General features: G+C 69.3%; 112 protein-coding genes and 2 tRNA genes (1 of these 114 running past the window's edge). 37 read left to right on the top strand and 77 right to left on the bottom strand.

From position 1 onward, the window contains the following. From ACWDNU_RS07425 to ACWDNU_RS07400, 6 genes are all read right to left on the bottom strand, one after another. A protein-coding gene (locus tag ACWDNU_RS07425; protein WP_449668146.1) for a hypothetical protein crosses the window boundary here: on the bottom strand, nt 1–1,011 show its 5' portion. Its footprint begins 171 nt before the window's first position; 1,011 of the gene's 1,182 nt are visible here — the first part of the coding sequence; it begins with the start codon at nt 1,009–1,011; its stop codon lies beyond the left edge, outside the window. After that, nucleotides 1,008–1,772 carry a TIGR02391 family protein gene (locus ACWDNU_RS07420; protein ID WP_449668145.1) on the bottom strand — a complete coding sequence of 255 codons (765 nt, stop codon included), beginning with the start codon at nt 1,770–1,772 and terminating at the stop codon, nt 1,008–1,010. Before ACWDNU_RS07420 ends, ACWDNU_RS07425 begins: the two co-directional genes overlap by 4 nt. A gap of 697 nt (nt 1,773–2,469) precedes the next feature. Further along, nucleotides 2,470–3,699, bottom strand: a complete 1,230-nt coding sequence (locus ACWDNU_RS07415) for an alpha/beta hydrolase (protein ID WP_449668144.1) — start codon at nt 3,697–3,699, stop codon at nt 2,470–2,472. Further along, nucleotides 3,696–3,941, bottom strand: a complete 246-nt coding sequence (locus tag ACWDNU_RS07410) for a hypothetical protein (protein ID WP_378312107.1) — start codon at nt 3,939–3,941, stop codon at nt 3,696–3,698. Before ACWDNU_RS07410 ends, ACWDNU_RS07415 begins: the two co-directional genes overlap by 4 nt. Further along, complete coding sequence (locus tag ACWDNU_RS07405) at nt 3,938–4,558, bottom strand: VOC family protein (protein ID WP_449668143.1); 621 nt, start codon at nt 4,556–4,558, stop codon at nt 3,938–3,940. The genes ACWDNU_RS07410 and ACWDNU_RS07405 overlap by 4 nt, the downstream gene beginning before the upstream one ends. Nucleotides 4,559–4,572: 14 nt before the next feature. Then, entirely contained in the window at nt 4,573–5,319 is a 747-nt protein-coding gene (locus ACWDNU_RS07400; protein ID WP_378312111.1) for a maleate cis-trans isomerase family protein, read from the bottom strand. A gap of 162 nt (nt 5,320–5,481) precedes the next feature. On the opposite strand from ACWDNU_RS07400, the gene ACWDNU_RS07395 reads away from it, so the two are divergent. The 6 genes from ACWDNU_RS07395 to ACWDNU_RS07370 all read left to right on the top strand — a co-directional run bounded on the left by ACWDNU_RS07395 (nt 5,482) and on the right by ACWDNU_RS07370 (nt 14,959). Continuing rightward, nucleotides 5,482–7,590 carry a hydantoinase/oxoprolinase family protein gene (locus ACWDNU_RS07395; RefSeq protein WP_449668142.1) on the top strand — a complete coding sequence of 703 codons (2,109 nt, stop codon included), beginning with the start codon at nt 5,482–5,484 and terminating at the stop codon, nt 7,588–7,590. Nucleotides 7,591–7,609: 19 nt separating this feature from the next. Continuing rightward, the gene (locus tag ACWDNU_RS07390) at nt 7,610–9,931 is read left to right on the top strand and encodes a hydantoinase B/oxoprolinase family protein (protein WP_449668141.1); all 2,322 of its coding nucleotides are present in this window, start codon (nt 7,610–7,612) and stop codon (nt 9,929–9,931) included. Nucleotides 9,932–9,942: 11 nt separating this feature from the next. Further along, nucleotides 9,943–11,625, top strand: a complete 1,683-nt coding sequence (locus ACWDNU_RS07385) for a (2,3-dihydroxybenzoyl)adenylate synthase (RefSeq protein ID WP_449668140.1) — start codon at nt 9,943–9,945, stop codon at nt 11,623–11,625. Continuing rightward, a complete protein-coding gene (locus tag ACWDNU_RS07380) occupies nt 11,622–13,154 on the top strand; it encodes an FAD-dependent monooxygenase (RefSeq protein WP_449668139.1) in 1,533 nt (510 codons plus the stop codon). Before ACWDNU_RS07385 ends, ACWDNU_RS07380 begins: the two co-directional genes overlap by 4 nt. A gap of 19 nt (nt 13,155–13,173) precedes the next feature. Beyond that, nucleotides 13,174–13,908 carry a TetR family transcriptional regulator gene (locus tag ACWDNU_RS07375; RefSeq protein WP_449668138.1) on the top strand — a complete coding sequence of 245 codons (735 nt, stop codon included), beginning with the start codon at nt 13,174–13,176 and terminating at the stop codon, nt 13,906–13,908. A 331-nt stretch (nt 13,909–14,239) separates the two neighbouring features. Further along, nucleotides 14,240–14,959, top strand: coding sequence for a FadR/GntR family transcriptional regulator (locus ACWDNU_RS07370; protein ID WP_449668137.1), 720 nt, complete (start codon nt 14,240–14,242; stop codon nt 14,957–14,959). 124 nt (nt 14,960–15,083) lie between these two features. Here the strand turns inward: ACWDNU_RS07370 and ACWDNU_RS07365 are convergent, their stop codons facing one another. Together ACWDNU_RS07365 and ACWDNU_RS07360 are read right to left on the bottom strand one after the other, a co-directional pair. Beyond that, nucleotides 15,084–15,986: a tyrosine-type recombinase/integrase gene (locus ACWDNU_RS07365; RefSeq protein WP_449668136.1), complete on the bottom strand. Its 903-nt coding sequence runs from the start codon at nt 15,984–15,986 to the stop codon at nt 15,084–15,086. Nucleotides 15,987–16,120: 134 nt separating this feature from the next. Continuing rightward, nucleotides 16,121–16,194, bottom strand: a tRNA-Ile gene (locus tag ACWDNU_RS07360). Nucleotides 16,195–16,348: 154 nt separating this feature from the next. Here ACWDNU_RS07360 and ACWDNU_RS07355 point away from each other — a divergent pair. Further along, a complete protein-coding gene (locus ACWDNU_RS07355) occupies nt 16,349–16,609 on the top strand; it encodes a hypothetical protein (RefSeq protein ID WP_449668135.1) in 261 nt (86 codons plus the stop codon). A 31-nt stretch (nt 16,610–16,640) separates the two neighbouring features. Here the strand turns inward: ACWDNU_RS07355 and ACWDNU_RS07350 are convergent, their stop codons facing one another. Further along, on the bottom strand, nt 16,641–17,231 hold the full coding sequence (locus ACWDNU_RS07350; RefSeq protein ID WP_449668134.1) for a TetR/AcrR family transcriptional regulator: 591 nt from the start codon (nt 17,229–17,231) through the stop codon (nt 16,641–16,643). A gap of 44 nt (nt 17,232–17,275) precedes the next feature. On the opposite strand from ACWDNU_RS07350, the gene ACWDNU_RS07345 reads away from it, so the two are divergent. Beyond that, on the top strand, nt 17,276–17,725 hold the full coding sequence (locus ACWDNU_RS07345) for an SRPBCC family protein (protein ID WP_449668133.1): 450 nt from the start codon (nt 17,276–17,278) through the stop codon (nt 17,723–17,725). A gap of 42 nt (nt 17,726–17,767) precedes the next feature. On the opposite strand, the gene infA is transcribed toward ACWDNU_RS07345, so the two are convergent. From infA to ACWDNU_RS07325, 4 genes are all read right to left on the bottom strand, one after another. Beyond that, nucleotides 17,768–17,989, bottom strand: a complete 222-nt coding sequence (gene infA, locus ACWDNU_RS07340) for a translation initiation factor IF-1 (protein ID WP_116202922.1) — start codon at nt 17,987–17,989, stop codon at nt 17,768–17,770. Further along, nucleotides 17,979–18,761, bottom strand: coding sequence for a GNAT family N-acetyltransferase (locus ACWDNU_RS07335; RefSeq protein WP_449668132.1), 783 nt, complete (start codon nt 18,759–18,761; stop codon nt 17,979–17,981). Before ACWDNU_RS07335 ends, infA begins: the two co-directional genes overlap by 11 nt. 180 nt (nt 18,762–18,941) lie before the next feature. Then, nucleotides 18,942–19,874, bottom strand: a complete 933-nt coding sequence (locus tag ACWDNU_RS07330) for an NADP-dependent oxidoreductase (RefSeq protein ID WP_449668131.1) — start codon at nt 19,872–19,874, stop codon at nt 18,942–18,944. Then, nucleotides 19,874–20,509 (bottom strand): DsbA family oxidoreductase, encoded by a 636-nt coding sequence (locus ACWDNU_RS07325; protein WP_449668130.1) that lies wholly within the window; start codon nt 20,507–20,509, stop codon nt 19,874–19,876. The genes ACWDNU_RS07330 and ACWDNU_RS07325 overlap by 1 nt, the downstream gene beginning before the upstream one ends. Before the next feature lie 96 nt (nt 20,510–20,605). Between ACWDNU_RS07325 and soxR the strand changes: the two genes are divergently transcribed. After that, a complete protein-coding gene (gene soxR, locus ACWDNU_RS07320) occupies nt 20,606–21,058 on the top strand; it encodes a redox-sensitive transcriptional activator SoxR (protein ID WP_344284167.1) in 453 nt (150 codons plus the stop codon). 366 nt (nt 21,059–21,424) lie between these two features. On the opposite strand, the gene ACWDNU_RS07315 is transcribed toward soxR, so the two are convergent. Beyond that, complete coding sequence (locus tag ACWDNU_RS07315) at nt 21,425–23,677, bottom strand: ATP-binding cassette domain-containing protein (protein ID WP_449668129.1); 2,253 nt, start codon at nt 23,675–23,677, stop codon at nt 21,425–21,427. Nucleotides 23,678–23,962: 285 nt separating this feature from the next. On the opposite strand from ACWDNU_RS07315, the gene ACWDNU_RS07310 reads away from it, so the two are divergent. Both ACWDNU_RS07310 and helR read left to right on the top strand, forming a co-directional pair. Continuing rightward, nucleotides 23,963–25,063, top strand: a complete 1,101-nt coding sequence (locus ACWDNU_RS07310) for an aldo/keto reductase (protein WP_449668128.1) — start codon at nt 23,963–23,965, stop codon at nt 25,061–25,063. A 1,146-nt stretch (nt 25,064–26,209) separates the two neighbouring features. Continuing rightward, on the top strand, nt 26,210–28,393 hold the full coding sequence (gene helR / locus ACWDNU_RS07305) for an RNA polymerase recycling motor ATPase HelR (protein WP_449668127.1): 2,184 nt from the start codon (nt 26,210–26,212) through the stop codon (nt 28,391–28,393). A 3-nt stretch (nt 28,394–28,396) separates the two neighbouring features. On the opposite strand, the gene ACWDNU_RS07300 is transcribed toward helR, so the two are convergent. Beyond that, nucleotides 28,397–29,362, bottom strand: coding sequence for an Lrp/AsnC family transcriptional regulator (locus ACWDNU_RS07300; protein WP_449668126.1), 966 nt, complete (start codon nt 29,360–29,362; stop codon nt 28,397–28,399). Nucleotides 29,363–29,473: 111 nt separating this feature from the next. Between ACWDNU_RS07300 and ACWDNU_RS07295 the strand changes: the two genes are divergently transcribed. Beyond that, nucleotides 29,474–30,886, top strand: a complete 1,413-nt coding sequence (locus ACWDNU_RS07295; protein WP_449668125.1) for an amidase — start codon at nt 29,474–29,476, stop codon at nt 30,884–30,886. Nucleotides 30,887–31,282: 396 nt separating this feature from the next. Here ACWDNU_RS07295 and ACWDNU_RS07290 read toward each other — a convergent pair whose 3' ends face one another. After that, on the bottom strand, nt 31,283–34,411 hold the full coding sequence (locus tag ACWDNU_RS07290; RefSeq protein ID WP_449668124.1) for a BTAD domain-containing putative transcriptional regulator: 3,129 nt from the start codon (nt 34,409–34,411) through the stop codon (nt 31,283–31,285). A gap of 95 nt (nt 34,412–34,506) precedes the next feature. On the opposite strand from ACWDNU_RS07290, the gene ACWDNU_RS07285 reads away from it, so the two are divergent. From ACWDNU_RS07285 to ACWDNU_RS07275, 3 genes are all read left to right on the top strand, one after another. Continuing rightward, the gene (locus ACWDNU_RS07285) at nt 34,507–35,373 is read left to right on the top strand and encodes an NAD(P)-dependent oxidoreductase (RefSeq protein ID WP_449668123.1); all 867 of its coding nucleotides are present in this window, start codon (nt 34,507–34,509) and stop codon (nt 35,371–35,373) included. A gap of 40 nt (nt 35,374–35,413) precedes the next feature. Continuing rightward, nucleotides 35,414–36,244: an NAD(P)-dependent oxidoreductase gene (locus tag ACWDNU_RS07280; RefSeq protein ID WP_449668199.1), complete on the top strand. Its 831-nt coding sequence runs from the start codon at nt 35,414–35,416 to the stop codon at nt 36,242–36,244. A gap of 167 nt (nt 36,245–36,411) precedes the next feature. Continuing rightward, nucleotides 36,412–37,383 (top strand): ArsR/SmtB family transcription factor, encoded by a 972-nt coding sequence (locus ACWDNU_RS07275; protein WP_449668122.1) that lies wholly within the window; start codon nt 36,412–36,414, stop codon nt 37,381–37,383. A gap of 344 nt (nt 37,384–37,727) precedes the next feature. On the opposite strand, the gene ACWDNU_RS07270 is transcribed toward ACWDNU_RS07275, so the two are convergent. Then, complete coding sequence (locus tag ACWDNU_RS07270; RefSeq protein ID WP_449668121.1) at nt 37,728–38,324, bottom strand: gamma carbonic anhydrase family protein; 597 nt, start codon at nt 38,322–38,324, stop codon at nt 37,728–37,730. Between the two features lie 97 nt (nt 38,325–38,421). Here ACWDNU_RS07270 and ACWDNU_RS07265 point away from each other — a divergent pair, with 97 nt between their 5' ends. Further along, entirely contained in the window at nt 38,422–39,069 is a 648-nt protein-coding gene (locus ACWDNU_RS07265) for a dienelactone hydrolase family protein (RefSeq protein ID WP_449668120.1), read from the top strand. Here the strand turns inward: ACWDNU_RS07265 and ACWDNU_RS07260 are convergent. The 15 genes from ACWDNU_RS07260 to ACWDNU_RS07190 form a co-directional block, all read right to left on the bottom strand. Continuing rightward, nucleotides 39,058–41,163, bottom strand: a complete 2,106-nt coding sequence (locus ACWDNU_RS07260) for a xanthine dehydrogenase family protein molybdopterin-binding subunit (protein WP_449668119.1) — start codon at nt 41,161–41,163, stop codon at nt 39,058–39,060. The genes ACWDNU_RS07265 and ACWDNU_RS07260 overlap by 12 nt on opposite strands. Then, nucleotides 41,160–42,164 carry an FAD binding domain-containing protein gene (locus ACWDNU_RS07255; protein ID WP_449668118.1) on the bottom strand — a complete coding sequence of 335 codons (1,005 nt, stop codon included), beginning with the start codon at nt 42,162–42,164 and terminating at the stop codon, nt 41,160–41,162. The genes ACWDNU_RS07260 and ACWDNU_RS07255 overlap by 4 nt, the downstream gene beginning before the upstream one ends. After that, nucleotides 42,161–42,712 (bottom strand): (2Fe-2S)-binding protein, encoded by a 552-nt coding sequence (locus ACWDNU_RS07250; protein WP_449668117.1) that lies wholly within the window; start codon nt 42,710–42,712, stop codon nt 42,161–42,163. Before ACWDNU_RS07250 ends, ACWDNU_RS07255 begins: the two co-directional genes overlap by 4 nt. A 44-nt stretch (nt 42,713–42,756) precedes the next feature. After that, nucleotides 42,757–43,635: an alpha/beta fold hydrolase gene (locus tag ACWDNU_RS07245; RefSeq protein ID WP_449668116.1), complete on the bottom strand. Its 879-nt coding sequence runs from the start codon at nt 43,633–43,635 to the stop codon at nt 42,757–42,759. 54 nt (nt 43,636–43,689) lie between these two features. Further along, nucleotides 43,690–43,998, bottom strand: a complete 309-nt coding sequence (locus ACWDNU_RS07240; protein WP_370935729.1) for a gas vesicle protein K — start codon at nt 43,996–43,998, stop codon at nt 43,690–43,692. 11 nt (nt 43,999–44,009) lie between these two features. Then, on the bottom strand, nt 44,010–44,222 hold the full coding sequence (locus ACWDNU_RS07235; RefSeq protein WP_449668115.1) for a gas vesicle protein: 213 nt from the start codon (nt 44,220–44,222) through the stop codon (nt 44,010–44,012). Continuing rightward, on the bottom strand, nt 44,189–44,923 hold the full coding sequence (locus tag ACWDNU_RS07230) for a GvpL/GvpF family gas vesicle protein (RefSeq protein ID WP_449668114.1): 735 nt from the start codon (nt 44,921–44,923) through the stop codon (nt 44,189–44,191). Before ACWDNU_RS07230 ends, ACWDNU_RS07235 begins: the two co-directional genes overlap by 34 nt. Continuing rightward, on the bottom strand, nt 44,920–45,258 hold the full coding sequence (locus ACWDNU_RS07225; protein WP_370935726.1) for a gas vesicle protein: 339 nt from the start codon (nt 45,256–45,258) through the stop codon (nt 44,920–44,922). The genes ACWDNU_RS07230 and ACWDNU_RS07225 overlap by 4 nt, the downstream gene beginning before the upstream one ends. Nucleotides 45,259–45,272: 14 nt before the next feature. Beyond that, on the bottom strand, nt 45,273–46,241 hold the full coding sequence (locus ACWDNU_RS07220; protein ID WP_449668113.1) for an SRPBCC family protein: 969 nt from the start codon (nt 46,239–46,241) through the stop codon (nt 45,273–45,275). A gap of 31 nt (nt 46,242–46,272) precedes the next feature. After that, a complete protein-coding gene (locus ACWDNU_RS07215) occupies nt 46,273–46,824 on the bottom strand; it encodes a hypothetical protein (RefSeq protein ID WP_449668112.1) in 552 nt (183 codons plus the stop codon). A gap of 13 nt (nt 46,825–46,837) precedes the next feature. Beyond that, on the bottom strand, nt 46,838–47,074 hold the full coding sequence (locus tag ACWDNU_RS07210) for a gas vesicle protein GvpG (RefSeq protein WP_449668111.1): 237 nt from the start codon (nt 47,072–47,074) through the stop codon (nt 46,838–46,840). After that, entirely contained in the window at nt 47,074–47,802 is a 729-nt protein-coding gene (locus ACWDNU_RS07205; protein WP_449668110.1) for a GvpL/GvpF family gas vesicle protein, read from the bottom strand. The genes ACWDNU_RS07210 and ACWDNU_RS07205 overlap by 1 nt, the downstream gene beginning before the upstream one ends. Next, nucleotides 47,799–48,236, bottom strand: coding sequence for a gas vesicle structural protein GvpA (locus tag ACWDNU_RS07200; RefSeq protein WP_449668109.1), 438 nt, complete (start codon nt 48,234–48,236; stop codon nt 47,799–47,801). Before ACWDNU_RS07200 ends, ACWDNU_RS07205 begins: the two co-directional genes overlap by 4 nt. 19 nt (nt 48,237–48,255) lie before the next feature. Beyond that, nucleotides 48,256–48,522, bottom strand: a complete 267-nt coding sequence (locus ACWDNU_RS07195) for a gas vesicle protein GvpO (protein ID WP_449668108.1) — start codon at nt 48,520–48,522, stop codon at nt 48,256–48,258. 253 nt (nt 48,523–48,775) lie between these two features. After that, nucleotides 48,776–49,690 (bottom strand): hypothetical protein, encoded by a 915-nt coding sequence (locus tag ACWDNU_RS07190; protein WP_449668107.1) that lies wholly within the window; start codon nt 49,688–49,690, stop codon nt 48,776–48,778. Between the two features lie 184 nt (nt 49,691–49,874). On the opposite strand from ACWDNU_RS07190, the gene ACWDNU_RS07185 reads away from it, so the two are divergent. Then, nucleotides 49,875–50,618 carry a S1 family peptidase gene (locus tag ACWDNU_RS07185; RefSeq protein WP_370935718.1) on the top strand — a complete coding sequence of 248 codons (744 nt, stop codon included), beginning with the start codon at nt 49,875–49,877 and terminating at the stop codon, nt 50,616–50,618. 118 nt (nt 50,619–50,736) lie between these two features. Here ACWDNU_RS07185 and ligD read toward each other — a convergent pair whose 3' ends face one another. The 3 genes from ligD to ACWDNU_RS07170 form a co-directional block, all read right to left on the bottom strand. After that, on the bottom strand, nt 50,737–51,600 hold the full coding sequence (ligD, locus tag ACWDNU_RS07180) for a non-homologous end-joining DNA ligase (protein WP_449668106.1): 864 nt from the start codon (nt 51,598–51,600) through the stop codon (nt 50,737–50,739). A 148-nt stretch (nt 51,601–51,748) separates the two neighbouring features. After that, nucleotides 51,749–52,345, bottom strand: coding sequence for a bifunctional DNA primase/polymerase (locus ACWDNU_RS07175; RefSeq protein WP_449668105.1), 597 nt, complete (start codon nt 52,343–52,345; stop codon nt 51,749–51,751). A gap of 165 nt (nt 52,346–52,510) precedes the next feature. Then, complete coding sequence (locus ACWDNU_RS07170) at nt 52,511–52,810, bottom strand: hypothetical protein (protein WP_449668104.1); 300 nt, start codon at nt 52,808–52,810, stop codon at nt 52,511–52,513. A gap of 95 nt (nt 52,811–52,905) precedes the next feature. On the opposite strand from ACWDNU_RS07170, the gene ACWDNU_RS07165 reads away from it, so the two are divergent. Further along, nucleotides 52,906–53,352: a GNAT family N-acetyltransferase gene (locus tag ACWDNU_RS07165; RefSeq protein WP_449668103.1), complete on the top strand. Its 447-nt coding sequence runs from the start codon at nt 52,906–52,908 to the stop codon at nt 53,350–53,352. Nucleotides 53,353–53,632: 280 nt separating this feature from the next. Here ACWDNU_RS07165 and ACWDNU_RS07160 read toward each other — a convergent pair whose 3' ends face one another. Next, nucleotides 53,633–54,076 carry a MarR family winged helix-turn-helix transcriptional regulator gene (locus ACWDNU_RS07160; protein ID WP_449668102.1) on the bottom strand — a complete coding sequence of 148 codons (444 nt, stop codon included), beginning with the start codon at nt 54,074–54,076 and terminating at the stop codon, nt 53,633–53,635. Nucleotides 54,077–54,240: 164 nt separating this feature from the next. Here ACWDNU_RS07160 and ACWDNU_RS07155 point away from each other — a divergent pair, with 164 nt between their 5' ends. From ACWDNU_RS07155 to ACWDNU_RS07145, 3 genes are all read left to right on the top strand, one after another. Further along, nucleotides 54,241–55,518 carry an MFS transporter gene (locus tag ACWDNU_RS07155; RefSeq protein ID WP_449668101.1) on the top strand — a complete coding sequence of 426 codons (1,278 nt, stop codon included), beginning with the start codon at nt 54,241–54,243 and terminating at the stop codon, nt 55,516–55,518. A 316-nt stretch (nt 55,519–55,834) separates the two neighbouring features. After that, nucleotides 55,835–56,011: a hypothetical protein gene (locus ACWDNU_RS07150; RefSeq protein ID WP_449668100.1), complete on the top strand. Its 177-nt coding sequence runs from the start codon at nt 55,835–55,837 to the stop codon at nt 56,009–56,011. A 576-nt stretch (nt 56,012–56,587) separates the two neighbouring features. Beyond that, complete coding sequence (locus ACWDNU_RS07145; protein WP_449668099.1) at nt 56,588–58,207, top strand: alpha/beta hydrolase; 1,620 nt, start codon at nt 56,588–56,590, stop codon at nt 58,205–58,207. 1,149 nt (nt 58,208–59,356) lie between these two features. Here the strand turns inward: ACWDNU_RS07145 and ACWDNU_RS07140 are convergent. Beyond that, nucleotides 59,357–59,429, bottom strand: a tRNA-Asn gene (locus ACWDNU_RS07140). Nucleotides 59,430–59,606: 177 nt separating this feature from the next. Here ACWDNU_RS07140 and ACWDNU_RS07135 point away from each other — a divergent pair. Next, nucleotides 59,607–59,786, top strand: a complete 180-nt coding sequence (locus tag ACWDNU_RS07135; protein WP_116204675.1) for a hypothetical protein — start codon at nt 59,607–59,609, stop codon at nt 59,784–59,786. A 35-nt stretch (nt 59,787–59,821) separates the two neighbouring features. Here the strand turns inward: ACWDNU_RS07135 and ACWDNU_RS07130 are convergent, their stop codons facing one another. Genes ACWDNU_RS07130 through dnaG form a run of 4 tightly spaced genes read right to left on the bottom strand, consistent with a single transcriptional unit; the run spans nt 59,822 to nt 63,659 of the window. After that, entirely contained in the window at nt 59,822–60,397 is a 576-nt protein-coding gene (locus ACWDNU_RS07130; RefSeq protein ID WP_449668098.1) for a class I SAM-dependent methyltransferase, read from the bottom strand. Continuing rightward, the gene (locus tag ACWDNU_RS07125; RefSeq protein WP_449668097.1) at nt 60,397–61,164 is read right to left on the bottom strand and encodes a trans-aconitate 2-methyltransferase; all 768 of its coding nucleotides are present in this window, start codon (nt 61,162–61,164) and stop codon (nt 60,397–60,399) included. Before ACWDNU_RS07125 ends, ACWDNU_RS07130 begins: the two co-directional genes overlap by 1 nt. Nucleotides 61,165–61,216: 52 nt before the next feature. Beyond that, nucleotides 61,217–61,741 (bottom strand): hypothetical protein, encoded by a 525-nt coding sequence (locus ACWDNU_RS07120; protein WP_449668096.1) that lies wholly within the window; start codon nt 61,739–61,741, stop codon nt 61,217–61,219. A gap of 1 nt (nt 61,742) precedes the next feature. Further along, entirely contained in the window at nt 61,743–63,659 is a 1,917-nt protein-coding gene (gene dnaG / locus ACWDNU_RS07115) for a DNA primase (RefSeq protein ID WP_449668095.1), read from the bottom strand. Nucleotides 63,660–63,710: 51 nt separating this feature from the next. On the opposite strand from dnaG, the gene ACWDNU_RS07110 reads away from it, so the two are divergent. Continuing rightward, nucleotides 63,711–64,652 carry a sigma-70 family RNA polymerase sigma factor gene (locus ACWDNU_RS07110; RefSeq protein ID WP_370935708.1) on the top strand — a complete coding sequence of 314 codons (942 nt, stop codon included), beginning with the start codon at nt 63,711–63,713 and terminating at the stop codon, nt 64,650–64,652. A 22-nt stretch (nt 64,653–64,674) separates the two neighbouring features. Here the strand turns inward: ACWDNU_RS07110 and ACWDNU_RS07105 are convergent, their stop codons facing one another. The 13 genes from ACWDNU_RS07105 to ACWDNU_RS07045 form a co-directional block, all read right to left on the bottom strand. After that, entirely contained in the window at nt 64,675–65,241 is a 567-nt protein-coding gene (locus ACWDNU_RS07105; protein ID WP_370935707.1) for a carboxymuconolactone decarboxylase family protein, read from the bottom strand. Between the two features lie 63 nt (nt 65,242–65,304). Further along, nucleotides 65,305–67,038 carry a glycosyl transferase gene (locus tag ACWDNU_RS07100; RefSeq protein WP_370940710.1) on the bottom strand — a complete coding sequence of 578 codons (1,734 nt, stop codon included), beginning with the start codon at nt 67,036–67,038 and terminating at the stop codon, nt 65,305–65,307. Between the two features lie 80 nt (nt 67,039–67,118). Continuing rightward, a complete protein-coding gene (locus tag ACWDNU_RS07095) occupies nt 67,119–68,192 on the bottom strand; it encodes a serpin family protein (protein WP_449668094.1) in 1,074 nt (357 codons plus the stop codon). Between the two features lie 34 nt (nt 68,193–68,226). After that, on the bottom strand, nt 68,227–69,525 hold the full coding sequence (locus ACWDNU_RS07090) for a deoxyguanosinetriphosphate triphosphohydrolase (RefSeq protein ID WP_449668093.1): 1,299 nt from the start codon (nt 69,523–69,525) through the stop codon (nt 68,227–68,229). Between the two features lie 30 nt (nt 69,526–69,555). Then, nucleotides 69,556–70,203 (bottom strand): YdcF family protein, encoded by a 648-nt coding sequence (locus ACWDNU_RS07085; RefSeq protein WP_370935704.1) that lies wholly within the window; start codon nt 70,201–70,203, stop codon nt 69,556–69,558. A 306-nt stretch (nt 70,204–70,509) separates the two neighbouring features. Beyond that, nucleotides 70,510–71,115, bottom strand: a complete 606-nt coding sequence (locus ACWDNU_RS07080) for a response regulator (RefSeq protein ID WP_449668092.1) — start codon at nt 71,113–71,115, stop codon at nt 70,510–70,512. Next, nucleotides 71,112–72,341: a sensor histidine kinase gene (locus ACWDNU_RS07075; RefSeq protein WP_449668091.1), complete on the bottom strand. Its 1,230-nt coding sequence runs from the start codon at nt 72,339–72,341 to the stop codon at nt 71,112–71,114. Before ACWDNU_RS07075 ends, ACWDNU_RS07080 begins: the two co-directional genes overlap by 4 nt. Before the next feature lie 23 nt (nt 72,342–72,364). Beyond that, nucleotides 72,365–73,105, bottom strand: a complete 741-nt coding sequence (locus ACWDNU_RS07070; protein WP_449668090.1) for an ABC transporter permease — start codon at nt 73,103–73,105, stop codon at nt 72,365–72,367. Beyond that, nucleotides 73,102–74,031, bottom strand: a complete 930-nt coding sequence (locus tag ACWDNU_RS07065; RefSeq protein ID WP_370935700.1) for an ABC transporter ATP-binding protein — start codon at nt 74,029–74,031, stop codon at nt 73,102–73,104. Before ACWDNU_RS07065 ends, ACWDNU_RS07070 begins: the two co-directional genes overlap by 4 nt. A 148-nt stretch (nt 74,032–74,179) precedes the next feature. Continuing rightward, nucleotides 74,180–75,568 carry a glycine--tRNA ligase gene (locus tag ACWDNU_RS07060; protein WP_370935699.1) on the bottom strand — a complete coding sequence of 463 codons (1,389 nt, stop codon included), beginning with the start codon at nt 75,566–75,568 and terminating at the stop codon, nt 74,180–74,182. Nucleotides 75,569–75,653: 85 nt separating this feature from the next. Continuing rightward, a complete protein-coding gene (locus tag ACWDNU_RS07055) occupies nt 75,654–76,313 on the bottom strand; it encodes a class F sortase (protein WP_449668089.1) in 660 nt (219 codons plus the stop codon). Nucleotides 76,314–76,488: 175 nt separating this feature from the next. Beyond that, on the bottom strand, nt 76,489–77,127 hold the full coding sequence (locus ACWDNU_RS07050) for a class F sortase (RefSeq protein WP_449668088.1): 639 nt from the start codon (nt 77,125–77,127) through the stop codon (nt 76,489–76,491). 3 nt (nt 77,128–77,130) lie between these two features. Next, nucleotides 77,131–78,243 (bottom strand): hypothetical protein, encoded by a 1,113-nt coding sequence (locus ACWDNU_RS07045; protein ID WP_449668087.1) that lies wholly within the window; start codon nt 78,241–78,243, stop codon nt 77,131–77,133. A gap of 1,113 nt (nt 78,244–79,356) precedes the next feature. Between ACWDNU_RS07045 and ACWDNU_RS07040 the strand changes: the two genes are divergently transcribed. Both ACWDNU_RS07040 and ACWDNU_RS07035 read left to right on the top strand, forming a co-directional pair. Continuing rightward, complete coding sequence (locus ACWDNU_RS07040) at nt 79,357–79,806, top strand: ArsR/SmtB family transcription factor (RefSeq protein ID WP_449668198.1); 450 nt, start codon at nt 79,357–79,359, stop codon at nt 79,804–79,806. A 2-nt stretch (nt 79,807–79,808) separates the two neighbouring features. After that, nucleotides 79,809–80,222 (top strand): Fur family transcriptional regulator, encoded by a 414-nt coding sequence (locus tag ACWDNU_RS07035; protein ID WP_354736910.1) that lies wholly within the window; start codon nt 79,809–79,811, stop codon nt 80,220–80,222. A gap of 279 nt (nt 80,223–80,501) precedes the next feature. On the opposite strand, the gene ACWDNU_RS07030 is transcribed toward ACWDNU_RS07035, so the two are convergent. The 18 genes from ACWDNU_RS07030 to hrcA all read right to left on the bottom strand — a co-directional run bounded on the left by ACWDNU_RS07030 (nt 80,502) and on the right by hrcA (nt 95,466). Then, nucleotides 80,502–81,257 carry a TIGR03943 family putative permease subunit gene (locus ACWDNU_RS07030; protein ID WP_370935694.1) on the bottom strand — a complete coding sequence of 252 codons (756 nt, stop codon included), beginning with the start codon at nt 81,255–81,257 and terminating at the stop codon, nt 80,502–80,504. Further along, nucleotides 81,254–82,273 carry a permease gene (locus ACWDNU_RS07025; protein ID WP_370935693.1) on the bottom strand — a complete coding sequence of 340 codons (1,020 nt, stop codon included), beginning with the start codon at nt 82,271–82,273 and terminating at the stop codon, nt 81,254–81,256. The genes ACWDNU_RS07030 and ACWDNU_RS07025 overlap by 4 nt, the downstream gene beginning before the upstream one ends. 415 nt (nt 82,274–82,688) lie before the next feature. Beyond that, nucleotides 82,689–83,108 (bottom strand): hypothetical protein, encoded by a 420-nt coding sequence (locus tag ACWDNU_RS07020; protein ID WP_370935692.1) that lies wholly within the window; start codon nt 83,106–83,108, stop codon nt 82,689–82,691. Continuing rightward, on the bottom strand, nt 83,105–83,923 hold the full coding sequence (locus ACWDNU_RS07015; protein WP_370935691.1) for an isoprenyl transferase: 819 nt from the start codon (nt 83,921–83,923) through the stop codon (nt 83,105–83,107). The genes ACWDNU_RS07020 and ACWDNU_RS07015 overlap by 4 nt, the downstream gene beginning before the upstream one ends. Before the next feature lie 26 nt (nt 83,924–83,949). Further along, nucleotides 83,950–84,726: a DNA repair protein RecO gene (gene recO / locus ACWDNU_RS07010; RefSeq protein WP_370935690.1), complete on the bottom strand. Its 777-nt coding sequence runs from the start codon at nt 84,724–84,726 to the stop codon at nt 83,950–83,952. Nucleotides 84,727–84,775: 49 nt separating this feature from the next. Continuing rightward, nucleotides 84,776–85,243: a CD225/dispanin family protein gene (locus tag ACWDNU_RS07005; protein ID WP_370935689.1), complete on the bottom strand. Its 468-nt coding sequence runs from the start codon at nt 85,241–85,243 to the stop codon at nt 84,776–84,778. Between the two features lie 54 nt (nt 85,244–85,297). Further along, on the bottom strand, nt 85,298–86,419 hold the full coding sequence (locus tag ACWDNU_RS07000) for an RDD family protein (protein WP_449668086.1): 1,122 nt from the start codon (nt 86,417–86,419) through the stop codon (nt 85,298–85,300). A gap of 170 nt (nt 86,420–86,589) precedes the next feature. Then, the gene (locus ACWDNU_RS06995; RefSeq protein WP_370935687.1) at nt 86,590–87,039 is read right to left on the bottom strand and encodes a DUF2752 domain-containing protein; all 450 of its coding nucleotides are present in this window, start codon (nt 87,037–87,039) and stop codon (nt 86,590–86,592) included. Beyond that, the gene (locus ACWDNU_RS06990) at nt 87,036–87,365 is read right to left on the bottom strand and encodes a CD225/dispanin family protein (RefSeq protein WP_354736895.1); all 330 of its coding nucleotides are present in this window, start codon (nt 87,363–87,365) and stop codon (nt 87,036–87,038) included. The genes ACWDNU_RS06995 and ACWDNU_RS06990 overlap by 4 nt, the downstream gene beginning before the upstream one ends. Nucleotides 87,366–87,441: 76 nt before the next feature. Next, nucleotides 87,442–88,341, bottom strand: coding sequence for a GTPase Era (gene era / locus ACWDNU_RS06985; protein WP_344283965.1), 900 nt, complete (start codon nt 88,339–88,341; stop codon nt 87,442–87,444). Next, entirely contained in the window at nt 88,338–88,676 is a 339-nt protein-coding gene (locus tag ACWDNU_RS06980; RefSeq protein WP_370935686.1) for a cytidine deaminase, read from the bottom strand. Before ACWDNU_RS06980 ends, era begins: the two co-directional genes overlap by 4 nt. Next, nucleotides 88,669–89,994 carry a hemolysin family protein gene (locus ACWDNU_RS06975; RefSeq protein ID WP_370935685.1) on the bottom strand — a complete coding sequence of 442 codons (1,326 nt, stop codon included), beginning with the start codon at nt 89,992–89,994 and terminating at the stop codon, nt 88,669–88,671. The genes ACWDNU_RS06980 and ACWDNU_RS06975 overlap by 8 nt, the downstream gene beginning before the upstream one ends. A gap of 9 nt (nt 89,995–90,003) precedes the next feature. After that, nucleotides 90,004–90,555, bottom strand: coding sequence for an rRNA maturation RNase YbeY (gene ybeY, locus ACWDNU_RS06970; protein WP_354736889.1), 552 nt, complete (start codon nt 90,553–90,555; stop codon nt 90,004–90,006). Next, complete coding sequence (locus ACWDNU_RS06965) at nt 90,552–91,598, bottom strand: PhoH family protein (protein ID WP_370940709.1); 1,047 nt, start codon at nt 91,596–91,598, stop codon at nt 90,552–90,554. The genes ybeY and ACWDNU_RS06965 overlap by 4 nt, the downstream gene beginning before the upstream one ends. Before the next feature lie 93 nt (nt 91,599–91,691). After that, nucleotides 91,692–92,069: a histidine triad nucleotide-binding protein gene (locus ACWDNU_RS06960; protein WP_449668085.1), complete on the bottom strand. Its 378-nt coding sequence runs from the start codon at nt 92,067–92,069 to the stop codon at nt 91,692–91,694. 401 nt (nt 92,070–92,470) lie between these two features. After that, nucleotides 92,471–93,223, bottom strand: a complete 753-nt coding sequence (locus tag ACWDNU_RS06955) for a 16S rRNA (uracil(1498)-N(3))-methyltransferase (protein ID WP_449668084.1) — start codon at nt 93,221–93,223, stop codon at nt 92,471–92,473. Between the two features lie 2 nt (nt 93,224–93,225). Then, complete coding sequence (gene dnaJ, locus ACWDNU_RS06950) at nt 93,226–94,389, bottom strand: molecular chaperone DnaJ (protein WP_037813614.1); 1,164 nt, start codon at nt 94,387–94,389, stop codon at nt 93,226–93,228. Nucleotides 94,390–94,440: 51 nt separating this feature from the next. Further along, on the bottom strand, nt 94,441–95,466 hold the full coding sequence (gene hrcA / locus ACWDNU_RS06945) for a heat-inducible transcriptional repressor HrcA (RefSeq protein ID WP_344283947.1): 1,026 nt from the start codon (nt 95,464–95,466) through the stop codon (nt 94,441–94,443). Between the two features lie 221 nt (nt 95,467–95,687). Between hrcA and ACWDNU_RS06940 the strand changes: the two genes are divergently transcribed. The 5 genes from ACWDNU_RS06940 to ACWDNU_RS06920 are packed head-to-tail and all read left to right on the top strand — an operon-like array spanning nt 95,688 to nt 98,821. Continuing rightward, nucleotides 95,688–96,188 (top strand): YbaB/EbfC family nucleoid-associated protein, encoded by a 501-nt coding sequence (locus ACWDNU_RS06940; RefSeq protein ID WP_449668083.1) that lies wholly within the window; start codon nt 95,688–95,690, stop codon nt 96,186–96,188. Beyond that, nucleotides 96,188–96,508 (top strand): type VII secretion target, encoded by a 321-nt coding sequence (locus ACWDNU_RS06935; protein ID WP_449668082.1) that lies wholly within the window; start codon nt 96,188–96,190, stop codon nt 96,506–96,508. The genes ACWDNU_RS06940 and ACWDNU_RS06935 overlap by 1 nt, the downstream gene beginning before the upstream one ends. Next, nucleotides 96,505–97,737: a hypothetical protein gene (locus ACWDNU_RS06930; protein ID WP_344283940.1), complete on the top strand. Its 1,233-nt coding sequence runs from the start codon at nt 96,505–96,507 to the stop codon at nt 97,735–97,737. Before ACWDNU_RS06935 ends, ACWDNU_RS06930 begins: the two co-directional genes overlap by 4 nt. Next, nucleotides 97,734–98,312 carry a hypothetical protein gene (locus tag ACWDNU_RS06925; RefSeq protein ID WP_344283938.1) on the top strand — a complete coding sequence of 193 codons (579 nt, stop codon included), beginning with the start codon at nt 97,734–97,736 and terminating at the stop codon, nt 98,310–98,312. The genes ACWDNU_RS06930 and ACWDNU_RS06925 overlap by 4 nt, the downstream gene beginning before the upstream one ends. Then, nucleotides 98,309–98,821 carry a hypothetical protein gene (locus ACWDNU_RS06920; protein WP_449668081.1) on the top strand — a complete coding sequence of 171 codons (513 nt, stop codon included), beginning with the start codon at nt 98,309–98,311 and terminating at the stop codon, nt 98,819–98,821. Before ACWDNU_RS06925 ends, ACWDNU_RS06920 begins: the two co-directional genes overlap by 4 nt. A 7-nt stretch (nt 98,822–98,828) precedes the next feature. On the opposite strand, the gene ACWDNU_RS06915 is transcribed toward ACWDNU_RS06920, so the two are convergent. Next, on the bottom strand, nt 98,829–100,322 hold the full coding sequence (locus ACWDNU_RS06915; RefSeq protein WP_449668080.1) for a CoA-acylating methylmalonate-semialdehyde dehydrogenase: 1,494 nt from the start codon (nt 100,320–100,322) through the stop codon (nt 98,829–98,831). 130 nt (nt 100,323–100,452) lie between these two features. Between ACWDNU_RS06915 and ACWDNU_RS06910 the strand changes: the two genes are divergently transcribed. The 3 genes from ACWDNU_RS06910 (at nt 100,453) to ACWDNU_RS06900 (ending at nt 103,485) form a co-directional block, all read left to right on the top strand. Further along, a complete protein-coding gene (locus tag ACWDNU_RS06910; RefSeq protein ID WP_449668079.1) occupies nt 100,453–102,099 on the top strand; it encodes a PucR family transcriptional regulator in 1,647 nt (548 codons plus the stop codon). Nucleotides 102,100–102,127: 28 nt separating this feature from the next. Further along, complete coding sequence (locus tag ACWDNU_RS06905; RefSeq protein ID WP_449668078.1) at nt 102,128–102,499, top strand: SSI family serine proteinase inhibitor; 372 nt, start codon at nt 102,128–102,130, stop codon at nt 102,497–102,499. A gap of 131 nt (nt 102,500–102,630) precedes the next feature. Next, nucleotides 102,631–103,485: a hypothetical protein gene (locus ACWDNU_RS06900; RefSeq protein ID WP_449668077.1), complete on the top strand. Its 855-nt coding sequence runs from the start codon at nt 102,631–102,633 to the stop codon at nt 103,483–103,485. Nucleotides 103,486–103,492: 7 nt separating this feature from the next. On the opposite strand, the gene ACWDNU_RS06895 is transcribed toward ACWDNU_RS06900, so the two are convergent. From ACWDNU_RS06895 to ACWDNU_RS06885, 3 genes are all read right to left on the bottom strand, one after another. After that, a complete protein-coding gene (locus ACWDNU_RS06895; protein ID WP_449668076.1) occupies nt 103,493–104,965 on the bottom strand; it encodes a DUF4153 domain-containing protein in 1,473 nt (490 codons plus the stop codon). Between the two features lie 349 nt (nt 104,966–105,314). Continuing rightward, complete coding sequence (locus ACWDNU_RS06890) at nt 105,315–106,370, bottom strand: HAMP domain-containing sensor histidine kinase (RefSeq protein WP_449668075.1); 1,056 nt, start codon at nt 106,368–106,370, stop codon at nt 105,315–105,317. Then, complete coding sequence (locus ACWDNU_RS06885; RefSeq protein ID WP_449668197.1) at nt 106,367–107,038, bottom strand: response regulator; 672 nt, start codon at nt 107,036–107,038, stop codon at nt 106,367–106,369. The genes ACWDNU_RS06890 and ACWDNU_RS06885 overlap by 4 nt, the downstream gene beginning before the upstream one ends. A gap of 241 nt (nt 107,039–107,279) precedes the next feature. On the opposite strand from ACWDNU_RS06885, the gene ACWDNU_RS06880 reads away from it, so the two are divergent. From ACWDNU_RS06880 to ACWDNU_RS06865, 4 genes are read left to right on the top strand one after another with little or no spacing between them, the layout of a single operon-like run. Then, nucleotides 107,280–108,785: an NCS1 family nucleobase:cation symporter-1 gene (locus ACWDNU_RS06880; RefSeq protein WP_449668074.1), complete on the top strand. Its 1,506-nt coding sequence runs from the start codon at nt 107,280–107,282 to the stop codon at nt 108,783–108,785. Then, nucleotides 108,778–109,620: a nitrilase-related carbon-nitrogen hydrolase gene (locus tag ACWDNU_RS06875; RefSeq protein ID WP_037813646.1), complete on the top strand. Its 843-nt coding sequence runs from the start codon at nt 108,778–108,780 to the stop codon at nt 109,618–109,620. Before ACWDNU_RS06880 ends, ACWDNU_RS06875 begins: the two co-directional genes overlap by 8 nt. Further along, entirely contained in the window at nt 109,620–111,002 is a 1,383-nt protein-coding gene (hydA, locus tag ACWDNU_RS06870) for a dihydropyrimidinase (RefSeq protein WP_449668073.1), read from the top strand. The genes ACWDNU_RS06875 and hydA overlap by 1 nt, the downstream gene beginning before the upstream one ends. A 10-nt stretch (nt 111,003–111,012) precedes the next feature. Next, a complete protein-coding gene (locus tag ACWDNU_RS06865; protein ID WP_449668072.1) occupies nt 111,013–112,011 on the top strand; it encodes a TIGR03842 family LLM class F420-dependent oxidoreductase in 999 nt (332 codons plus the stop codon). On the opposite strand, the gene ACWDNU_RS06860 is transcribed toward ACWDNU_RS06865, so the two are convergent. After that, on the bottom strand, nt 112,012–112,457 hold a 446-nt coding region (locus ACWDNU_RS06860; RefSeq protein ID WP_449668071.1), incomplete at its 5' end, for a serine hydrolase domain-containing protein.

The following is a 112,457-nucleotide window of genomic DNA, read 5'->3' as shown; positions in this document are numbered from 1 at the left end:
GCGAACGGTCCCGGTCGAGAGCTTTTCATGGAGCACTTCGCGGAAGAGACCGAGCGCGGGCATGCGGGACACGTCGTCCTCGCTGTGGTCGAGGTACCACTCGGAGAACTCCTCGGCAGTAACGCCCACTTCAATGGCCGCCGCGGCGAGTTCGCCGCGCGTGTCATCCATGAACTTCGCGTGCGTCCTGCCGCGTTTCATCTCTTTGCTGCTCGGGTTGTCTTTCAAGAAATCGGTGAACTGCTGGAAACCCGCCGCCCAGCCGGGAACCGGGTTCATCGGGACGTGGTCAGCGTCGAGCATTGTGTCGGCGATACCGCCGATGCAGTCAATGGCGTGGAATACCCACCCCAGTTCCAAAGGCAGATCTCCGGGTGCCTCAGCCTGCGTCTTATCGCGTGCGGCATGGATGGCATCGGGCTCGAGGGTGACCGCCGCCGCGGGAGGGAGACACCGGTTGCGATATCTGGTCGTCAAAGCCTGGCGCAGCTCGAAACTCCGCAGGGCCAAGGGATCGCGAAGCTGCCATCCGGCTGACAACCGCAGCATCGTCAGCGCACGGGGGTACCGCTTCTCGAGATCGACCTGCTTGCAGGACTCCGCCATGTGCGCGGACGACAAGGGCAGTACTGCTTCGCGATCAGTGGCCATCTGGATGAGCTTGAGCGCGGCTGTCCGTTCTCGTTCATCTGGCACTCGCTCGGGCGCGTGAACCGCATTGGCCAGTGCGCTCCAGTGGTTCTGGTCGAGATAGATCGTCGGACGCCCCTTGACCGGCGCGAGGTCATCGGGTGCGGGCGTTTCGAAAACGATCGTGTCGCCTCGCCTCGTCACCACCTGCAGTTCGCGCGACTGCGGCAGGTAGGTCGACGATGCGAAGGCGCTGCTGTGCTCGAAGGGTTCCCGCGCTAACGGCATGGTCGCTGCCGTGCCGTCTGTGAGAACGACCGACATCGTTCCGTCACGAACGACGCGCAGCGCCTGGACTCGGTCGAAGAGAGAACTGCTCACTCCGCCTCCACTCTCGCGGACAGGTCGACGAAACGAGCCGCGTAGGACAAGGTCGCCAGCATCTCCAACGCTTCCCGCGGGCCTGGATCCGGCCATCCTGGATGCGCGACGAGGTTGCGTACAGCCAGGAATGCGCCGCGGACCAAGGCAGCGGCACCTTCGTGGGCTGATTTCCCTGTCCGCGAAGCCACGTCCAACCCGACGATCCGCAGGCGCGGCGATCCCGGTCCCGGATCAGATACAGAGAAGAGACCGCCGAGACTCTCGCCCGCTACGGCCGGGTCGGCAAAGCCCTGCAGCAGCCCCTCCAAAGCGGTCGCCGCAGTCTGGACTGCGGCCCGGTGGTGCCCGTCGTCCCACAAGGCAGCCGCGGCACCCCAGATCACTGGATGCAGTTCGGAGGCGACCAGCCGCGGCCCCACCGGTCCGATGATCTCAGCCAACTCCTCCCGCTGAGACAAGATCGCCATCGCCTCGACGATCGCGACGCGAGCCTGGGAAAACGGATGCCCGCCGTACATCCCCTCCTCGTGCTCGGTCACTTTCTCGGCGAGAGCGTCCTCGCCCATCGCCAAGATCACGTCATGGGCAAGCTTCGTGCGGGCTCGCACAGTGTCCCGTCCCTCGTCCAGCGCCGCAGCGAGGCGGGGATCCTCCTCAAAGGGGGGATTCTTTCCCCAGCGACGCTCGTACAAGGCTCCCCAGCGGTCGATGAGGTCCAAGACTTCGGCGAGACGTTCGTGGGCAAGCGCATCGTTCACAGCGAAAACAGTACGCCCGGACCCTGACAAAACCGGCGACCGTGCACCCGCCGCCGAGAACCGGTCAGCGCGCACCCAGCCCGGCCTGGGCAGCACCTTCCGGCGACCTCGAAACCCTCGGTGAGATACCGCGACATTCCCAACCCGCATTGGCGTCCAGCCGCAATTTTCGCAGGTCAGCGGGTCCATACTTCGATCGCGCAGCTACCCTCGACGGCAGTTCCGCAGGCCAACCGGCGTGAGTTCGAATCCCCCGTGGGGCTCACGCGACCGGCTGAAGGCTTTGAGCCCCGATGGAATCGGCTCGGCTGATCGGGAAGCCCGCTGGCCAATCGCAGCAGTAAACGGTCACGCGACCTGAGCCCGCCGCAAACTCGCATCTGCAGGGCGGCATCGCTCTTTCTCGTCCGCGAGCTTCGCCGAATGTGGGGACTCAGCTGATCAAGCCGACACCTCGGCGGAAGCTCCGAGCAAGAACTGACCCGAATCGGCACGCTTGAGGCGAGGAGGCGTTCCTAGGTCCTCCCGTTGCCGCTGGGCAATCGCGATGCTTCCTCCGCAACTGCCATCGCAACCTCGCCGCAATGATCATTCTGTCGCATACTTCCTTCTGTTACAGGAAGAAATGTTTCAGGCAGGCGTCGCGCATCCGGCGCCCAAGTCTTGTCTTTCAGGCCGGGGACCAGTCGCGCCTTCGTCATCCGCGGAAGCGCCCCGCGAGCCATTCGCCGATCTCCGCCGCCGCGAGGCTGGCGCCGGTGGGTTCGCCGGGGCGGAGCGGGCCGCCGAAGTGGGTTCCGGCAACCCGGCGATGGTCGACGTCGTCGGTGCCCAGTGCGGCGACCATCGCCTTCGCATCGGCCGGGAAACAGGCTGCGTCGCCGGTGAGTTCCACGAACAGCGACGGGGTTCGCACGCCGGGAGCGCAGCGCAGGAAGTCGGCGTTGGTCGTGTTCGCCGACCAGGTCGACAGCCACGCTTCCGGGGTGACCAGGCGGGCGAAGCCGACTAGGCCGTAGTCGGTGAGGTCGGGGCGACGGCCGAACAGCGAGCCGTACGGGCGCTCGTTCGGGTCGAGGGACAGGTCGACGAAACGCAGGTCGGCGTCGGTTCGGTAGATCGTGAGCACCCGCGGTGCCACCGAAGCCCGACGGTCCGCGGGGTCTTGGGTGGTCTTGAAGCGGGCCCGTGCCTCGTCGGCGAGCGCGACTCGGGCGCGGGCTTCGGCGTCGATCCGGGCGATCCGGTCCGCTTGCGCGGCGCGGTAGCGCTCGACGAAGTCCGCGGAGTAGGCGGAAGACGTTGGGGGGACGGCGAAACCGTTGGCCGTCGCGAACGGGTCGAGGTCATCGAGCACGGACAGCGGGTCTGCTTCGTCGGCGACGGACGGGTCGATCAGCCGCTGCAGCAGCGCGCCCTGTCCCGGGTGCGGGGCGAGGAAGACGGCACCGTCGGGAAGAGGCAAATCGGCGGACGCCAGGTCGACCGGGCGGCCGGACGGGGCGGTGGCGATCCGGTGCTCCGGGGCGAGCCCGGCCTGCTGGTGGTAGAAGGCGAACAGGGTGCCGCCGCCGGAGTGGCCTAGGGTGATCCGGGAAGCGAATCCCTTGTCCCGCAGGAAAACCTGTCCGGCCGCGACGTCGAGGAGCGCCTGTTCGTGGATCAGGTTCAGGTCGTTGTTCGGCGATCGGGTGCCTTGCGTCCACACCGCGAAACCCCGCGCCAGCAGCTCCGGGACGAGCACGTGGTGGGTCGTGTCCATGCGGGGGTGCATGATCGACACGACCGTGCCGGCACCGGGCAGTGTCCGCAGCACGCCGGAGATCTTCGCGCCGTCGGCGGTGGCGAGTTCGTGCGCGGAAGTGATTGTGCCGGAAGGGATTTCGGCCGCATCGATGTACCGTCCGGCTCCAAGACGCGCGGTCATCGTTCTTCCAGCCGCAGTGCGTCCTTGTCCCACTGGGTGATTTTCGCGTCCAGCAGGCCCGCGAGGCTGCTGTACCAAACGGCGTGGCGGCAGCCGGTGGCGCGGCGATCGATGACGATCGGGCCTGGTGCGCTGACTTTGAAATAGGACCCGACCCGGTCGACTGTGACGGTGTCGGCCTCGGCAGCAACAGCCACGATCGGCTGGTTTTCTGGGACGTCCAGCAAGAACACGGCGGTCATCGCGCGGGCACCTCCGGAGCCGAAGCCCGCTCGACGATCAGCTCAGCCTTCCGGACCAGCAGCGCGTCCATCGACGGCGCGGGGCCGGACACAACGTCGACCAGTGCGTCGATGGTGATGTTCGCGTCGAGGTCCTCCTGCGGCGTCACCGGGCGCAGGGCGCGGGTGATCTCGACCATGTAGCCGTTGGGGTCGTGGGTGTAGATCGACTCGATGGTCTCGTGCTGGATCTGCATTTCGACCGGCCACTCGCTCCCGTCGAGGCGGCGGCGGTACTCCAGAAGGTGCTCCTCGCTGTCCACGTGGATCGCGAGGTGGCGCGAGCGGACGAAGAACAGCGGCACGTCCTCGGAGAACTTCGCGTACACGTCGCCCTGCGGGCCGCCGTCGAACTGCTCAAGCCCGAAGTAGTAGAAGAACGCGAGCCGGTCGTCGTTGCCGATGTCGAAGAAGAAGTGGATGAAGTCCGGGTGCTGCTCCGGACCCCAGCCGGCGGCGCAGATCGAGTGCACCACGGGGAAACCGAGAGTGTCCCGGTAGAAACGGACTGTCCCCGCCGGGTCGAAGGTGGGGAAGGCGACGTGGTCGACGCCCTTGACCAGATGTGCTTCGGACATGCCGGTTCTCCTTTTCAGACGGTGGCGTGGGCGCGCAGGAGGCTGCCCGCGCCGTCGATCGAGACGTCGAGGCCGAGGCTGCGCAAAATGCTGTACGCGCCCGCGGTCGCGGCGGACAGGACGGGAATCCCGAACTCCTGCTCGGCGGGCTCGATCAGGCTGAGCGAGGGCATCTGCACGCAGCAGCTGAGCACCAGAGCGTCCACATCGGACAGATCGAGCGACCGCGCGGCCGCCATGACCCGGTCGCCGGGGATACAGCCGACCTCGTTGTTGTCGGACACTTCGAGCGCGCGCCAGTCGGCGATCTCGAAACCCTCGGCTTCGAGGTACTCGACCACCTGCTGCGCGAGCGGCTTCAGATACGGCGTCACCAGGGCGACCCGCCGGGCGCCGAGCGCGCGCAGGCCCTCCGCGAGCGCACCCGCGCTGGACCGGACGAGGGCCTCGGACCCGCCGGTGGCGAGCTGTTCGGCGACGGCGGACTCGACCCGCCGGTGCTCCCCCGGGCCGCCGACCATGACGGCCACCAGGCACGCGTACAGGATCACCTCCGGCGAAGCGTCCGCGATCTCCATGACGCATCGCTCGCGCTGGGCGTTCATCGCAGCGAGGCCCGCCGGCGAGACGGTGTGCATGCGCATCCGCGTCGAGTGGAAGGAGAAGTCCGCGGAGGAGTGCCTCGCGAGCAGCGCCGGCATCTCGGTCTCGACGGTGACGTTGCTGCTCGGTACGACGAGCCCGATCCGGTGGGTGCTCATGAGGATCCCTTCAATTCCTTGCGTCTGTGACGAGTATTCGACGCGAGCGTCGATCAGTCAAGCCGTTCCGCTTGACTTCTTCTGCGTCAGCGTCGAATAATCGTCGTAGTAGTCGAACCAGTGATCTGAGTCACCTGGATCAGTCAGCTCAAGGGAGAGCGGATGGCATACGTAATCGGAGTGGACGTCGGCGGCACGTTCACGGACGCCGTCCTCGACGACGGCGAAGGCCTGCTGATCGCGGGCAAGACCCCCTCGACCCCGCCGGACTATTCCGACGGCGTGATGGACGTGCTCGGCGTGCTCGCGGAGCAGCTCGGCGTGCCGGTGGCGGAGATGCTGGCGGACACCCACCACATCGCGCACGGCACCACCTCGTCGCTCAACGCGCTGGTGATGAACCGCGTCCCGGACATCGGCTTCCTGACGACCAAGGGCCACCGCGACTCGATCTACATCATGAACGTCGAGGGCCGCTATCTCGGGCGCGCTCCGGAGGAACTCCAGAACCCCATCGCGCAGAGCAAATCGCACGGACTGGTCCGCAAGCGCCACGCGCTGGAGGTCACCGAGCGCGTCGACCGCGACGGCCGGGTCGTCGTCCCGCTGAACGAGGACGAGGTCCGCGACGCGGTGCGCGCCCTCGTCGCCGACGGCATCTCGGCGATCGCGGTGTCCCTGCTGTGGTCGTTCCGCAACCCCGCGCACGAACAGCGGATCCGGGAGATCGCGCACGAGATCGACCCCGGCCTGTTCGTGGCGATCTCCAGCGAGGTGTCCCCGCGCATCCGCGAGTTCGCGCGCAACGCGACCACCATCATGAGCACCCAGGTCGGGCCCGGCCTCCGGGACTACCTCGGCGAGCTGGAAAGCAAGCTGCGCAAGGAAAACCTGTCCGGACCGCTGCTGGTGATGCAGAGCAACGGCGGTGCCGTCGCGGCCGCCGAGGCTCCGGGCAACGCGATCTCCACGGTCGGCTCGGTGCTCACCGGCGGCGTGGTCGGCGCGGTGTCGCTCGGCGAGCAACTGGGCCACCGCAACATCATCGCCACCGACGCGGGCGGCACCACCTTCCTGGCCGGGCTCGTCGTCGACGGCGAACCGGTGCGGTCGTCGACCACGATCATCAACCACCATCCGATCAACGTGCCCACGCTGGAAGTGCACGCGATCGGCTCCGGCGGCGGCGCGATCGCATGGATCGACGCGGGCGGCAATCTGCAGATCGGCCCGCACAGCGCGCAAGCGGTCCCCGGCCCGGCCTGCTACGGCAACGGCGGCACCGAACCCACGAACACCGACGCGAACCTGGTCCTGGGGATCATTCCGGAGCGCGGTCTCCTGGGCGGGCGACGGGCGCTCGATGTCGGGCTCGCCCGCGACGCGATCCGCACCCGCATCGCGGAGCCGCTCGGGCTGAGCGTCGAAGAAGCCGCCGCGGCGATCTACGAGGTGCAGAACGCACAGACCGGCGACCTGCTGCGGAAAACCGTGGTAGAGGCCGGACACGACCCGCGCAACTTCATCGTCTACGCCTTCGGCGGTTCCGGGCCCGCGCACTGCGGTCTGTACGCGCAGGAGATCGGCGCGACCGATGTCGTGGTGCCGCTGGGCCAAGTCGCCTCCGCGTTCTCCGCGTACGGACTCGCCTCGTCGGACATCGTGCTGGCCAAGGAACTTTCCGATCCCGCGGCGCTTCCGCTGGACCCGGCCCGCGTGCAGCGCAACTTCGAGGAGCTCGAAGCCGAGGTCCGTGCGCTGCTCGAACGGCAGGGCATGCAGTTCTCGTCCGTCGAAATCGAGCGAGAGATTGACATGCGCTACACGATGCAGCTGGCCGAGGTGGCGACCTCGATCCCCCACGGAGAACTGGCCGCCGAGGACGTGGCCAAGGCGGCGGATCTGTTCGAGACCCGCTACGCCGCGCTCTACGGCAAGGACAGCGGATTCCGCGAGGCGGGCATCCAGGCCATCACCTATCGCGTGCGCGGCACCGGCGTCCTGCCGTTTTCGCCGACGCTGCCGGAACTGGAAAAGGCCGATTCCGCGGACGCCGCCGCGGCTCTCACCGGAACCCGGAAGGTGTGCCTCGGCGCCAGCCGCGGCTACGCCGACACCGCCATCTACGACTACACCAAGCTCCGGGCAGGCCACGTGCTGCGCGGTCCCGCGGTGATCGAGGTGCCCACCACCACCGTCGTGGTCCCGCACGACACCACCGGAACCATCGACCGGCTCGGCAACCTGCACATCGCGCTCGAGCGGGCCTGAGCGACCAAGGAGAACTGGCATGACCGCACCGATCCCCGGCTCGGAAATCTTCTCCAGCCGCCCGCTCGACCCGGACGCGCTCAGCCGCGCCGTCGGCGGCACCGTCCCCCTGCACACCGTCACCCAGGAGCAGATCGACGCCGTCGACCCGCTCACCTACGAGGTCATCCGGCACCGGCTGTGGTCGGTCACCGACGAGATGGGCGAAGCGCTCAAGCGCATGTCCGGTTCCCCGATCGTCACCGACGCCAACGACTTCGACTTCGCCGTCAGCGACGAGGTGGGCCAAGAGGTCCAGGTGGGCCTCTACAACACGATGCTGGTCGGCGCGGTCGACCTCGCGATCTACTGGACGCTGGAGAACCGCTCGGAGAACCCGGGCATCGCCGACGGCGACATGTTCCTCTGCAACGACCCGTGGGTCGGCGGCGGGCTGCACCAGAGCGACGTCATCGTGTACCAGCCGATTTTCCACGAGGGCAAGCTGTTCGCGTGGACCAGCGCCATCTGCCACGAACCGGATCTCGGCGGCTCCGGCCTCGGCTCGTTCGACCCGGGGGCCAAGGACGTCTTCTCCGAATCGGTGCCCACACCGCCGATCAAGGTGGTCCGCGACAGCGTCCTGCAGCGCGACGTCGCCGACGCGTGGACCCGCCGCTCGCGCGTGCCGATGCTCGTCGGCCTCGATCTGCGCGCCAAGATCGGCGCCAACACCGTCGGCCGCGACCGGCTCCTCGCAGTGATCGCGCAGTACGGCGCGGACACCGTCAAGGCCGTGATGAAGCGGATGATGAACGACTCCGAATCGCGGCTGCGCGCCAAGCTGAGCGGGCTGCCCGACGGGACCTGGAAGGCCACCGGCTACCAGGACCAGGCCTCGACCGGCGACCGCGGGCTGCACAAGATCACCGTCGCGATGACCAAGTCCGCCGACCGGCTGATCTTCGACTTCACCGGCACCGACCCGCAGACCGGCGTGATCAACTGCACCTACGCCGGCATGCGCGGCGGCGTGATGCTCGCGCTGCTGCCCATCCTGGCCGGGGACATCCCGTGGGCCGCGGGCGGGCTGATGCGCTGCTTCGACCTGATCTCCGAAGAAGGCACGATCAACAACGCCACCTTCCCCGCCGCGGTCAGCCGGGGCCCGATCGGACCGGCCTGGCTCACCGGGAACCTGATCGCCGAATGCCTCGCGCAGATGCTCGACCGCGACGTCGACCTCGGCAAGAACGTCCAGGCCTCGTGCTGCGGCACCTGGGACACCGCCATCGTCGCCGGGCTGGACCAGCGCGGCGAGCAGCCGGTGCCGTTCCTGAACATCATGATGGAGCCCATGGCGGGCGGCTACGGCGCGCGCCCGGTGGCCGACGGCATGGACACCGGCGGACTGTTCTGCATCCCGATGGGCCGGATCCCGGACACCGAAATGACCGAATTCCTCTACCCGCTGCTGACGCTCTGGCGCCGGGAAGAGCCCGACTCGGGCGGTCCGGGCCGCATGCGCGGCGGGGTGAGCGCTTCGCTCGCGGTCACCCCGTACGGCAGCAGCTTGCCGATGGGATTGGTGTTCGCTTCAGCGGGGAAGGCGGTAGCGCAGAACGGTGGCCTCGCCGGCGGTCTCCCCGGCAACACCGGTCTCGAAATCCTGGCGCGCGATTCCGGGGTGCAGGAACTGCTCTCTTCGGGTCAACTGCCCGGCAGCCTCGACGAACTGAACGGCACCAAGGAAATCGGCGCCTGCTACGCGGAGAGCTACCTGGCTCCCGGCGAGGTGCTGTACATGCACTGGCAGGGCGGCGGAGGCTACGGCGATCCGCTGCGGCGCGAGGCCGACGCGGTGGCCTGGGACGTGACCAACGGCAAGGTGACCGCCGAGGGCGCCCGCACCAACTACGGCGTCGTGATCGCGAACGGCGAACTCGACCAGGCGGCTACCGCCGACTTGCGGGCGAGCATGCTGGACGAGCGGCGCGACCGTTCCGAGACGCCGCTTTCCCAAGAGGCGACGGTGGATCTGCGCAACGCGCGCCGGATCGACGACAACCTGGCCGAGGTCTCCATCGGCGAGGCCCGCGTGATCGCTTGTGCGCACTGCGGCCGGCTGCTGGGCGACACCAAATCCGGCAAGCTCTCGCTGGCCCGCTACGAGGGGCCGTCGAGCACGGCGGGACCACAGGTCGTCTCCGCTCCGTCGGAGTACGTGGACGCCGAGGTCGTGTTCCGCCAGCAGTGCTGCCCGGGCTGCTGGTCCGCGGTCTACTCCGGAGTCGTCCCGGCCGACCACCCCGACCACGTCGGCGAACTGACCGCGCTGCTGCCCGCCGCGCCGATCGACTGAGGAGCCGTTCAGTGACCGCATCCGACTGGGACGGGCGAGTCGTCCCGTACCCCGCCGATCGCGCCCGCCGCTACCGGGCCAGCGGCGAATGGAGCGACGCGCCGATCAGCGCGCGGCTGCACGAATCCGCGCTGCGGCACGGCGATCGCCCCGCGCTGATCACCGCCGAAGGCACGCTCAGCTACCGTGAGCTCGACGAGCGCACCGACCGGATCGCCGCCGCACTCGGCGGACTCGGCCTGCGTCGGCTCGATCCGGTGCTGTTCCAGGCGACCAACCGGACGGCGACCGTGCTGGCCTGGTACGGCTGCCTCAAGGCGGGCCTGGTGCCGGTGGCGACGCTGGCGCAGCACCGGATGCACGAGATCGGCCACATCAGCCGCAAAGTCGGCGCGGTGGCGCATCTGGTCGAAGCCGGGCTCGGATTCGATCTGGTCGAGTTCGCCCGGCGCGCCGCCGACGGGCACCCGACGCTGCGCACCGTCCTCACCGTCGGTGCGGCGGCTCCCGGCACACATCGCATCGAGGACCTCGGCGCCGACCTCGATCCGGCGAAGGCGCGGGCGTTTGTCGAAAGCGTCGAGGCCGAAACCGATCCTCAGGACGTCGCGGTGTTCCAATTGTCCGGCGGGACAACGGGAGTGCCGAAGGTGATCCCCCGGATCCACGCCGAGTACTGGAACAACGCCCTCCTCTACGCCCAGGCACTGGGCTGGGACGCCGACACCCGGCTCGCGCACCTCATCCCGATCATCCACAACGCCGGAATCTCGTGCGCGCTGCACGGCGCCCATTCGGTCGGCGCGGCCCTCGTCCTGGCCACCCCCGACCACGTCGCCGCGTTCGCGCTGATGGCTGAGCACGGCGTGACCGACGTGCTGATCGGGCACGGCCACTACCAGGCCGTCCGGTCCGCCGAATTCGACCCGGTCCTCCGCACGCTCCGGGGCACAATGCTGTCGGGAGCGAAGGTGCCGGCGGAACTGTTCCGGCGGGTCGACGACGGCGGGACACGCTGGGCCGGGCAGATGTTCGGGATGTCGGAAGGCATGTTCCTGGTCGGCCGGTCGGGCGATCCGGAATCCGCACGGAGGACGACCGTCGGCACGCCGATCGCGCCCTCGGACGAGGTCCGGATCCTCGAACCGGGCACCGAAACCGAAGTCCCGGACGGCACCGTCGGCGAGCTGTGCTGCCGCGGCCCGTACACCATCCCGGGGTACTTCGACGCGCCCGAGCACAACGCGACCGCGTTCACCTCGGACGGCTTCTACCGCACCGGAGACCTCGCCGCGGTCCACGTCGTCGACGGCAAGCGACATGTCTCGATCGAGGGCCGGATCAAAGACCTCATCAACCGCGGCGGCGAGAAGGTCAACGCCGAGGAGGTCGAGGTGCTGCTGATGAAGCACCCGGAGGTCGCGGTCGCCTCGGTGGTCGCCATGCCCGACGCGCGGCTGGGCGAGAAGGCCTGCGCGTTCCTGGTGTCCGCGACCGGCACGACCCTGACCATGCCCGAGGTGCAGCAGCACCTGGACGCGCTCGGCGTCGCCAAGTTCAAGTGGCCCGAACGCCTGGTCTGGGTGCCGGAGCTGCCGAAGACCAACGTCGGGAAGATCGACAAGAAACGCCTCCGGGCCGCCGCAGCGGCGCCGCTCGCGGCCGAAACGACCCCGCAAGGAGCCGGAGCATGAAGCTCGACACCATCGCCGTCCTCGGCGGCGGGCCGGGCGGGCTGTACGCCGCCCGCCTGCTCAAACGCAGTCATCCCGGCGCCGAGGTGACCGTCTACGAACAGGGCGTGCCGGACAAGACCTTCGGATTCGGCGTCGGCCTGGCGTCGCGGACCCAGCGGAACCTGCGGCTCGCCGACGAGGAATCGCTCGACAGCATCGTCGCGGCGGCGCACGGGCACGAGATGTCGATGCGCGTCGGCGACTCCGAAGTACGTCTCGCGCACGGCGAACTGCTCGCGATCGGCCGCGCGACCTTGTTGGCCGTACTGCAAAAACACGCCGAAGCCGCCGGAGTCGAACTGCGCTTCGGCGAACGCCGCGCGGTGGCAGAACTCGATGCCGACCTCATCGTCGCCGCCGACGGGATCTCGAGCGCGACCCGGACCGAACTGGCCGGGGAGTTCGGTCCGGAAACGGCCGAAGGCGAGGGCTTGTATTTGTGGTGCGGCACCGATTTCGCGTTGCCGAGGGCAATCTTCACTCCGGTCGTCACCGAGCACGGCACGTTCGTCGCGCACGCCTATCCGTATGCCGCCGACCGCAGCACTTTCCTGATCGAGACCGACGAAAACACGTGGCGGCGAGCGGGATTCGACGTTTCCACCCGCGAGACTCCCAACGGAGAGAACGACCAGCCGTCGCTCGATTACCTCCAGGAGGCGTTTTCCGATACCTTGCAAGGAAACCGGCTGATCGGCAACCGCACCAGGTGGCTCCGGTTCCGCACTATCCGGTGCCGCCACTGGCACACGCGAAATGTGGTGCTGCTCGGCGACGCCGCGCACACCGCGCACTACTCGATCGGCTCCGGTACGAAGCTCGCCATGGAGGATGCGATCGCGCTCGACCGCGCGGTGCTCGCCGCCGGAAACCTCGACGACGCCCTCACCGCGTACGAGGCGGAGCGGCGGCCCGCCGTCGAACACCTCCAGGACATCGCCGAGCGCTCGATGGCGTGGTGGGACTCGTTCCCGGACCGCTTGTCGATGCCCGTGGAGCAGCTGATGGTCGCCTACATGACGCGGGCCGGGAAGGTCACCGTCGACCGGTTCGCCGAGTCCGCTCCGCAGGTCGCCGTCCCCGGCCTCGCGGCGTTCGGCGGGGTCGGGACCGACGAGGTCCCTTCTCCAGCCGCGGTCACGGAGTGGATCCTCGACCAGCCGCTGGCCTCGGGCGGGCACCAGTTCCCCTGCCGCACCGCCCCCGAGGCACTGCGGGCCGCGGCCGGAACGCTCCCCGTCGAGATCTCGGTCCGGCCGTGGAGTCCCGAAGCGGCCGAGCTGATCACGGGCCTGCCGCCCGCCGCCGCGTACTGGCTGACCGGTCCCGGCGACCGCGAAGCAACGCTCGACCGGCTCGATGTCGGCGAACGGATCCGCCGCGCGACCGGCGCGCTCCTGGTCGCGGACGTGCCCGCCGAGTTCCGCGCCGTCGCCGCGGGCGCGCTCGCCAGCGAGCGTGTCGATCTCGTGGCCTTCACCGGGTGATGGACTAGCCTTGGCCGCTATGACTTCCCCTGCCGCCGACCCGCCGCCCAAGCGTCGGGGCCGCCCGAACGTGCGGCGCGAACTCGTCGAACGGGAGATCAAGGAGAACGCCGCGCGGCTGTTCGCCGAACGCGGGGTCGCCGGGACCACGCTGCAGGACATCGCCGACGCGACCGGCCTGACCCGCCAGGCGGTCTACCACTACGTGGCGAGCAAGGACGACCTGTTCGCCCAGCTGGTCAGCGAAATCGCCGACCAGCCCGCCCAGCTGCTGCACGAGATCAACGCGCTGGAAGGCCTGGACCCGGTCGCCAAGCTGCGCCGCATGGCGCGGTCGCTGGCGCTGAACCAGATGGCGGACCCGGACCGGTTCCGGCTGATGATCCGCTCGGAATCGGATCTGCCCGAGCACCTCGCCACGTCCTACCGGGCCAGCCGGCGGCGCGTCCTGAAGGAACTCGTCGAGGTGATCGACGGCGGCATCGCCGACGGAAGCTTCCGCAACGTCAACGCGCGCACCGCGGCGCTGGGCGTGATCGGCATGCTCAACTGGATCGCCTGGTGGCACCAGGACGGCGGGGACGACCAGGAGACGGCCGACCAGCTCGCGGAGATGGCCGTGCGCACCGTCCGGAGCGACGACCGCACGCCGGAATCCCCGACTGTGGAAGGGATTCTCGCCAACGTCCGGGTCGAACTGGACCTGGTCGAGCGCTTGGCGGGTGGCACCGGGGACGACCGGCCGCCGCACTAGCCCCGGGGCCGCGGTGGTGCGGGTCCTGCCCGTCCGAGGCCGGAAACCGGGACCTCGGCGGGCGGGGCTCACCCGGCGGACCCGAGCAGATCGTCGGAGATCGCGCGGAGCTGGGCCAAGCAGGTCCTCGCCCTCACCGCAGAGGTCGTCAAACGGGGTTCTGCCGATCAATCTTCTCAAGCTCGCCGTCGGCGCGCCGGAACGACCACAGCGGACCACAAGATCTCAGACAGGTTCGTCGCCCCGAGCGGCGCGTCAGCCTCCTCGAACTCGCGAGCGCTCGGCGAGCCAGGCAGGATCGTCCCACGGCACGCAGGCTTAAACTACGTCCGTGACTGCGAACGAGCGTGCGCCTGTTTCAGGCGACACGCTGCCCGGCGATGGGTCCTCTCGTGCTGAACGTGTCGCGAAAGCGATTGCCGATCAAGCCCGCAGCATGGAGCCCGGTTCGCGGCTCGGCACCAAGGAAGCAGTCCGGGCCAAGTGCAAGGTGTCGGTCGGCACGTTCAACGAGGGACTGCGGCTAGCGCATTCCCGGGGTGTCGTGGACGTTCGGCCCGGCCCGGGCGGCGGGCTGTTCGTGGCACAACCGTCGCCGATGGTCCGCTTGGGAAACGCTGTCTTGGCCCTGGACAGCACTGGGCAGGATGTCGCGTACGCGCTGAGGATGCGGAACGCGCTGGAGTCCTTGGTGATCGACGATGCCGTCCGCTTCGCCTCTGGCCGTGACCGGCGGCGGCTGGGATCGCTGCTCAAGCCCATGAGAAACGCCGTGGACGAGGACGATCCTCTCGCCTACTTGCAGGCGAACTGGGCGCTCCACGCCGCGATCGCCGAGATTTCGCCGTCGCCCATCCTGCGATCGGTCTATCTGGCTCTTCTTGACGTCATCCAGAACCACACGGTGGCCGTCATTTCGGAGGGGCCGGGCACGATCGGCCAGATGGCCGATCGGCTCAAACTCCACGAGGAACTCGTCGACGCGATCGTGAACCGAGACGCGGACCGCGCTGCCGAACTGGCCGGGCGGCACTCCATCGAGTCCGCGTAACCGCCGCTGGCAGCGAAACAACAGCTCGGAGTTCGTTCCGGTTCGGAAGCTGTCTGTTCGACGAGCACGACGTCCCGAACCTCGGCCGCATAGCTGCTCTTTCCTCAGCCGTGCCCGGAGATCATCAGGTCCGCCAGGTCCTCCGGTTCGAGGAGGGAGGGTGGTGGCGGCGGACCCCAGGTGAAGAGACCGCGCGCGCCTTCAAGCACTTCCGGCGTCCACAACGCGTCTTCCGGGATGCAGTCCATGTCGCTGTGATACTCGGCGAAGTTGCCCGCCGGGTCCTTGAGGTACCAGAAGAAGTTGCTTCCCGCGTAATGCCGGCCCAAACCCCACGCGTGCCGGAGCGGCCGAGCCAGGCCGCGACGGTGCGTCTGCCGTACCGGTGACGTGCGCGAGCACGGAAGTAGCATCGGAGCGCTTCCGCGGTCGCCGGATTGAAGGGTACGTCACGCGCGCGACGCCCCTTCCCCAGAACGCGAACGACATCGACGTCGAAATCGAAGCTGCCGCGCTCCTGTTCCGCTGGATTTGCCACCGTCAACAGCGACAGTTCGCCGACCCGGACTCCGCAGTCGACCAGCACCAGAATGATCGCCCGGTCCCGGAGTTCGACAAATCCTTTCCCTTTCGTAGTGGCAAGCAGCGCTTTCAACTCGTTTTCGCGCAAGACCGTCGGAGGATTGTCCGGGACGTGCGGCACCTCCTCAAGCCAGCGCCAGAACTGCTGCAAGCGCCGATACTGCTTGGCGATGCAACTGTGCGACAGCGACTCCCCGGTGCGGAAATTCGGCCGTTGGCCGAGATATTCGAAATACCGCTCCAGCTCCCGACGACCGATGTCGGGAGCCACCATCGAGATGTCTTCGTCGTCGAAGTAGTTGACCAGCATGGCCATGCTGTCGAGGTAGGCCTCGATCGTAGAGTCGGCGCGACTCTTGGCCTTCAGCTGCGGTCTCCAGTCCGAGACGAGCTCCCGGATGTCATCGGGCTCCAGCACCTCCAGCGGCGCCTCAACGGCGGTCATGAAAACAGGCTTACTCGAACAATCCCTTGGGTTACCAGCGCTGTGCTCGTCTCCAGCGCGTCCGGGAGACCTCAGACCAAGATCGTTTTCGAGGCTGTTTTCGCAGGTCAGACCCTACATAAAGGGTGGCAGAGTGGGCCGGGTCGGGCTCGAACCGACGGCCAAGGGATTATGAGTCCCCTGCTCTAACCAACTGAGCTACCGGCCCCTGGGTTCGCTTCCGCAGGTCGATCCCCCCAGTTCAGGTCAACTTAGCACAGGGCCCGCGCGGGCCGGGGAGTGTAGGCCGATCGGGTCGGGAGTCCTCGCGAGAGCCTCCGGTCGCCTAGATTGCTGGGGTCGGGTCCCGAGAGGAGACCGCCATGCCCATCCCAGGACGGGTTCCGCTCGCGCTTCTCGATGCTCTCGCCGCCGGGCTCGGGCTGGGGTATCTCGCCCGCGTCTACCGGGACACCCTGATTTCGCACGGACCGGTCCTGTCGATCGCCGCGGTCGTCGTTGCCGCGGTAATCGTGGTGGCATGCCGGGGATACCACGTGCTTCGCAGTGCGAATAGCCGTCTGGACGCGATAATCGCGGACGAGCTGTCCCGTCGTAAGCCGTCGCCGCGACCTCGGCGGTGAGCGCGGGATCCGTTGCGGCGGCGGGGGAAAATCACTTTCCCAGCTCGATAATGGCACCGTACAAGCCGGGGGCGAGCGCGTCGGCGAGACCGCCAGGTGGCACCGCTTCGCGCAGAAGGTGCAGCCACGCGAAAACTGAGCCGAGCAGCATCGCGTGCACTGCGGGCACTTCGGGTCGCCGCACGAGTTCGCCGCGGGCGATCGCGCGGTCGAGCACTTCGGCCAGGTAGGCGCGTTCCCGGATCAGGAAAAGCTCGCCGAGCCGGGCGGTGGGGGCGTCTTCGGCGCGGAGGTCGGCGAGCAGGCCGGGCAATGCGTTTCGCACTTGCGGTCCGTCCAAAGCGGACTGAATGTCAGCGAGAACGCTTGCCACGTCACCGCGCAGGGTGCCGGTGTCGGGCGGCGGCGCCAGTGCGTCGTCGTGCACGACGGCCGCGAACACGAGTTCCGCTTTCGACTTCCAGCGCCGGTAGAGCGCCGCCTTGCCGACCCCGGCGCGCGCGGCGATCGCGTCGACTGTGCACCGCTGGTAGCCGACCTCCTCCAGCAGTTCGTTGACCGCGGTCCGCACCGCCTCGTCGATCCCCTGCTCCCGCGGCCGTCCGCGCCGGTTGTGCGTCATAGCGCACAGTTTACGAGACTGACAGTTCCGTATATCTTCGGGGCATGACTTGGGACAAAACCTCCGCCCGGACCCTCGCCGTCGACCCGGCCGCGCTCTGGGACGTCCTCGCCGACGTCGAGAACTGGCCGCGCTGGGACCCGGACGTCGCGCGCGTCGTCCTGCACGGGCCGATCACTGCCGGATCGACCGGATTCCTTTACCCCAGCGGCGGGTTCCGCGGCAGCGTGCACGCGAAGATCGCGAAGGACTTCACCTTCACGAGCTGGCGGCCCGGACACGAGTTCACGCTCTGCCAGCCCGTTCCGCTCGGGAGGATGGACCTCCGGCTGAGCGTCGCGGCCGTCCCCGGCGGGGCCGAGCTGACCCAGCGCGTCGTCCTCGACACCCCGCTGCGGGCGGTGATGGTGCGGATCATCGGCGCCGACATCGTGGCGAACTTCGGCCGCAAATGCGACGCGCTGACCAGGCTCGTCACCGCGAAAACGAGCTGACCGTCCTTGCGGTCCCGACCGGGACCGCAAGGACGGACCGGACTAGTTCCGGTACCGGAACAGGATCCGGCCCCGGTCGAGGTCGTACGGGCTCAATTCCACCAAAACCCGGTCATACGGCACGATCTTGATGAAGTTCTTCCTGATCTTGCCGCTGATGTGGGCCAGCACGTGGTGCCCGTTCGCCAGTTCGACGGTGAACCGGGCGTCGCGCAGGCACTCGACCACGGTTCCCTCGACTTCGATCCCGCCCTTACCGGCCATGGCGCATCAGCTCCACCGTGCTGTTCGCCCGCCGCGCGCCGACGCCCTCGAACAGGGCCGTCGCCGCCGCGTTCGCCTCGTTCACCTCGGCCGACGCTGTCTTGATCCCCGCTCGGTGCAGGACGTCGAGCGTATGAAGCAGCAGCCCGCGCGCGATGCCGCGGCGTTGCCGATCCGCCCGGACGGCGATCAGCCCGATCCGGGGCAGGCGCGTCACCTGGACCACGCGGATCAGGCCTACGTACTCGCCGTCCTCCACAGCGACGGCGTACTTCGACGGATCGACGACAGTGTCGCCAGCCAGGCGCGGAATGACCTCAGCTGGCATTTCCGACCAGCCGACGGTCGCCTCGACCTCAGCACGAATGACACGGTCCAGTTCGCGCAACGGAGCCTCTTCCGCGGATCCGGCGGGCACGAACGCGACGCCCGGCGGCGGGACAACCGGGCCCGGGTCGGTGGGCACGACGTACTCCCACTCGCGCCGGCGGATCGTCAGACCGGCCTGCTGCCAGCCGTCCAGCAGTTCGCGGTCGGTCTCGTCGACCACGGTGTGGAGCGGGTCCGGCAGCGCGGCCAGCATTTCGCGGGCGAGCTGGTCGAAGACGGAGCGGTGCCAAGCGTCGATGCTCAGGAATACCCGTCCGTCGGGGCGGGTGGTGGCCTCGCCGCGACCGGCCAGCTTGCCGTCGTCCAGCGCTTGCCACAGTCCGGGTTCGGCCCGGGTGATGCTCACCGCGGGTTCGCCCGCGGTGAAACGCACAGTGTCCATGATGGTCACCTTTCGGAGTGCCTTCTGTTCAAGGCGCTCCTGGCAACCCCTACGTCAGTCGCCCGACCGTGACGACACGGGGAGCACCCACATCGAAACAGCGTTCATGGGGCTCACCTCCCGGTGTCGAGTCACGGTCGTGGCGAACCATAACGGCGCCTGACGACCCCGTCCACCGATTTAATTCGTCCGCAGCACTACCTTGCCGCGACCGTGCCCGACGGCCACCTCGCGATGGGCGCTCGCAGCGTCCTCGAGCGGGTACTCCGCCCGGACGGTGACCCGCAGTTCGCCTCGCGCACACAGGTCGAGCAGCTCGCGGAGCCGCCGGGCGGATCGGTCGCTGGTGATCCACTGTGCGCCGAGTTCCGCGGCCAACGCTGGCTCCACAATGGACCCGATCCGGCCGCGATCAGCCACGATCTCCGCCGCGGTGCGCAGGCTTCCGTGCCCGGCCGTGTCGAAAGCGAGGTCTATACCATCTGGAGCAGCTTCCCGTAGGCGGTCGATTTCGCCTTCGCCGTATATCACTGGTATGGCACCAAGTGCGCGGAGATATTCCTGATTCTGCGCGCTGCCGGTCCCGATCACGCGCAGGCCGCGGTGACGCGCCAACTGAACCGCCATCGAGCCGACGCCACCAGCCGCGCCGTGAATCAGGATCGTCTCGCCAGACCGTGCGCCGAGCCGCTCCAACGCAGTGTGCGCCGTCTGTCCGGACGCGGACAACGCTCCCGCTGTCAGCCAATCGACCTTCTCCGGTTTGAGAGTCACTTGACTGGCTGGCGCACTAACGTACTCGGCGTAACAGCCCAGCACCCGGAACCCGGCAACCTGGTGTCCTGTCTCGAATTCAGTCACCCCAGCGCCGACCTGGACGATCGTCCCGGCGAACTCATTGCCCAGAATCTGCGGGAATTCGATGGTCGCCCCCGGCGGCGTCCAGCCGTCCCGGATCGCGACGTCGGTCGGCTGAACACCAGCAGCTTCGACGCGCACCAGCACTTCTCCCGGCCCCGCGACCGGCGTCGGCAACTTGTGGACGGTCAGCCGTTCAGCAGGCCCGAACTCGTCGATCGCGGCAGCTCGCATCACCGTCGGAATCCCGGACATCACGCCACCGCCTTCGCTGCCGACCGGACGAATTCCGTCAGTTCCGCGACGCTGCGCGCCCCGGCGAGAAGACGGTCGCCATGCACAACCTTTGGCACAGAATGAATCCCGCGCGACTGTCCTTCTTCGTGATCCGCCAACACTTCCGTCACGTAGTCCTCATTCTCGCCGAGCGCGAGCACCTCGTCACGCTCCAATCCAGTTTTCAAGTCCGCCAGCACAGTCCAATCCGCCACATCGAGGTTGTCCCGCAGATGCGCGGCGAACATGGCTTCCCACGCAGGAGTTTCGGCGAGTCCTCGCGCGGCGGCCAGCTTGAGCACGCGATGCGCGGGCCGGGAATCGAGCGCCCACGCGGTGTCCATGCGAATCGTCAGCCCGTCCGCGCGCCCCGCCTGCTCGATCCGGTCCCGGCGGCGTCCCCATTCCGCCTCGCTGATCCCCCATTCGACCGCCGCGACCTCGCCGATCCGCCGCCGCTGCGGGCCAGGGCCTTCCGGCGCCAGCAGAAAACTCCGATGGTCGATCCGCGCCGGCACGCCGGACTCCGCGATCGCTTGCGCGAGGCGGCGATGCCCCATCCAGCACCACGGACACAACACGTCGGCCCATACCCGCAGGGTCGTAGTCGTCACAGAATCCCTTTCCCGCGCGATCACCGCCGCCTTCCTGGCGGTGCTTACAGTGGACTTCATCAAGCGGACTTGATGTCAAGCACGGAAAGAGCTGCCATGCCCCAGATCACGCGCGAGGTCGTCTGGCTGAAGCCGGGACAGATCGCCGAACGCGCCGGCGTGAGCGTCCCGACGCTGCACTACTACGAGAGCCGCGGGCTCATCGCGAGCAGGCGCACGAGCGGCAACCGGCGCGAGTACCGCCGCGACACGCTGCGCATGATCGCCTTCATCCGGACCGCGCAGCGCGTCGGGGTGTCGCTGGAAGAGATCAAGGACGCGCTCGCCGAACTGCCGGACCAGCGCATCCCCACCAAACGCGACTGGGAGCGCATCTCCCGCCGCTGGCACGACCGCCTCACCGCCCGGATCGAGGAGCTGACCGCGCTGCGGGACCGCTTCACCGACTGCATCGGCTGCGGGTGCCTGTCGCTGAAATCCTGCCCGTACTCGAATCCGGACGACGTCCTCGGCCAGGGCGGCGCGGGGGCGCGGCGGTTTCCGCATTAGGTTCCCGCGCGCGCCCCGTGCCGCACGGTTTCCCGCGCGCTCCCCTGCCGCACGCCTCGCGGGTCGCGGATCGCGGTCGCGGATCGCGGTCGCAGGTCACGGGTCGCGGGTCCGGATCGCGGCTGCGGATCGAGCGGGTCCGGGTCCGCGGGTCCGGGTCGCGGGTCGTGAGGGGAACTTCGAGGGACTCAGATTCCGTGAAGGGGCCCCTCACGGACGTCGGCGGGTCGTGAGGGCCACCCTGAGGGACTCAGAGTCCGCGAGGGCCACCCTCACGGACCCGAACTGCCGTGAGGGTGGCCCTCACGGAACCAGCGGGCCGGACCAGCGCGCGAGCAACAGGCCCGCGCGCCAGAGGGGGCGCCGTTATCCGCCGAGCGCCGCCCGGAAATACCGCCCCGTGGCGCCGTCGTGCTCGGCGAGGCCCTTCGGCGTCCCGGTGTAGAGCACCTGGCCGCCGTTCTCGCCCGCGCCGGGGCCGAGGTCGAGCACCCAGTCCGCGGCGGCGACCACGTGCAGCGAATGCTCGACCACGACGAGCGTCCGGCCCTCGTCGACGAGCCGGTCCAGCAGCGCCACCATCCGCGTGGTGTCGCTGGGATGCAGGCCCGCGGTGGGTTCGTCGACGAGGAGGTCGTCGCTGGTCGAGTCGAGCTGGCGGGCGAGTTTCAGCCGCTGCCGCTCGCCGCCGGAGAGCGTGTCGAGCGTGCGGCCGCTCGCCAGGTGCCCGAGTCCCAGTTCGCCGAGCAGCGCGGCCAGCCGAACCACGTCCGGATGCGGCACATACCGGGCCAGCGCCGACACCGGCGTGCCCAGGACCTCCAGCACAGTCCGTCCTTCGAGCCGCGTTTCCAGTGCCTCCCGGCGGAATCCGGTCGCGTCGCACTCCTCGCACGGCGTGTCGACGTCCTCGAGGAACGCCAGGTCGGTCCGCCGGACACCGGTGCCGCGACAGGCCGGGCACCCGCCCTGCGAACGCGGGTTGAACAGCTTCGGCGACTCGCCGCTCGCCTCCGCGAACGCGCGCTGCACCGGCTCGGCGAGCCCGAGCCAGGTGCCGACCGTCGACCGCGACGTCGCGACGATCTGGCTCTGATCGACCACCGTGAACCGCGGGTGCCGCTCGGCGAGTTCGCCCGCCAGCGTCGACTTCCCGGACCCGGCCACCCCGGTGATCACCGTGAGCACGCCCGTCGGCACATCGACGTCGATGTCGCGCAGGGTGTGCCGGTCCAGCCCGCGCAACGGCAGCCAGCCGGTCGGTTCCCGCAGCGTGTCCTTGAGCCGGACGCCGGTGCGCAATGCCCGCGCGGTCGTCGTGTCCGCCTTCCGCAACTCCGCCGGCGGACCGTGAAACACCACGCGTCCGCCAGCTTCTCCCGCACCCGGCCCCAAGTCGATCACGTGGTCCGCGGCGACCATCACCGCTTCGTGGTGGTCCACCACCAGCACCGTGTTGCCGTGATCACGCAGCCGCCGTAGTACATCAACGAGGGACGCGACGTCGGCGGGATGCAGCCCGTCCGTCGGTTCGTCGAGCACGTACGTGAGGTCGGTGAGGCTCGATCCCAAGTGCCGCACCAGTTTCAGCCGCTGCGATTCGCCGCCGGACAATGTCGGCGTCGCGCGGTAGCAGTGCAGATGGCCGAGGCCGAGCGTGATCATCGATTCCAGCCGCAACCGCAGTGCCGCCACCAGCGGCCGCGCCCACTCGTGCTCCACTCCGGCGCAGAACTCCAGCAATCCCGCCGCGTCCCGGTACCCGAGGTCCACAATGGACAAACCGTTGATCCGGCTCTCCCGCGCGGCCGGAGCGAGCCTGCTGCCGCCACAGTCCGGGCACGGCCGCTGCCGGGTCACGTCGGCCAGCGCCGCCCGGACCGCCGGCCCCATCTTGGCCTCGCGTTCGACCAGCAGCCGCCGGATCCGCGGCACCATCGACTGGTACTTGGCGCTGGCCGGGAAGCGGGGCAACGGATTCGGCGGCTTCTGCGTCGGCCCGTGCAGCAGGAACTGCACCAGCTCCTCAGGCCACTCCCGCAACGGCAGATCGTTGTCGAAGAATCCCGAGTAGACATAGCGCTTCCAGATCCAGCTGTCGACCGCGAAGCTGGGGAAGACCATCGCGCCGTCGTTGAGCGAACGGCTGCGGTCGATCATCCGCTCGCCGTCGATGTCGGTGACCGTGCCGAGCCCCGCGCAGGCCGGGCACATGCCGGACGGATCGTTGAAGGAGTAGGCGGGCGAGTACCCCGCGGACGGTTCGCCCAAGCGGGAGAACAGCATCCGCAGCATCGTCCACACCTCGGTGGCGGTGCCGACCGTGGACCGCGAATTCGTGCCGAGCGGCCGCTGGTCCACCACGACGACGGTGGTCAGCCCGCTCAGCGAGCTGGCCTCGGGAGCCGGATCGTGCGGCAGTTTGGTCCGGACGAACGCGGGCATCGTCGAGTACAGCTGCCGCCGCGACTCGGCGGCCAGCGTCGCGAACGCCAGCGACGACTTGCCGGACCCCGATACGCCGGTGACCGCGACGAGCTGGTGCTTCGGAATGTCGACGTCCACGTCGGCGAGGTTGTGCGTGCGCACACCGCGGAGGCTGATCATGTTCGACGGCATGTCTTGCAGCGTACGTCCCGGTGAGGTTCGCTCAGCAGCCGTGGTGCGCGACGTCGCGGAACACCGGCCGGACCGCGCAGCTTCCTCCGCTCCCGCTGATGTCCGCGAGGGGAACCCTGACGGAATCAGAGTCCCTCAGGGTTCCCCTCACGGACATTCGAGCGCTCTTCGCCCCGCGGCGGCTCCCAGGAGATTGGACTTGCTGGTCCATTTTTCCGGAGGCACCCTGGCCGGGCCAGGCGGGCGCGGCCCGCGCGTGTTTTCGGGAACGGAGCGATGACCCCGATGTCTCTTGACCAGTATTACCTGCTCGGACGGTCCGGATTGCGGGTCAGCAGGCTCGCGCTCGGGACGATGAATTTCGGCACTGACGGATTTCACGCGGCCTACGGGAAATCCGAGGAGGAAGCGCGGCCGATCTTCCGCAAGTACGTCGAGGAAGGCGGCAATTTCATCGACACCGCGGACTTTTACACCGCGGGCGAGAGCGAGCGGCTGCTCGGAAAGTTCATCGCCGAGACGGGCGAGCGGGATCGGCTGGTGCTGACGTCGAAGTTCACCAACAGCGTCGCCCCGGGCGATCCGAACGCGGGCGGCAACGGCCGCAAGCACATGATCCGGTCGGTGGAGGCGTCGCTGCGGCGGCTGGGCACCGACTATCTCGACCTGTTCCTGCTGCACACGTGGGACCGGATCACGCCGGTCGAGGAGGTGCTGCGGACGTTCGACGACCTGGTGCGGGCGGGGAAGATCCGGTACGCCGGGCTGTCCGACGTGCCCGCGTGGTACGCGAGCCGCGCGCAGACACTCGCCGACGCGCATTCGCTGCCGCCGATGATCAGCCTTCAACTGCCGTATTCGCTGATCGAGCGGACGATCGAGACCGAGCACGTCCCGGCAGGCCAGGAGCTGGGACTGGGAATCACCGCGTGGAGCCCGCTCGGCAGCGGGTTTTTGAGCGGCAAGTACCGCAGTTCCTCGGCAGGCCTAAGCGGCGACGGACGGTTGACGGGTGCTGCTGGGACCTGGACCCCACAGCAGTGGGAACTGCTGAAGACGCTCGAGACGGTCGCCGACGAGCTGAACGTGACGATGGCGCAGGTCGCGATCAACTGGGTCGCGACGCAGCCGGGCATCGCATCGGCGATCGTTGGGGCGAGCAGCGCGGACCAGTTGGACGCGACGATGCACGCGCTCGACTTCACCCTGCCCGCCGACCTGCGCGACACCCTGGACCGCGCGAGCGAGGTGCCGCCTTCCGGGCCGTACCGGATGTTCACGCCGGACTACCAGTCGTGGCTGATCAACCCCGGCGCGAAGGTGGGCGACAAACCGGAGGGCTATCGGCCGGCGGTGCGCAACTGGGTGCCGGCGGAGCAGCCGTGAACCGCGCGGGATTCCGCGCACTGGTGAAAAATGATTTCCCTCGCCCTTTCTAAGATATAGCGCACCCCGGGGCTTGCCGCAAGCCCCGGGGGATGCCGCACAATCGCTGCTCGACCATGAAATTCGGGCTGTCGGGAGCGAACGTGCGATTGTTGCGGGCAAGTTCGGGGCTTGGGGCGTGCGGGAAAGTCGCGTCGGCAGCGACGGGCCCGATGCGACCGCAGGGGACGCGTTCGCGCGACTCCTTAAGGACTCTCTCGCCAGACGGAGTGATCGCGCGGCCGAACCGCCGACGACCGTCGCGCGACTCCGCGACCGGACGGGCCCGCGACCCGCCCGCTCCGGCGACTCGGAGTCCGCCCGGAAATGCCCGGCCCGCATGACGATTGCCCAATCCGCCCGGCTCGAGCGGGCCCAGCCCCGTGGCCCGATGCACGCAGCCAGCCGCGATGACCCGAACCGTTCGCCATCAGCCGACCCGCCACCGCTAGCCGGAGGCGCGACTGCCAGGCGCACGACGTCAGGACCTGACCGACCTGACCGACCGCGACTGGGCCCGACCGCCCGCCCCAGCTCGAGACTCCGCCCGCCAAGCCGCATCAGCTCGAGACTCCGCCCGCCAGGCCATGGTCCCGGGCGCAGCTCCGGACTCGAATCAGCCGCCAGGACCCGACCCGCTGCGCCGCGACCCGCCTCGCCTGAAGGCTCGGCTCAGCCAGCCTCGACCGATCCCGGTACGCCCTGCTTTCCGCCAACCAGGCACCCGGACTCGCGCCGAGCCCCCTCCCCCGTTCACCGCGCGACGATGGGGCGGCTCGGCTCGGCTCGGCTCGGCTCGGCTCGGCTCGGCTCGGCTCGGCTCGGCTCGGCTCGGCTCGGCTCGGCTCGGCTCGGCTCGGCTCGGCTCGGGAGAGCATGCGGCCAGCCACCGCAACCCGCCAGCCACCGCAACCCGCCAGCCACCGCAACCCGCCAGCCACCGCAACCCGCCAGCCACCGCAACCCGCGACGAGACAAAGCCGGAAAAGCAACCAGTCCCACCACGCCACTTGACAGAAGGTGGACAATAAAAAATCGACGCGTCTTCACCAGGAAATCAGAAGTTCGCGCCGAATCTGGGTTCAGAATAACAGCAGCGAGGGGCACGTGTCAACTCAGGGGTACGAAGAAGAACTGCGGTCCGAACAGGACTACGTCGCCGGGCTGTACCGGCGGCTCGACGACGAGCGCGAGCGGGCCGATAAGCGCTACACCGCTGCCCTCAAGCGAAACGACGGGACTCCGGGCGAGCGCGAGGTCGAGGTGCGCGCCTTGACGCGCGAAAAGCGGCGGTTGGCGTTCGCCGACTCCGGGTTGTGTTTCGGGCGGCTCGATTCGCTCGAGGGCGACCATTCCTACATCGGCCGGGTCGGGCTTTTCGATCAGGACGACGAGTACAAACCCGTTCTTCTCGACTGGCGCGCTCCGGCTTCGAGCGCGTTTTACACCGCAACAGCCGCCACGCCCGAGGGCATGCGGCGACGGCGGCAGTTCCACACGCACGGCCGGCAAGTCACGTCCTTCACCGACGAGGTCTTCGGGCGTGGCGGCGGCAGCGACGAGGAGAACGACGCCGACGCCGCGCTGCTCGCCGCGGTCAACGCGCCCCGCGGGGAGGGGATGCGGGACATCGTCGCGACGATCCAGGCCGAGCAGGACCGCATCATCCGGCTCGACCATCCCGGCGTCCTGGTCATTGAGGGAGGGCCAGGAACCGGGAAAACGGTCGTGGCGCTCCACCGCGTCGCGTATCTGCTCTACACGCAGCGCGAGCGGATGGAGCGCCACGGCGTCCTCGTCCTCGGGCCGAATCCGGCGTTCCTGAACCACATCGGCCGCGTGCTGCCGTCGCTCGGCGAGTCCGACGTGGTGTTCACCACCCCGGGCGGGCTGCTTCCGGGGCTGCGCACGCACATCGAGGACGAGCCGGAAATCGCGCAGTTCAAGGGATCTCTGCGGATGCTCGACGTCCTCAATGCGGCGGTCGCCGACCGGCAGGAGCTGCCGCAGGAGCCCATCCTGATCGAACTTCGCGACATCACGGTCCGGATCGACGGTGCAACAGCCGAGTGGGCGCGCGACGAGGCGCGACAGAGCGGAAGACCGCACAACGAGGCGCGGGCGACGTTCGTCGAGATCGTCACGTACGTGCTCACCGAACGCGCCATGGCCCGCATCGGGCGCGGTTGGCTCACTCGCGACGACAAGGAGGAGTGGGAGGACCTCCGTTCCACGCTCGTCAAGGAACTCCTCGCCGACAGCGCGTTCGTCAAGGCGATCGACCGTCTCTGGCCGATCCTCACCCCGGAAAGCCTGCTGGCCACGCTGTATTCCTCCCCCGCGCGGCTCGCCGCGGCCGGTGCCAGCCCGGCGCTGCTGCGCGAGCAGGGCGATGCCTGGACGGTGTCGGACGTCCCGCTCCTGGACGAGTTGATCGATCTCCTCGGCAAGGCGCCGGACCGGGCGAAACAGAAGGAGGACAAGGCCGAACGCGAGGCGGAGGCCGAGTACGCGGCCGGCGTGCTCGACATCATGCGGCTCGACCGCGAGGAGATGGACGAGGACATCGGCCTCTCGGCGGAGCACCTGCTCTACGACACCGACCTGGCCGAGCGGTTCGTCGAGTACGACACCCGCGACCTCGCCGAACGCGCCGCCGCGGACCGGGACTGGACGTACCGGCACGTCGTCGTCGACGAGGCCCAGGAACTGTCCGAAATGGACTGGCGGGTGCTGATGCGGCGGTGTCCGAGCCGGTCGTTCACCGTGGTCGGCGACCTGGCGCAGCGCCGGTCGGCGGCGGGGGCGCTCGACTGGGGCACGATGCTGGATCCGTATGTCCCGGGCCGCTGGGCCTACCGTTCGCTCACCGTCAACTACCGCACCCCGGCGGAGATCATGGTCGTCGCGGCGGCGGTGCTCGCTGAGTTCGCGCCGGGGGTCGAGCCGCCGGAATCGGTTCGCGCGTGCGGGATCCGGCCGTGGTCGCGGAAGGTCACCGACGACGAATTGCCTGCCGCGGTGGAGGAATTCGTCCGCGATGAAGCGGGCAAGGAAGGGACCAGCGTCGTGATCGGGCCGCCGGACGTGCCGGGTGCGGTGCTGGCGTCGGAGACGAAGGGGCTGGAGTACGACGCTGTGCTTCTCGTAGACCCGGACCGGATTCTCTCGGACGGTCCGCGCGGCGCGGCTGAGCTGTATGTCGCGCTTACCCGGGCGACGCAACGGCTCGGCGTGCTGCACCGCGGCGCGTTGCCGTCGGTGCTGAACGGGTTGGCGGAAAAGGCGTAACCGTCAGGAGCGCAGCTCGGGAGCGAGGACGCTGCTGCGCTTCAACGCTTTCAGCACCACCCCGGTATGCACCGAATCCGCCTGCCGGGACCATCCGGAGCTGCCGACGAACTCGTGCAACGCGGCGATGTCGGGCAAGGTCACGTCAGCGAGCAGCTGATACTCGCCCGTCATCGCCGCCGCGTACCGCACGTACGGCGAGCCCAGCAACGCGCGGCCGATGTCGTCGACGTCGTGCGGGCGGCACCGGATCCACAGCAGCGCCTCGACCGGCAGCCCGAGCACGGCCGGCTCCACCACGGCCCGGATGAACACCTTTTCCTCCCGCCGCAACGCTTCCAGCCTGCGGCGGACGGTCGATTCCGAGATCCCGGCGGCGCGGGCGAGCTCCTCGTGGGTCCGCCGGCCGTCCTCGCGCAGCGCGCGCACGATGGCGCGTTCGTCGCTGCTGAAGGCGACGCCGTCAGGCTGCCGGGGCTGCGGGGTCGGCTGCGGCAGCGAGGAGATCGCCGACGTCTCGTAAGGACTGAGCAGGCCGGGCTGCCATTCGTGGATGGTGCGATAGTAGCGGGTGACGGTATCGGCCGTCAGATCGTGCAGGCCGGGGATTGCCGCCATCTCGTCGAACATGAAGGTCGGCAGCCGGCCGCGGTCGCAGAAGACCTCGGCGACCAGTTCGCCCTGTCCGGTGATGAGGTAGCAGAAGCTCGTCTCCGGCCGTCCCGCGAGCGCGGTGCCCGCCGGACGGCCGAGCCCGGCCCGGCAACGGCCGCGGACCAGCAGCGGCACACCGTGCGGCGAAACGGCGACAACCGTCACGACGCCGGTGCGCAGCAGGTGCGTCCCGCGCCGGGCCACCGTGCGCTCCGGCGCGTCCAGCACCTCGGCGATCCGTCGCCAGGACGCGCGGCCGTCGACTTGCAGCGCGCCGGCGATCCGGCGGTCGAGGGGGTCCAGCCGTGCGGTCATCAGCCAATACTGTGGCTGATTCCGTCATTTGTCGAGCAGCTCTTGTCTGACCCCAGCACCACGCGCGAAGCTGACGTCGCGAACGGACACCGGGGTCAGGAAGGGAAGCCAGTGAGCGCCGAGGAGATCTGTTACCTGCCCGCCCGTGAACTGGCCCGGCGGCTGCGCACCCGCGAGGTGTCCGCCCGCGAGGTCCTGCAGGCCCATCTCGACCGGATCGAGCAGGTCAACCCCCAGATCAATGCCATTGTCACGCTCACCGCCGAGCGCGCGCAGAGCGAGGCCGCGGCCGCTGACGAACGTCTCGCGCACGGCGAGGAGGTCGGTCCGCTGCACGGGATTCCGGTGGCGCACAAGGACACGCACGACGTCGCCGGGGTCCGCACCACCTACGGCTCCCCCATTTTCGCCGACCACGTGCCGGACAGCGACACGCTGGTCGTCGAACGAATCCGCAACGCGGGCGCGATCACGCTCGGCAAGACGAACGCGCCGGAATTCGGGGCCGGTTCGCACACCATGAATCCCGTTTTCGGAGCCACGCGCAACCCGTATCGGCGGGATCTTTCCGCTGGCGGCAGCAGTGGCGGCGCGGCGGCGGCGCTGGCCGCGGGTCTGCAGCCGCTCGCCGAGGGCAGTGACATGGGCGGTTCGCTGCGGAATCCGGCGTCGTTCTGCAACGTCGTCGGGCTGCGTCCGTCGCCGGGACGCGTGCCGACCTGGCCGGCGACGCTGCCGTGGGAGGCGCTGGGCGTGCAGGGGCCGATGGGCCGGACGGTCGCGGACGTCGCGCTGCTGCTGTCCGTGATCGCCGGGCACGACGAGCGCAACCCGATCTCGCTCGACCAGCCCGCCGCGCCCTTCGCCGGATCGCTCGACGCCGACCTCGCCGGGCTGCGTGTTGCGTGGTCGCCGGATCTGGGCGGCCTGCCAGTCGACCCGGCGGTCACCGCGGTGCTGGAACCGGCGGTGAAGGTGTTCGCCGAGCTCGGCTGTCGCGTCGAACCGGCCTGCCCGGCCCTCGCCTCCGCCGACGAGGTGTTCCGCACCTTGCGCGGCTGGCTCTTCCACGCCGGGTTCAGCGGTCTGCTCGAAGAACATCCTGACAAGATGAAGCAGACCCTCAGGGACAACATTGCTTTCGGCGCAACGCTTTCCGGTGCCGACATCGCGAGCGCGCAGACGCGGCAGCTGCAGCTCATCAGCGGGATGCGGGAGTTCTTCAGCCAGTACGACCTGCTGCTCGCGCCGGTGAGCCAGGTGCCGCCGTTCCCGGTGGAGTGGGAGTATCCGGAAACTGTTGCCGGGCAACCGATGCACGACTATCTGGAGTGGATGCGCTCGGCGTATTCGATCTCGGCGACTGGCTGCCCGGCTCTCTCGGTGCCTGCGGGGTTCACCGAAGACGGACGGCCGGTGGGGCTGCAGATCATCGCACCGATGCGGGGCGAGCTAGGGCTGTTGCGCGCCGCGCACGCTTTCGAACAGGCCACTGGGTACGGGAAGCAGCGGCCGGTCTTCTGAGCTGCCCAGCTCGCCGCCCGCGCAGAACTCGGCTGCACCGAGAATGCCGCTCGCACGGGCGGTGATCCGGTCCACGTCCCCGCGCTCCGCGACGGGCAGCGCTGCGCCAACCCCGGCGCGAGAAGCCGCAGCCGCACGGCTTCGCGAGCCGCACCGGCCAACGCATGTGCGCCCGCCAAACCCTCCAGCTCGTTCTCGGCGACCGGCTGCCCGGCCCTGCCGGTGTCTGCGGGGTTCACCGAAGACGGACGGCCGGTAGGGCTGCAGATCTTCGCACCGATGCGGGCCGAGCTGGGGCTGTCGGCGCCGCGCACGCTTTCGCACGGGAGCCAGCGGCCGGTCTTCTGAGCTGCCCTGCCGCGCAGGCCAAGGTCCGTGAAGGCCTCCTTCCGGGAATCAGATTCCCTCAAGGAGCCCTTCACGGACCGTCAGCGGCGCTCCCAGCTGGCCGCCCGCGCGGAACTCGGCCGCGAAATCCTCCGCACCGAGAATGCCGCTCGCGCGGGCGGTGATCCGGTCCACGTCGCCCCGCTCCGCAGCGGGCAGCGGTGCACCAACCCTGGCGCGAGAAGCCGCAGCCGCGCCCAGCAACCGCGCGGCTTCGCGGGCCGCACCGGCCAACGCGTGGGCGCCCGCCAAACCTTCCAGCGCCAGTGCAATCGCGCGCGGATCCCCGGTCCGGTGGGCGATCTCGTAACCTTCCCGCTGCCGCAGCAACGCGGCCTCCGGAGCTCCGCGCAATTCGGCGACGAAACCGAGTTCCGCGAGGATCAATGTGTTCCCCGGTTCGAAATCGACCTGCTTGTTCCATTCGAGCAGCGTCCGCAAATGCCGCTCGGCGAGATCGAGGTCGCCCTCGCGCCGGGCGCCGAGAGCCAGCCCGGTCAGCGCATACATCTCCCCCGGCGTGAAGCCGTGCTCCGCGGCGACCTCGCGAGCGCGGTCATGCAGTTCGCGGGCGGCGGTGTAGTCTTTGCGCAGCAACGCAACCCGGCCCAACCACGACAGCTGGTATGACGCTTCCGGCCACAAGCCCAGTTCCTCGGCGATCCGCAATCCGTCGACGTGGACCGCCTCAGCGCGCGCGTAGTCCCCCGCAAGGGAACTGAGTGCGCCCCGCGCGAAAATCGCCTGCAGCTGGCCCCATTTGTCGCCGATTTCGGTGAACAATTCCGCGCAACGATCGGCGTAACGCCATGCTGCCGCGACATCGCCTCTCGACAACACCTGGCTCGCGCGGTCGCCACTCGCCGCAGCGATTCCCCACCGGTCGTCGACAGCCTCGAAGGCGGCGAGGGCGTCCAGGGTCAGCGGTTCGGCACCGGTCAGATCGGCCACTGTGGACAGTGCGTAGCCGATGAACCACTTGGCTCGGGCGCTCATTGGCTGTTCGGCCACGGGACGCCAGTCGGGCCGGTCGCCAGCCAGGATGCCGAGCGCGGTGAGCGTCGCCTGTGCTTCCGCGCGCAGTTCGGGATCGCCGCCGGGCAAGCCGAGCGCGGCGCGCAGGGAACGCATCGCCTCGGCCATCCGGCCGCGCAGGAATCGGTACCAGGACAGCCGGTTCGCCAGCCGCAACGCGTCGTCGGCGCTCCCCCAACCGGCCAGATTTTCCGCTGCGGCACGGAGATTCGGCAGGTCCGCATCAAGGCGTTGCAGCCAGCGTCGTTGGTCGCGACCGCGGAGACCAGCGTCCGCGACACCGGCGAGCTGGACGTAATACTCCGCGTGCCGACGCCGCGTCTTTTCGACCGCGCCGGCCTCGCGCAGTCGCTCCAGGCCGTAAACCGCTACCGATTCGAGCAGCCGGTACCGCGCGTTGTTCGCGGGCACGACCAGCGAGCGGTCGACGAGCTTAGCCAGCAGACCCAGCACCTCGTCTACTTCGACGCCGTCGCCTGCGCAGACTGCCTCGGCCGCGTCCAACGCGCAATCCTCGGTGTGCACCGATAGACGTTGCAGCACAAGGCGTTCAGGCTCGCTCAGGAGTTCCCAGCTCCAGTCGATCATCGCGCGCAAAGTCTGCTGCCGGGCGGGTACGCCGCGACGGGTGGTGTCGAGCAGGCGGAACCGATCATCCAGACGGCGCAGCAACTCCTGGACGCCCAGCGCGCGCACGCGGGTCGCGGCTAGTTCGAGTGCCAGCGGCAATCCGTCCAGTTTCCGGCAAATCTCCGCGACCGCAGCCGAATCAGCACTGTCCACAGTGAACCCGGTGTCGGCTACCCGGGCGGTGAAAAGCTGCGCGGCGCTGTCGTGGTCCAGCGGCGGCACCGGGAATTGCGTTTCCCCGGTAATCCCGAGCGGCTCCCGGCTGGTGGCGAGGATCCGCAGTCCGGGCGCGGCCGCCAGCAGTCGTGCGGTCAGCACGGCGACCGGCTCGATCAGCTGCTCGCAGTTGTCCAGGACGACGAGGGTTTCCTTGCCCCGCAACGACTCAGCCAGCCGTTCCACGGGATCCGCCTGCGAAGGAACCGCCGCGTCCCGGATTCCCAGCGTGGCGGCGATCGCCTCCACGACCCATTCGATCGGCGGACATTGGCTCAACGCGCATTCATGCCGGTCCATGCCGGTGAGTTCCACGAGCCACGCGCCCGCGGCGAAGTCGCCGCCGAGCCGGTGCGCGGTCTCCAGCGCGAGCCGGGTTTTGCCGACGCCGCCGGGCCCGGTGAGCGTGACCAGGCGAGACTCGCTGACGAGCGTGCTGACGGCCCGCACCGCGGCGGTCCGGCCGACCAGTTCGGTGAGCGGCACCGGAAGCTGCGGGACGACGGCGGTCAGCGCCGGGTCCTGCGCCAGGATCGACCGGTGCAGCGCGGCGAGTTCGGGCCCCGGGTCCAGGCCTAGCTCATCGGCTAGACAGCGGCGCAACTCGTCGTAGGAGGCCAGCGCTTCGCTCTGCCGGCCCGCCGCATACAGCGCGCGCAACTGGAGAGCGCGCAGGCGTTCCCGCAACGGATGCTGGCGGACGAGGTCGGCGAGTTCCGCGGTGAGCGCGGCATGTTCGCCCAGAGCGAGCCGGGCGTCGGCGAGGTTTTCTTGCGCGGCAAGGCGATCCTCGTCGAGCCGCTGGATCACCGGCTGCGCGAAGGGTTCGTCGGCGAACTCGGCGAGCGCCGGGCCCCGCCACAACGCCAGCGCTTCAGTGAGCAGCTCGACCTTCGACTGCGGATCCGCCGCCGTGCTTGCCGCAACGGTTAACACACGAAACCGTCCGACGTCGACCGCCTCCGGCTCGGTCCGCAGGACGTAACCGGGTGCCTGATGGACGAGCGCGCGACCCTGCCCCGGTTCGGCGGCTTCGAGCGCACGCCGCAGTTGCGAGACTTTCGTCTGCAGCGTGTTGACCGGATTGCCGGGCAGCTGGTCGCCCCACAGGTCGTCGGCCAGCCGGTCCGCCGACACCGGAGCGCCCTCGTGCACGAGAAGGACCGCGAGCAGGGTCCGGACCTTGGCCTCGGGCACCCGGACCGGCTCGCCGTCGTCGCTGGTCACGGCCAAGGGCCCCAGGATGCCGAATCGCACAGAACCACCGTAACCGCATCCGTGCGCGGACCCCCAGCGAACCGTGCGCGGCGCTCGGCACCGTGGTCGGCAGATCAACGAACTGGAGGGACGACATGTCCGGGAATGCGACCTCGGCGACCGTGCTGGGGCTCGGTGCGATGGGCAGCGCGCTGGCCGGCGCGCTGCTGGAGACGGGACGGCCGGTGACGGTCTGGAACCGCTCGGCGGACAAGACGAAGCCGCTGGTGGCACGGGGTGCGGTGGCGGCGGGGTCGGCCGCCGAAGCAGTCGCGGCGAGCGAACTGGTGATCGCCTGCCTGCTGGACGACGCGTCGGTGCGCGAGGTGCTCGGCACGGCTTCGCTGGCGGGCAAGACGGTGGTGAACCTGACCAACGGCACCCCTCGGCAGGCCCGTGAGCTGGCCGGATGGGTCTCGGAGCAGGGCGGGAAGTTCCTCGACGGCGGGATCATGGCGGTGCCGCCGATGATCGGGCAGCCGGGCGCGTTCGTGTTCTACAGCGGGCCCAAGGACCTCTTCGACACGCACCGCGCGGCGTTCGACGCGTTCGGCGGCAGCAACTACGTCGGCGAGGACCCGGGGCTGGCGGCGTTGCACGACCTCGCGCTGCTGTCGGGGATGTACGGCCAGTTCACCGGCATCTTGCAGGCTTACGCGCTGATCCGCAGCGAAGGCTTGTCGGCGGTCGAGTTCGCGCCGCTGCTGAGCGGATGGCTGACCGCGATGAGCAGCTTCGTCCAGCAGGCCGCTGTGGAGGTCGACAGCGGCGACTACGCCCAGGACGTCGTGTCGAATCTGGGCATGCAGGCGGCCGCGTTCGACAACCTGCCCGCCGCGGCGGCTGACCAGGGCGTCAGCTCCGACCTGCTCGCGCCGCTGCACCAGCTGCTCCTGCGCCGGGCCGCCGACGGCCACGGCGCGGAAAACCTCACGAGCGTCATCGAACTGCTGAAGAAATAAGGAGAAACCCGTGAATGTGACGTTGATCGGGCTCGGCCCGATGGGCCAGGCCATGGTGCGGTCCTACCTGGCCGCCGGCCACGAGGTGACAGTGTGGAACCGCACCGCGAGCCGGGCCGACGAGCTGGTGGCCGCCGGTGCGAAGCGCGCGGAAACGGTCGTGGACGCGCTGGCCGCGAACGAACTGGTGCTTCTCAGCCTCACCGATTATCAGGCGATGTACGACATTCTCGCGCCGACCGAGGACGCGCTGCGGGGCAAGATCGTGGTGAACCTCAGCTCGGACACGCCGGAGCGGACGCGAGTTGCCGCGGAATGGCTGGCCGCGCGCGGTGCGGAGATGATCGCCGGCGGGATCATGGTGCCCGCGCCGGTCGTCGGCACCGAGGGTTCGTTCGTGTTCTACAGCGGCGCGCAACCGGTGTTCGACCGGATCGAGCCTGCCCTGCGCGTCATCGGACGGCCGGACTACCGGGGCGCGGACCCGGGCCTGGCGCAGCTGTACTACCAGTCGCTGCTGGACCTGTTCCTCACCACGCTCTCGGCGTTCCTGCACTCCGCCGCCCTGGTCGGCACGGCCGGGGTGCCCGCCGCGACGCTGGTGCCGTACGCGGCGGAACTGCTGACGCTCGTGCAGACGACGCTGGACGAAACCGCGAAGAACGTCGACAGCGGCACCCATCCCGGCGACCAGGCGAACGCCAAGATGATGGGCGCGACGGCCGACCACGTCCTCGCCGCCAGCCGGGACGCGGGCATCGACACGGCCCTGCCCGCCGCGGTCAAGGACCACTACGACCGCGCCATCGCGGCCGGGCACGGCCGGGACAGCTGGTCCAGCCTGATCGACGTGATCCGCAGCAAGGCGTGATCCGCTCGCGGTCTGGGAAGCCGTCGCCGTTGAGCCCGGCCGAATCCGCGGCCCCGCCCGCCGACGGATCCGCGCCGGTCGTCGGAGGACGCTTCCCAGACCGCGGTTCCGGGCCGCATCCTGGACGCAGAGCCGCGCTGGGGAGGCGCGGACCAGGGGTGGTTTCGATGCTGCGCATGATTTTCACCGCCGAAGACCTGTGCCGGGTGCGAGTGGCCAGCGGCGCGCACCCGACGTGGGAGCTGATTCTGAGCATCAACAGTCTCCAGGACCCTCACCTGCCCCTGGAGTACCGCGGCTGGCGAGCGGCAGTCCTCGGCGGAGCCCGGCGCGCCCCCGCCCGCTGGCGCTGCCTGAAGGCCGCCGCGGAATTGGTCCCGGCCGGGAACTTCCCGGACTTCCTGACGCCCGCGCTGGACGAAACGGACGTCGGAGTCCACTTCGAAGCGATCCTGGCCCAGCCGAAAGCCGCCCTGCGCGAGGACATCGTCCGCACGTTCGCCCGGCACCGCCGCGTACCGCGCTGGGCCCGCACGGTTTACGCCGACGGCAGCACGCGTGGTGTCGTGCATGCCTTGCGCGAGTACAGCGACCTGGTCCTCGGACCCGCGCGGCCGGTCCTGGACCGGAGGGTCGAGACCGACCGCGCCCGGTATGCGGAGCACCTGCTGAACGGTGGGGTCGAGGCGCTGCTGGGGAACCTGCACCCGTCGATCCGGTGGCGCAATCCGGTGCTGGAGGCGGACTATCCCCGCGATCGCACGGTGTCGTTGGAAGGCCGGGGGCTGGTTTTGGTGCCTGCGCATTTTTGCTGGGGCGAACCGGTGACGTTCATCGACGCCGCCCAACGGCCGACGCTGGTGTGCCCGGCGGCGGGGTTGGTGCCGGATGAATCGGTGGGTTCTCGGGAGGACCAGTTGGCGGGGCTCGTGGGTCGTACTCGGGCTCGGCTGCTGTGCGAGTTGGCGGCGGAGGCTTCTACTACAGCGCTGGCTACTCGGTTGGGGGTGTCGCCTGCGGCGGTTAGCCAGCATACGAAGACGTTGCGGACGGCTGGGTTGATCACGACGACTCGGGAGGGGGCGAGGGTGCAGCATTCGCTTACGCCGTTGGGAAGGGCGTTTCTCGAGGCGCGGTAGTTGCAGAGGAAGTCTTTACTGCCGACCGGGTTCCTTCGGCGGGTACGGCGGTTGGTGCGGTGCGGACGGGTAATGATGCGGGGGATTCCAGTTGCCGGGAGGATCGACGCGGTATCCGAACTGCTGCTGACGTCTGCGCAACGCGTTTCTCACCGGGATGGCGACAGCCAGCCCGGCGACGAGCACAAGCACGGAAAGAACGGCAATGATGACGATTGCCCACCAGAATATGTCCACGTCCCCCGCTTCCGTTTCGCTGGACTGACGCGCGCGGCTCGGCCGCCGGTCACCACAAGGATGCCAGCGATGGCGCCTCGCCGCTGGCAAACGACCAGCGGCCGGGGTCATTCGTCAAGAACGTGATCGTCCTTATGGAAACCGTAGAACTCGGCTTGCCGAGCCATGATCTCGCGCATCGACGTGCCTCGCGGAACCCCATACACAGTGCCCGGAAAGTCGAGGGTCCGCTGAACCTCCCACAATTCCTCATGCCGATCCGGCGAGAAGAGTTCAGCCGGATCCCCCGCTGCGATCCAGCCGATGGGGAGCACCGTTCCGGGTTCGAGGCGGGAATTGACGTGCAGCACGCTGTTAATCCGCAGCTCGGCCCCGGCACCGGCGACCGAGCCGGGGAACAGGGAGGCGCCGGTGGCCACGAATGCCTCGTTTTCGACGACGGCTCCGTTGACGTGGGAGTGCGGCCCGATCAGGACCGCGTCTCCGAGGGTCACGGGGTGTGCGGCCCGGCCGCGGATCAGCGCGTGTTCCATGATCACGACGTCCGAGCCGGTGCGGATCTCGCCGTTTTCCGCGGTCAGCACCGCGCCGGGCAGGACCCGGGCCCGTTCGCCGAGGACGACTGCGCCGGACAGCACCGCGGACGGGGCGACGTACGCCGATTCGGGCACCACGGGTCGTTGTCCTCGATGTTCGATCAGCATGACCTCACGCTAACGCCGCCGCGCGCGTCAGGCAGCGGTCCGTTTGGTCGCCGCTCCGCGCGGATATCCGGGTTCGAATAGAGGCAGGAGGGAAGCCATGACGGAACCGTTCACAGTCGGCGCCCAGGCGGCCGAGGGTGATCTCACAGTGCCTGCCGACGCTGTCGGAGTGGTGGTTTTCGCGCACGGGTCCGGCAGTTCGCGGCACAGCCCGCGCAATCAGGCGGTCGCCCGGGCGTTGCAGGACCACCGGTTCGCGACGCTGTTGTTCGATTTGCTGAGCGCCGAGGAAGACACCGACGACCAGCGGTTCGACATCGGGCTGCTGCGGGACCGGTTGCTGCGCGCGCTGGACGAGCTCAGCCGCCATCCGCCGACGTCCGGGTTGCCGGTCGGGTTGTTCGGGGCCAGCACGGGAGCGGCCGCGGCGTTGAGTGCGGCGGCGGCTCGACCGGACGTCGTGCGTGCGGTGGTTTCGCGGGGCGGGCGGCCGGATCTGGCCGAGGACGCTCTGACGGAGGTGCGCTGTCCGGTGCTGCTGATCGTCGGGGGAAACGACGATGACGTGCGCAGGCTGAACAAGGCCGCCGCGGGGCGTCTGACCGGCGACCGGGAGTTGGTGGTGGTGCCGGGAGCGGGGCATCTGTTCGAGGAGGCCGGAGCCTTGGAGCAGGTCGCCGACGCGGCCGCTGGCTGGTTCAGCCGGTATCTTCCGGACGGCGGCGACCACGCGTTAGTCCTGTGAGGTCCGCGTAGCGTCGGGAAGTCCGGGCAGCAGCTTGTCGAGGGTGATCGGCAAATCCCGCACCCGGACCCCGGTCGCGTGATGGACCGCGTTGGCGATGGCCGCCGCGGTGCCGACGATGCCGATCTCGCCGATTCCCTTGCTGCCCATGGGATTGAGGTGCGGATCGGTTTCGTCGAGCCAGTCCGCGCGCAGGTCTTCGACGTCGGCGTTGGTCGCGATGTGGTACTCGGCGAGGTCGTGGTTGACGACGTGCCCGAACCGCGGGTCGAGGACGCTGTTTTCGTGCAACGCCATCGACAGCCCCATCGTCATGCCGCCGAGCAGTTGCGACCGAGCGGTGAGCGGGTTGACGATCTGCCCGACGGCGAACGTGCCGTGCAGCCGCGAAACCCTAACCTCGCCGGTGTCGACGTCGACCCGCGCCTCGGCGAATTGCGCGCCGAACGCGTACATCGAATAATGCTCCGAGGCTGGGTTTTCCGGGGTGTCGGCTTGGGTCTCGTCACCGTCGCCGGGGTCGGAGCCGTACTTTTCCCGGAATGCCTGCGCGGCCGCGACCACCGCTGAGCCCCACGAGGCGGTCCCGGTGGAGCCGCCGGCCACCGTGGCTTTCGGGAAATCGGTGTCGCCGATCCGGACGTCGACGGAATCGGCGGGCACGTCCAGTGCGTCCGCCGCGATTTGCGGCAGGATCGTCCACGCGCCCGTCCCCAGGTCGGCCGCGCCGATTTCGACGACGTAGCGGCCGTCTTCGAACCGGATCGTCGCGCTTGAGCCGGGCATCCGTTTCGCGGGGTACACCGAGGCCGCGACGCCGCTGCCGACCAGCCACGGTCCGTCGCGGCGGACGCCTGGCCGCGGGTCGCGCTCGTTCCAGCCGAAGCGTTCGGCTCCGGTGCGCAGGCATTCGACCAGGTTCCGGCTGGAGAACGGGAGGCCGGTTTCGGGATCCCGCTCCGGCTCGTTGCGGACGCGCAGTTCGATCGGGTCGACGCCGAGTTCCGCGGCCAGTTCGTCCATCGCCACTTCCGGACCGAACATGCCCGGGCACTCCCCCGGCGCGCGCATCCACGACGGCACCGGCACATCGAGACGGGCGAGCCGGTGGCTGGTGGACCGGTTCCGCGCGGCGTACATCATCCGGGCGGGCGCCGCGGTCTGCTCGGCGAACTCCTTGATCCGCGACGTCTGCTCGACGACCTCCATGCCGAGCGACTCCAGCCGTCCGTCGCGGTCGGCGCCGAGACGGACCCGCTGGATCGTCGGCGTGCGGTATCCGGCCAGGCTGAACATCTGCTGCCGCGTCAACGCGAGCTTCACCGGACGGCCCGGCACCGTCCGAGCGGCCAGCGCGGCGAGCACGACGTTCGCGTGCGGCATGCCCTTCGAACCGAAGCCTCCGCCGACGTAGGGGCAGATCACCCGGACCTTTTCGGCGGGCAGGCCGAACGTCTTCGCCACAGTGGACCGTACTGAGTGGACGCTTTGGGTGGAATCCCACAGCGTCAGCACGTCACCGTCCCACAAGGCCGTCGTCGTGTGCGGCTCGAGCGGGTTGTTGTGGTACATCGCCGTGCGGTAAGTCTGCGCCACGGTCACGGCGGACATGGCCTCGACGTCGCCCTCGCTCGTGTCTGTCGCGAAGCTCGGGTTGACCTTGTCCGGCTTGTACAGGGCAGGATCGTCGGCGGTGAGCCGGGCATGGAAGGGATCGTTTTCGTAGTGCACGTCAACGAGTTCCGCCGCGTGCCGCGCGGTCTCGGAAGATTCTGCCAGGACGAGGCCGATTACCCTGCCGCGAAAGGGTATTTCGCAATCCTGCAGCACCGCGAGCTCCGCGTCGCCGGTGTCGGCGAGTCGCTCGGCGGTGAAGGGAGTGATCAAACTCTGGACGCCGTCGAGGGCTTCGGCTTCGACAGCTTCGATCCGCACACAGCGGCCGCGGGCGATGGTCGCCTGAATCGGATGGCAGTACAGCGGTGCCTCGACCGGGACTTCGTAGGCATACGTCGCGGTTCCGGTGACCTTCGCCGGGCCGTCGCGGCGAGTAGTTCCGCGGCCGATCGCTCGGGGTTCCAGCAGTCCGGTCATCGGTCGCGCTCCTCGGCGGTCAGGTCGCGCAGCACCGCGGTCAGGGTGCGCGCCGCGAGCGGGATCTTGAACGCATTCCCTCCGTCGAGGCCGTCCAACGCCGTGGCATCGGCGAGTTCGGCGTCGGCGGCCGCACGGAAGATTTCGTCGCTGGGCCGGGCACCGCGAAGGACCTGCTCCGCGCGCTCGGCACGCCACGGTTTGTGCGCCACTCCACCGAATGCGATCCGGATCTCCTCGATCACTCCGTCCGAAATAGACAGTCCAATCGCGACAGAAACGAGCGCGAAGGCGTAAGAGGCCCGGTCGCGCACTTTGCGGTAGGCCGACCGGCGCGACCAGGCGGTGGCGGGCAGCGTGATGTCGGTGATCAGTTCACCGTGTTCGAGCACGGTGTCGCGCTCCGGGTGCTCGCCCGGCAGCCGGTGCAGGTCGGTGAACGGCAGCGTCCGCTCCCCCGACGGGCCGATCACATGGACGCGCGCGTCGAGCATTGCCATGGCCACCGCCATGTCCGACGGATGAGTCGCGACGCACTGGTCGGACGCGCCGAGGATCGCGTGATGCCGCGTGTAGCCGCCGAGCGCCGAGCAGCCGGAGCCGGGCGAACGCTTGTTGCACGGAGTCGTGACGTCCTGGAAGTAGACGCATCGCGTGCGCTGCAACGGGTTTCCGCCAACAGTGGCCATGTTCCGCAGCTGCGGCGACGCCCCGGACAGGAGCGCTTCGGCCAGCACCGGATACCGCTCCCGGACCCGCCGGTCGGCCGCGAGGTCGCTGTTGCGGACGCCCGCGCCGATCACCAGCCCGCCGTCGCCGTCCCGGATTTCAGTGGACATCAAGCCGGTCACGTCGACAAGGCGATCCGGCCGTGCCACACCGAGTTTCAAGTGGTCGACGAGGTTGGTGCCGCCGGCGAGGAACATCGCGGACGGCTCGGCCGCCACCGCCAGCACCGCCTCGGCCGTCGTCGCCGGTTTGCCATACGCGAACGGCTTCATCGCTGCTCTCCCGCCTCGCGGACCGCCGCGACGATTCCGGCATAGGCACCGCAGCGGCAGAGGTTCCCGCTCATCCGCTCGGAGATTTCCTCGTCGGTCCACTGCGGAGTGTCAGCGACCGGCTTGGTGACATGGCTGGGCGCGCCGTCGCCGAATTCGGTCAGCAATCCGGCTGCCGAACAGATCTGGCCCGGCGTGCAGTAGCCGCATTGGAAGCCGTCATGGTCCACAAACGACTGTTGCAGCGCATGCAGCTCGCCATCCTTGGCAAGTCCAGCGGCGGTCGTCACCTCGGTGCCGTCGCAGGACAGCGCGAGCGTCAGGCAGGACAGCACTCTGCGGCCGTCGAGCAGCACCGTGCAGGCCCCGCACTGGCCGTGGTCGCAGCCTTTCTTCGCGCTGTAGTCGCCGATCTGCTCGCGCAACAAATCGAGCAGGGTGCGGCGCGGATCGACGGTCAGCCGGTGCGCGGTCCCGTCGACGCGCAGCGCGATCGTCCGGACCGCACCGGCGGTTTCCGGCCTGGTTTCCGTCTCGCCCGGTCGCATACCGCCGCCATACCCGCTCGTCCCGGCCCCAAACCTCCGCCTGGTCACCGGCCGGGTCGCAAGATCAGCTCAGCCGTCCGGACCGGAGCCTCCCGGGGCAGGAAGTGCCCCACGTCGTCGAAGACCGCCCGGCGATACCCGGCGGTGAACAGCTCGTCCTTTCCCTCGCTGGTCGAGGGCAGGTTGTCGGCGTCCTTGCCGCCGTGGAGCACCAGCGTCGGCACCCGCACCGGCGGCGGCTTCGCGAGTTCGCGCTCCAGATCGGCGTACGCCGGGTCGCCGTCCTGCTCGCCCCATCGGTGCAGGTAAGCGGAGACGGTGATCGGCGGCCAGTCGTCGTTGTCCCAGCAGGCCGCTGCCCGGTCGAAATCAGCGTCGGAGAACTGCCAGCCCGGCGACCACGACGTCCACAGGTACCGGCTGAACGCCCGCCGGTCGCGGCGCATCGCGTCCTGGCCGCGTTTCGTGGCGACGAACCACTCGTACCAGTACGCGTGGGCGAGCGGATAGTCCAGCGGGGCGCCGGGGCCGCTCGCGCCGTGTCCCGCGGACATCGCGACCAGCCGGGACACCCGCTCCGGGAACAGCGCGCCGACCACGTATCCGGCCCGCGCGCCCCAGTCGTGCCCCGCTAGGACGACATCGGAAAGATCGAGGGCTTCGAGGAAGTCGCGGAGATCCTGGCCGAGCGCCCCGGATTGACCGCTGCGCGGCTTGTCCGGCGAGCGGAACTCCGTCGGGCTGAACCCCCGCAAATACGGCCGGTACACCCGGTAACCGGCCTCGGCCAGCGCGGGAACCACCCCGTCCCAGCAATGCGGGTCGTCCGGCCAGCCGTGGACCGCGACGAGCGGCCGCCCATCCGGCGGACCATCCGTTTCGTAGCCGATTTTCAAGTCCGGTGTCCACACGAACTCGGTCATGCGCTCCTCCGCGGCTCGGCTGCCGTTTCCCCGCAGTTACCCAGGACGCACCCGTCACAAAAGCGTCCCCAACGGTCCCAGGTCGAGGTTCAGCTCCGCGGCGGAAAGCCCGTACTGGTCGCGAAGCTCGGCCAGCCGTTGTTCGAGCAGCATCAGGGTCAGGCCGAGGCGCTCCTCCTGGTCCTCGGTCAGCCCGCCTTCCTCGACGCGGCGCAGGGCCTGGCGTTCCATCAGCTGCCGGAGCAGTTCGATGATGGTCAGGACCAGTTTCATCAGGTCGCGTTCCACCGAATCGGCGTCTGTCGCCAGGCGAGCGGGCGCGTCGCGGAGCGCCGCTCCGAGCAGTTCCTCGGCCTCCTGCATCGTCGTTCCTTTCACCAGGGCGCCGGACGGTCTTCGCGGACCGAGGTGATCAGTGCGCGCAAGGAAATGTGCACCAAATCGACCTCGGCGACCGACAGCACGAGATCGCCGGTGAGCACCACTCCGCCGGCGAGCAGCCGGTCCAGCAGGTCGACCAGCGCGAGCCGGTCGGTGTGCTCCACCGCGGCGCTCACGAGATCCCCGCGAAGGAGTACGGGGCCCACGGACCGGTCACCTCGACGACGATTCCGGCGGCCTCCGGCAGTTCCTCGATCCGGGCGAGGAAGCGTTCCCGGGAGCTGTCGGGTACCAGGCAGGCCAGGTTGAGGATGTTGCTGTCCTCGCGCCCGGTCAAGGCGGGATCTTGGTTGCGGTGCCGGTGGATTTCCGCGGACAGCTGCGCGAGTTCTCGCTCGATGCGCTCGGCGACACCGGCGGCCTCGTCCGTACGAGCATCGCGCGCCTTGCGTTGGCGGAGCCGTTGCCGCAAATAGGAACGGCCGTCGGCGGGCTCCTCCTCTTCAGCGGAACTGCGGAGCGAGGCGAAGATTTTGACGCCCCATTCGGCATGATCCCGGACTCGACGCAACGCTTCGGCAAAGTGCGCGGAATGTTCGGCGAGCATTTCCCGCACGCGATGCTGGTCCCGATAGATCGTCGCCATCCGCAGCGGCAGCACTCTGGTGCGACGGTTCGCCTCGTCCACGACGGCGTTGTGCGCACGGGCGATTTCTTCCAGCCACGGAAGGCTTTCCAGGTTCGCCTGCAGGACGGTTTCACCGAACTCCTCGTCCGGGACCGGACTGACCAGCGCGGTCAGCCCGGCCTCGGAAATGGCGGAAACCGGGCGGTCACGGAGCCCGGTCAGGCCCTCGGCCGGATTTCCCGGCGCGAATTCGGCGACCGCGTAGCAATACCAGCTCACTGTTCCGCTCGCTCTCCCCGCGCGAGTTCGAGTTGCGCGCGCAGTCGTTCGTTCTCCTCCAGCAGATCGTTCCGCCGCGAGCCCGACGACAGGGACGGGTCGTGCTCCCACCAGTCGATGCCCATTTCCTTGGCCCGGTCGACCGACGCGACCAGCAACCGGATCTTGATGGTCAGCAGTTCGATGTCGAGCAGGTTGACCTGGATGTCCCCGGCGATCACGATTCCCTTGTCCAGCACCCGTTCCAGGATGTCGGCGAGGTTCGCGCCGCCGCCGGACCCGGTCGCGCGGGACACGCCGAGCGGTCGCCCGGCGGGCAGGCTGGGCTCGCTCATCGGATTCCTCCTCGTCACCTCGCCGAGACTGCCCGGCGGCCGCGGGGCCGGTCGTCCTCGGGTTCGGCGTCGTCTTCCTCGACGTCCTCGTCTTCCTCGTCGACGTCGTCGGGTTCTTCCTCGGCGAACTCCTCGTCCTCGGGCTCGCCGCCGGTGTCCTCCTCCTCGGGAGGTTCGTCCTCGTCGGATTCGTCCTCCGGGCCGCGCACGACCTCGCCGTCGCGGATCTCGCCGCGCCAGCCGTCTCCCGACGCCTCCCCGGCCATCGTGATGAACCGGCGGAAATGCTTGAGGTCGAGGCGCGCCCGGCGGCCCTGCGCCCGCCAGATGTTGCCGGTCTTCTCGAACAGCCCGGACGGGTAGTACTCGATAACGAGCAGGACCTTCGTGAGGCTCGGGGCGAGTTCGTGGAACGTCACCACGCCCTTGATCGTGCCCTTGGCCCCGTCGGTGGTCCAAGCGATCCGTTCGTCCGGGATCTGTTCGGTGACAGTGGCCTTCATCGACCGATTCGACCAGAAGATCTTGAACCGCCACTGCGAAGTGGTGTCGTCGGTTTGCTCGGCGCTGACGACGCCTTTGGTGAAGCTGCTGAACTTCTGGAACTCCGTCCACTGGTCGTACGCCTCGCGGATCGGCACGCCGACGTCGATGTCCTCGATGATGTTGATGACCTTCTTGGTGCCGGAGCCACCCCCGCGTTTGCCGAAGAGACCCGACACGGAGTTCTTCAAGGCTTTGCCGCCGGCCTCGACCATCGACTTGACCGGTGTTTTCCCTTCGGCGATTTTCTCGCCGACACTGAACAACCCTTTCAGCGAGCCGTTTCCGCCAGCGTCGGCCAGCCGTCGGGACGCCTCGCCCAATTTGGCGCCTGCCGAGGACATCACCTGTTCGGCCTTCGCCTGTGCGTACTCCTCGCCGGCGTGCAGCAATTGCTCTGTCGCGGGATTGCGCGAGGCCAGTTCCCGGAGCTTCGCCAAGGGTCCGATTTCCTCGCTGCCAGAACGGGATTCAGCCACGGTTCACCCCCGGGCTTTTCTGCGTCCGGCTGTTCGAGGACGTCCGCTTGCGCGACGCTGAACCGCCGGACGGCTTGCGCGCGGGTTTACGCTCCCCCTGCGCCGAGCTGCGCGGTTTCGCCGGACGTTTGCGAGGCCGGGCAGAGCTTTCTTCCGCACCGTCGTCCTCGCTGTCGTCGCCGTCCTGATCATGCGAGTCTTCCTCGTCCTGGCCGCCGATCGGAAGACCGGCGGCTTTGTCGCGCAAGCTCTCGGTGTGCCCCTGCAGCGAACCGGCAAGCCGTCCTGCCTGGTGCGTCAGGATGTCCGAGGCCAGAGTCTTGCCCGCTCCCACGACCTCGTCCCGCACCTGGTCCCGCACCCCGGCCAGTTCGGGCGACGAAGCCAGCTCGTGCGTGATGTCCGAAAGCAGCTTCTTCGGGTCGAGATTCAGCTTCCTCCCGACGAGCCACGCGCCCATCGTGATGGCCAGTTTGGCTTTCTTCCGTCTCCCGAGCACGTATCCGCCGACCACGGCGGCCGCGACCTTCATTCCCGGTGTCATCTGTTCGCTCCGTTCATCCGGCAACCCCCCGGTCGAATTCTTCGAGCAGATCGAGTATTTCGTCTTCCCTGCGGTCGAACTCCTCCTCGCTGATGTCGCCCGCTGTCAGCTCCTTTTCCAGGGAAACCAGTTCCCGCTGCAGCTGCGCGATTTGTTCCTGCTCGGCGGCGTCGACGACCCGTCCCGTCACCCAGGCGACGCCTCGCGCCGGTGCCAGCGGAAGCAGGAGAAGCTCGCCGAGCAGCCCCACTACTGGTCCTCGGTAAAGCTGTAGGGCGGCAGCGGTCCTTGTGCGCGAACGTCCGCGACCTCTTCGACGAGAGCGGTCAACTTCCGCACCGCGTCCTGGAACTCGGTCATTTTCTCCTTGGGCACCAAGAATGAGCAGTTGAAGAAGCATCCCTCGACCTGGGGCCCCGGGGAATGCTCGGACGCCAGCGGAAGCAGATACCCGAGAATCGCGTCGGCGTCCTCGGCCTCGCGTTGTTCCAGCCGCCCGGCGACCAGTTCGCCGAACCGGACCTGTTCCGCCTCCCCGCGTCCGGCGTCTTCCCGCAGGCTCGCGGCCAGATTCCGGATTTCCTCGTCGCCCGCGAGAATCTGACCGAGGACAGCCTCTTCCCGATGCGAGACTTTGACGTTCATCTCCACGTGCCCGCTGACGCGGTGCAGAACAGCCCGGTACACCTCGGATTTGGCCGCGATCTCTTCTCTCACCGCAGTATCGTCGTCGGCGACGATGCCGAAGCGCATCGGCAACGTCGGACCGCGGTCGCACAATGCCTGCAGAATCTCTTGGTGGGCAAGCAAATCCCGGCGTTTCGCCCGCAGCTCGCCTTCGACGTCGCCGACTACCGCGCTGAGTTCGTCTCCGGCGGGCAGCACCCGCGCGGGCGCTGGCGACGACCCGACGCCGCGCAGATTGCCCACCTCGGCGGGATGATCGGCGAACGTGATGCCGTACAGGTAAGTGCTCATTCGCTCGACCTCGCACTGCTGCGCCGGCTACGGCTGCGAGGCCGCTCCTCAGCCTCTTCCCCGTCTTTGTCGCTGGACTTCTGGAACTGCTCGGCGAAGGTCTCGACAGCACCGGTCAACGCGCCTTTGGACTTTCCTTTGGCGCCTTTCTCGGTCACCTCGCCCAGCAGGTCGGGCAGCGTCGTGGCGCTCGACGCGCGGGTGAGGTCCAACCGGTTGCAAGCCTCGGCGAACCGCAGGTATGTGTCCACACTGGCCACCACGATCCGGGCGTCCACAGTGAGCAGCTCGATGCCCACCAGCGAAACCCTTACGAAGGCGTCGATCACCAGACCCTTGTCCAGGATCAGCTCGAGAATGTCGTAAAGGTTCCCGGTTCCCGGCCCGCGCTGCAGCTGGCTGCCCGAGCTTGACCGTCCGGTCGCCATGGTCATGAAATCCCCTTTCCCTTCCTCACACGTCGGTCTGGCCGCGCGCGTACCGCCGCACCTGCTCGTAGCCGAGGAAGCCGCCCTGTGCGTCGACGCGGACGCAATACGTGGCCATCAGGCTGGTGGTGTCCGGAACCCGTTCCAGCTCAAGCACTTCCACCAGCAGCTTCCATCCGTCGCCGTCCTTGGTGAACGCCGACACGGACTCGATGTCCTTTTCGGTCAGCTCCTCGAACACCGAACGCGCGTCGCGCATCAGAACGGTGGGCGACCGGCGATCCTCAGCCATGCCGCCTCCGGCCGTCGCCGCGTCCTCTCACACCTGGCCGTGGAAACATGAGGGGTCGGCTACCCGGAACGTCCCCGGCAAAACTGGCTACTCGCCAGGAAAAAAAGAAATTCGGCCGAACAGCGCAGCGACGCCCCGCCAGTCAGCGGAAAACGAACTCTCAGTAGCCGCGCGCACGCGAAACGCTCAGCTCAAGGCAGAAGCCACTGTCCACAAAGGATATGTCCGCAGTGGATCGCGGACGGTCGCCGGATCACCACCGCCACCGCATGCCGTGAATCCCGGGCCCCTGCCCGGTCCGGATCACATGCGCGGGCACGCCGGAGCGCACCCGCACCTCCGCGTTCTCCAACTCCGGCCCCGCCGGCGAATCCTGCCGGTACGACACGCATTCCACGGGCACCGCCGCCGGGTCGAAATGCACTTCCAGCAGGTGTTCCGCGATCGGCAGCCGGAACCGCCGGTCGTAGCGCGAGTCCGGCTCCTCGTCCCGGAACGCGAACCGGTACTCCACGATCGCCGTCTCGCCCGGCGCCAGCGGGTGGTCCAGCACCAATTCCGTCACCGAGAACGCCTGCTCCGGCGTCGCCCGCACGATCCCTGGACGGCAATACCGCGCCGACACCAGCTCCGGCGACCGCCCGGGCGTGAATCCCCGCAGCGCCACGATGCGGACGAACGCCGGTTCGTCCAATGCCCGCAGCACCTCTCGCACGTGGAGACCGCGCATCCGGCCTTGGGCATCGACGTGCAGCGTCTCGTGCACGCTCACCGACTCCGGCGAAGAGTCCTCGAAGGAATTCAGCACCATCGGAAGGAGACTGCGGTTCTCCCACAACCGGTCCCACCGCGCCGCGCGCGGGGCCGGACCTCCGGTGCGCGGCCGGTCCAGCAGGGCGCGCAGCGAACCCGGCGGCACGTCCAGCACAGGTTCCAGCAAGGCCAGCGCCCGCAACGATTCCGGCCGCTCCGGACGGCTGCGGCCGGTGCGCCACGAGCTGAGCGTGGTCGTGCTGACGGGCACGCCGGACGCCGCGAGCCGCTCGCGCAGCCGCGCCAGGCCGAGGCCGCTGCGTTCGATGGCCAGCGAAAGGGCGCGTTCGAACGGGCCCTCGGCCAGCGCCTGGGCCAGCCGCTCCCGCACCGGAGCCGGGGCGAACAACCGCATTTCGCCCCTCCTGGAAAAAACGGACTGAGACGGATTGTCGGCACTGATTCACCGGTTGGCAACCCGTCGAAAGTCGCGTCGCCGCCGCTTGCCCGCCACGGGCGTTTCGGCGGATTCCGCTGTCCCGCCGCGCTGCTTACGTTCGGAAGCGTCCCCATCGGAAACGCCTTCCCCAAGGAGCGACATGCGCGCACTCACCCGGGCCCTCGCCGTGCTGACCGGTTCCTGCGCGGTGCTCGGCGCGATCGCCGTGACCCCAGCGTCCGCGAGCCCCGCCGCGCCCGAGGCCCAGCCGTCGATCATCGGCGGCAGCACCGCGCAGAACCCCGGCTACATCACGCGGTTCAACGGCCACGCCAACGGGTACACGTTCTTCTGCACCAGCACGCTGATCGGCAGCCGCTGGGTGCTCACCGCGAAGCATTGCATGTACGACAACAACGGCCAGCGCCTCACGGACATCGACCTCTACATCGGGTCCAACAGCGCCAGCGGCGGCGTGCACGCCAAGGCCTCCTCCACCTATGTCTACTCCGGCGGCGACCTGGCGCTGATCAAACTGAACACCGACGGCGGCAGCACGTTCGCCCGCCTCGCCAGCAGCTCCAGCGACGCGCAGGAGGGCGACAGCGCCACGGTGTACGGCTGGGGCGCGACGCAGAGCTCCGACGAGGGCCACCACCAGTCGAGCGTGCTGAAGCAGGCCGTGGTCACGATCTCGAACACCCAGGACAGCGACAACTCCGGCGGACCCGCGATCACCGCGAGCACGCCGAACGGCGCGGTGGCCGGCGGGGATTCGGGCGGGCCGATGGTCGACGACGGCGTTCAGGTCGGCGTGTGCTCGACGAGCGACCGCTCCAGCGTGACGACCTACGGCAGCGTGGCCGCGGGCCGGGACTGGATTCAGCAGATCTCCGGAGTCTGATCGTCGCGGTACGTGAGGGGAACCCTGAGGGAATCAGAGTCAATGAGGGTTCCCCTCACGTACCGCAAAGCCCGCAACGCAAGTGCGACACTGGCTTAAGGCCGCGCGCCGAGCAACTTCAGCCGAGCTTCTCCAACGCCTTCTCCGCCGATCCGGCGTCCTCCCGGATTCCCAGCCACGGGTCGTCCTTGCGCGCCAGCCGCCGGTGCAGTTTGTCCGGGCCCCAGCCGTTCGGCTCGGCTTTGCCGAGCTCCGCCCAGTCGAGCGGGGTCGCGGAGGCCGCGCCGGGGCGGGCGCGCAGGGAGTACGGGGCCACGAACGTCTGGGCGTAACCGTTGCGGTTCGCGTCGACGAAGATGCGGTCGCCGCGCTGGTCCTTGCGCTGTGCGGTGGTGAGATGCTTTGGGTCGGCGGACGCGACGCGGTCCGCCAGGGCGCGCGAGAGCTCCAAGACGACGTCCGTCGGGGCCGTAGCGTCGAGGGGCGCCGCGACATGGAAGCCGCGACCGCCGGTGGCCTGCAGGTACGCGGTCAGACCGGCGTCGGCGTAGTGGTCCCGGATGCGGCGGGCCGCGGTGCGCGGGTCGGCGACGTCGGTGCCGTCCGGCGGGTCCAGGTCGAGCACCAGCAGGTCAGGCTTTTCCGGCGCGTCCACAGTGGACAGCCAGACGTGGAACTCCACCGTGCCCTGATCGGCCAGGTACAGCAGGGAATCCTCGTCGTCGCACACGACGTACTCGTCGGTGCCGCCACCGCTGCGGGGCACGTGCTCAGTGCGCAGCCACGACGGGAAGTGCTCGCTCGGGTGCTTCTGGAACCAGCCCTGTGCCTCGACCCCGTCCGGGTATCGCCGCAGGGTGAGCGGGCGGCCGCGCAGGTGCGGCAGCATCGCGGACGCGACCGTGCGGTAATGCTCGACGACGTCGCCTTTGGTGAGACCGTCGTCGGGATAGAACACCTTGTCGGGGTGGGAAATCGGCACGGACGCTCCCGGGTCGCGGCGGTCATGGCAGGGTCGGCTCGCGGCAGCCGGAGAGCCAGCCCTTCGACCGCCCGGATGCCCCGCCGCCGGGACCGCGAAACTCCGGCAAGACCGCGGTGCAGGTTCCGCGTGATCGAGAAGGGAAGCACTACCCGAATTCGCGGGATAGCTCGGCAACCTTGCCCAGAATCCCGTCGCCGTCGCCCAGCGCGTCCTGATCGACCGGCGAGATGCGCCACCACACGACCCCCGAGACAACCCTGCTCGGCGGGAGAACAACGAGGTCCCCCGGCGAAAGGACCTCGACCCCGGGTGCCAGATCGTGGTCCACGCGGAGGCCAGGCTCGACGAAGAAGTACGCCCCGTGCGGCGACAACGCCATCGGACCAAGCGGCCGGCCACCGTCGCAGGCGGCGAGCATCCGCCAGCCGAGGTGAGTCGGAGTGCGCAGGACGTCGAAGTGCCGTCCGACCGGCGCGAGAATCGCCTGCCGATGCGCAGACCACCACTCGGAAATAACGCGCCGGTCGACAGTGGCGCCGGACGGGGACACCGCCGGCTCCCGGCCGCCGAGCAGCTCGAGAGTGACCGGATCCCAGCTCGTGAGCCCGTCGCACACCGGCCCCGGCAACACCGGCCAGCCCCGCGCGGCGTAGCTCTCGGCCGCCGAACGCAACGACCGCAGCGCGGCCCCGTGGTCCCCGGCCAAGCAGCGCGAACGGCTGCCACGCGCAACAAGGGTCATCGCGAGAATCCCTTCCGAGAGATCAAGCCGAGGCCGCGCGGTTCAGGACGGACCGCGCGGGGCGAGCAGGAACCCCGACCACCATGGGACCGCGAGGCGTCCCAGACCAGCCAGAAAACCGCCCGGGAACCGGCAGCAAACCGGGCGTCCTCGACGCGAGCGCCGTCAGTTCCGGTCCCAGAGCGCCAGGACGCCTTCGAGGATCTCTTTGCCGCCGGACAAGCCGGAACTGACGCCCAGTGCCGCCTCGCCCGAATCGAAGATCCGGAACATCGCCAAGCAGCGCGAAAAGTCGTCCCGATCCAGCTCTTCCCGGACGTAGTCCGCTTCCGAACGAGTGGCCACCACCAGCACGTCGATGGACTGGCCTATCCCCTCGGCCAGGCGAACCACCCCCGGCCAGGCGATCCCGGACCGGAACGGCACACCTCCGCCGAAGAGTTCCTCCATCCGGTGGCCGAGCACCGAAGAACACTCGCCTCGAACACAGCAGCGGCCCGCGATCGGGCTTGACGGCCGTATGCGATCATCGAGGTGTGCCGCAGTTGGCTTATCTTGAGATGACTGATGCGCGCGAGTTGCGCCCCTCCGCGTCGTCCGCCGACGGACGCTTGAAGCTGATCCCCCTCAACGGCGACGACGTCCGTACGCTGACCCTCGCCGTCGGACGCGACTTTTCCTGGCCGAGCCAGCAATGGGACCACCAGCAGTGGCGTTCCTATCTCGACGACCGGACATTGCGGCATTGGGCCGGCGTGATCGGCGGCGAGGCCATCGGCTTGCTGTCCCTCAATCTTCAGGACGCACCGGAGATCGAGATCGACTCGTTCGGCTTGCTGGCCGAACACATCGGCCAAGGTCTGGGCGGGTTGTTCCTTACCGAGGCGCTCCGGATGACTTGGGCGTTGCCCGCACGGAGAATCTGGCTGCACACCTCCAGCGACGACCATCCCCACGCGCTCGCCAACTACCTCGCACGAGGATTCCGCTCCTTCGACGGACCGTAGGGAAGCCGTCGGCTCCCGTGCGACATCCCCAGCGGTGAAGCGACGGGGACGGACGATTGCCCCATCGCGGCGCCTTCCCGCGTGCGATCCCCGAATCGCAGACAAAACGCGAAGACACCGGACCTCAGGATGCGGCGCAGGACGTCCCCCAGCAGCAACGCGGCGGATACGAGCCGGGCAAGCAGCGAGCAACGCGGGAACCGCCACTGGCCTCGAGGGCAAGATCAGGACTGCGCCGCCGCTCCGCCCTCGATCTCCGCCGGCTCCTGGCACCCCTGGTTCAGGCCGGGTCTTCGAGAGCTTTGACGAGGAGCCGGGACAGCCGTTGGAACTCCTCGGCGTCAGCCCGGCCGAACTTCTCCAGCGCCGGGGTCAGCCGGGCCTCGATCTGGACGAAAGTCTCGTCCACCAGCTTGTGCCCCTTGGCCGTGAGATGGTTGTCCACCACCCGGCCCCTGGCCGGGGAACGCTCCACCAATCCCTCCTCTTGCAGGGTCCGGACGAGACGGCTGACCGCCTGCGGCGTGTGGACCGCGGCGCGCGCGAGTTCCGAGGCGGAGGCTCCGGGCGCCCGTTTCAGCTCCCGCAGCACGGTCCACTGCCCGAGGGTGAGTCCCAGAGGGTGGATGACCTGCTCGATCCGGTCGGCGAAGTGTTGCCGGATGATCCTGGACAGCGCACCGATCTCGATCCCCTGGGGCAGCGGGTCGCCCGGGTTCTTCATGGTTGACAGCGTACCTGCCGCGTTCTACATTGAACCTGAGTTCAATATAGAACCTTTGTTCTATACAAGTCAGCTGCTCGATCGACGGATCAGGCCCGGAGCGGCCAACCCGTGGAGCCGAGCCGGCTTCTGCCCCTGCCCGCGTCCGCATCCGGAGACAGACCATGCCCGCAGCCGCCCGTGCCGCACCCGAGCCGAACGCACGACAGCGAGCCCTGCCCGGCCGGCTGGTCGTCCTGCTGGCCGTTTCCTGCGGGCTGACCGTTGCCAACCTCTACTACGCCCAGCCGCTCCTGGAGATGCTGCGCCGGACCTTCCGGCTCCAGGACTCGACCGCCGGCCTGCTGATCACCCTGACCCAGCTCGGCTACGCCGCCGGCATGGTGTTCCTGGTCCCCCTCGGCGACCGCATCGAGAGCTCCCGCCTGGTTTCCGTCCTGCTCGCTGTCACGGCCCTGGCCATGGCCGCCGGCGGCCTCGCCCCCGCTTTCGCCGTCCTGCTCGTCGCCGCGCTCGTCGCGGGCGCCACCTCCGTCGTCGCACAGGTCCTGGTCCCCTACGCCGCCGACCTCGCCCCCGATCACCTGCGCGGAGCCGTGGTAGGCAAGGTCATGAGCGGACTGCTCGCCGGGATCCTGCTCTCCCGCACCGTCGGCAGCCTGCTCGCGGACGTCGCGGGCTGGCGCGCCGTCTACCTCGTCTCCGCCGCGCTGATGGCGGTCCTGGCCCTGGTCCTGCGCCGCGCGTTGCCCCGCCGGGCCCCCACCAGCACCCATTCCTACGGCGCGCTGCTGCGTTCCACGGCCAGCCTGGTCCGCGTGCATCCTCGGCTGCGCCGCCGGTCCTTCTACCACGCCTGCATGTTCGCCGCCTTCAGCGCGTTCTGGACGACTATCTCTTATGTCCTGGCCGCCGCGCCGTACAACTACTCCCAGCTCCAGATCGGCCTGTTCGCTTTCGTCGGCGCCGCCGGCGCGCTCGTCGCACCTCTCGCGGGCCGCCTCGCCGACCGAGGGCTCGCCCACCGGCTCACTCCCGTGACCTGCCTGCTCGCCTCAGCCACCCTCGCCTGGGCCGGTCTGGCCGCCCAGCAGATCGCCGCGCTCGCCGCCGCCGCGGTCCTCCTCGACTGCGCCGTGCAGTGCTCCCTGATCTTCGGACAGCACATCATCTATCAACTCGACGCGGCCGCCCGCGCCCGAATCACCAGCGTCTACATCGCCACTTTCTTCGTCGGCGGCGCCCTCGGCTCCCAACTCGGCACCCTTGCCTACCACTGGGGCAACTGGCATGCGGTCACCCTGACCGCGGCGGCTTTCCCCGTCGTCGCCGCGCTCGCCTGGACCACCGACCGCACCCACACCAGCAGGAAGCGCGGGGCAGGACGACGCACCCCGAAAATGGACCACCGAAGCCTGCCCCTCTCTCGGAGCGATTCCTGAATCGCAGTCGCGCGTCGCCCGAAATCACACAGTGCGTTTGGTGTCCACGTTTCGGTCATCGTTCACGTGAAGCGGACGCAATCGCGCGGAGCGGCCTTCCCGCCGGGTTAGGACCGATTCAAGGAGTATCCGCTGGCCGTCGAGGCACTCCATCGGCGCATTCCCCCGCGCACGAACGGGAAGCGTGCGCCGATCGGGCTAATTCAGCATGGTTCCAGGAGACCTCCGAGACAAGCGGAGTTCCCCGAGCAGGTTCCGCCGAATCCTTGAATTCCCCTGCTTTCCCACCGCGCTGACGCGCGGAAGGAATACCGAGGTGAGCACCAGTTCGCCCGCTCTTTGTGCGCGGGCACTCGTTCAGCGCACTTTGCCCCGCCTGGCCCAGCCCGCCGATCTCAACCACCAGGGAGACGGTTATTTCCGGCTGATCGACCACACGGCCTGGCTCGCGGCCCTCGAATACGGCAACGACCGACGGCGACCCGCGCGGTGAAACAAAGGGAATTCCCGAGCCCTGTGCGCGAAGCCGGTTTGCCGCACGCCTGCGCGCGGATCGAGCGGGGCCAACACCTCCGTCGAAGTCCGCACCACGATGACCGCTGCCTATTGGTCAGGCTGGGTCGACGATCCCGAAGACCTCGCGACGCCGCCGGCTTCCGCGGAGATGGTGTCCGTGGCGATCGACGTCACCGGAACTCCGCGGGCCGCGAACCCGGTGCCGGGGCCAGGCCGTCGTCGGAGAACCTGTATCCGCACCAGGCCGCGGCTTCCGGCTGTCGCCGCGCCAGCCCGTAACTTCTTCGGCATTCCGCGAGAAACCGGAACTGAGAGCAGCGTCCGCGACCGTGGCCAGACCGTCTTGGCATGCCGCACGACCACGAGCGCTGCGGCATGCCGAGACGGAGATGCGGTACCGGCTGTTCTCCGGACTGCGGCAGCATCGCCGGGACTTCCCGGTACCGATTCGATCGCGGCGCTGTGCGCCACCGACCAACGGCGGTTGTCTCGCCCTGGCCAGCGCTATAGGAATAGCCCGTTCATTGGCGAAAGACCCAAAAGGGGCAACCATATGAGACGACTCCGCTACGCGGTGGTGATCCCGGCGATCGCCGGCACCTTGCTGGCCGGGTTCACGCCCGCCTTCGCGGGCCAGGAGGCTGCCGCAGGCAAGCAGCCGCCGAACCCGGCCGGCATCCCCGCGCAGTACGCGAGCCAAAAGCTGGACTGGCACCCGTGCGCGGTCCCCTCCGAACTGCCGACTCCCCCGCCCGAGGGCGCCAAGGACATGGAGTGCGCGACCTACAAGACGCCGCGCAACTGGTACCAGCCGAACGCCCAGATCGACCTGACCATCGCGGTCAGCCGGCTGAAGGCGACCAAGAACGCGACAGCCAGCGTCGTCACCAACCCGGGCGGCCCGGGAGCTCCCGGGCGCAACTTCCCGGCGCGGCTGCGCAACCAGGCCAAGCTGCGAGAGCACCAGGAGATCGTCGGATTCGACCCGCGCGGCACGGGCAAGAGCACCAACATCACCTGCGGCGGCGCCATCGGCACCGGCTCGGACCTCGACCCGCGCGACCGCAGCAAACAGAACCTGAACCTGATCCTCCAGGCGACGAAATACGCGGCGCTGTCCTGCCAGCAGAAGTCCGGCGAACTGGGCCCGCTGATCAACACCGACCAGACGGTCAAGGACATCGACCTGCTGCGCGTGCTGCTCGGCCGCGACAAGATCAACTGGGTCGGCTACTCGGCGGGCACCTGGATGGGCGCGCACTACGCCCAGGCCTTCCCCGCGCACACCGGCCGGTTCGTCCTCGACTCCGCGACAGAGTTCACCACGACCTGGCAGAAGTCGTTCGACGCGCAACCGCTCGGCTTCGAGCGCCGCTGGCGGCAGGACTTCCTGCCGTGGATGGCGAACTACGACAAGCTCTACCACTTCGGCACCACCGGCGAGGCGGCCCGCCAGACCTACGAGCAGGTCCGGTACGCCCTGACCCAGAACGCGGTCACCCTGCCCGACGGCTCGCACGTGTCGGCCAACGGCCTCGACTCGTTCATCGCGGCGCAGATCTACTCGAAGCGCGCTTTTCCAGGGCTGGCCGACTACCTGGTCAACGTCCGCGCGCTGACCCAAAGCACGACTTCGGCCCAGGCCAAAGCGTCGGCCGCACAGCGGGTCAAGGCCGCCGACAAGAGCACCACGACGTCCGGCCCGCAGCCGCTGATGGTGCCGGCCGACGGTGACTCCTACGACGCGTCGTTCTGGACGATCCCGTGCAACGAAGGCCCGTGGACCGGCTCGCCCCAGAGCGCCGTCAAACAGTCGCAGAAACTGATCGACCGGCAACTGCCGCTGCTCGGCGCCGGCTGGTTCATCCAGCCGTGCCTGTTCTGGAAGAACACCCCCGCCCCGCTGCCGGTGCTCAACGGCAAGGGTGTTCCGCCGGTGCTGATCGTCGAGTCGGAACACGACCCGGCGACGCCCATCGAGGGCGCGCGCCGCGCGCACAAGGCATTCGACAACTCGCGGATGCTGACCATCACCGGCGAAGGCGACCACGGCATCTACGCCGGCGGCAACGCGGGCGTAGACAACGTCGTGGAGGCCTATCTCGTCGACGGCGTCGTGCCGAACGACCAGAACCTCCCCGGCATGCCACTGCCGGCGCCCCCGGGAGCCTGACGCCACAAGGGCCTTTGCGGCCCTTGAGGAATCGGCATTGTCGGCCGGGCACCGGACCCCGCTGCCCGGCCGACGCGCTGCGCCGCCAAGCTGTAACCGTCACTGCTCACTGTTGGCGAACGAGTTATCGGTCGCTGCGGCGACAATGATTAAGTCCGCTGCAAATGCGGTGCGGTGTGTCATCGTTCCGCCCAGCGGCCGGATGCCGGAAATGGCGGCAGCCCAGGATGGAGTCCGAGCGGCCCATTGGACCGACGCTCTGCCACGCGCTAACGGGTCCGGTTATCGCACGCCCCGCGTCGCCGAGGCAGCCACGCCCAGGATTCCGTCTTCACCTGAGCCACCGGCGCGTTCCTCCCACTCCCCCAGCTACGCGGACCTCCGTCCGCGCCGACCGTGCAAGTCACTCCCGAGGAGGCTTGCAGGGTCCGGGCTTGGTGTCGGCCGATAGTTCGACGAGGACTGGCCAAAGGGCCAGCCGCCCTGTTCCCGCAGGTCAGGAACATCCGTCCAACGCGACCCCCGCGGCACAGAGCAGCGCCCGCAACACGTGCGACCCACTGAACAACAACTCACCGGAAGCGCCACCTCGAACTACTTCCGGAGGTTCTTCGCAGAATGCAGTCAAGCAGGCTCTTCTCCGCCCCTTCGCCATTCCTATCAGCGCGGGGAAGAAGGCTCCGACGACAATTAAGTTATACTCTCGCATCCTTAGCTCGATCATCGAAGCCGCAATGCACAAGTCGGCACCCGATCGCGGTTCACCACACGATTGACGTCCGCTGCTTCATCGCGTCTCTGCCGATGGCTCTCTTTAGCCCTGCGACGTTTCGTCGGCAGCTACGTTGATCGGCTCAACCGAAAAACGAACTCGGCGGCCGCGCGGCCCGAACCGCGCGGCGACGCGCCCAGAACACGGCTGCCACAGGCATTGCATGCGCGCGTCGAGCGACGAATCGACATGTCGAGCGAGGGCCGACCACACCAGGATCGACAGCGGCCAATCCGGCGGCGCCGCTCCGAACTGCCACGGGCTCAGCGAACCACCGACGGCCCGACAGCCGACCGCTTGGACGACCGTCACAATCGACACTCAATCGCCCCTACTTACAGGCAGCAAAAAAGCCCAGGTCGCTGACCTGGGCTTTGCTCCCCCGCTTGGACTCGAACCAAGAACCCTCCGGTTAACAGCCGAATGCTCTGCCAGTTGAGCTACAGGGGATCGTGCTCCGCCGGTCCGGATCTCTCCGGGCTGACAGGAAGAACTTTAGCCCATGCCGTTCCGGCCTCGCACAGGGGGGTGGGTCTTGCGGGCAGACGGAGGGAACCCCGCACGGAAGGCGGTTGTGTTGGACAATGGACAGTCGGAAGTCCTGCTGAGAAAGAGGTGTGGCCGCCGATGAAGAAGTTCCTGCTGGGCGTGGGCCTGGGGTACGTGCTGGGCACCAAGGCCGGCCGGGGACGGTACGAGCAGATCGTGCGCACCTACCGCAAGCTGGTCGACCATCCGATGGTCCAGGGTGCGGCGGGGGTGGCGCGGGCGAAGCTCGGCGAGAAGTTCGGGCGTGGGAACGGCTGAGGCAGCACCCAGCAAACCCTCAGCAAAACCCCAGCTCAGGACGGTTTTCGCCAGGTGAGCGAGTACCGGCGCAGTACGTGTCGCCGGTATCGCACGCCTGGCAGCAACCGTTGCGCGGTCGTGCGCACCTCGCGGTAGCTCATCTGCGGCTGCATGGCTGGCATACCGTCTGGGCCGTGTGCTCGACGCAGCGTCTTCACGATGCGCACGACCGGTGCGGCTGCGATCGTCGCTGCCCAGTCGGTCACGCTCGCGTCGCGGGCCAGGCCGACCACTACCAGCACGCCGCCTGGGTTCAGCATGTCTCGCATGCGGGCGAGGGCTGCCTCGAAGTCCAGGTGGTGGATGGTGGCCACCGAGCAGATGAAGTCGTACGTGCCGAGGTCAGCGGAGAGAAAGTCGCCCTCGACGAAGGTGTCCGAGGACAGCGAGCGGGCCTGAGCGATCATCTCCGGCGACTTGTCGATCCCGGTGACCGAAGGCACTGCGGACGCCAGTTTCCGCACCAGCAGGCCGTCTCCGCAGCCGACGTCCAGGGCGGTCGCGCATCCGGCGGACACGGCGCGGAGGATGCCTGGATGGCGGGCGACGTTCGTGTTCCAGTACGACATCAGCCCGGGATCTTAGCGACGACGAAGATCCGCCGGAATTCGAACCAGGTCGTGCCATCGGGACGGGGCGGGTAGGCCTCGTCCAGGAGCGGGGCGAGGTCATCTTGAAAGGAAGCCCAGTCGTCGTCGCCTAGAGCCGCGCGGATGGGGCGGAGCGCGGTGCCGGTGATCCATTCCAGGACCGCTCGAGGGCCGGAAAGTTGTTGTACGTACGTGGTTTCCCAGGCGTCGACCAGGCATCCGGCGTCAGCGAGGAGGTCCGCGTAGTCGCGGGGTTCGCCGACTGCGTCTTCGGCTCGCAGCGACACAGACGACAGCCGTGCGGCCCAGGCAGGCGAGGCGGCTAGCTGGCGGCTGATGGCGTGCGACGGGGCGGAGAAGTTGCCGGGCACCTGCACCGCCAGGACCGCTCCGGCGGGGAGTTCCGCGGCCCAGCGGCGCAGCAGGTCCTGGTGGCCGGGCACCCATTGCAGGACCGCGTTCGAGACGACCACGTCGGTGTCCGGTTTCGGCGTCCACGTCCGGACGTCGCCGACCTCGGCGGCCACCCCGCGTTCGCGCGCCGCGGCGACCATCTCCGGCGAGCTGTCCATCGCTTCCAGGACCGCGTCGGGCCAGCGGAGCGCCAAGTCGAGGGTCAGGGTGCCAGGGCCGCAGCCCAGGTCGACCACCCGGCGGGGCGCATCGGCCGAGATTCGCCCGATCAGGTCGTAGAACGGCCGGCCGCGCAGGTCGGAGTAGTCGAGGTACTTCGCCGGATCCCACATGAGCAACCTCCCGCCGAGCAACAGTACAGTCGTACTGAGTACGAGCGTACTGCTACTCGCCGAGGTTGGCCAGCTTCTCCGCGACCTCCGCCGCGACCGCCTCGACCAGCGCGGGATCGGTGCCCGGATCGGGGCGGACCTGCAGTTCCACGCCGTCGCGGCCGGGGACCTTGCGCTGCACGAACCACGCGCCGCCCTCGGGGAACTCGTGCCGGTGCCGTCCGCGCACCGAGCCGTCGACGCGCAGGCGCACCTGCTGCGGCACCTTCCCCGGCTGCGGCAGCCGGAACCGCACCGGCTCGCGGTCGGCCAGCACCGCGACCGCGCCCGCCCGCCCGGTCTCCTCCGATTCGGTCAGCGTGAACACGCCGTCGCCCCAGGTCGCCTTGCCCACCAAGTGCCAGCCGACCCGGCGCGTCGTGCCGTCGCCGGTCGGGATCCACAGGCCCAGCGACGTCACGACCAGGTGCCCGCCGCCTTCGACCGCCGCCGCGGCGACCGGATCCTCGCCCTGGTCCAGCTCACCGGGGAACCCCGCGGGCAGCCCGCCGCCGAAGAACCGGTTCAGCAGTCCCACGTCACTCCCACCCGCTCGCCGCCTGCTCGCGCAGCGACTTCCGGTACTGCTCCAGCGCGACCAGGTCGCCGAACAGCGCGCGGTAGTCATCCGGGGCCTCGACCGGCGACAGCCGCTGCAGCTTCGACTTGATTTCGCCGATCTGCCTGCCGACGAGGTTCTCCTGCACGCCCGCGAGCACGCCGGAGATGTAGCGCGAGTCCACTTCTCCCAAGGCGCGCAACGGTTCCACCGCCAGTTCGCTGAGCACCCGGCGGACCGTCCCTTCCGGACAGTGCGCCGACGCGGCGTCCAGCAGCGCGGGCCCGGTGAGCCCGGAGGCCGCCCCGCCCGCCTTCAGCACGGCCAGGTGCACCGCGATGTACACCGGATGCGTGAACGCCTCTTCCGGCAGCGAGTCGTACTCCGGACCGGCGATCGCGGGCTGCTGCAGCGCGGCCTTGAGCGCCTCGCGCTGCCCGACGAACCTCGGGTCGTTCGGCGCGGGACGCGGCAGGTCCTGCTTCTCCGGCTCGGGCGCCGGGGTCTCCTCCCGCCGGGCCGCGCCCCGCCGCAGCTGCGGTTCGGCCGGTCCGCGCCGGGACGCCGCTCCGGCCGCGCCGCGCACCCGGTTGACCACCTGCGCGACGTCCTGCCAGCCGACCCACCAGGCGAGCTTGGACGCGTAACCGTCCCGGCTGGCCCGGTCCTTGATCGCGGCGACCATCGGGACGGTCTTCTGCAGCGCGGAAACCTGGCCGTCGACCGAATCCAGGTCGAACTGCTTGAGCATGCTCTTGATCACGAACTCGAACAGCGGCGTGCGCCGGGCCACCAGGTCGCGCACCGCGGTGTCGCCCTTCGCGATGCGCAGCTCGCACGGGTCCATCCCGTCCGGCGCGACCGCGATGTAGGTCTGCCCGGCGAACGTCTGGTCGCCCTCGAACGCCTTGAGCGCCGCCTTCTGCCCCGCCTCGTCGCCGTCGAAGGTGAAGATCACTTCGCCGCGGAAGGCGTCGTCGTCCATCATCAGCCGGCGCAGGACCTTCATGTGGTCCTCGCCGAACGCGGTGCCCGAGGACGCGACCGCCGTCGGCACGCCTGCCGCGTGCATCGCCATCACGTCGGTGTAGCCCTCGACCACCACGACCTGGTGTCGTTTCGCGATCTCGCGTTTGGCCTGGTCGAGGCCGAACATGACCTGCGACTTCTTGTAGATCTGCGTTTCGGAGGTGTTGAGGTACTTCGCCGAGATCCGGTCGTCGTCGAACAGCCGCCGGGCGCCGAAGCCGACCACGTCGTTGCCGACGTCGCGGATCGGCCACACCAGCCGCCGGTGGAACCGGTCCATCGGGCCGCGCTGGCCCTCCTTCGACAGACCGGACGCGAGCAGCTCCTTCACCTCGAACCCGCGGTTGAGCAGGTGTTTGGTGAGCTTGTCCCAGCCGCCGGGCGCGAACCCGCAGCCGAACTGCTTGGCCGCCGCGGCGTCGAAACCGCGCTCGGTCAGGAAGTCCCGCGCCGCCCGCGCCTCGTCGGTGCCCAGTTGCTCGATGTAGAACTCGGACGCCGCGCGGTGCGCCTCGATCAGCCGTGACCGGGTGCCGCGGTCGCGCTGCACCGACGCGCCGCCGCCCTCGTAGGTCAGCCGGATCCCGACGCGGTCGGCGAGCCGCTCGACCGCCTCCACGAACGACACGAGGTCGATCTTCTGAATGAACTTGATGACGTCGCCGCCCTCGCCACAGCCGAAGCAGTGGAAGGTCCCGTGAGTGGGGCGCACGTTGAACGACGGGGTCTTCTCGTTGTGGAACGGGCACAGGCCCTTCAGGCTGCCCCCGCCGGCACGGCGCAGCGCGACGTACTCCCCCACGACCTCGTCGATCCGGTTGCGCTCACGCACCTCCGCGATATCGCTCTCCCGAATCCGTCCTGCCACGGGAACCACAATAGTTCTCCCTCCCCCCGCGCCGTGCGGCACACTCGGGACATGAGCACCACGACCGCGCTGGAGGAGTTCGCCGCCGAGTTCGACGCCCACCGCCCGCACCTGATCGCCGCGGCCTACCGGCTCACCGGCACCCGCGCGGACGCCGAGGACGCGACGCAGGAGGCCTGGCTGCGGCTGTCCGGGCTCGACGACGCGGGCCGCGCCGGGATCCGCGACCTGCGCGGCTGGCTGACCGCGGTGGTCGGGCGGATCTGCCTCGACCGGCTGCGGTCGGCGGCGGTGCGGCGCGAGAAGTACGTGGGCGAATGGCTGCCCGAGCCGATCGTGACGCCGTTCGGCGTGCCCGCGAGCGAGGACCCGCTCGAAGTAGCGGTGCGCGACGACGGCCTGCGCATGGCCGCGATGGTGGTGCTCGACCGGCTCACGCCGGAGCAGCGCGTGGCGTTCGTGCTGCACGACGCGTTCGCGGTGCCGTTCGCGGAGATCGCCGACGCGCTGGGCTGCAGCCCGGCGACCGCGCGCCAGCACGCCTCCCGCGGCCGCCGTGCGGTCGAAGACTCCGATCCGCCCGCCCGGCTCGAACTGGCGGAGCAGCAGCCGGTGCTGGAGAAGTTCGTGGTCGCGCTGCTGGCGGGCGACATCCGCGCGGTCACCGAGCTGCTGCACCCGGACGTGGTCCTGATCGGCGATTCCAACGGCCGCTCGCGCACCAGCCGCCGCATGATCGTCGGGCAGGACAAGGTCGCCCGCTTCGTGCTCGGCGTACTGGCGAAGTACGCGCCGGGCACGATGGACAACGGGCGACCGGTGCTCGTCAACGGCGACCTCGGCCTGTGGCTGCCGCAACTGCCCGCGGTCGACGGCTACCTCGCCCTCGACGAGCGCGTGCAGACGTTCAGCGTGCGCGACGGCCGCATCGTCGGCGTCTACGACCAGGTCAACCCGGAGAAGCTCACCCGGATCACCCGGCCGGAGCAGTGACGCCCCCGGCCGGGCCGGGCGGTCACGGGATCGGCACGCGGCAGGCGTCTCCTGAGGTGAAGCCCTGGTCGACGATGCCGAGCGCGCTGTTCATCCGCGCCCGCGAGTTCTCCAGGCCGATCTGATAGGTCAGCTCGACCACGCCCTTCTCGCCGAATTCGGCCACCAGCTCGGCGATCTGCTCGTCGGTGACCGTGACGGCCGGGCCGGACATCGCGTCCGCGAGCGCGAGCGCCAGCCGCTCCTGGCGGGTGAACAGCGGCGACGTCGCGTACTCGTCGATGTGCTTGAGCCGGTCGATGTCGAGGCCGTCGTGCCGCTGCAGCATCGTGCCGAAGTCGACGCACCACGAGCAGCCGATCTGGGTCGCGACGCGGTACACGGCGAGTTCCCGCACTCCTGTGGGCAGGTGCTTCGACGCCTTCTCCGCCATCAGCTCGTGCGCGATGCTGGTCCGCAGCAGCCCGCGGTGGTGCGCCACGACGGCCATCGGCTCCGGCACCGCGCCGTACCGCTTCCCGGCGATCCGGTAGAAGAGCTTCAGCACCGGGCCGCCGTCAGTGGCTCGTTTGACCGGGATACGAGGCATGTCGGGTCCTCCTTCTGAGTGGTTCGAGGGAGGAACGGGACAGCCGCGCGGGATGTGACAGCGTCAGCGATGCCCGGTGATCGGGCGCACATCCCAGACCCACACGCCGTCCACGAACTGCCCGGGTTTGCGCAGCAGGAGGTCGACTGTGGTGCGGTAGGCGTCGCTGTGCTCGCGCGGGATCAGCACGAGCACGCTGGCGTTCCAGTAGCGCAGATCCTCGATCGCCTGGTCCCGGTCGGCATCGGTGATCGGCTGCGCCTGTTTGGAGTCCCGGACCCGGTCGAACAGCGTCGAGGTCGGCCGCTGGTAGGAGCCGTAGCGGCCGCGTTTGTCGTTCGGGCCCTGCGGACCGACGAAGTAGCCCTCCGGCATCGCGTACTGCAGACCGGCGTCCATCTGCCAGTGCAGCGGTTCCGACTCCCCCGAACTCGGCAGCGGCACCGGCACGACGGTCCCGCCGGGCGCGACGTACATCTGCCAGGTGCCGTCGGCGAAGAACGCGGGCGTCGGCGGGCGTTTCTGCACGAGCAGCTGGGTCGGTGCGACCGGCAGCAGCACGGCCGCGACCGCGCCGATCCAGATCAGCCGCACCGGCAGCTTCAGCTCGCCCTTCCCGGCCGCGGTGAACACGCGATCAGTGGCGATCGCCAGCAGCGCGCCGATCGCGGGCACGCACGCCATCGCCAGCCGCGATTCCAGCAGCGATTCGAACAACGGCAGGTCCGCCAGCAGTTTCCACGGGCCGGGCACGCCGGTGTTCTCGTGCAGCACGGTGATTTCGGAGCCGAGCGAGAGCCAGGCCATCAGGAACATCGAGATCGCCAGCGAACGGGCCACGACCTCGCGCCACAGCCACGCGGTGACCACAACCATCAGCACGATCAGCGGCCAGCCGAAGAACGCGTTCTCCTCGGTGCGGTTCAGCGACACCGCGGCCGCCGCCTCCGGCTGCCCGGACACCGACTGCGTCGCGAACCGGGTCATCGCGGCGGTGTCGTTGCCGACCTGGCCGTGCTCCAGCCCGGTGTAGCTGTCCGGGCCGAAGAACTGCCACCACAACGGGAACGCGACGACCACCAGCGTCAGCACCACCGCGATGCCGCCGCCGAGCAGCACCGGCCGCACCATCGCCCTGACCTCGCGCCGCCGCGAAACGCAATACGCGACCGCGAAGATCAGGAAGCCGAGCGCGAAGATCAGCAGCGGCTCTTCGCCGAGGAAAATCTGGTACGCGGTGAGTACGCCGAGCCAGATCCCGTTGCGCACCGGGCGCTGGCCCTGGGCCAGCTGGATCACCTTGAGCGCGATGAACGGCAGCAGGAACCATGCGACGAAGTTCGGATGCGCGTTGGCGTGCGAGATCATCGGCGGCGCGAATCCGGCGAACGCGCCGCCGATCGCCGCGGACACCCGGTGCCGCACGAGATGCCGCGAGAACACCCAGTACCAGGCCGCCGCGCTGCCGGCGAGGCTGCCGGTGAGCGCGATCGCCCAGGTGGCCGTCGGGCCGAAGACGAGCGTGATCGGGGTCAGCGGGATACCCAGGCCCAGCATGGCCGTGTTGGCCATCATGTTCACGCCGAGCGGGTAGTTCTGCAGCCCGCTGGTGAGCGGGTTCTCCAGGTGCTGCACCGATTTCGCGGTGACCGCGAAGAACCATTCCCACAGGTTCTGGTCCGACGCGCTGTTCCACAGGTAGCCCTGGCCGAGGTCGGCCCACAGGCCGCCGAACAGGAGCACGGAGAACGCCAGGTACGCGCCGATGATCCCGGCGTCGGCCCAGGACCGGCGCATCCGCGGTTCGGCGGCGGCGACAGCGGCCGCGCCGGGTTCGCGAGGCGGTGCTTCGGGGTTTGCTTCGGGCCGGAACACGCTCACGCGGGGCGCACCACCCGGGCGAAGAAGTAGACCGCACCGGTTTCGGCATGGCGAACCAGCAGCAGGAACGGCCGGTCGACCCGGACTTCGAGCGGGTCGCCGGCGATGAGCGACAGAGTGCGCATCTGGATCGCGGTGGCCGCGGCGCCTTCGAGGCCTTGTTCGTCCAGCCGCAGTACGGCCTGGTGCAGGATGCTGTCCACCCACAGCGGACGGTCCGGCGTGAGACCGGTGAGGTCCGCGTCCGGGGTGAACAGTTCGCGGACGCCGAGGCCCTGCAACGCCCGTTCGAGGTCCGCGCGCACGTCGAGCGAGATCTTGGGCAGCGAGAGCTGGATCTTCTGCTGCTTCGGGCTTTCGAGCAGCCCGCGCAGCGCTTGCGTGTCGAGCGCGGCTTCGGCGCTGTCGAGGTCGCCGTCCGGCAGCAGGATCACCGTCTCGACGCCGCCCTCGGCCGTCAGCCGGACGACCTGCCAGCCGTTTTCGTGCGCGTAGCCGACGGATTCGTCCAGGTGCATCGTCGGCACCTGACGCGCGCCGTCGGGAGTGTGGAAGTCGGCGTCCGCCGTGGCGTGCTCCGGGAACGGGTGTCGCCAGGCGGTTTTCAGGTAGAGCGCGTTGACCAGGCTGGCACGCGTGTTCGGGTGGATCGCGCCCTCGGGCAGCAGCTCCGGGATCAGCCCGTGAGTGGTCTGGTCCACGTCGGCGTTGATCCGCTCGCGCGCGCCCTCGGGGTCGGTTTTGAACGGCGCGGTCTCGGCTTTGCCGCCGGGCCAGCGCACGAGTGCGGCCTGGAAGCTGTCCTCGACGGTGATCAGATCCGAGGTCCAGAGCGTGTTCGCGACGGCCAGCTGCGCCTTGTCGCCCAGCTCGGCCGCGGCGTGCAGCAGCCCGCTCTGGTCGCGGCCGAGCACGGCGGCCAGTTCTTCCGCGGTGCGTCCGCGCGCGGCCTGTTCGGCTAGACCGAGCGCGCTCGCCGCCGAGTAGGGCGAGAAGCACGCGTCAGTTCCCGGGGTCGCGGTCGCACCGTGCAACGCCAGGGTGAAGGTGAGGTGGCTGTCCAGGGCCATGCGGCGACCGTACCGGAACGGGTGGTTCCGCGGCTCACGGTTCGGCAGGCGGCGCCGTTCCGTGCCGTCCGGTGTGCCATCGATGCCATTCGTACGCCTGCGCGTCGGTGAGCGATGCCACCTGGTCCACCACTACTCGCAACCGCGCCGCGTCGTCCGCGGCCGCGTCCCACGCCGGCACCAGCAACGGGTCCAGCGCCTCGGGCGCGCGCCGGCACAACGCCGCCACCAGCTCGGTGATGACCTCCCGCTGCCCGTCCTGCATCGCCAGCCGGCGGCGATCGCTCATCACGTACCGCAGCGCCAGCGCCTTGAGCAGCGCCACCTCCGCCCCGACCTGCTCCGGCACCGCCAGCCGCGCCGCGTACCGGGTGAGCGGACCCTCGCCGTAGCCCGCGCGGGTGCCGGTGACCGCGGCCGAGGCGAACCGGCCGACGAGTTCGCTGGTGAGCCGCTTGAGCGCGACCTGCGCGCGCAGCGAACCGTCCGGCTCCGCGCGCACCAGCTCGGCGACCACCGGCAGGTCGAGCAGTTCCTTCGCCGCACCCTCCAAAGTGGACACCGAGAGCGTGGAGAAATGCCGGGACGCGGCCTCGGCGACCGCCGCGCGTTCCTCCGGATCGGCCAGCAGCCGCAACCGGATCCGGCCGGCGAGCACCCCGTCCTCGACGTCGTGCACCGAATAGGCCACGTCGTCCGCCCAGTCCATGATCTGCGCTTCCAGGCACCGGCGCAGGCCCGGCGCGCCCTCGCGGATCCAGCCGAACACCGTGATGTCGTCCGGGTACACGCCGTATTTCGGCTCCCCGGACCGGCGCGGCCACGGGTACTTCGTGGCGGCGTCGAGACACGCCCGGGTGAGGTTCAGCCCGGCCGTCGCGCCGTCCGGGCCGACCGCCTTGGGCTCCAGCCGGGTGAGGATGCGCAGCGTCTGCGCGTTGCCCTCGAATCCGCCGCAGGCTTGCGCCGCCTGGTCGAGCGCGCGTTCGCCGTTGTGGCCGAACGGCGGGTGCCCGATGTCGTGCGCCAGCCCCGCGGTGTCGACCAGGTCCGGGTCGGCGCCCAGCTCCTCGGCGATGCCGCGGCCGATCTGCGCGACCTCCAGCGAATGCGTGAGCCGCGTCCGCGGCGCGCCGCTGACCTCCGCGCCCTCGCCGGGGCCGACCACCTGGGTTTTGCCCGCCAGCCTGCGCAACGCGGCGGAATGCAGCACCCGCGCGCGGTCGCGGGCGAACGCGCTGCGCCCGTCCGGCCGCGCGCCGGACAGCGCCGCGCCCTTGGGTTCCTCGGCCAGCACGCGGGCGCGGTCGTGCTCGCGGTAGCCGTCACTCACCCCGTCAGCTTAGGCGCGGGGACCGACAATTCAGCCCATCGTCGTGCCGAACAGGTCGTCCGCGGGCGACTTGGTCAGCTCGTAGAACAGCAGCGCGCCGGTTTCGCGGAAGATGTAGCGGACCTGCGTCGACCGCTCCTGCACGATCGGCCCGCTGTGCGTCGGCGCGGTCCACGCCTCCAGCCCGAGGTCCTCGGACATCGTCCGCGACCGGTAGGAATGCCACGGATCGCTGACCAGCACCACTGAACGCCAGCCACGCGCCTTCACCTGATCGGCTACGGCGCGGAGGCTGCGGAGGGTGTCATTGCCCTCGCCGACCGGCAACGTCGCGGATTGCGGCACACCGTGTTTGGTCAGCCACCGCGCGCCCGCCGTCGCCTCGGTGAAGTTGTCGCGGGTCTTCTTGCCGCCAGCGGTGATGACGGTCTTCGAGACACCCTCGGCGTACAGCTGGCGCGCTTTCTCCAGCCGGGCGGTGAAGATTTCGGAGGGCTTGCCGTTGTACTGCGCGGCGCCCAGCACGACGATCGCGTCCGCAGGCGTCCGGTCGTTCTCGCGCGCGACCTGCCACACCCGGAACGCGGTGCCGCCGATGACCGCGACGAGGGCCAGCACCACACCGAAAACGATGCGGCGCACCCAGTTTCCCGCGGTGGGTCCCGTCCACGCATCCATGGCGGACATCCTCGCAGAGCCTTCCCCGGGCGGCGGGAAGGCACCCCGCTCAGGCTTCGCAGCGGAGGCGAAAGGCCGTGAGGGGAACCCTGAGGGAATCAGATTCCCTCAGGGTTCCCCTCACGTACGTTCGCGGGAGCCGCGCCCAGACGGACCGGACAGCTTCGCGCTCCCCGCGCGCCAAGCCCATCGACAGCAAAGACCTGCGCACCGTCGACACCCCGCTCCCCAAGCCACCCTGACTACCCACAAAGCAGGCAGGAGCGCCAGAAAACCTCACCGGGGCGCTTTGGCGCGACGCCTGGGCTAGAGCCAGCCGCGTTCCTCGGACAGCCGCACCGCTTCCGCGCGGGTGCGCGCGCCGGTCTTCCCGATCGCCGACGACAGGTGGTTGCGCACCGTTCCGTCGGACAGGAAAAGGGATTTCGCGATGTCCGCGACCGTGCTTCCGTCCTTGGCCGCGCTGAGCACGTCGCGTTCCCGGGCGGTCAGCAGGCTCGTCCCGGTGGCGAGCGATTCCGCGGCCAGCGCCGGATCGACCACCCGGAGTCCACTGTGGACTCGACGCACCGCCTCGACGAGCTGCTCCGGCGGCGCGTCCTTCACCACGAACCCGGCCGCGCCCGCCGCCATCGCCCGGGCCAGGTAGCCGGGGCGGCCGAAGGTCGTGCAGATGATCACGCGGCACGCGGGCAGCGCGGTTTTCAGCTCGGCCGCGGCGGTGAGGCCGTCCATGCCGGGCATTTGCACGTCGAGCAGCGCCACGTCCGGGGCCGTTTCCTTCGCCGCGGCGACCACCTCGTCGCCGCTGCCGACCTGGGCCACGACTTCGATGTCGGCCTCCAGGCCGAGCACGGTGGCCAGTGCCCCGCGCACCATCGCCTGGTCGTCGGCCAGCAGCACCCGGATCACGCAAGTCCTCCAGCGGGTTCGGCCCGCACCGCGACGGCGGATCCGTCCGGGCTCGGCTCCGGGGCCTCGGCCCGGACGACCCATCCTCCCCCGGGCCGCACCCGCGTCGTCAACGTGCCCCCGACCGCGCCCAGCCGTTCGGACAATCCCCGCAACCCGTTGCCCGGCGTGACGTCCGCCGAGGCACAGCCGTTGTCCTCGATCTCCAGCCAGTCGCGGCCCAGCCGCACCTTGACCGCCTTCGCCCCGGAATGCCGCAGCACGTTGGTGATCGCCTCGCGCAGCACGTAGCCGAACGTGCTGTGCAGCTCCGCCCGCACGTTATCCACCGCGTGCGGCAGCTCGGCCTCGATCTCCGCCGCGCGCAACGCCGCCCGCGCCCCCGCGATCTCCGCGGGCAGCGACACTTCCCGGTACTCGGTCACTGTCGCCCGCACGTCCGACAGCGCGGAGCGGCTCAGCCCTTCCACCTCGCGGATCTCCTGCACCGCGCGGTCGATGTCGCCGGAGCTTTCCAGCACCCTCCGCGCCAGCCCGGACTTCACCGTGATCGTGGTGAGGCTGTGCCCGAGCAGATCGTGCAGATCGCGGGCGACCCGCTCGCGTTCGGTGGCGACCGCCAGCGTCGCGATTTCCTTGTTCGCCAGCTCCAGCCGCCGGATCGCCCGGATCAGGTTGGACATGAAGAACATCGCCAGCGTGACCGAGGCGACCGTGGTCACGTCGTTGACCCGGTCCGCCAGGTCCCCTCGCAGATACAGCACCAGCACCAGCAGGCCGAGCGCCGATCCGTCGAAGATGACCGCCCAGGCCGGCGGGAACAGGAAGGCCAGCGTCGCGGTGGCATAGAGCAGGACGTACGGACTGGCGTCGGTGAGCAGCGCGCTCAGCAGGCCCAGCACCAGCATGACCCCGCCGAACCAGAGTTTCATCCGCCGCGGCTTGCCGAACAGTGCGGGGAAAACCCCGTAGCAAGCGGCGTAGGCGTAGATCGTGACGCCGAGCAGAATCCGCGCCCACAGCGGCCCGGGGTCCTCGACCAGGCCGCGGGTCGCCGGGATCAGGAAGGGCAGCAGGAACGCCGCCGAGAAGATCGCCCAGCCCGGCTTGCCCGGCCCGCGCCGCCCTCCCGGCACCGGGTCGTCCCACCACGCCGCCCGGTCCTTGAGCGAGTACCCGGGCGAGGCCGGCTTGCCGGTCGTCGCCTCTCGGCCGAGTGGCCACACGTTCCTGTCCCCTCCCCGCCCGGTCAAACCCGGGCGCTGTCCTTACGGTATCGCCTGACCACGACAATCCCGAGCGCCAGCGTCCACGCCCCCAGCACGCCGACCGCCGTCGGCAGGCTCACCAGCAGCTGATTCGTCACCGCGGGCCGGGCCAGCCCGAGGACCCAGTAGGTCGGCATGATCTGCGCGACGTCGTGCATCCAGGACGGCATGCCCTCCAGCGGGATCCAGAGCCCGCCGAGGAACCCGATGCCCAGCGTCACGATCATGCTGATCGGCTGCATCGACTCCGGCGTGCCGAACTGGCCCAGCAGCAGTCCGAGCAGCACCAGCGGAATCGTGCCGAGGAAAATGCCGAGGAAGATCCGCAGCCAGCCCGCCGGGTCGAGGTGCACGCCCTGGGAGAACGCGGCGATGGCCGGGACCAGGATGAGCGCGGGCAGCCCGGCGAGCATCCCGGACAGCGCTTTGCCGCCGAGGTAGCCCGCGCCGGACAGCGGGGTCAGCCGCAGCTGCCGCTGCCAGCCGCCTGCCCGCTCGATCGCGAGGCGGGCGCCGTTCGTGGTGGCCGCGGCGAAGGTGCCGAACGTCATCATGTTGACCATGAGCACGCCCGCGACCGCGACGTGGTCCGGCGCGGACTTGTCGGTGAACACCGTGGCCTGCAACAGGAACATGACGACCGGGAAGGCCACGACGAAGATCAGGAACCGCGGCGAGCGGAACAGCCTGCGGGTTTCGACGACCAGGTAGGCGGGATTCATCGGACTGCTTCTTCCGTCTCGTCGGAGGTCAGGGAAAGGAACGCGCCTTCGAGGCCGACCGCGCCGATCTCGATGTCGCGCACGGCCGGAACGGCGGCGAGCAAGGCGCGCAGGGTGGTGTCGGAGTCCGAACTGGACAGTGCGACGCGTTCGCCGCGCAGTTCGAAGGAAGTGACCGCGGGCAGCGTCGAAACCAGCTGGTCGCTGACCCCGGCCGGAAGCACCGCGCGGATCGTGCGGCCCCCGGCGAGCGCGCGGACCTCCGCGACGGACCCGTCGGCGACGATCTCCCCGGCGCGCATCAGCACCACCCGATCGGCGAATTCCTCGGCCTCTTCGAGGTAATGGGTCGCGAAGAGCACGGTGCGGCCGGTATCAGTGAAGGAGTACATCGACTTCCAGAACTCGCGCCTGCTGCCGACGTCCATCGCCGCGGTCGGCTCGTCGAGCACGAGCAGATCGGGATCGGACACCAGCGCGACCGCGAACCGCACGCGTTGTTTTTGGCCGCCGGAAAGCTTGTTGGCCCGCCGGTCGGCGATGTCCTCGACGCCCGCGCTGCGCAACGCGTCCCGCACCGGCATCGGACGGCGGTGCAGTTTCGCGACGAGACCGACGGTTTCGCGCACAGTCAGGTCGTCCAGCAGCGTGCCGCCCTGCAGCATCGCCCCGATCATCCCGGCGCGCACCGCGTCGGCGGGCGTCTGGCCGAACACCGAAACGGTGCCCTCGTCGGGGGTGGTGAGCCCCAGAATCATGTCGACGGTGGTCGATTTGCCCGCCCCGTTGGGCCCGAGCAGCGCCACCACTTCCCCCGGCGCGATGGTCAGGTCGACTCGCTTGACCGCGCGCACGTCGCCGTAGCGCTTCGCGATCCCGCCCAGCCGGATCGCCGCCCCCGCCGCGATTTCCTGTGTGTTGTCCATGGCTTGAAGCCTGCCGCGCTTCGGGGGCCGGTACGCAGGCCGAGCGTCACGACCCGACCGTGACAGGTGTCAGGGGTGACCGGGGCTGAACGCCGGACGGCCCTTCCCCGCGGTGCGGGAAGGGCCGTCCGGAAAGGTTTCGCGCCGGTCAGCAGCCAAGCAGGCGACCCGCCAGGTACGACTCGACCTGGTCGATCGAAATCCGCTCCTGGCTCATGCTGTCGCGCTCGCGAACCGTCACCGCGTTGTCCTCCAGCGTGTCGAAGTCGACCGTGACGCAGTACGGCGTGCCGATCTCGTCCTGGCGGCGGTAGCGGCGGCCGATCGCCTGGGCGTCGTCGAAGTCGACGTTCCAGTGCTTGCGCAGCCGCGCGGCCAGGTCGCGCGCCTTCGGCGACAGGTCGGCGTTGCGCGACAGCGGCAGCACCGCGGCCTTGAACGGCGCGAGCCGCGGGTCGAGGTGCAGCACGGTGCGCTTGTCGGTGCCGCCCTTGGCGTTCGGCACCTCTTCCTCGTCGTACGCGTCGACCAGGAACGCCATCATCGACCGGCCCACGCCCGCGGCCGGCTCGATCACGAACGGGCGGTAGCGCTGGCCCGAGGCCTGGTCGAAGAACGACAGGTCCACGCCCGAGTGGTTCGAGTGCGTGGTCAGGTCGAAGTCGGTGCGGTTGGCGATGCCTTCCAGCTCGCCCCACTCCTGCCCGGCGTTGAACGCGAACCGGTACTCGATGTCGACGGTGCGCTTCGCGTAGTGCGAGAGCTTTTCCTTCGGGTGCTCGAAGTGGCGCAGGTTCTCGGCCTTGATGCCGAGGTCCTTGTACCACTCGGTGCGCGCGTCGATCCAGTACTGGTGCCAGGTCTCGTCCTCGCCCGGCTCGACGAAGAACTCCATCTCCATCTGCTCGAACTCGCGCGTGCGGAAGATGAAGTTGCCCGGCGTGATCTCGTTGCGGAAGGACTTGCCGACCTGGCCGATGCCGAACGGCGGCTTCTTGCGCGACGCGGTCTGCACGTTGAGGAAGTTGACGAAGATGCCCTGCGCCGTCTCCGGGCGGAGGTAGGCGAGGCCTTCTTCGGTCTCGACCGGACCGAGGTGCGTCTTCAGCATCATGTTGAAGTCGCGCGGCTCGGTGTACTTGCCGCGGGTGCCGCAGTTCGGGCACGGCACCTCGGACAGGTCGTCCTCGGTCGTGGTCTTGCCGGTGCGCGCCTCGAAGTCCTCGGCGAGCTGGTCGGCACGGAACCGCTTGTGGCACGAAAGGCACTCGATCAGCGGGTCGGTGAACACGTTCACGTGCCCCGAGGCGACCCACACCTGGCGCGGCAGGATGACCGAGGAATCGATGCCGACCACGTCCTCGCGGCCCTGCACGACGGTCTTCCACCACTGGCGCTTGATGTTGTCCTTCAGCTCGACGCCGAGCGGCCCGTAGTCCCACGCCGACCTGGTGCCGCCGTAGATCTCTCCCGACGGGAAGACGAAGCCACGGCGCTTGCACAGACTGACGACGGTTTCGATTTTGTTGGCGGGCACTCCACGCTCCGGACGCATGCGGGGACAGTTATCGGAAGGTCCAGCGTATCCGGCCGGGCCCCGGAGCCTCCGCGCAGGTCGGAGGTCACGAACGGGTGACCGGCGAGGCCGTCACGACCCGGTTGTCGTCGTAGCCCTCCTGGCCGCCCACGTAGTCGCCGCCGCACGTGACGAGCACCAGCCGGTGCGGGCCGTCGGGGTCGAAGAGTTTCGCGGATTCGGCGGCGAGATCCGATTTGTGGATCGTGCGCGCCTCGTCGATCTTGTACTCCCACTGCTTGCCCGCGGCGTCGGTGACAGTGACGACCTGGCCCGGTTTCATCCGCCAGAGCTCCTGGAACGGACCGGTCTTGCCGGCCCAGTTGACGTGCCCGGACAACAGGGTGACGCCCTGCGCGGCTCCGACGCCGGATCCCCACCAGGCCGCTTCGCCGAGACTCTTCGGGATCGGCAGCGCGCCGTCCGCGCCGACCTCCTCGGCGATCAGCTTCGCCTGCCCGCCGCCGGGCAGCTTGACGGTGCCGGGAGTCTGCCCGGGGTCCGGCTGGGTGTTCTCGGCTTGACTGCTTCCGGCTTGGCCGCTGCCGACCTGCGCGGTGCCGGTCTGCTGCTGCGGCTGCGCGGCGTTGTCGTTGCCGGTGAAGAAAATCAGCACCGCGGCGATGACGGCTGCCACGACCGCGACGGCCGCCACGACGATCAGTGCGCCGCGTTTGCGTGCTGGTTGGGCCTGTGTCCCCTGCATCGTGCTCCCCTGGTCTGGAGGTTTCTCCGGGGAGACATGCGGCGGGACGGCAAAGGGGTTGCAGGGATTTTCGGCGGGGTTGCGGGTTTCTTCGCGGCCTTGGTGTCCGCGGGCGTTTTCGGATGACGGGACCCGTCGCGCGGACGCCGTCCCTGAGCGGCGCGGGCCGGCCGGTTCAGTCCGGACGGGAGACCAGGTCCGCCGTGACGATCCGGTTCTCGTCGTAGCCCTCGGTGCCGCCGACGTAGTCGCCGCCGCAGGTGACCAGGACCAGGCGGTGCGGGCCAGTCTGGGCGAACCAGCCGGGGGCCTGCGCCGGCAGCTGTTCCTTCGGGATCGTGGTCGCGCCGGTGACGCGGTAGAGCCAGCGGCCGCCGGACGCGTCGACGATGCTGACGTTGTCGCCGGTGTGGACGCGCCACAGGTCGTCGAAGGGACCCTTCGTTCCGGCCCAGTTGACGTGTCCGGACAGCACCGCCGCGCCCTGCTGCGCGCCGAGCCGGGCACCCCACCACGCGGCGTCGCTGAGGCCGCGCGGGATCGGCAGGATGCCTTTCTGGGTGATCTCCGTGCGCTTCAGCCGGGCCTCGGAGCCGTCGGGCAGCCGGATGCTGCCGGGGCGTTGCAGGCCGATCGCCTGGCCGTCCGAGGGCAGTTCGGCGGGCGCGCCGTCCTCGCCCGGCAGCGAGCCGGGCGGCGGATCGGCCACGACGGTCTGGTCCGGGGCGGGCACCCAGGTCAGGACGATCACGCCGGCCGCGATCGCGAGGACGGCGATCACCGCTGACGCGACCGTCAGCACGGTGCGCGGCACGGCCTATTCGCCGCGGGTGCGCACGACCCGCGCCGCCGCACGGCGCCGGCCGAGGACGATCGCGACGGCCCCGAAGAGCAGCCCGCCGCCGAGCAGGCCGAAGCCGAGCGGCAGTCGCAGGTCGTCGGACGGCGCGGAGGCCGCGGCGCCGAGGTAGCCGGCCGGGACCTCGGTGGGCACCGACGGCTGCTGCACGGTGCCGCCGCTGCCCGAGCCGTTGCCCGCCGCGGCGACGAAGTTCTTCGGGATCGAGCAGCTGACGCCGCCGAGCACCATGGTGGTCTGCACGTCGCTCAGCTTGGTGTCCTTGGCGTCGCGCGCGTGCGTGGTGATCTCGACGCGCCAGCCCGCCTGCGCGGTGACGTCGCCGGAGCGCCAGCCGTCCTGCTTGATCAGCTGGTCGAAGGAGGAAATGCGGGACACGACGATGTCGGAGACGGTCTTGCCGGGGTCGCTCTGCGGCACGCTCGTGGGCGAGCCCATCTTGAGGCCGGTGACGCTGAGCGTCCCGTTGGCGGGCATCGCGACCTGCTTCAGCGCGTCGTCCTCGCCGCGCACCCAGACGCGGGCGGCCGTGGTGGAGCCGGTGGCCTTGCCGGGACCGGAGCAGTCGACCGAGCTGCGCGCGCCCTCGAGGACCAGCATCGTGTTGTCGAGCGCCTTGGGCTTGTTACGGCTGTTGTCGCGCAGCGCGTAGTTGGTCTCCGCGACTGCGGTGGGCACGTGCGTGGTCTGCAGCGCGGCGACGACCTGATGGTCGCGGCTCGCGATGCCCGCCGGGTACGGGCTCGCCGAGCTGTCTCCGTATTTGCCGAGGTCGATCTCGTAGTTCGGGCCGAAGGTGTTGCGCTCGCCGTCGTTCTTCGGCACCGCCACGCGGTCCGTGCCGAGCTGCGACTGGCCGGGGGTGAGCGGGGACCGCTGGGTCTCGGTGATCAGCGCGCCGCCGTGCTGCGGGTCGCCGCCGAGGCGGACCGACGCCACGTTGGCGAACGACACCGGCCCGGTCTTCTCGTCGACGGCCTGCCCGGCCGGAGTCTGCGCCGCGGCGGCCGGAGCCAGGGCGGGAAGTGCCACCAGGGCCGCCACCGCGGCCTTCGTCACGAAACGAGTCATGTCTCCCCACTGCCCTCCGGCAACCCCGAGCGGTCCGCCACTGTACGAGACGCGACGAAACGCCCCCGCGACAACCTTGCACCGTCCGCCACGACTTGCGAAGCCGACAAGCCAAATCTTCCCGAACTCACCCGATCGGGTCACGCGGAAGGCTAGTCCCCGCGCGACCCGGCGATCACCGGGCCCGGGGAAGGGAACACTACGATGGCGGCGACGGTTATCGGCAATGACATCCGGCTTCGGAAACGCCGCCCCCCGGCAGGCCACGGTTCACGCCGTCGCCGTGCGCGGGAGGCAGCGGCCGAGGCGGGCGGCGGGACGCGAGTGGAGGCAGCGATGACATCGGCACCTTCGAGCGCCTTGTCCGACGGCCTGGGGGCCGGGTCTCCGGGTGCGTCGAGTTCCGCTGGGGCGGGTTCCGCCGGGGCAAGTCCTGCCGGAGCAGGTTCTGCTGGGGCAGGTTCCGCTGAGGCAGGTTTCGCCGGAGCGAGTTCAGTCGCTCTGGGTTCGGCCGGGACGGGTTCCGCCGGAGCAGGTTCCGCCGGGGCAGGTTCAGTCGCTCTGGGTTCGGCCGGGACGGGTTCCGCCGGAGCAGGTTCCGCTGAGGCAGGTTCCGCCGGAGCGGGTTCAGTCGCTCCGGGTTCCGCGGCGGTCGAGAGCGCCGAGGCATCCGCACCACACATCCACCCGGTCGTGGCAGCCGAGGCAAGCTCGGCAGGTCCGGATCCGGCAACGACCAGGAACGTCGAGGCCTCAGTGAAGAACCCCGCCGAGGGCGAGACAGCCGCAGCACGTCCGGCCACGGACTCGGCTGCAAGCGCCGAGACGTCCGCTGAGTCCGCTGCCGCAGACAGGGCAGCCTCACCGCCCCCAGCCACGGGCCCCACCACGAGCGCCGAGGCGTCCACGAAGCCCGCTGCCGCGAACAAGGCGGTCGCAGCACGTCCAGTCACGAGCTCGGCCGCCGCCGCGAGCGTCCAGGCGTCCGCAGAGCCCGCTGCTGCAAGCGAGACAGCCACACCACGCCCAGCCACGGCCACGAGCGTCGAGGCGTCTGTGAAGCCCGCTGCCGTGGACGAGACAGCTGCAGCGAGCCCAGACGTCCGAGACTCCGTGGCCAAGGACATCGAGCCACCCGCGGGGCCCGGCTCCGATCCCGCGGACGAGGCGGTCGGCGGCGGGCAGGCGGAAGCGCCCGCGGACCCGCCGCATCCCGTTGGCGCGGGCCGTTCGGACGGCTCGGCTGGCCGGTCCGCCGCGTCCGGACCGGCGGTCCTGCCCCCGGGCGTGCTCGCGGACGCGGGCGAACTGCTCCGGGCGCTCGCCGCTCCGGTGCGGATCGCTATCGTGCTCCAGTTGCGGGAGGCGGACCGGTGCGTGCACGAGCTCGTGGACGAACTCGACGTCGCCCAGCCGTTGATCAGCCAGCACCTGCGCGTCCTCAAGACGGCGGGCGTGGTGCAGGGCGAGCGGCGCGGTCGCGAGGTCGTCTACCGGCTGGTGGACGATCACCTGGCGCACATCGTCGTCGACGCGGTCGCTCACGTGCAGGAAGGGAAGTGACGATGTCCTCGATCCCCAAGCCGGTCCCGGTGCCCGGCCGGCGCTCCACGAAGCAGCGTGCGGCGGTGGTCGACCTGCTCAGCACCGTCGACGACTTCCGCTCGGCCCAGGAACTGCACGACGAACTCCGCAAACGCGGCGACGGCATCGGCCTGACCACCGTCTACCGGACGCTGCAGTCGCTCTCCGAAGCGGGCGAGATCGACGTGCTGCGCACCGACTCCGGCGAGGCGATCTACCGCCGCTGCTCGTCGCACCACCACCATCACCTCGTGTGCCGCGTGTGCGGGCGCACGGTGGAGGTCGAGGGTCCCGCGGTGGAGCGCTGGGCGGAGAAAATCGCGGCGGACCACGGGTTCACCGAGATCAGCCACACCGTGGAGATCACCGGCACCTGCGCCGAGCACGCGAGCTGACCCTCTTCCGGGCCGCGACCTGCTCTGAGGCTGGCCGGGGCGGGCAAGCCGTGCCGCTGCGTGGCTGTCTGGCCGCAGGGGTTTCGCAACTCTGAGCTACTCGGACCGATCGCGGTCAGGTTCCGTTTGCGGCCTTCTCAAGCGGCACGGGCTTGAGTGGGCACGCGGGACCGGAACCGCTCCGGGATCAGCTGACTGGCTCAGGTGCACCGGGCGGGTGGGCGCGGCGGTCCGCGTTCCGAGGCGGTCGCGTCCGAGGGGTCGGGGATATCGCTCCTTTCAGTACTCATACGGGTCCTTCGGCGCGGTGATCCGTTCGACTGTCGCCGGGACCAGGTCCGGCGTGTAGCTGTTGGCCTCGGTCGCGGTGCCCGGGACGATCTGGCCCGCGACGCGCAGCCAGGTGTCGCTCGGGAAGCGGTCGGCGCCGCCGCCCTTGAGGTGCACGGTGACGGGGGCCGCGTCGGCCGCGCAGCAGCTGATCACCAGGCGTGCCAACAGGGTTTGGCCTCCGGTGTGGACGACGAATCCGGAGACTTCGACGGTGCGTCCGTTCATGGTGCCGTTGGCGTCCCAGCCCGCGCGCGTGACTACCTCGTTCATCGCCATGGGCACGACTGCTCCGGCGGGGAGCGGCGGGAACGCGGCTGCGGACGTGGTCGCGGCGCTGGCGGGCAGGCGGGCTTCGGTGCGGGTGACTGAATCCGCGCCGAGAGCGGGCGGGGCGACCAGAAATACCGCTAGTACCGGGACGACCAGCAGCCAGGCTGAGCGCGCGGGGTGATGGTGGTGGCCGTGTGCGTCTGGATGTTCCGGGTCCGCTTCGGATTCTTGCGCTGCTTTCGCCGCGGCGCGTGCGGCCGTGATGTCGCGGACGATCGCTGTCGCGCCTAGCACCAGCATCACTGCGCCGCCGGCGATGATCCACGGTTGCTGGGCTGGTTTTACGTAGCGCAGGTAGTCGCCGTTGAGGGCGATCTTCACCAGGGCGCCGCCGAGCAGGATCAGCAGGACATTTTGGGTTTCGCGCCTCATCGGACTCCTCCGAGGAAGATCACGCCCGCGATGGTGCCGCAGGCGATCGCCACCACGAAGGTGACCGGGGCGAACCGTGCGGCGAAGGATCGGCCGAAAGTGCCTGTCTGCAAGGCGAAAAGCTTGACGTCGACGGCGGGGCCGACCACCAGGAACACCAGTTTCGGCAGCAACGGCACAGCGGTGAGCGAAGCGGCGACGAAGGCATCGGCCTCGCTGCACAGCGCGAGGACTACGGCCAGAACCGCCATCACTACGACGCCGACGATTATCTGCCCGGACAACACTTCGAACCACTTCGCGGGCACGAGAACGTTGAGGGACGCGGAAATCAGCGCGCCGAGGACGAGGAATCCGCCGGCCTCCACGAGATCGGTGCGGGCGGTTTCGGCGAAGACGCGCCATCGCTGTCCTGGCTGGACGTCGGGCAGGCGGCGCAGCGCACGTTCGGTGATCCACGAGAGTTTGCCCCAGCGGGCCCAGATCCAGCCCATCACCATCGCGGTGGCGAGCGATCCGGCGAACCGCGCGAAGACCATTTCCGGGCGGCCGGGGAAGGCGACCGCGGTGGCGACCAGCACCACCGGGTTCACCGCGGGCGCGGCGAGCAGGAAGGTGAGCGCGGCGGCGGGCGCGACGCCTTGGCCGATCAATCGCCGCGCGACCGGGACCGACGCGCATTCGCAGCCGGGCAAGGCGACTCCGGCCAGCCCGGCGACGCCGACCGCGGCTGACGCCCTCTTCGGCAGCACCCGTTCCAGCGCACGGGCGGGCACGAAGGCGGCGATGGCGCCGCTGATCAGCACGCCGAGCACGAGAAACGGCAACGCTTGCACGCACACCGCGACGAACACAGTGGACCCGGTGCGCAGCGCGGGCACGTCGAAGAGGTCCTGGAGCTTGCTTTGCGCGAGGACAGCCACGAGCAAGACGGCGCACAGGATCTCGATGGAGCTGATTCGGAACCGCCGCGTGCGGGGGCGCTCCTCGGCGGCGTTGTTGGAAAGGGTTTCCACGAAGGCGATGATGCCAGCCGGGTCCGACAGAACCCCAGCCGCAGGTGCCGCGAGGGGTCCCCTCGCGCCGGTTTTGCGTGAATGTCACTCGATTGGGAGGGAGGAAGGGGCGGAATCGGGCGGGTGGCGCGGGAATGGGGCGGGTGGAACAGCTTTGACAGAAGGGGGCAACCAAGACGCTGAGGCAGCGAGCCGCCGCTGGTCCGCGACGACGACCGCGCAGGCTAGGCAACAGCGCGGATACCGAGATCGGCCGAACCACGACGACTCGGACACGGCGGCACACAGCCGAGCCGCGCGCCAAGCCTGGTCAGGAAACAGAAACCAGCTCAGGCCGCTATCTCAAGCAACACGCCGCCCAGCCAGAGTCCGGCTCAAGCAAGGCAACACGCCAGCGCTCAGCCAGGAACCCGGTTCAGGCCTCTACCCCAGGCAACTCAGTCCGAAGCTGCGAAGCAGTGGAAACCACCAGCATCAGCAAAGTCCCCAACGGCGACGGATCCATCCCCTCCGCCGGGAAGGCGTACCGCAACGTCACGTCGACCCCGCGCTCGGTGTGGCCGACGCCCAGAGTCCCGAACAACCCCTGCCCGGCCCGCTCCGCGACCGCGACCGCCAGGGACGGGTCGTCGGGCAGGTCCCAAGCCACCACGCAGGTCAGGCTGAGGACCGTCAAGCCGTCGGCGAGGCGGGTCGCCTGGATGACGCACGGGACGTCCGCGTGGGAAAACGTGATCGCGCCGTCGTCGTCGACGTGGACTTCCAGGTACCGCTCCAGCGCCTCGCGCGCACGGGTGAGCAGCGCTCCGGTCTCGGCGGCTTCCGCGGTGCTCATTTCGTGCTCCCTGCCTGGTCCACCGCGCCGCCGAACCGGCGGTCGCGCTTGGCGAAGTCGAGGCACGCCTGCCACAGGTGCGTCCGGTCGAAATCCGGGAAAAGCGTGTCCTGGTAGACCATCTCCGCGTACGCCGACTGCCACACCAGGAAGTTCGACGTCCGCTGCTCCCCTGAGGGCCGCAGGAACAGGTCGACGTCCGGCATTTCCGGCTGGTACAGGTACTTCCCGATGGTGCGCTCGTCGATCTTGTCCGGGTTGATCTTCCCCGCCGCGACGTCCTGGCCGATCCGGCGCATCGCGTCGCCCAGCTCGGCACGGCCGCCGTAGTTGACGCACATCGTCATGTTGAGCTTGGTGTTGTTCTTGGTCTTCTCTTCGGCGATCTGCAGTTCCTTGATCACGCTGGCCCACAGCTTCGGCCGCCGCCCGGCCCAGCGGATGCGCACGCCGATCGAACCCAGGTAGTCGACCTGGCGGCGGATGGTGTCGCGGTTGAAGCCCATCAGGAAGCGCACTTCCTCGGGGCTGCGCTTCCAGTTCTCCGTCGAGAACGCATACACCGACAGCCACTTCACGCCGATTTCGACCGCGCCGCTCGCGACGTCGATCATCACGGCCTCGCCGCGCTTGTGGCCCTCGATCCGCGGCAGGCCGCGCTGGTTGGCCCAGCGGCCGTTGCCGTCCATGACGAGCGCGACGTGCTTCGGCACCAGGTCCGGCGGGATCTCCGGCGGTTTCGCGCCCGAGGGGTGCGGCTCCGGCTCCCGCTGCTCGTACCCCGCCGAGCGGGTCTCCCGTCCCCTGCGCAGCACTCGCGGCCTCCTGAAGAATGGACTTTCTACCCGGCCGACCCTACTGGGCCCGGCCCGGCAACCTCCCGGGCACGCCGCTCCACGAGCGGAAGCGACCGCAGCTGCCGTTCCAGATGCCACTGCAGATGCGCCGCGACCAGGCCGGACGCGTCGCGGCGGGTGATCCCGGGCGACGATTCGGCGACCGCCCACTCCCCCTGCAGCAGCGCGTCCAGCAGGGTCAGCACCTCGGGCGAGGGATGCACGGAACCGGCGATGCGGCAGTCCGGGCACATCGAGCCGCCCGCGGCGACGTTGAACGCGGCGTGCGGGCCGGGGAGGCCGCAGCGGGCGCATTCGGTGATCGCCGGGGCCCAGCCCGCGTAGGCCATGGCCCGGAGGAAGAACGCGTCGAGCACCAGCGACGCGTCTCGCTGCCCGCCAGCGAGGGCTCGTAAAGCGCCTACGACCAGCAGGTACAGCTTCAGAACCGGTTCGCCCTCTTCAGCTGAGAGCCGGTCCGCGGTTTCCGCGATCGCGGACGCCGCGGTGTAGCGCTGGTAGTCGGCCACCAGCGGCAGGGCGAACGCGTCGACGGTCTCGACCTGGGTGATGACGTCGAGCGACCGTCCGGGATAGAACTGCACGTCCACGTGCCCGAACGGCTCCAGCCGCGCCCCGAAGCGCGACGACGTGCGCCGCACGCCCTTCGCGACGGCCCGGACCTTGCCGTGCCGCCGCGTGAGCAGGGTGACGATCCGGTCGGCCTCGCCCAGCTTGTGCGTGCGCAGCACCACCCCGGTGTCGCGGTAGAGGTTCACCACCCCGACATCGTCGCACTTCGCCGTCGATGCCGGGGCGGGACACCCTGGTTCAGCAGTAGCTGCCGGTGCAGTAGTAGCTGTGCACCTCGGACGCGGCCACGAGGCTGATGATGATCATGATGATCGCGAACACCCAGCCGAGCGCGCCGATGATGGTGGCGACGAGGCACAGCGTGCGCGTCGTCTGCGACGACTGCTGGGCCATCGCGTAGTTGCCCTGCATCTTGTACGTCTGGACTTCGTTCGACTTCATGATCGCGAAGATCGCGATGATCCACATCAGGAAGATGCAGCCGATCGCCCAGCCCTTGTAGTCCTTGATGGCGCTCATGTCGCCGCCGGGCTGGCCGCCGTAAGCGGGCTGGCCGTACGGCGCGGGCTGGCCGTAGGGCTGCTGCGGGTACGGCTGCGCCGGGGTCGCGCCGGACTGCGGGTACGGCTGCTGGCCGTAGGGCTGCTGCGGCTGGCCGCCGTAGGGCTGCTGGGGCTGCTGCGGCTGGCCGTAGGGATTGGTCATCTGGGTTCCCCCGAGTTTCTCGTGCTTACCGTGCTTACCGTGATCCGGTGCGGATCAGGACTGTGCCGGACCGGGCTCCGGTGTCTCCGGCTTGATCATCTGCGTCGCTTCCGGCTCGGCTGCCGGCTTCACGACCTGGGTGCGTTCGGCGGCGCCGAACGCTTCGGAAGGTGACTGCTGAGGTGCGGCCGGGCGCACGACCTGGGTCGGCTCCGGCTGCTCGAACGCCGTGGGGCCCGGCTGCTGCGGAGACGCTCCGGCGGGCGGCTGCGCGAATCCCGGCTGCGGCTGGCCCGGTTGGACTGGCTGGCCGAACGCGGCCTGAGGTTGGCCTGGCTGGCCGAACGGGGGCTGCGGCGGGACGCCCGGCTGCCCGAATCCTTGCTGCGGCGGGGTTCCCGGGACCGGCGGCTGGCCGTACCCCGGTTGCGGAGCCCCGAATCCGCTTGGTGCGGCGGGAAATCCGGCGTTCGGCTGCGCGGGGAAACCGCCCGAGACCGGCTGACCGAACCCCGGCGCGGCGCCCGGCTGTCCGGGGAACCCGCCCGGCTGACCGAATCCCGGAGCGGCTCCCGCGAAACCGCCAGGCTGCCCGAATCCGCCGGGCTGACTCGGAAATCCGCTCTGCTGCCCGAATCCCGCGCCCGGCGCACCCGAAGGCGCGGGCTCCGCGGGCACCACGATCGTGCTGAGAATCTTGTCCGAGAACGTCTGCGCCTTGTCGTCCCACAGCGGCCACAGGAAACCGAGCGCGAACGCCATGCTGTCCAGCGCGTGCGCGAGGTCGCGGACGAACGCCATCCCGGCCCCGATCGGCTCGCCGGTGGCCTCGCTGACGAGTTTGATGCCGACGATCCGCTTGCCCAGCGACTGGCCGGTGTTGCCGCCGTTGATCCAGCGGTTGAAGACTGTCCAGGCGAGATTGCCGAGAATCGCCAGCAGATAGACGATCGTGCCCGCGACGCCCGACACCAGCGACACGAGCACCGCGAGCAGGATCCCGGCCAGGAGCGGGGCGAAGTCGATGAGGTAGGCGCCTGCGCGCTGGCCCCAGTCCGCGTAGACCCGGGCGGGGCCGTACGGCTTGGGGTAGCCCGGTGCCTGCTGTCCCGGCGGCGCGCCGAACGACGGTCCGCCTTGAGGCGGGCCGCCGGGCTGGCCGTAGGGATAGGTCATCGAGTGTCCCCCTCGTTCGTGGTCTCGGCAGGCGAGCGCTGACGGTGGCCGCGGTGGACACGTCAGTGCGCGGGAGCGTACCTCGTCCAACCGGGATGGGCCGAGCAGGTGTCCGCATCAGGTCACGCGTGGGGCGCGACGGCCCCGGACCAAGCGAAAACGGGGCCAACTCAGACGGACAGGCCGGTGAACGGCGCGAGCGGAATGTTGCGCGCCACGAACCACAAGACGAACACGACCGCGACGACGTGCGGCGTCCAGCGCCAGTGCAGCCAGGACCGCATCGGCGCGCCGCGCAGCCGTCCCATCGTCCACACGAGACCGCTCCACGCGAACAGCGCGACGAACACCAAAGCCACCGCGTTGTAGTGCAGTGCGGCGGAAAAATCGCCGTGCAGCACGCTGTAGGCCATCCGCATCCCGCCGCAGCCGGGGCAGTCGATCCCGAAAAGCAGCTTCGTCGGGCACACCGGAAGCGGGCCGCCGGGCGTGGTCGGATCGCCGAACCACACCGCGACGCACGCCAGGCCGATCCCGCCCGCCGCGGCCGCGGGACCGGCGAGAGCCCTTGCCACCGCACGGGTTCCGCGCGCCGGCTGTCCGGTGTAGACGGTGCTCAATGGAACCAGAGCACGTTTCCGGCGATCAGCAGGACGACGAGCGCGACGAGCACGTACAGCCCGATCAGGATGGCGATGCTGAGCGCCGACCACATCGCCCACTTGCGCGCCTCGTCCGCCGCGCGGTGCGCTTCGGCCGCGTATCCCTGGTACCACAAGGTGTTCACCTGGCTGGCCTTGACGATCGCGACGATCCCCAGCGGCAGGCAGCAGAACACGGTCGCGAGGATCGCCCACACCAGGTTGCTGTCCGGCGGCGGCGGGTACTGCGGCGGGTAGCCGTACGACGGAGGGTACGGGCCCTGCGGCGGATACGGGCCGGTCATGCGGTCCCCCTGGACAAATCGGATACGGTTCGGCCTGACGCTACCTGCCCGCGCCGCCGGACACGACGGGAACCGGTCAGAAACCGAGCCGGCGCAGCTGCTTCGGGTCCCGCTGCCAGTCCTTGGCCACCTTGATGTGCAGGTCGAGATAGACCTTCGTGCCCAGCAGCCGTTCGATGTGCTTGCGCGCGGTCGCGCCGACCTCGCGGAGCCGTTCGCCCTTGTGCCCGAGGATGATCCCCTTCTGGCTGGGCCGTTCCACGTACAGCAGCGCGTGGATGTCGATGAGGTCGTCGCGGTCTTCGCGCGGGATCATTTCCTCGACGGTCACCGCGATGGAGTGCGGCAGTTCGTCGCGGACGCCTTCGAGCGCGGCCTCGCGGATCAGCTCGGCGACGAGGGTCTGCTCGGGCTCGTCGGTGAGTTCGCCGCCCGGGTACAGCTGCGGTCCTTCGGGCAGCCGCTGCACCAGCAGGTCGGCGACCGTCTGCACCTGGAAACCGTCCACAGCGGACACCGGCACCAGGTCGGCGAACTCCATCACCTCTTGCAGCGCGACCAGCTGCTCGGCGATCTGTTCCGGCTTCACCAGGTCGGTCTTGGTGACGACGCCGATCACCGGGGTGCGCCGGGCGATCTTCTTCAGCTCGGCCGCGATGAACCGGTCGCCCGGGCCGATTTTCTCGTTGGCGGGCACGCAGAACCCGACGACGTCCACTTCGGACCACGTCTCGTGCACGACGTCGTTGAGCCGCTGGCCGAGCAGCGTGCGCGGACGGTGCAGGCCGGGCGTGTCGATGATCACCAGCTGCGCGTCGTCGCGGTGGACGATGCCGCGGATGGCGTGCCGGGTGGTCTGCGGCTTGCTGGAGGTGATCGCGACCTTCGTGCCGACGAGCGCGTTGGTGAGCGTCGATTTGCCCGCGTTGGGGCGGCCGACGAAGCAGGCGAATCCGGAACGGTGCGGCTCGGTCACGAGTGCAGCACCTCGACCACGGCGCCGGACGGATCGGCGAAAACGATCGGCGCGGCGCTGGACACGTCGCGGACCGCGTGCACGGACGCCTCGGCGACGAGCGCGTCCGCGGTCACGACAGCGGCGGCTTCGAGGCCTTCGGCGCCGCTGGAGAGCGCGGCGGCGACGGCGGCCTGCACGGCGGTGAGCTTGAACGACGGCTGGTCGACGGTGGCGGCGGCGTAGGTGCGGCCGTCGCTGTCGCGGACCGCGGCGCCTTCCGCGGCGCCGGTGCGCGCGCGGGCCGAACGGGCCAGCGTGACCAGTTTCTGGTCCTCGGCGTCGAGGTCAGGCATGTTCGACTCTCCTGTCGTGCTCTTGCGGCTGGGGCGGGCGGGTGCGCGGGCGCGCGGAGGACGGCCGGACGACCACGGACGTGATGCGCATCCGGCCGCGGCGGTCCTTGCCCCCTTCGGCGAACAGCCGAAGACCGGCGACCTCGGCTTCGGCCCCCGGCAGCGGGACCCTACCCAGTCGCTCGGCGAGCAGCCCGCCCACGGTCTCCACGTCGTGGTCTTCGAGGTCGATGCCGAACATTTCGCCGAGGTCGTCGACGCCGAGCCGGGACGACACCCGGACCGAGCCGTCTTCCAATTCCTCGACCTCGGGGCGCTCGTCGGCGTCGGACTCGTCGGTGATCTCGCCGACGATCTCCTCGAGGATGTCCTCGATGGTGAGCAGGCCGGCGGTGCCGCCGTACTCGTCCACCGCGATCGCCATGTGGTTGTGCGTGCGCTGCATTTCCTTGAGCAGCTCGTCGAGCCGCTTCGAGTCGGGCACGAAGCTCGCCGGGTTCATCACCGCGTCGACGACCGTGCTCGGCCCGTCCGGGCCCATGTACTCGGACATCAGGTCTTTGATGTTGGCCACGCCGACGATGTCGTCCACCGAATCGTCGATCACCGGAACGCGGGTGAAACCGGTGCGCAGCGCGAGCGCGAGGGCTTGGCGGACGGTCTTGGTGCGCTCGATCCACACGATTTCGGTGCGCGGCACCATGACCTCGCGGGCGACGGTGTCGCCGAGTTCGAACACCGAGTGGATCATCTCGCGTTCGGAGTCCTCGACGACGCCGCGTTCCTGGGCGAGGTCGACCAGTTCGCGCAGTTCGACTTCGGAGGTGAACGGGCCTTCGCGGAAGCCGCGGCCGGGGGTGATCGCGTTGCCGAGCACGATCAGCAGCCGCGACAGCGGGCCGAGGACCGTGCCGAGAGCACGGACCGGTCCGGCGACGATCATGCCGACGCGGTACGGGTGCTGGCGGCCGATGGTGCGCGGGCCGACGCCGATGATGACGTAGCTGACCACGACCATCACGACCGCCGACACCAGGATCGCGAGCCACAGCCGGTCGAACCAGGCGACGAAGGACACGGTGACCAGCACCGTGGCGGTGAGCTCGCAGACGAGCCGCAGCAGGAGCAGCAGGTTGATGTGCCTGCGGCGTTCGGCGACGACCGCGGCGAGCTGGCGGGCTCCGACGCGGCCGGCGCGGACGAGGCCGTCGACCCTGGCTTGCGACACCGTGCCGACGGCGGCGTCCGCGGCGGCGAACACGCCCGCGAGCAGCACCAGCGTCACCGCGATGACGACCTGTGCCGGGGGATTTCCCATGGTCGGAGCCTAGGAGGTTTCCCCGGGCTGCGGCACGTCGAGCCCGGCGATGCCGAGCACGCGGTCGTCGACGTCGCGCTGCGCGTCGCGGGCCTGGTGCGCCGCGACGGCGGCCTGGAATTCGCCGAGGATCCGCTTCTGCAGCCCGAACATCTCGCGTTCCTCCGCGGGTTCGGCGTGGTCGTAGCCGAGGAGGTGCAGGCAGCCGTGGACGGTGAGCAGGTGCAGTTCGTCGATCAGCCGGTGGCCCGCGGTTTTCGCCTGGTCTTTCGCGAAGGCCGGGCACAGCACGATGTCGCCGAGCAGCGCCGGGGACGAGTCGGGCGCGTCGGGGCGGCGGGACGAGTCGAGCTCGTCCATCGGGAAGGCCATGACGTCGGTGGGCCCGGGCAGGTCCATCCAGCGTTCGTGGAGGTCTTCCATCACCTCGAGGGTGACGCACAGGATGGACAGCTCGGCGAGCGGGCTGACCTCCATTTTCTCGAGGGTGTAGCGCGCGGCGGAGACGATGGACGCCTCGTCGACGTCGACGCCGGATTCGTTGGCGATCTCGATGCTCATCGGCGGGTGCCCTTCCAGCCGCCGTTCTGCTGCTCTTGCGCGTCCTGCACGGCCTGCCACTTCTCGTACGCGTCGACGATGTCGCCGACCAGTCGGTGCCGGACGACGTCCTGGCTGGTGAGCTCGGCGAAGTGCAGGTCTTCGACGCCGCCGAGGATGTCGCGCACGACGCGGAGCCCGCTGCGCTGCCCGCCGGGCAGGTCGATCTGGGTGATGTCGCCGGTGACGACGATCTTCGCGCCGAACCCGAGGCGGGTGAGGAACATCTTCATCTGCTCGGGCGTGGTGTTCTGCGCCTCGTCGAGGATGATGAACGCGTCGTTCAGCGTCCGGCCGCGCATGTAGGCCAGCGGTGCGATTTCGATCGTCCCCGCCTGCATCAGCCGCGGAATCGACTCCGGCTCGACCATGTCGTGCAGCGCGTCGTAAAGCGGCCGCAGGTACGGGTCGATCTTCTCGTTCAGCGTCCCCGGCAGGTACCCGAGCCGCTCGCCGGCTTCAACGGCCGGACGGGTCAGCACGATCCGCGTGACCTGCTTGGCCTGCAACGCCTGCACGGCTTTCGCCATCGCGAGATACGTCTTGCCCGTACCCGCGGGCCCGATGCCGAACACAATCGTGTGCTTGTCGATCGCGTCGACGTACTTCTTCTGGTTCAGCGTCTTGGGCCGAATGGTCTTCCCGCGCCGCGACACGATGTTGAGGCTCAGCACCTCCGCGGGCGACCCGTCCCCGCTGGACAACATCCCCACAGTGCGCCGCACAGTGTCCGGCCCTACCTGCTGCCCACCACCAGCAAGCTGCACCAGCTCAGTAAAGACACGCTCCGCGAACGCCACATCAGCCGCAGCGCCGGTCAACGTGACCTCATTGCCGCGCACATGCACGTCAGCAGCCAGCAGCTCTTCCGCCACCCGCAAATTCTCGTCCCGCGACCCCAGAAGGCTCAGCTGAGCCCCGTCCGGGATCGGAAATCGGACCTGTGCCTCGGCCGATACCCGATTGTCAGGTCGGGCGGCTCCACCCGTCTCAGTTCCGGCCACGTGGCCTCGGTCCTGCTTTCTGCGCACTTCGCAAGTCAACGTACAGGGACCCTTGAATGCTACTTGCCCAGATCCCCGCCCCGCAGCCCGGTTTCAGTGCACCCCGGCCTGCGGCCGCCCGAACAACCCCAACTGCTCCCCACCGAGCACATGGGCGTGCACATGAAACACCGTCTGCCCAGCATCAGCATCAGTGTTGAACACCACCCGGTACCCGCTGGCAGAGACGCCCTCGATCTCCGCCACCTTCCGAGCAGTCAACAAGACCCGAGCCAACAACCCCGGATCCGCCTCGGCAAGGTCCCCCACGTTCCGATACCGCTTCCGCGGAACCACGAGCACATGCACCCGCGCCTGCGGATTGATGTCCCGAAACGCAAACGTGGCGTCGTCCTCGTACACCACGTCAGCCGGAATCTCCCCGGCAATAATCCGCTCGAACAACGTCTCCGCAGCACCAGCATCGCTCATGGCCCCACCCTACAAACAGAACCACCCACACGAAACGCAACCACCGGACGCACCCAACGCAACCGACGCACGGCAGGCAACCACCGCACCGTGGGGGTCCGGGGGGCTCGGCCCCCCGGGAGTAATGGCGAAACAGCGGCGGCGAAGTATCGCGCCAGCGATACGAAGACGCCGCGGCGCGGTGGAGCCTGGGGGTCGCTCCACCGCCGCCGCGGCTCCGCCGGACCGAGGGGGGAGGTGCCCGGCGGGGTTCTGGTTCGTACTCAAGAGTAATGCCCGCCGGTGGGCGGGCTGAAACCCTCGTGTTTCGCACGTTGCGAAGCAGAGTAGCCGCCGGGGGTGCGGCGCGCCATCACCTGGTGCGGATGTTTAGGGGTTCTGCCGGGTTTTCCGGTTCTGTGTCAGTGCCAGCGGCCGGTGAGGACGCCCAATGCGCCCAATGCCACGGCGGCCGCGGTGGAGGTGCGGAGGACCGTCGGGCCGAGCCGGACCGTCGTGGCTCCGGCGTCTTCGAGGGCAGCGAGTTCGTCGTCGGTGATGCCGCCTTCCGGGCCGACGACGAGCAGGATGTCGCCTCCGTCGGGGAGGTCGAGGTCGGTGAGCCTGCTGGTGACGCCGGATTCGAGGACGAGCGTCGCGGACATCGTCGCGGCCAGCTGCGCGAGTTCGCGTGTGCCGACCGGTTCGGCGACGGCGGGCACATGGGCGCGGCGCGCCTGTTTCGCGGCGGAGCGGGCGGTTGCGCGCCAGCGGGCGAGTGCCTTCTCGCCGCGGGGTCCGTCGTCCCAGCGAGCGACGCTGCGGGCGGCGCGCCAGGGCACGATCGCGTCCGCGCCGGCTTCGGTGGCCAGTTCGACTGCGAGTTCCCCGCGATCGCCCTTCGCGAGCGCTTGGGCGACGTGGACGCGCAACGCGGGCGGTTCCTCTTGCCACCGCTCGAGAACGGTGAGGGTGACCGTGGCCGCGCGGCCCGCTTCAACGGCCTCCACGGCGCAGCGGGCCATCGCGCCGGCGCCGTCGGAGAGCACGAGCTGCTCCCCCACGCGCAGTCGGCGCACAGTGGCCGCGTGCCGGGCTTCCTCGCCGTCGAGCAGCGCCCGGCCTTCGGCGGGCACTGCCGGGGCGAGGAAGACCGGCAGGGTGGTGTCCGGCACCGTCAGCGGTTCTTCGCGCGCAGCTTGGAGAACAGGCCGCCGTGCTTGCTGCCGTTGGCGGCGAGCGTCGGGACTTCTTCGCCGCGCTGCTGGGCCAGGTCGACGAGCAGGTCGCGCTGGGCCTCGTCGAGTTTGGTGGGCACCACGACGTCGATGTGCACGTGCAGGTCGCCGCGGCCGTCGACGCGGCCGGACGAGCGCAGCCGCGGCATGCCCTTGCCGGTGAGCACCAGTTCGGTGTTGGGCTGGGTGCCGGGTTCGATGTCGAGTTCGTAGTCGCCGTCGACCAGGGTGGCGATCGGCACCGTCGCGCCGAGCGCCGCGGTAGTCATCGGGATGCGGAAGTTGCAGTGCAGGTCGTTGCCCTCGCGGACGAACACCTCGTGCGGCGCCTCGTCGATCTCGACGTACAGGTCGCCCGCCGGGCCGCCGCCGGGGCCGACCTCGCCCTGTCCGGACAGCCGGATCCGCATGCCGTCGCCGACGCCGGGCGGGATCTTCGCGGTGACGCCGCGCCGCGACCGGATCCGGCCGTCGCCGCCGCACTGGCGGCACGGGTCGGGGATGACCTCGCCGAAGCCGCGGCACACCGGGCACGGGCGCGCGGTGACGACCTGGCCGAGGAACGACCGCTGCACGGACTGGACCTCGCCGGCTCCGCCGCAGGTGTCGCAGGTCTTGGTGCTCGTGCCCTCGGCGGTTCCCGCGCCGCGGCACAGGTCGCAGACGATGGCGGTGTCGACGGTGATCTCGCGGTCGACGCCGGTCGCGCACTCCTCGAGGGTGAGGCCGAGCCGGATCAGCGCGTCGGAGCCGGGCTGCACGCGGCTGCGCGGCCCGCGTCCCCGGCCGCCGCCTCCGCCCGCGGCTCCGAAGAACGCGTCCATGATGTCGCCGAGCCCGCCGAAGCCCGCGAACGGGTCGCCGCCGCCTCCGCCGCGGCCGCCCCCGTCCATCGGGTCGCCGCCGAGGTCGACGATCTTGCGCTTCTGCGGGTCGGAGAGCACCTCGTACGCGGTGGTCACCTCGCCGAAGCGGTGCTGGGCGTCCTCCGACGGGTTCACGTCGGGGTGCAGCTCACGGGCCAGCTTGCGGTACGCGCGCTTGATCTCCTGATCGCTCGCGTTCTTGGCCACCCCGAGGATCCCGTAGTAGTCCCTCGCCACGTTGCTCTGCCTTCTCCTTCGTGTTCCGCCGCTTTCCCGGCCTGCCGCCGGTCAGCGGCCGGACAGGATCTGCCCCACGTAGTTGGCGACCGCGCGGACCGCCGCGATCGTGCCGGGGTAGTCCATCCTGGTCGGCCCGACGACGCCCATGCCCCCGAGCAGCATGTCGTCCCGGCCGTAGCCGATGGACACGACCGAGGTGCTGCGCATCTGCTCGTCTTCATTTTCCTCACCGATGAGCACGGTGACCGCACCGGGGTTGCGGGCCGCGGCGAGCAGCTTCAGCACCACCACCTGTTCCTCGAGCGCTTCGAGCACCTGGCGGAGCGAACCGGGGAAGTCCGCGACGTTGCGGGTGAGGTTGCCGGTGCCGCCGAGCACGATCCGCTCTTCCGGGTGCTCGACCAGCGATTCGACCAGCATGGTGCAAATCCGGGTGAGGTGGTCGCGCAGGTCGGCGGGAGCGGCCTCGGGCAGCTCGGCCACGTTCGCCGCGGCGTCGGCGAGGCGCCGCCCGGCGAGCGCGCCGTTGAGCACGGTGCGCAGCCGCAGCACGGTCTCCTCGGTGACCACGTCGCCGAGGTCGACGGTGCGCTGGTCCACCCGGCCGGAGTCGGTGATCAGCACGAGCATGAGCCGCGCCGGTGTGAGCGGAACCACTTCGAGATGGCGCGCCACGGTGTTGGTGAGCATCGGGTACTGCACCACCGCGACCTGGCGGGTGAGCTGCGCGAGCAGCCGGACCGACCGGCGCAGCACGTCGTCGAGGTCGGTGCCCGAGTCGAGGAAATTGGTGATCGCCCGCCGCTCGGCGCTCGACAGCGGCTTGATCTCCGAAAGCCGGTCGACGAACAACCGATAGCCCTTGTCGGTCGGGATCCGCCCGGCGCTGGTGTGCGGCTGGGCGATGTACCCCTCTTCCTCGAGAGCCGCCATGTCGTTGCGCACGGTGGCACTGGAAACGCCGAGGTTGTGCCGCTCGACGATCGTCTTCGACCCGACCGGCTCCTGGTTCGAGACGTAGTCGGCGACGATCGCGCGCAGCACCTCGAAGCGACGCTCGTCCGTGTTCGCCACCGGCACCTCCTTCGCGGTCCTCCTGCTACTCACAACGAGTTTACGGACCCGGGAGTGCCCGGCGCGCCCTCCGGTCCGGACCGCCGCGGGTAAATGGCAGGCAAACAATTTTTAATAGCGACGAACCGGGCAACTCGGATCTTCGCTTGCACGGGGAACCGGAACCCGGTTTTCTGCCTCGGAAAGACTATGAACCAGTCGATCCGAAAGCAGTGGCCGACATGAACGCACTTTCTCCCGAAATCGCCGAAATCCGGCAGCGGGCCGCCGAGGCGCAGGAACGGCTGAAGCACGTGTCGGCGACCGCGACGAGCCAGGACGGCGCGGTCACCGCGACCGTCAACACCGCCGGTGCGCTGCAGGAACTCCAGTTCGGCTCCCGCGCGGACGAGATGCCGCGCGCCGCGCTCGCCGCCGCCGTCCTGGCCACCGCCCGGCGCGCCCAGGCCCAAGCGGCGCAGCAGCTGACCGCGATCATGGCTCCGGTGATCGGCGAGCACAGCGACGCGATGAAATTCCTCGAAGAACAGATCCCGGAACCGGAAGTTCCGGAGGAACCGGCCGCGCCTTCTACGCCGCAGCCGCAATTTTTCGACGCACAGGACGATTCCGCCACGCCGCCTGCCCGGCCCGCGCCTCCTGCCCGGCCCGCCCGCCCGGCGGCCGACCCGGCCGATGACGACGACTACTACAGCGGCGGCTCGTTCCTGGGGAGGAACTGATGACCGGACCTCACGTCGACCTCCCGTCGCTGCGCGAGCACAAGAGCGAGGTCGAGAACATCGCGGCGGGCGTGCACACCGCGGCGCAGGCCACTGAATCCGGGCAGACGTTCGGCGACGACGCGTTCGGCATCGTCGGCCAGGTGTTCGCGATGCCGCTGCAGATCTGGATGTCGGCCGCGACCTCGTGTGTCAAGCAGCTCGGCCAGGAGGGCGACGAGATCGCGGGCCTCCTGCAACAGGCACACGACCACTACGACACGCACGAGCAACAGACTGTCGGCCACATCAACGGCCTCGGCAAGGAGCTGCCGGAATGACCGAGACGCAAGAAAACCCACTGGTCGCGAAGTCCGAGTCGCCGAGCGGCCCGACCACGAACATGGGGTCGTCCTCGAACGAACTGGACAACCTCAACGCCCAGACCTCCGGTGCCGGCATCGTCAACGATCTCTCCGCGACACAGACCGATTTCCGCCACGGCGACTGGGGCAATTTCGCCGTTGACGTCGCCACCGACGGCCTCGACCTGCTCGGCGTGGCGATGGACCCGCTCGGCAGCCTCGCGAGCGCGGGCGTCGGCTGGCTGATCGAGCACATCAGCTTCCTCAAGGAGGGCCTCGACCAGCTCGCCGGCAATCCCGAAGCGGTCACCGCCAAGGCCGTGACCTGGGCGAACATCGGGAAGCAGCTCGCCGAAAGCGCGGACAAGTACGAGCAGGCCGCGGCCAAGGTGGCCCCGAACTTCCAGGGCCAGGGCGGCCAAGCCTACCAGGGCCGGGCGAAAGACTACGCGGGCAAGCTCCGCAACGCGGCCGGGCAGGCGAACGGCGCGTCCACCGGGATGAACGTCGCCGCCGCGCTGGTCGGCACCGAACGCGGGCTGATCCGCGACATGATCTCGTCGTTCGTCGGCGAGCTGATCGTCAAGGGCATCGCCGCGCTCGCCTCGTCGTGGTGCACCTTCGGCGGGACGGTCGCCGCGTTCATCGCCGACACCGTCGTCGAGGGCGGGATCCTGGCGGAGAAGATCGGCACCCGGATCGCGAAGGTCGTGGAGAAGCTCGACAAGCTCGCGGAGAGCGCGGGCAAGTCGAAGGCGGCGATCGAGCAGCTGGCGAACGCGATGCGCAAGGCGGGCAAGGCAGCGGACAAGATCGCGGACAAGAGCGTCGACGTCGGCGTGAACCTGGAGAAGAAAGCCGGGGAGCTGAAGGACGCGGGCAAGGCCGAGTCCGCCGCGGACAAGGCCGAGCGCTGGAAGGCAAACGCCAAGGACTGGGTCCAGACACCGCTGAGCGGCAAGGTGAAGGATCGGGTCAACGAGTGGGGCGACACCTACTCGGAGGACGGACGCCAGGTGCTGAGCCCGAAGGCGTGGGAAGAAGCGAAGGACGGCGCTCCGAAGTGGAGCCCCGCCGACACGGCAGGCGTCGGGGCCGAAACCCGGCGGCAGGAGAACGAACAGTACGACCGGTACTCGGAAGCATCCGAAAAATCGGAGAAGGAACGCAAGGCCGAAGAGGCGAAGGGCGGCTCCGGCGAGTGACCGAGCAAGCGGTGCAGGCAGCCGCGGACCAGGCCAACCGCGAAGGCAAACTGCATCCGTCCCAGCGGCGGATGGTGCTGGACGGCAACTTCTGGACGCTCGTCGTGGTGCTTCTCGTCCTCATCGCGCTGGCGGTCCTGACGCCGATCAAGATCGGCATGAGCCCCTCGGAGATCCGGACGTCCAACGACCTCGCCGCCTACTTGCACGAGCCGCTGACCTCGTACTGGTCGCAGAACGCGCCCTTGTTCGTGATGTCGCTGGTGTGGCTCGTCCTCGCGGTGTATCCCGGGCGCGCGATCTGGCGGCGGACGGCGGACTGGCGCGAGGGCAAGGTCACCGTGGTGCCCGGCCTGACGCACGATTTCGGGCACGTGCAGCACCGGCCGTCCGGCGTCCTGCCCCCGATGTACCTGTACGAGATCACGGAACGGATCCCCTTCACCTACCTCGTCGTGAACGGCAAGCGCTATCGGCTCGATCCTGATCTGCGGAGCCGGGTGCTCGGCGGCCGCACCAACGCCGCGGTCTTCAGTCCGCGCAGCAAGCTACTGGTCAACGTGGTCGCGGCGTGACCGCGAAGGCCGACCCCGGCGAGGTAGCCGCGGCCAACCTCGCCGGAACACTGCACCGGAGCCAGCGCGGGGAGGTCCTCGGCTGGTTCTTCTGGGCGGTCTGGGTGTTCGTCGCGATCGAGGTGGCGATCGCGGTCGTCGCGGTCGTCAAGTCCGGCTTCACCGCGTCCGCGTTGGTGGCGGTGGCGGTCGCACTGGTCGTCCTCGTGCTGGCGATCCGGTTCGGGCGGCGGCAGTTCGCCGACTGCCGCGCGCCGCTGACCGTCGTGCCCGGGCCGGTGCACGATTTCGGTGCCGGTCCGATCACCGACGACTATCCGGTCGGGCTCAAGCACACCCCGCGCGGCCCGGGGACGATCGAGAAATGGCAGCTTCGCGTGGGCGGCCGCACCCACACCGTCAATCCGGCCCGGGGCAAACGGCTGGCGGCTGAGCGGGTCCTCGCCGTGTGCCTGCTGTCGAACAGCGGCACGGTGGCGAGCATCGTCGGCGAGAACGGCGTGTGGTGAACCCGGGTCACGAATTCTTCGGGAACCCCAGGTTCACCCCCGCGTGCGAGGTGTCCGGCCAACGGGACGTCACCACCTTCGTCCGCGTGAAGAAGTGGAATCCTTCCGGGCCATAGGCGTGCGTGTCGCCGAACAGGGAGTCTTTCCATCCGCCGAACGAGTAATAGCCGACCGGCACCGGGATGGGCACGTTGACGCCCACCATGCCCACCTCGACCTCGTTCTGGAAGCGCCGCGCCGCGCGTCCGTCGCCGGTGAAGATGGCGGTTCCGTTGCCGTAGGGGTTGGCGTTGATGAGGGCCAGCGCGTCGTCGAAGCTCGTCGTTCGCGCAACGGACAGCACCGGGCCGAAGATTTCGTCGGTGTACACCGCCATACTGGGCGTGACGCGGTCGAAAAGTGTGGGGCCCAGCCAGAATCCGTCGTTCGCGCCGTCTGCTTCCACGCCCCGGCCGTCCATCACCAGTTCCGCGCCTTCGGCGACGCCGGCGTCCACATAGGACGAAACGCGCTCGTGGTGTGCCCTCGTGACCAGCGGGCCCATCTCCGACGACGGTTTGCGGCCGTCTCCGACGCGCAGTTTCCGCATCCGGTCAACGATTTTGGCCACCAGTTCGTCCGCGATCGGCTCCACGGCGACCACCACCGACACCGCCATGCACCGCTCCCCCGCGGACCCGAAACCGGCCGACACGGCGGCGTCCGCGGCCAGGTCGAGGTCTGCGTCCGGCAGCACGATCATGTGGTTCTTCGCCCCGCCGAGCGCCTGGACGCGTTTGCCGTGGCTGGTGCCGGTTTCGTAGACGTAGCGCGCGATCGGAGTGGAACCGACGAACGAGATCGCCTTGACGTCCGGGTGCGCGAGCAGTCCGTCGACCGCGACTTTGTCGCCCTGCAGCACGTTGAACGCGCCGGACGGCAGGCCCGCTTCGGCAAGCAGCTCCGCGATGAACAGCGCCGCGGACGGGTCCTTCTCGCTCGGCTTGAGCACGACGGTGTTGCCGCACGCCAGCGCGTTCGGCACGAACCAGAGCGGCACCATCGCGGGGAAGTTGAACGGCGAGATCACCCCGACCACGCCGAGCGGCTGCGCGATCGAGTAGACGTCGACGCCGGTGGAAGCGTTCTCGCTGAACCCGCCCTTGAGCAGCTGCGCCGCGCCGCACGCGTACTCGACGTTCTCGATCGCCCGCGCGACTTCGCCCGCCGCGTCCGATTCGACCTTGCCGTGCTCGCTCGTCACGATCTTCGCCAGTTCGTGTTTGCGCGCCTGAAGCAGCTCGCGGAAGGCGAACAGCACGCGCGTGCGCCCGGCGAGCGACGTGCCCCGCCAGCCCGGCAACGCGGCGGCCGCGGCGGCCACCGCCTGGTCCACCTCGGCCGGTCCGGCGAAGTCCACCTGCGCGCTGACCTGGCCGGTCGCCGGGTCGTACACGTCGCCGGTGCGTCCGGCGCCGACGACCGGCTTGCCGTCGATCCAATGGCTGATGCGGTCGGTCACGACGTCCGCTCCTTCCGGTCGGGTGCCCACGAGTCTCCGGGCGAGGCGCCCGGGTCCGCCATCGACAACGTGTACGGACTACCCCTCTCCGCCGTACAGTCTGTGCCCTGCCGGCCAGCAAGGGGGACCGATGTACCCGACCGTCGCCGAGGCGCTCGCGTTGCCGGTGCTGCGCCAGGGCTGTCCGCGCGTCGTCGCGGGCAGCACCGGGCTCGAACGGCGGGTCCGCTGGGCGCACGCCGCCGAGGTCGCCGACATCGCGCACCTGCTGCGCGGCGGAGAACTCGTGCTCACCACGGGGGTCGCGCTCCCCGACGACGACGCGACGCTGACCCGGTACGTCGCCGACCTCGCCGAAGTGGGCGTCGCAGGCCTCGTCGTCGAGCTGGTGCGGCACTGGAACGACCGGCTGCCGCGCGCCCTCGTCGCCGCGGCCGAGCAGCGCGGCTTGCCACTGGTGACGCTGTCTCGCGAGACGCGCTATGTCGCGGTGACCGAGGCAGTAAACGGAATGATCGTGGACGCACAGCTCGCCGAGCTCCGGGCGGCGGAACGAGTGCACGAAACGTTCACCTCGCTGACCGTCGCCGGAGCCGAACCCGCTGCGGTGCTGGCCGAGGTAGCGCGGCTGACCGAACAGCCGGCCGTGCTGGAAACCCTCGAACACGAAGTCCTCGCCTACGACACAGCGGGCACTGATCCGGGCGAGCTGCTGATCGGCTGGCCAGCGCGATCGCGGGTGGTGCAGGTCGGCGAGCGCACCGGCTACCACTCGGCGGCGGGCTGGCTGGTCACCGTGGTCGGCGCGCGCGGGCACGACTGGGGACGGCTGGTTCTGGTGTGCGCCGAACCGCCGCCGCACCGGTACCAGGTGGTCGCCGAACGAGCGGCGTCCGCGCTCGCGGTGCACCGCCTCGTCGCGCGCGACTCCGACACTCTCGAACGGCAAGCGCACCGCGCGGTGCTGACCGAGCTGCTGAATTCGCCCGCGCCGACTGCAGAGATCCTCGCGCGCTCTTCCGCGCTCGCGGTGCCGTTGACGGGACGGCAGCTGGTCGGCCTCGCGGTACGGCCGCGCATCACCGCAACTACGCGACCGACGCTGTCTACGCCGCCGCTGTTGCGCGAACTCGCTGAAGCCACCGCGCTCGCGACACGACGCGCGAAGGTATCCGCGCTGGTTTCGACCGACGAAACCGCTGTACGCGCGCTTATCGCGCTCTCGCCGGAAGCCAACGCCGACGCCGTGCTTCAGCGTCTCGCCACCGACATTCACGACGCGCGCGCTTCCGCCCCCGCCGCGCTCGGCGTAGGCACCACGGTCACAGGACCTGCTGAAGCACAACGCACTCTGGTCGAAGCCGCGCACGTCGCTGCCGCTGCCCTCGACGAGGACGACGGGCAACCGTTCCACCGTCTCAAGGATGTTCGGCTACGCGGGCTGCTGCACCTTCTCGCCGACGACGAACGCGTACACGCCTTCGCCGCGCGAGAGCTAGGCCCGCTCCTCGAACGCGACGCCGCTTCCGGCAGCCGCCTCGTCCCGGCGCTGCGGCACTACTGCGCGCACGGCGGCAACAAGTCCGCCGCAGCCGTCGCCGCCCACACCTCGAGGACGGCTTACTACCAACAACTCGCCCGCATCGAACAGGTGCTGGGAGTGCGACTGGAAGATCCGGAGTCGATGCTGTCGCTGTACGTGGCGTTACTCGCGCACGACCTCGGGAACGCCACCCGTCCGAGCGAGGAAAACCCACCCGGACGAGGAGCACAGTGATCGGGTTCGGCGAGCCGATATCCCTCGTATGGTGTTCTCTTCCTTCGCTCCGGTCGCCGCCGCTCTGATCGGATTCGGCGGCCTGGCCGCCCCGCACGTCCCGGAGTCCGTGCTGCAGCTGACCGTCCACGAGACTTCCGGGCGCGTCACGAGCGCGTCCCTGACCTGCGACCCCACCGGCGGCACGCACCGCCACCGCGACACCGCCTGCGCGACGCTCACCGCGGTCAACGGCGATTTCGCCCGCATCACCCCGCATCGGCAGAAGTGCACGATGATCTACTCACCGGTGGACGTCACGGCGCTGGGCAGCTGGCGGGGCACGCGGGTGACCTACCGCGCGACGTACCCGAACAAGTGCGCGGCGGACAGCCAGTCGAACGGGGTGTTCGCGCTCTAGTTGCGCGGTCTGGCCGGCCCGGCGGTCGCGAACGGCGAAAGCCGCCGAGCCGCTTCCCGCAGAGCGGAAACGGTTGCCGCACCGAACAATTCGGTAGGGAGCCGTCGCGATTCTGCGTAGGCTGCGGCGTCGTGCTGACCCCGACGACCTTCCGCGAGCTGTACAACGTTGCGCACGACCACACCGGCCCGGCGTTGTTCTCCGACGTGCTTTCCCCGTGGCTCGACAAGCATGCCGACGCCGCGCGCGAACTGCTCGTCCCGCTGGCGGTCTGCGGAGGATGGCAGCGGACGGAATACGCCTGGGCCGATCTGCTTGAGCAAGCGTACGCACTCAGCCGGATCAACGATCTCCTGCTGCTGGGCTTCCAGCCCGGTCTTCCGGACGGAACCGAACCACCGTGGGCGCACCGATTGCACCTGCCCGAGCACGAAGTGCGCGTCACCGCGGAGGAGTACCTCGGCTTTTTCTCCGCACTGGGCATGCGACAGGGCGAGGTTGCGTGGTTCGATCCGTTCTTCCATGAGATCGCAGTCGTCGAGCAGAGCGATGATCCGGACGCTCCGATCGAGATCGTCGCCGAGCGGTGGCCGTGCCTCATGCTCGGCGAGATGCTGTTCGGCCGAGCCGGTGTCGCAGTGCGCGCTGGGGAACGCCGCGCGACAGCGGGAATCGCGGACCGGTCGATGCTGGAGGACACATTCCTCCGCCGCCATCGGCCGACCAACGACGGATCACTCGGCTGGGGGCGCAATTCGCAGTGGCGGACCGCGTTCCGCCGCGACTACCTGACCGCGGACGCCTACCGGTTCAACGTCGACGCGAACGCGGACATCGACGAGGAAAGCCCGTTCAGCGACGAGGAACTGACCCCGGCTGAGCGCCGCGACCTGGTGCGCCATCGCTGCGCGGTGCGCCGCTCCGAACACCTCCCGCAGCACGAAAACCCCGTGCTCGACTGGCGGCTGACCGTGCCCCGGAAGTGAAACCCGGTCATTCGCACGGTGCCTGCGACCGGACGATCTCCCTGGCCCGGGAACGGCTCAAGTTCCAGGCTGGCCAAGCGTCGTCGGGGAGAGTCCGGGCGATCGGGCGCAACAGGCAGGCCGCGTCGGAACGCCGCTGCGCCACGATCGGGGCCACATCCGCGGAAAACCGGCTCAGATAGCGGACGTCCAGCGGCTTGCCGTGCGCCGCCCGGTCGAGGTTGGCGTCGGCGATCAGGGCTTCCGGGTTCGCCGCGGCCAGCCCGAGCAGCGCCAATGCCCCGGTCGCGATCGCCGCGCGGGGCAGCCACGTCGCGCGGAGCGTGCCCAGCGTCGCGGCCGTCAGCAGGAACACCACGCCCAGCCAGATCTCGCACACCTCCACCACCACACGCAGCACGGTGAACCCGTAAGCCTGCTGGTAAGTCCACATGCGACTCAACGCCGACAGCACCAGCACCAGGCTCAACCCTGCCAAGGCACCAAGCAGCGAACGCAGCAGGATCCGGTCGGAGCGACTGGCTTTCGGGGCCCAGCGCAGGGCCGCGGTGATGATGCCGAGCGTCAGGACCGTGCAGGCGCAGAGCTGCCAGAAACCGCCGCGGGCGTAGTCGGCCGAGGTGAGGCCGTCGGTGCGGAGGACGTAGTCCGTGCCGCCGAAGAGGGCTACCGCCTGCACCAGGACGTAGACGGTGAACAGGAACGCGAGCGTGGCCAACGCCGCCGTCCACAGTAGCCGGTCGCCGACGGTGGACGTCCGGTTTTCCCGTTCCGGCAAGGGGTCCGCGGAGATCAGGAAGGCAGCGGCGGTACCGCCGAAGGTCACGGCGAACACCAGCGCCCACTGGAAAGCCGAATCAGGCCGCACGGTCGGGACAAGGTCGCCGACGAAGTGCGCGAAGTTGTCGTCCGCGCTGATCAGCAGCGGGAGGAACACGACCAGCACCAGCGCGGACACCAGCACTGCCGCGAAAACCCGCGTCTGGCTTCGCCCCGAACGCCGCGCGCGGCGAAGCACCCACGGCACGGCGCGGAAAGCTTCGAGCGGAATCGCGAGGGCGTCGTAGGTGGTGCCGTGCACGGTTCGCCTGCCGACCACCGCGAGCGACGCCGCGACCCCCGCCGCCAGAACGCACAGCACGAACAACCAGTCCGCCGCCCGCACCGATCCGACGCCCAGCAACGCGATCGCCAGCGCTCCCCACCCCGCGCGACGCCACCGCAAACCCGGCCCCACCCGCACGACCAGCACCGCGACGCCCGCCAGCGCCGCCGACACCACCCACCCGATCCCCGGCCGGTCGACCGGCACCAGCGCGGCAGCGACCACCGCGACGGCCACCGCCGCGAGCCTCGCCCCGACCGGCACCGCGACCTCGGCCCTCGCGAACAACGGCCGCGGGCCCGATCGCCGCTGGTCGATCACCACAATCCCGGGCGGTACGGCGTGCGCGGGCCGGACTTCGACGTCCTCGGACATGACACCTCTCTTCGCATTGGCAAATATCGGACGGGATTTCGCTCCCGGGAAGGAGAAATGGGCAAGTTCAGGAGGGCTCGGGGGCTGGGTGCTTCAGCGGAGGCGCTGCGGGAACGGAAACACCCGGCCAGCGAAGGTCCGCGCAAGGGCCTGCGAGCCGACGTCCGCGATCAACCACCGACCTCAGCGAACACCGAGCCAACCGACCGCCGCGATCGGCAACCAGCCTCGGCGCCCGGCCGCCGCTTCCCCCATCACCTTGAGCCCAGCAGCGCCGTCGAGCAGCGCGCCACCGCAGCAAACCACTCGCCTCCACCTCGACGGCAGCACGGCCGCCGAAGCAAACTCGTCAAGCAGGCAACGTCACCCGAATCCGGCACCCCGGCCCGCCGCCACTCCCGGCAGCCGCACGGCCGGGTTCGGCGTCGACCACCGCGACCGTCCCGCCGTGCAGTTCCACCACCCACCGCACTATCGCCAGCCCCAGCCCGGTCCCGCCGCCCCCGGCGCGTTCTCCGCGGGTGAACCGCTCGAACACCCGGTCCCGGTCGGGTTCCGCGATCCCCGGCCCCTGGTCGTGCACCTCGATCCGCGCCTCCCCGGCCTCGACCCGGGCCAGCACCGCCACCTCTCTCCCGGCCGGACCGTGCCGCGCGGCGTTCTCCAGCAGGTTCACCACGACCTGGTACAGCCGCTCCCGATCGGCGGGCACCGTCGCGCCCGGCGGGGTCACCGAGACGGTGAACCGCACGCCCCGGCCCGCCGCCGTGGCCATTGCCTCCGCCTCGGCGGCGACCTCGGCCAGCAGGTCCGCCAGGTCGACCGTCGACCGGTCCAGCGGCAGGGTTCCGGCGTCGATCTGCGACAGGTCCAGCAGTTCGGTGACCAGCCTGCCCAGGCGTTCGGTCTGGTTCAGCGCGGTGCGCAGTGTCGCGGGGTCCGGCGAGGCGACGCCGTCGACCAGGTTCTCCAGCACGGCGTTCAGCGCGGTGATCGGCGTCCGCAGTTCGTGCGAGACGTTCGCGATCAGTTCCCGGCGCTGCTGGTCCGCGGTGGACAGATCGGCGGCCATCTGGTTGAACGCCGCCGCCAGCGAGCCGACCTCGTCGCGCGCGGTGGCGCGGATCCGGCGGGTGTAGTCGCCCTTCGCCATTTCGCCGGCTGCGGCGGTCATTTCGCGCAGCGGACGGGTCATGCCGTGCGCCAGGATCTGCGACGTCACCAGTGCGATCACCATGGCCATCACCGTCGTCTGCGGCGGCAGCCAGCCGATCTGGTACCGGAAGAACCCGAACGCGATCCCGCCGGACGCCACCATCAGGATCGCCAGCTTCAGCTTCACCGACCGGATCGGGTCGAGCGGCCTGGGCAGCAGATCGACGGCCTTCGCCACCAGCACTCTCACGCGGGAACCTCCAACGCGTATCCGACGCCGTGCACCGTCCGGATCAAATCGGCCCCCAGTTTCCGCCGCAGCGCCTTGATGTGGCTGTCCACCGCCCGGGTACCGGCTCCGGTCGCCTGCACATCCCAGTCCCACACCTCGCTCAGCAGCCGTTCCCGCGGCTGCACCGCGCGCGGCCGGCGCGCGAAATGCACCAGGAGATCGAATTCGATCGGCGTCAGCTGGGCGGGTTCGCCCCCTCGGCGAACCCGCCGTTCCGCGATGTCGATCTCCAGGTCCCCCAGCACGATCCGTTCCTCAGCCGCCGCCGAAGACCGCTCCACCCGCCGCAGCAACGCCTGGATCCTCGCGGACAGCACGCGCATCGAGAACGGCTTCGTGAGGTAGTCGTCCGCGCCGACGCCGAGGCCCACCAGCAGGTCGGTCTCGTCGGCGCGCGCGGTGAGCATGAGAACCGGCACCGGCCGGCGAGCCTGGATCCGGCGGCACACCTCGAGACCGTCGAAACCGGGCAGCATCACGTCGAGAACCACCAGGTCGGGATTGGTCGCCGCCTCCGCCTCGACCGCCGCGGGACCGTCGTGCGCGACCGTCACGGAGAACCCTTCCGCGCTCAGCCGGGCATCGATCGACGCGGCGATGGTGAGGTCGTCCTCGACGACCAGCACCCGTCTTCCCCCGTTGTCCATGCCGCCGACTTTAAGCAATCGCCGTGGAGGCCATCCGGGTGAGCTGTGGAGATCCGGTGGAGATGTTTCCGCCGTTTTGCCCGGACATGACGAGCAGGTTGTGACGTACGTCATGCACCTCGGCGTGCTTCGGCGCAATCGACAGACTGCGCCAAGGGCGGCCGAACAGTGAACAGTCTGTCTCTGCCCCCGGCCCCCGCCCGGCGCGCAGGATTCCGCAATGGAGCCGACGACACGTGAGCACAGCCGGGTGGACCTCGGCGACGTGCGGGCGCTGCGAGGCAGCCGGTTCTTCAACGACGAACTGGCCCCGGTCCCGGTCGAGAAGCGGACCTGGACGACCTACAACTATTTCGCGCTGTGGATGGGGATGGCGCACAACATCCCCTCGTACGCACTGGCCGCGTCGCTCATCGCGCTCGGCATGAACTGGCTGCAGGCGCTGATCACGATCACCATCGGGAACCTGATCGTGCTCGCGCCGATGCTGCTCAACAGCCACGCCGGCACCAAATACGGCATCCCGTTCCCGGTGTTCGCCCGCGCGTTCTACGGCCTGCGCGGCGCGAACCTCGCCGCGCTGCTGCGCGCGTTCATCGCGTGCGGCTGGTTCGGCATCCAGACCTGGGTGGGCGGCGAGGCGATCTACGTGATCGTCGGCCGCCTCGCCGGATCCGGCTGGCGCGATTCGGCGGTGATCGCCGGACAGCACTGGACGCTGTGGCTGTCGTTCGCGGTGTTCTGGCTCGTGCAGATGCTGATCATCTGGCGCGGCATGGAGGCGGTCCGCAAGTTCGAGAACTGGACCGCGCCGCTGGTGTCGGTCGGGTTCCTGATCCTGCTCGGCTACGTGCTGGTGAAAGCGGGCGGGCTCGGCCCGATCCTGCACGACAGCGGGAAACTCGGCTGGGGACCGGGCTTCTGGAAGGTGTTCGCGCCGTCGCTGATGGCGATGATCGCGTTCTGGTCGACACTGTCGCTGAACATGCCGGACTTCACCCGCTTCGGCGGCAGCCAGCGCAAGCAGATGCGCGGCCAGATCCTGGGGCTGCCGACGACGATGACGTTCATCGCGATCGTCGCCATCCTCACCACGTCCGGCGGGCACGTGCTCTACGGGCAGGACATCTGGGACCCGGCGCAGCTGGCGGACAAGTTCTCCAGCCCCGTCGTGGTGGTCGTCGCGCTGATCGCGCTGGTGCTGGCGACGATCTCGGCCAACCTGGCGGCGAACGTCGTCAGCCCGTCCTACGACTTCTCCAACGCTTTCCCGAAGCGGATCACCTTCGCGCTCGGCGGGCTGATCACCGGCGTGATCGGCATCCTGATCCAGCCGTGGCGGCTCTACTCCGACCCGGACATCTACATTTTCGCCTGGCTCGGCTTCTACGGCGGGCTGCTCGGCGCGGTCGCCGGGGTGCTCGTCGCCGGGTACTGGGTGGTGAAGCGGACGCGGCTGAAGTTGGCCGACCTGTACCTGGAAAGCGGGCAGTACTGGTTCACCGCGGGCTGGCATTGGCGGGCGCTCGTCGCGACGCTGATCGGCGCGGTGCTCGCGGTCGGCGGCGCCTACGGCGGTCCGTTCCCGGCGGACGGGCTCATTCCGTTCCTGAAACCTTTGTACGACTACAACTGGGCGGTGGGATTCGTCGGCGCTTTCGTCGCCTACATCCTGTTCAGCCTTCCTTTGAACGCGCACCGGAACGAGGAGGAAACCAGTGTCTGACACGGTCCGAGCCGGCTTGATCCAGCAGCGGTGGACGGGTGACAAGGAGTCGATGATCGCGAACGCGGTCGATGCCATCGGCAAGGCGGCTTCGCAAGGCGCGCAGGTGGTGTGCCTGCAGGAACTGTTCTACGGCCCGTATTTCTGCCAGGTGCAGGACGCGGATTTCTACTCCTACACCGAAGCGATCCCGGACGGCCCCACCACGAAGCTCATGCAGGAGGTCGCCGAGCGGCACGGCGTGGTGCTCGTGGTGCCGATGTACGAACAGGAACAGCCGGGCGTCTACTACAACACCGCGGCGGTGATCGATGCCGACGGGAAATACCTCGGAATGCACCGCAAGAACCACATTCCGCAGGTGAAGGGATTCTGGGAGAAGTTCTACTTCAAGCCGGGCAACCTCGGTTACCCGGTCTTCGACACGGCGGTCGGCCGGATCGGCGTGTACATCTGCTACGAACGGCATTTCCCGGAAGGCTGGCGCGCACTCGGGCTGGCCGGGGCGCAGATCGTGTTCAACCCGTCCGCGACGAGCCGGGGGCTCTCGGAGTACCTGTGGCGGCTTGAGCAGCCCGCAGCCGCGGTGGCGAACGAATACTACGTGGGGACGATCAACCGGGTCGGCGTGGAACCGCTGGGCGACAACGACTTCTACGGCCAATCGTACTTTGTGGACCCACGCGGCCAGCTCGTCGGCGAGGCGGCGTCGGACACCGAGGAGGAGATCGTGGTCCGCGATCTCGACATGGGCCGGCTCGCCGAGGTCCGCGATCTGTGGCAGTTCTACCGCGACCGCCGCCCGGACAGCTACGGCCCGCTCGCGGAGGCCTGATGACTACCCTGATCCGAGGCGGGCAAGTAGTTTCGCCGTCCGGCGCGGTCGCCGCCGACGTGCTGGTGGACGGCGAAACCATCGCGGCAGTGGGCGCTCCCGGCACGCTGACCGGCGACGACACTATTGACGCGACCGGCAAGTACGTCCTTCCTGGCGGAATCGACGCGCACACGCACATGGAGATGCCGTTCGGCGGCACGCATTCCGTCGATTCCTTCGAGACCGGCACCATCGCCGCCGCGTGGGGCGGGACGACGACGATCATCGACTTCGCAGTACAGGCCAAGGGAACGTCGCTGCTGTCCACACTGGACAAATGGCATTCCAAAGCGGACGGCAACTGCGCGATCGACTACGGGTTCCACATGATCGTGTCGGACGTCAACGATTCCACGTTGAAGGAAATGCGCGGGTGCGTCGACGGCGGCGTCGGCAGCTTCAAGATGTTCATGGCCTACCCCGGCGTTTTCTACTCCACCGACGGGGAAATCCTGCGCGCCATGCAGCAGGCGCGCGAGATCGGCGCGACGATCATGATGCACGCGGAAAACGGCATCGCGATCGACGAACTGGCCGCGCAAGCGGTCGCCGCCGGACACACCGACCCGGTGCAGCACGGTCTGACCCGGCCGCCCGAACTGGAAGGCGAGGCGACCTCGCGGGCGATCCGGCTCGCCCAGGTGACTGGATCGCCGCTGTACATCGTGCATTTGTCGGCTTCCCAGGCGCTCGCCGCCGTCGCCGAAGCGCGGGACAACGGGCAGAACGTCTTCGCCGAGACTTGCCCGCAGTACCTGTACCTGTCCATTGAGGACTTGGCGAAGCCCGATTTCGAGGGTGCCAAGTTCGTGGCTTCCCCGCCGCTGCGGGAGAAATCGCACCAGGCCGATCTGTGGCGCGGGCTGCGCACGAACGACCTTTCCGTGGTATCGACCGATCATTGCCCCTTCTGTTTCAAGGACCAGAAAGAGCTGGGACGCAGCGACTTCCGGGCGATCCCGAACGGGATGCCGGGCGTCGAGCACCGGATGGACCTGCTGCATCAGGGCGTCGTCGCGGGCGAGATCTCGCTGGGCCGCTGGGTCGAGACGTGCTCGGCGACGCCCGCGCGGATGTTCGGGCTGTACCCGCGCAAGGGCGTGATCGCAGCAGGCTCGGACGCGGATATCGTCGTCTATGACCCTTCAGCACAGCAGACCCTGTCCGCGGCTACGCACCACATGAACGTGGACTACTCGGCGTACGAAGGGTTTTCGCTCACCGGAAAAGTCCACACTGTACTGTCGCGCGGCCGTGTCGTGGTCTCTCCGGATGGATTCCACGGCAGCCCCGGGCACGGCAAATTCCTTTCCCGCGAACTCAATCAATACTTGAATTGAGGGCCGCCTGATGGATTTCGGGATCGTGCTGCAGACCGACCCGCCCGCGGCGGAGGTCGTGCGGATGATGAAGGCCGCCGAGGACGCCGGATTCCGGTACGGCTGGACGTTCGACTCGTGCGTGCTGTGGCAGGAACCGTTCGTGATCTACGCGCGGATCCTGGAAGCGACGTCAGCGCTGGTCGTGGGGCCGATGGTGACCAGCCCCGGCACCCGGGACTGGTCGGTGATGGCGTCGACCTTCGCGACGCTGAACGACATGTTCGGCAACCGCACGGTGTGCGGCATCGGCCGGGGCGACTCCGCGCACCGGGTCGTCGGCCGCCCACCGTCCACTTTGGCCACCGTGCGCGAATGCATGCGCGTGGTCAAGGATCTCGCCGAGGGCCGCGAAGTCACGATGAACGACACCGCGGTCCGCATCCCGTGGATCCGCGGCGGACGGCTGGAAATGTGGATGGCCGGGTATGGCCCGAAGGCGCTGCAAACCGTCGGCGAACACGCGGACGGCTTCATCCTGCAATGCGCCGACCCGGCCATCGCCCGCTGGACCATCGGCGCGGTCCGAGACGCCGCCCGCGCCGCCGGCCGCGACCCCGGAGGCATCACGATCTGCGTCGCGGCTCCCGCGTATGTCGGCGAAGACCTGGCGCACCAACGGGAACAACTGCGCTGGTTCGGCGGAATGGTGGGCAACCACGTCGCGGATCTGGTCTCCCGCTACGGCTCATCCGGCCCGGTGCCGCACGAGCTGACCGATTACATCCGCGAGCGCGAAGGCTACGACTACTCCCACCACGGGCGCGCGGGCAACCCGTCGACGGCGTTCGTCCCGGACGAAATCGTGGACCGGTTCTGCTTGCTCGGCCCGGCGTCGGCGCACATCGCACGACTGGAGGAATTGGCGGAACTGGGGGTGGACCAGTTCGCGCTGTACCTGATGCACGACGAGCGGGAGGTGACGATGGCGGCTTATGGGGCGCAGGTGATTCCTAAGCTGACCGCGTGATCAGTCCACCATCGCCTGATAAACCAGCTGCCGCAGCTGCTGCCGGATCGGATGCGTCGACGACGGCAGCAGCTGCGTGTAAAACGCGACCGTCAGATCCTCATCCGGATCCACCCAAAACGCCGTCGAAGCCGCCCCGCCCCACGCGTACTCCCCAGGCGTAGCGAGGGTCTTCGCCTTGACCGAGTCGATCAGAACCGAGAACCCCAGCCCGAACCCATACCCGTCAAAAGGCATCTCCGCGAACAGCGGCCGCCCGTATGCCTCCAGATCCACATGCCCCGGCAGGTGATTGGCCGTCATCAGGTCCACCGTCCGCGGGCTCAGAATCCGCACCCCGTCAAGTTCCCCGCGGCGCAACAACATCTGCGTAAACCGGTGATAATCAGCCGCCGTCGACACCAAGCCTCCGCCGCCGGAAAGGCAAGCCGGGCGCGACGTTCCCA

It is taken from the genome of Amycolatopsis sp. NPDC003676 (assembly GCF_053587275.1).
This window is presented reverse-complemented; position numbering and strand designations above follow the sequence as displayed.

Excerpts from the sequence above, each read along its gene's own strand:
- ACWDNU_RS07415 (WP_449668144.1), bottom strand. The coding sequence starts at position 3,699 with ATGACCGCGCGTCTTGGAGCCGGACGGTACATCGATGCGGCCGAAATC.
- ACWDNU_RS07410 (WP_378312107.1), bottom strand. The coding sequence starts at position 3,941 with ATGACCGCCGTGTTCTTGCTGGACGTCCCAGAAAACCAGCCGATCGTG.
- ACWDNU_RS07405 (WP_449668143.1), bottom strand. The coding sequence starts at position 4,558 with ATGTCCGAAGCACATCTGGTCAAGGGCGTCGACCACGTCGCCTTCCCC.
- ACWDNU_RS07400 (WP_378312111.1), bottom strand. The coding sequence starts at position 5,319 with ATGAGCACCCACCGGATCGGGCTCGTCGTACCGAGCAGCAACGTCACC.
- ACWDNU_RS07395 (WP_449668142.1), top strand. The coding sequence starts at position 5,482 with ATGGCATACGTAATCGGAGTGGACGTCGGCGGCACGTTCACGGACGCC.
- ACWDNU_RS07390 (WP_449668141.1), top strand. The coding sequence starts at position 7,610 with ATGACCGCACCGATCCCCGGCTCGGAAATCTTCTCCAGCCGCCCGCTC.
- ACWDNU_RS07380 (WP_449668139.1), top strand. The coding sequence starts at position 11,622 with ATGAAGCTCGACACCATCGCCGTCCTCGGCGGCGGGCCGGGCGGGCTG.
- ACWDNU_RS07375 (WP_449668138.1), top strand. The coding sequence starts at position 13,174 with ATGACTTCCCCTGCCGCCGACCCGCCGCCCAAGCGTCGGGGCCGCCCG.
- ACWDNU_RS07365 (WP_449668136.1), bottom strand. The coding sequence starts at position 15,986 with ATGACCGCCGTTGAGGCGCCGCTGGAGGTGCTGGAGCCCGATGACATC.
- ACWDNU_RS07355 (WP_449668135.1), top strand. The coding sequence starts at position 16,349 with ATGCCCATCCCAGGACGGGTTCCGCTCGCGCTTCTCGATGCTCTCGCC.
- ACWDNU_RS07350 (WP_449668134.1), bottom strand. The coding sequence starts at position 17,231 with ATGACGCACAACCGGCGCGGACGGCCGCGGGAGCAGGGGATCGACGAG.
- ACWDNU_RS07345 (WP_449668133.1), top strand. The coding sequence starts at position 17,276 with ATGACTTGGGACAAAACCTCCGCCCGGACCCTCGCCGTCGACCCGGCC.
- infA (WP_116202922.1), bottom strand. The coding sequence starts at position 17,989 with ATGGCCGGTAAGGGCGGGATCGAAGTCGAGGGAACCGTGGTCGAGTGC.
- ACWDNU_RS07335 (WP_449668132.1), bottom strand. The coding sequence starts at position 18,761 with ATGGACACTGTGCGTTTCACCGCGGGCGAACCCGCGGTGAGCATCACC.
- ACWDNU_RS07330 (WP_449668131.1), bottom strand. The coding sequence starts at position 19,874 with ATGTCCGGGATTCCGACGGTGATGCGAGCTGCCGCGATCGACGAGTTC.
- soxR (WP_344284167.1), top strand. The coding sequence starts at position 20,606 with ATGCCCCAGATCACGCGCGAGGTCGTCTGGCTGAAGCCGGGACAGATC.
- ACWDNU_RS07315 (WP_449668129.1), bottom strand. The coding sequence starts at position 23,677 with ATGCCGTCGAACATGATCAGCCTCCGCGGTGTGCGCACGCACAACCTC.
- ACWDNU_RS07310 (WP_449668128.1), top strand. The coding sequence starts at position 23,963 with ATGTCTCTTGACCAGTATTACCTGCTCGGACGGTCCGGATTGCGGGTC.
- ACWDNU_RS07300 (WP_449668126.1), bottom strand. The coding sequence starts at position 29,362 with ATGACCGCACGGCTGGACCCCCTCGACCGCCGGATCGCCGGCGCGCTG.
- ACWDNU_RS07285 (WP_449668123.1), top strand. The coding sequence starts at position 34,507 with ATGTCCGGGAATGCGACCTCGGCGACCGTGCTGGGGCTCGGTGCGATG.
- ACWDNU_RS07280 (WP_449668199.1), top strand. The coding sequence starts at position 35,414 with ATGGGCCAGGCCATGGTGCGGTCCTACCTGGCCGCCGGCCACGAGGTG.
- ACWDNU_RS07275 (WP_449668122.1), top strand. The coding sequence starts at position 36,412 with ATGCTGCGCATGATTTTCACCGCCGAAGACCTGTGCCGGGTGCGAGTG.
- ACWDNU_RS07270 (WP_449668121.1), bottom strand. The coding sequence starts at position 38,324 with ATGCTGATCGAACATCGAGGACAACGACCCGTGGTGCCCGAATCGGCG.
- ACWDNU_RS07265 (WP_449668120.1), top strand. The coding sequence starts at position 38,422 with ATGACGGAACCGTTCACAGTCGGCGCCCAGGCGGCCGAGGGTGATCTC.
- ACWDNU_RS07260 (WP_449668119.1), bottom strand. The coding sequence starts at position 41,163 with ATGACCGGACTGCTGGAACCCCGAGCGATCGGCCGCGGAACTACTCGC.
- ACWDNU_RS07255 (WP_449668118.1), bottom strand. The coding sequence starts at position 42,164 with ATGAAGCCGTTCGCGTATGGCAAACCGGCGACGACGGCCGAGGCGGTG.
- ACWDNU_RS07250 (WP_449668117.1), bottom strand. The coding sequence starts at position 42,712 with ATGCGACCGGGCGAGACGGAAACCAGGCCGGAAACCGCCGGTGCGGTC.
- ACWDNU_RS07245 (WP_449668116.1), bottom strand. The coding sequence starts at position 43,635 with ATGACCGAGTTCGTGTGGACACCGGACTTGAAAATCGGCTACGAAACG.
- ACWDNU_RS07240 (WP_370935729.1), bottom strand. The coding sequence starts at position 43,998 with ATGCAGGAGGCCGAGGAACTGCTCGGAGCGGCGCTCCGCGACGCGCCC.
- ACWDNU_RS07225 (WP_370935726.1), bottom strand. The coding sequence starts at position 45,258 with ATGAGCGAGCCCAGCCTGCCCGCCGGGCGACCGCTCGGCGTGTCCCGC.
- ACWDNU_RS07215 (WP_449668112.1), bottom strand. The coding sequence starts at position 46,824 with ATGACACCGGGAATGAAGGTCGCGGCCGCCGTGGTCGGCGGATACGTG.
- ACWDNU_RS07205 (WP_449668110.1), bottom strand. The coding sequence starts at position 47,802 with ATGAGCACTTACCTGTACGGCATCACGTTCGCCGATCATCCCGCCGAG.
- ACWDNU_RS07200 (WP_449668109.1), bottom strand. The coding sequence starts at position 48,236 with ATGACCATGGCGACCGGACGGTCAAGCTCGGGCAGCCAGCTGCAGCGC.
- ACWDNU_RS07195 (WP_449668108.1), bottom strand. The coding sequence starts at position 48,522 with ATGGCTGAGGATCGCCGGTCGCCCACCGTTCTGATGCGCGACGCGCGT.
- ACWDNU_RS07190 (WP_449668107.1), bottom strand. The coding sequence starts at position 49,690 with ATGCGGTTGTTCGCCCCGGCTCCGGTGCGGGAGCGGCTGGCCCAGGCG.
- ACWDNU_RS07185 (WP_370935718.1), top strand. The coding sequence starts at position 49,875 with ATGCGCGCACTCACCCGGGCCCTCGCCGTGCTGACCGGTTCCTGCGCG.
- ACWDNU_RS07175 (WP_449668105.1), bottom strand. The coding sequence starts at position 52,345 with ATGACCCTTGTTGCGCGTGGCAGCCGTTCGCGCTGCTTGGCCGGGGAC.
- ACWDNU_RS07165 (WP_449668103.1), top strand. The coding sequence starts at position 52,906 with ATGACTGATGCGCGCGAGTTGCGCCCCTCCGCGTCGTCCGCCGACGGA.
- ACWDNU_RS07160 (WP_449668102.1), bottom strand. The coding sequence starts at position 54,076 with ATGAAGAACCCGGGCGACCCGCTGCCCCAGGGGATCGAGATCGGTGCG.
- ACWDNU_RS07155 (WP_449668101.1), top strand. The coding sequence starts at position 54,241 with ATGCCCGCAGCCGCCCGTGCCGCACCCGAGCCGAACGCACGACAGCGA.
- ACWDNU_RS07145 (WP_449668099.1), top strand. The coding sequence starts at position 56,588 with ATGAGACGACTCCGCTACGCGGTGGTGATCCCGGCGATCGCCGGCACC.
- ACWDNU_RS07135 (WP_116204675.1), top strand. The coding sequence starts at position 59,607 with ATGAAGAAGTTCCTGCTGGGCGTGGGCCTGGGGTACGTGCTGGGCACC.
- ACWDNU_RS07130 (WP_449668098.1), bottom strand. The coding sequence starts at position 60,397 with ATGTCGTACTGGAACACGAACGTCGCCCGCCATCCAGGCATCCTCCGC.
- ACWDNU_RS07125 (WP_449668097.1), bottom strand. The coding sequence starts at position 61,164 with ATGTGGGATCCGGCGAAGTACCTCGACTACTCCGACCTGCGCGGCCGG.
- ACWDNU_RS07110 (WP_370935708.1), top strand. The coding sequence starts at position 63,711 with ATGAGCACCACGACCGCGCTGGAGGAGTTCGCCGCCGAGTTCGACGCC.
- ACWDNU_RS07105 (WP_370935707.1), bottom strand. The coding sequence starts at position 65,241 with ATGCCTCGTATCCCGGTCAAACGAGCCACTGACGGCGGCCCGGTGCTG.
- ACWDNU_RS07100 (WP_370940710.1), bottom strand. The coding sequence starts at position 67,038 with ATGCGCCGGTCCTGGGCCGACGCCGGGATCATCGGCGCGTACCTGGCG.
- ACWDNU_RS07095 (WP_449668094.1), bottom strand. The coding sequence starts at position 68,192 with ATGGCCCTGGACAGCCACCTCACCTTCACCCTGGCGTTGCACGGTGCG.
- ACWDNU_RS07085 (WP_370935704.1), bottom strand. The coding sequence starts at position 70,203 with ATGGATGCGTGGACGGGACCCACCGCGGGAAACTGGGTGCGCCGCATC.
- ACWDNU_RS07070 (WP_449668090.1), bottom strand. The coding sequence starts at position 73,105 with ATGAATCCCGCCTACCTGGTCGTCGAAACCCGCAGGCTGTTCCGCTCG.
- ACWDNU_RS07065 (WP_370935700.1), bottom strand. The coding sequence starts at position 74,031 with ATGGACAACACACAGGAAATCGCGGCGGGGGCGGCGATCCGGCTGGGC.
- ACWDNU_RS07055 (WP_449668089.1), bottom strand. The coding sequence starts at position 76,313 with ATGCAGGGGACACAGGCCCAACCAGCACGCAAACGCGGCGCACTGATC.
- ACWDNU_RS07045 (WP_449668087.1), bottom strand. The coding sequence starts at position 78,243 with ATGACTCGTTTCGTGACGAAGGCCGCGGTGGCGGCCCTGGTGGCACTT.
- ACWDNU_RS07035 (WP_354736910.1), top strand. The coding sequence starts at position 79,809 with ATGTCCTCGATCCCCAAGCCGGTCCCGGTGCCCGGCCGGCGCTCCACG.
- ACWDNU_RS07030 (WP_370935694.1), bottom strand. The coding sequence starts at position 81,257 with ATGAGGCGCGAAACCCAAAATGTCCTGCTGATCCTGCTCGGCGGCGCC.
- ACWDNU_RS07020 (WP_370935692.1), bottom strand. The coding sequence starts at position 83,108 with ATGAGCACCGCGGAAGCCGCCGAGACCGGAGCGCTGCTCACCCGTGCG.
- ACWDNU_RS07005 (WP_370935689.1), bottom strand. The coding sequence starts at position 85,243 with ATGACCAATCCCTACGGCCAGCCGCAGCAGCCCCAGCAGCCCTACGGC.
- ACWDNU_RS07000 (WP_449668086.1), bottom strand. The coding sequence starts at position 86,419 with ATGACCTATCCCTACGGCCAGCCCGGCGGCCCGCCTCAAGGCGGACCG.
- ACWDNU_RS06990 (WP_354736895.1), bottom strand. The coding sequence starts at position 87,365 with ATGACCGGCCCGTATCCGCCGCAGGGCCCGTACCCTCCGTCGTACGGC.
- ACWDNU_RS06980 (WP_370935686.1), bottom strand. The coding sequence starts at position 88,676 with ATGCCTGACCTCGACGCCGAGGACCAGAAACTGGTCACGCTGGCCCGT.
- ACWDNU_RS06975 (WP_370935685.1), bottom strand. The coding sequence starts at position 89,994 with ATGGGAAATCCCCCGGCACAGGTCGTCATCGCGGTGACGCTGGTGCTG.
- ybeY (WP_354736889.1), bottom strand. The coding sequence starts at position 90,555 with ATGAGCATCGAGATCGCCAACGAATCCGGCGTCGACGTCGACGAGGCG.
- ACWDNU_RS06960 (WP_449668085.1), bottom strand. The coding sequence starts at position 92,069 with ATGAGCGATGCTGGTGCTGCGGAGACGTTGTTCGAGCGGATTATTGCC.
- ACWDNU_RS06940 (WP_449668083.1), top strand. The coding sequence starts at position 95,688 with ATGAACGCACTTTCTCCCGAAATCGCCGAAATCCGGCAGCGGGCCGCC.
- ACWDNU_RS06935 (WP_449668082.1), top strand. The coding sequence starts at position 96,188 with ATGACCGGACCTCACGTCGACCTCCCGTCGCTGCGCGAGCACAAGAGC.
- ACWDNU_RS06930 (WP_344283940.1), top strand. The coding sequence starts at position 96,505 with ATGACCGAGACGCAAGAAAACCCACTGGTCGCGAAGTCCGAGTCGCCG.
- ACWDNU_RS06910 (WP_449668079.1), top strand. The coding sequence starts at position 100,453 with ATGTACCCGACCGTCGCCGAGGCGCTCGCGTTGCCGGTGCTGCGCCAG.
- ACWDNU_RS06905 (WP_449668078.1), top strand. The coding sequence starts at position 102,128 with ATGGTGTTCTCTTCCTTCGCTCCGGTCGCCGCCGCTCTGATCGGATTC.
- ACWDNU_RS06895 (WP_449668076.1), bottom strand. The coding sequence starts at position 104,965 with ATGTCCGAGGACGTCGAAGTCCGGCCCGCGCACGCCGTACCGCCCGGG.
- ACWDNU_RS06880 (WP_449668074.1), top strand. The coding sequence starts at position 107,280 with ATGGAGCCGACGACACGTGAGCACAGCCGGGTGGACCTCGGCGACGTG.
- hydA (WP_449668073.1), top strand. The coding sequence starts at position 109,620 with ATGACTACCCTGATCCGAGGCGGGCAAGTAGTTTCGCCGTCCGGCGCG.
- ACWDNU_RS06865 (WP_449668072.1), top strand. The coding sequence starts at position 111,013 with ATGGATTTCGGGATCGTGCTGCAGACCGACCCGCCCGCGGCGGAGGTC.